Source organism: Spirillospora sp. NPDC048824 (genome assembly GCF_043198455.1).
In the GTDB taxonomy this organism is placed as follows: domain Bacteria; phylum Actinomycetota; class Actinomycetes; order Streptosporangiales; family Streptosporangiaceae; genus Spirillospora.
In genome coordinates, this window is sequence record NZ_JBICUS010000003.1 from 167615 (window position 1) to 282957 (window position 115343).

Consider the following 115343-nt stretch of genomic DNA (forward strand, 5'->3'; position numbering starts at 1 on the left):
CTCTCCGAATACGTGACGGCGCAGACGGGACGGCTCTCCGCGGGCGGCCTGTACCCGCCGGCCCTGTACGTCCCGCAGCGCTACCGGGAACTCGACCGGCTCGGCACCGGCGCGCCGGCCGGGCCGCGGGACGGTGAGCGCGGCCGCCCGCCCGGCGCCGATCCGGGCCGGGACGTCCACGACGACGTGGTCGGCGAGATGCTGCGGCTGCTGGCCGCCGACCACGGCCGGTTCCTGCTGCTGCTCGGCGACTTCGGCCGCGGGAAGACGTTCGCGCTGCGCGAGCTGGCCCGCCGCATCCCCGAGGAACTGCCGCACGTCATCCCGATCCTCATCGAGCTGCGGGCCCTCGACAAGGCGCACTCGGTGGACGGCCTCGTCGCCGCGCATCTCGCCAACCACGGCGAGGAGCTGATCGACCTCAAGGCGTTCCACTACATGCTCCGCCAGGGGCGCATCGTCCTGCTCTTCGACGGGTTCGACGAGCTGGTGACGCGGATGACCTACGACCAGGCCGCCGACCACCTCGACACGCTGCTGCAGGCCGCCCAGGACAAGGCCAAGATCGTGGTGGCGAGCCGCACGCAGCACTTCAAGTCGCAGGCGCAGGTGCTGACCGCGCTCGGCGAGAAGGTCGGCGTGCTGCCGCACCGGCGCGTCCTCGGCCTGGAGGACTTCACACCCCCGCAGGTCCGCTCGTACCTGGTCAACCGGTACGGGGACGAGGGCGCGGCCGAAGCGCGCCTGGCCCTGCTCGCGGGCATCGGGGAACTGCTGGTGCTGACGTCCAACCCGCGGATGCTGTCGTTCATCGCCGACCTGCCCGAGGAACGGCTCCGCGCCGTGGCGCAGGCACGCCGGGCCGTCAGCCCCGCCGACCTCTACCACGAGATCCTGTCGTCGTGGCTGGCGTACGAGGCCGACCGGGTCGGCGGGTCGGGCGGGCCGTCCGGGCTGAAGGCCGAGGACATGTGGCGGGCCGTCGGGACGCTCGCGCTGCGGCTGTGGGAGGGCAACGAGCAGTTCCTCCGCCTCGCCGAGCTCGCCGACGTCGCCGACACCCTCACCGGCCTCGCGGGCGGCCGCATGTCGCCGCACCAGGTGACGCACGCCGTCGGCGCCGGGAGCCTCCTCGTCCGCACCGCGGAGGGCCTGTTCGGATTCATCCACACGTCGGTGATGGAGTGGCTCGTCGCGCGGCACATCGCGGACGAGTTCGAACGGGACGCGGCGCCGGCCGCGCTGGGCGGGCGCGCGCTCACCCAGCTCATCGTCGACTTCCTCTGCGACCTCGCCGACACCCGCGCCTGCCAGGAATGGGCGGCCGCGGTGCTCGCCGACCCCGGCGCCGACGACATCGCCCGCGCCAACGCCATCCGCATCACGACACGGCTGCGCACCCCGGCGCGCACCGACCTGCGCGGCGCGCGCCTGCAAGGCGAGGACCTGTCCTACCGCGACCTGCAGGAGGTCGACCTGACCGGCGCCGACCTCACCGACGCGCAGCTCGTCGGCGCCAACCTGTCCCGCGCCGTCCTGCGCGACGCGTCCCTGGCCGGGGCCCGCCTCGACGAGGCCACGCTGACCGGAGCCGACCTGCGCGGCGCCGACCTGTCACGCGCCCGGCTCGCCCGCGCCGACCTGCGCGACGTCGCCGTCGAAGGCGGACGCTGGACGCGCGCCGCCCTCGTGGACGCCACGCTCCCCGAACGCGTCGCGAACGCACCGGAACTGCGGGAGGCGGCCATCGCGCCCGGCCGCCCCATCGACATCCAGGTCGCCCCCGCCGGCGTCGGCGTCCCCTACGGCTTCCACTTCCAGACCAGCCGCCTCCCCCAGCCGCTCGCCTACAGCCCCGGCGGCTCGGTCCTGGCCGTGGGCTGCGAGGACGGCGGCGTCCTCGTCTGCGACGCCGTCACCGGCACCCCCCTGCGCACCCTCCAGGGCCACACCGACCGCGCCTACGCGGTGGCGTTCGACTCCGCCGGGAACCTGCTGGCCAGCGGGTCCGCGGACGGCACCGTCCGGCTGTGGGACCTCGCCACCGGGCACACCGCCCACACCTTCACCGTCCACCCGGAGGGCGTGTGGCCGGTCGTCGCCGGCGGGCGCTCCCCGTCGCACGGCGACCTCCTCGCGGCGGGCGCCGCCGACGGGACCGTCCGCGTGTGGGACACCGCGACCGGCGCCCTGCTGCACGAGCTGACCGGGCACACCGCGCCCGTCTACACGGCCGTGTTCGACCCGATGGGCTCGCTCATGGTCACCGGCGACGCCGGCGGCACCCTGCGCGTCTGGGACCTCGCCGGCGGGACCCTGCTGCGCGAGCTGACCGGCCACCGCGGCGCCGTGTTCCGGGCCGTGTTCCACCCGGACGGCTCCATCCTGGCGGCCGGGGACGAGGCGGGCGTCGTCCGGCTCTGGGACATCCGCACCGGCGAGATCCGGCAGGAACTCCTCGGCCACACCGGACGCGTCTACGCCATCGCGTTCCACCCGGGCGGGAACCTCCTCGTCACCGGCGACACCGACGCGTCCGTCCGGCTCTGGGAGGACGGCCGCCACCGCGCGACGCTGTCCGGCCACGAGGGCGGCATCTACCAGGCGGCGTTCAGCCCCGACGGCGGCCGCCTCGCCACCGCCGACAGCGCCGGATCCGTCCGGCTGTGGGACCCGAGGACGGGCCGGCAGCGCCTCGAACTGGCCGGGCACCGCGGCGCCGTGTGGCCGTTCGCGTTCCGCCCCGACGGCGCCCAGCTCGCCACCAGCAGCAACGACGGGACGGCCCGGCTGTGGGACGCCGAGACCGGGCAGTGCCGCGTCGTGCTGCGCGGCCACGGCCGCCGCGTCACCGGCGTCACCTTCAGCCCGGACGGCGGCATGCTCGCCGGCAGCGGCAACGACGGCCTCGTCCGGCTCTGGGACCCACGCACCGGCCGGATGATCCGCGAGCTGCGCGGCGTCGCCGACAACCTCACCTCCGCGACCTTCAACACCCGCGACTCCCAGCTCGCCACCGCCACCAACGACGGCGGCGTCCACCTGTGGCAGGCCGGGACCGGCACCTTCGAACGCGAGCTGAACGTGGAGACCGACCACGTCTGGGCGCACGCGTTCGCGCCCGCCGGCGACGTCCTCGCCACCGCCAACGACGACGACACCGTCCGCCTCTGGTACTGGACGACCGGCCGCGAGGTCGTGAACCTCGCCGACCACCGGGGCCGGGTCCGCAGCATCGACTTCCAGCCCGCCTCCGCCGGCACCGGCGCCCTGGTCGCCACCGGCTGCGACGACGGCCTCGTCCGCCTGTGGCACCCCCGCACCGGCGAACTCACCGCCGAACTCGAAGGCCACGACGACCGCGTCTACCGCGTGACGTTCTCGCCGTCCGGCGAAACCCTCGCCAGCGCGAGCAACGACGGAACCGTCCGCCTCTGGGACCCGTCCACCGGCGAAGCGCTGCACACCCTCACCGGCCACACCGGCCGCCTGTGGACGACGGCGTTCCACCCGTCCGGGACGCTGCTCGTGAGCGCGGGCGACGACATGGTCGTCCGCCTCTGGGACCCGTCCACCGGCGAAGCGCTGCACACCCTCACCGGCCACACCCGCCGCGTCTGGTCGGCCGCGTTCAGCCCGGACGGCTCACTGCTCGCCACCGCGGGCGACGACGGCGCCATCATCCTCTGGGACGTCGGCGCCGGCACCGGCGCCGGCACCGCCCCCACGCGCCGCGCGACCCTCCTCGGCCTGTCCGAAGGCTGGGCCGCGCTGGCCCCCGACGGCCGCTACAAGTGGGAGGGCAACGCCACCGCCGAATTCTGGTACGCCGTCGGCATGTGCCGCTTCGAACCCGGCGAACTGGACCCCTACCTCCCCGACGTCCACCGGCTTCCCCTCGACGCCCCGTTCTAGGCGGCCGCCCTGCGGGCCAGGGTCTCCCAGAGGGCGTCGACCTGGGCTTTCAGGGCGTCGAGGGTGCCGGAGTTGTCGATGACGCGGGTCGCGACGGCGCGGCGGTCCGCGCGGGACGCCTGATTCGCCATACGGGCGCGGGCGTCTTCCTCGGTCATGCCGCGGCGGGCGACGAGACGGTCGAGCTGGACATCCTCCGGGGCGTCCACGACGACGACCTCGTCGTACATGGGGGCCAGGCCGTTCTCCGCGAGGAGCGGGACGTCGTACACGACGACCGCCCCGTCGGGGGCGGCGTCCATCAGCTCCTGCATCCGCTCCCCCACCAGCGGGTGGACGATCGCGTTCAGCGCGGCGAGGCGGCCGGCGTCGGCGAACACGATCCGGCCGACCTTCTCGCGGTCGAGGCCGCCGGACGGCAGCAGCACGTCCTCGCCGAACTCCGCCACGACGGCGGCGAGGCCCGGCGTGCCCGGCTCCACCACCTCCCGGGCGATCTTGTCGGCGTCGATGACCACGGCGCCGCGTTCGGCGAGCCGCGCCGACACCTGGCTCTTGCCCGACCCGATCCCGCCGGTGAGTCCCACTTTCAGCACGCGCTCACCCTAGCGGCCGCCCGGTCACCCGGTCCCGGCGGGCACGAGGGGCTTGCGCATGTGCACGAGGGTGAGGTGCGCGGCGACGCGCTCCCGGTGCGTCTCGGAGTAGCCGAGGCGCCGGTACAGGCGCAGGTTCGTCTCGCTGAGGTGCCCGGTGAACAGCACGCAGGCGTCGGCGCGCCCGGCCACCTCGTCCTCCAGCGCGGCGAGGAGCCGCCGCCCGATGCCGCGGCCCTGCAGGTCGGGGACGACCACGAGCCGCCCCACCAGGCACGTGTGGTCGCTGAACCGGGCGCGGACCGCCCCGGCGAGACGGCCGCCCAGCACCGCCTTCAAAACCACCGCGTCACCCGACAGCACCTTCCGGAGCTGCTCGGCCGACTCGACCAGCGGGGGGATGAACGGGTCGCCGTACAGCTGCGCCTCCGCGACGTAGGCGGCGCGCTGGACGGTCAGGATCTCCCCGGCGTCCTGCGGGCCGGCCCGCTCGACCGCGACCGTCGGTTCGCTCATGGGACGACCCTAGCGGCGCGGGGCCCCCGGGTCTGCTCAGCGCCCGATCCGGATGGTCACCGCGACCGGGTAGTGGTCGGAGGCCTCCGAGGCCGGCACGTTGTACTCGGTGACGAGGATGCCGTCCGACCCGAAGATCCAGTCGGTGCGGGCGCCGTCGGACCTGGTGGGGGACGAGTCGTTGCCGATCGCGGTGCTGCGCAGGTCCGTGCCGTCGGTCATCGCCGCCAGTTCCGGGCTGCCCGGCCCGGCGTTGAAGTCGCCGCCGATCAGGGTGCGGGGCGCGCCGCCCCAGGCCCGCAGCAGCGCCGCGATCGAGCGGACCCGCTCGTCGGACTGGTCCTCGCCGCCCTCCAGGTGCGTCGACCACACGTCCATCGTGGTGCCGCCGACGCCGAGCCGCGCCCACACGTAGCCGCGGATCTGCGACCAGTCGCCGCGCGGCCACCGGCCCGTCCCCGAACTGCGCACCGGCAGCGACGTCAGGATCGCGTTGCCGAACTGGCCGTCGGCGGCGGGGCCCCAGATCAGCTTCATGCCGAGGCGCCGCGACAGCCACACGCCGACGTCGGCGGTGCCCGACAGCAGCGACCCGCGGCTGGCCTCCTGCAGCAGGACGACCTGCGCGCGCTGCTCCTCGATGACGCGGGCGATGCCCTCCGGGTCGAGGCGGCCGGCCTGGTTGACCGCGTCGTGGATGTTGTAGCTGAGCACCCGGACATGCCCCGGCACTGGCCCCGCCTGCGCCTTCCCGTCCGGCGCGGCCACCGAGAACACCAGGGTGCCGGCCAGCAGGGCGAGCGCGGCGGCGCCGGCGGTGAGGGCGCGCAGCGGCGCGCGGGCGGGCAGCGGGCCGCCGCGGGCCGAGGCGATGGCGGCGAGCGCGCCGAGCGCGATCCCGGCGAGGCCGGGCAGCAGATTGTTCGGGAACGGCAGCGGTGAGACGGCGCTGACCTGGTACGGGACGAGGATCGCGGCGATCAGCAGGCCGCCGAGCGCGGCGCCGGCGTCCACCCGCCACACCGGCCCGCCGGTGCCGGCGCGCCGCAGCGGCGCACGGCACGCCACCGCCAGCAGCCACGCCGACAGCACCTGCCCGAGGATCACGATGGGCACGACCTCGATGCCGGAGATCGCGTAGGTCCCGGCGACGGCGCCGGCGCCGACCCCGAGGACGGTGCCGCCGAGCACGCACACACCGCCCGGCACCGCCCGGACGGCGAGGCCGGACGCGAGGAACGCCAGCGCGAGGCCCTGCCCGACGACGATCGTGACGTGCGCGGCCGTCAGCGACTGCCAGCCGGACGACGCCACGAACGCGGGGCTGGACAGCACGAGGATCTGCAGCGCCAGGAACGGCCCGAACGCGGCCGCGCCGAGCGCGTCCCGCCAGGACACCCCGGGCGCGGTGACCGGCCCGGACGCCGTCTCCCGGTAGAGCGCGGCGGCTCCGACGCCGACGAACGCCAGGCACGCCAGCCACGGCCCGACGCCGTCACGCCACACGGGGTCCCAGGTGGCGAAGCACATCCGCACCGCGGCGTCGATCGACAGGCCCGCGACGGTGGCGGTGGCGAACCCGACGCCGGACAGGCCGCGGGCGCCCTCGTACAGCGCCGCGACGGCGATCATGCCGATGGCGGTGCCGGCGAACGCCAGCCAGGTGCGCGGGTCGATGGCCTGCGCGAGCAGCCGGACGGCGAACAGGCCGCCGACCGCGGCGAGCAGCAGGCCGCGGGGGCCGACGGCTCGGCGGATCAGCGGCGAGGTGAACCCGGCGAGGTACACGACCAGCACTCCGCCGGCGGCGGCCGCGATGCCGGTCTGGTCGGCGAAATGGTCGAGCTGGGGCAGCGAGAACCGCAGTGTCTGCGCGAGGACCGCGACGGTGACCGCGATCAGCGCGAGCCTGGCGGGGCCCTGCGGGACGATGGAGGGCCCGGACGCGGCGGGGCCGCCGGTCCTGGCGCCGGCGTCTGTGCTGGCGTCTGTGCTGGCCAATTGAACGAGTGCTCCCGGGGACGAGCGGACCTGCGGGACGGGTGAGCGCTTCGGGGGCGACGGGTCACACGGGCACCGCCGGAGTCACGTGGCCGTCCGACATCATGGTGACGTAACCGAAGCACGGCCGGAGGCCGATCCCGAAAGATCGTTCTCCGGCCGTGTCGAGGATATCGGGCGACCTCCGCACCCGGGCGGTCTGGCCTTCCGGGGCATGCGCCGCCGGTGCGGCGGACCGTCACCGGGTTTCCTTCCTCCGGCGTTCCGGGCGCGGATCGCGTCCGCACGCGGCCCGCCGGAGGAAGGGACGGGCCTACTGGCCGCCGGAGAGCTTCTCCCGCAGCGCCGCGAGAGCCTCGTCGGTGGCCAGTGCGCCACCGGTCGTCTCGCTCTCGCCGCCGCCGGAGTAGGAGGTCTCGCCACCGCCACCGCCGCCACCGCCGGCGGCACCGCTGCTCGCGGGCTCGGCACCGGCCTCGGCCTCGGCCTTGCGGGCCTCCTCGATCTGCTTGCGGTGGGCGTCGAAGCGGGACCGGGCCTCGGCGTACTGCCGCTCCCAGGTCTCACGCTGCTCGTCGAAGCCCTCCAGCCATTCGCCGGTGTCGGCGTCGAAGCCCTCGGGGTACTTGTAGTTGCCCTGGTCGTCGTACTCGGCGGGCATGCCGTACAGCGTCGGGTCGAAGTCCTCTTCCTCGACGCCGGCGGCGCCCTCGTTGGCCTGCTTGAGCGACAGGCTGATGCGGCGCCGGTCGAGGTCGATGTCGATGATCTTCACGAAGATCTCGTCGCCGACCTGCACGACCTGCTCGGGGATCTCCACGTGACGCTCGGCCAGCTCGGAGATGTGCACCAGGCCCTCGATGCCCTCCTCGACGCGGACGAACGCACCGAACGGCACCAGCTTGGTGACGCGTCCCGGGACGACCTGCCCGATCTGGTGGGTGCGGGCGAACTGCTGCCACGGGTCTTCCTGCGTCGCCTTGAGCGACAGCGAGACCCGCTCGCGCTCCATGTCGACGTCCAGGACCTCGACCGTGACCTCCTGGCCCACCTCGACGACCTCGGACGGGTGGTCGATGTGCTTCCAGGACAGTTCGGAGACGTGCACCAGCCCGTCGACGCCGCCGAGGTCGACGAACGCGCCGAAGTTGACGATCGAGGACACGACGCCCTTGCGGACCTGGCCCTTCTGCAGCGTGTTGAGGAAGGTCTGGCGGACCTCGCTCTGCGTCTGCTCCAGCCAGGCGCGGCGGGACAGCACCACGTTGTTGCGGTTCTTGTCCAGCTCGATGATCTTGGCCTCGAGCTCGCGGCCGACATACGGCTGCAGGTCGCGGACCCGGCGCATCTCGACCAGCGACGCTGGCAGGAAGCCCCGCAGGCCGATGTCGAGGATCAGGCCGCCCTTGACGACCTCGATGACCGTGCCGGTGACGATGCCGTCCTCGTCCTTGATCTTCTCGATCGTGCCCCAGGCGCGCTCGTACTGGGCGCGCTTCTTGGACAGGATCAGCCGGCCCTCCTTGTCCTCCTTCTGGAGGACGAGGGCCTCGACGTGGTCTCCGGTGGAGACGACCTCGTTCGGGTCGACGTCATGCTTGATGGACAGCTCACGCGAGGGAATGACGCCCTCGGTCTTGTAGCCGATGTCGAGGAGGACCTCGTCACGATCGACCTTGACGACAGTGCCTTCGACAATGTCGCCGTCGTTGAAGTACTTGATGGTCTCATCGATCGCGGCGAGGAAGGCTTCCTCGGACCCGATGTCGTTGACCGCTACCTGCGGGGTGGTCGAGGTGGCCTCGGTGCTGCTCGTCATGTGTCGGCTGGCTCCGGTACGGACAGTGAAGTCGTATGGGTTCTGCGCGGAGGGCCGTTTTCCGCCCTGCCGAGGACCGGAAGGGAACGCGGACCATGCCGCGTCAGTACACCGAACCGTTGTCGCCGACCTGACCGAGCGCGAGCCTGCTCCGTCCGAAGCGCGCGCAGGCCCACAGCGCAGCGATCAGGATATGGGACCAATCTCCCGTGGTCAATCCAGCCTCGGGCGAGTCGCGCGGCCCGGCCGTCAGTACGTCCGCGCACGGCCCCGGTACTCCTTGGCCAGACGGTACTCGGCCGCCTTGGGAAACGTCACGGTGTTCGGGTCTCCGTCAGATGTGTACCGCTCATGCGGGTTCTTGTCCAGCTGTTCGAGCCACGCGGTGGAGCAGTACTTCTTGCAGTCGTTCTCCGCGATCTTGCCTTCGGATCGGATCCGGTTGATCTCCCACCGGTCGAATTCCTCGTCGAACGGCGACGCCGACGGCCGCCAGCCGGCGACGAAGTTGCCCTGGAAGCCGTATCTGCCGTCCGCCTTCTCGGCCCACGCGAGCTTCTCCGGCAGGGCCCCGTACGGGTACGCCAGCGTGGTCGTGTGCCGCCCGGTCAGCTGGACGACCCGGTCCTCGATCTCCCCGATCTCCTCTCGCACCTCCTTCTGGGACATGCCGGAGAGGTTGGGGTGGTTCATCGTGTGGTTGCCGAGCTCGTACCCGTGCTGCTGGAGCCATTTCAGCGCGGTCGCCGCCTGCGCGTCCTCCATCCCGAACAGCTCCCTGGTCATGAAGAACGTCGCGACCGGCCGGAAGCCGGGGTTCTCCGCCGCGACACGCTGGATGATCGCCACGGCGGTGCCGCCCTTCGGCCGCCCCTGCGGGTCCAGCGCGAAATGATCGGGGGTGCCGTCGTCGAACGTCAGCACGACGGGGTGCTTGCCGGCCGGGACGTTGAACCGCCCGCCGACGAACTCCGCGGCCGTGATCGGGCAGTAGCCGTCCTTGGCGAGCCGTGTCAGCTCGTCGTACAGCTCTTTGGCCGACCGGTCCAGCGGCCGCTCGGGCTTCTCAACGATCCGGTGGTACATCAGCACCGGCACCTGGCCGAGCTCGTTCGCCTTGGCCGCCGCCGCCCCGGGCGCCGCCGCCCGGATCGGCGCGCTCGCCGACACCGACGGCGACCCGCTCCCGGGAGCGGGCGTGGCCCCCGCTTTGGCCGGGCGCGCGGTGGGCGTCGTCTTGGACGCGGCCCCGGCCCGCTCGGCCGCGTCCTCCTTGTCGCGCCCCCGCCGGTCCCCTGGGAGCGTCAGTCCCAGGACCACGGCGCAGACGATCACGACTCCAGCGATCTTGTGAAGCAGAGGCACGCTACCCCCCGCCGGTCGACCCCAACAGGAACCGGGGACAGCGTACGGGTCCCCGGACATCTACGGACACCCACTCCCGTACCCGCATGATCCCCACACCCCACCCCCGCCCCGCCCCACATCCCACCAAGTCGTATTTACTCAGGGGCAGCATTCACCCAGAGACCGCATTCACTCAGCGGCCGGTGTCCTCAGGAGCCGGTGTCCTCAGAAGCCCATGTCCTCACGAGTCGGCGTCCTCAGAAGTCCGGGTCCTCAGAGGCCGGTGTCCTCGGAGGTCCGTGTCCTCAAGGGCCGGTGTCGGCCGTCGGGTTCCCAGCCGCGCCCGACCACCCCAGCCGCCACCGCAACCACGCAACGACCAAAACCGTCGCGATCGCGTCCGAAGGCAGGTTTCGAGCCTGCGAGAAACCTGATCGCGCAGCGAGCCGCCAGGCGAGCCGAAGCGATGCAGCGATCGCACCGCAGTTCCCGCCGAAGGAGGGCCCCCAGGGCCCGACCGCCAAGGGAAATGCAAGAAACTAATGCGCTGCTTCCTGCCAGGTGCGGCCCGTGCCCATGGAGACGCCGAGTGGGGCTCGGAGGTCGTAGGCTCCGGCCATCTCGGTGCTCACCAGGGACTTGAGGTCGTCGAGTTCGCCGGCGGCGACTTCGAAGACGAGCTCGTCGTGGACCTGGAGGAGCATCCGGGACGCCAGGCCGGCGGCGCGGAGGGCGCGGTCGACGTTGAGGCCGGCGACCTTGATGATGTCGGCCGCCGATCCCTGGATGGGGGCGTTGAGCGCCATCCGCTCGGCCATCTCGCGGCGCTGCCGGTTGTCGGAGTTGAGGTCGGGCAGGTAGCGGCGGCGGCCGAGGATCGTCTCGGTGTAGCCGTCCTGCCTGGCCTTGGCGACGATGTCGCGCAGGTAGTCGCGGACACCGCCGAACTGCTCGAAGTACTCCTCCATGAGGCCGCGGGCCTCGTCGGGGGAGATCCGCAGCTGCTGCGAGAGCCCGTACGCCGACAGGCCGTAGGCGAGGCCGTAGTTCATCGCCTTGATGCGGGCGCGCAGTTCGGAGTCGATCTGCTCGGGCGGCAGCCCGAACACGCGGGACGCGGTGATGGTGTGGAAGTCGGCGCCGGTGCCGAACGCGTCCAGGAGCGCCTCGTCCTCCGACAGGTGCGCCATGATGCGCAGCTCGATCTGCGAGTAGTCGGCCGTCAGGAGCGACTCGTAGGGCGCGCCCACGACGAACGCCTCGCGGATCTGGCGGCCTTCGGCGGTGCGGATCGGGATGTTCTGCAGGTTCGGGTCGGTGGACGACAGCCGGCCCGTCGCGGCGATCATCTGGTTGAACGTGGTGTGGATGCGGCCGGCGTCGTCGGCCATCGGGATGAGGGAGTCGACGATGCTCTTGAGCTTGGCGACCTCCCGCCAGCGCAGGATGTGGTCGAGGACGGGGTGCGGGTCCTTCTCCGCGAGGTTCGTCAGGGCCTCGGAGTCGGTGGTGTAGCCGGTCTTGGTGCGCTTGGTCTTCGGCAGGTTCAGCTCGTCGAACAGGACCTGCTGCACCTGCTTGGGCGATCCGAGGTTGAATTCGCGGCCGACGGCCGAGTGGGCCAGTTGCTCCTGCTCCTTGACCTGGCCGCCGAGGGACGCGGACATCTCCGCGAGATGGCCGGTGTCGACCGCGATTCCGGCGCGCTCCATGTCGGCCAGGACGCGGACGAGCGGCAACTCCACCTCGTGCAGCAGCCGGGTCGCGCCGCGCTTGTCGAGATCCTTGTCGAGGACGTCGGCCAGCTCGGTGACGGCGCGCGCGCGGACCGCGAGGGCCTGCGCCGCCTCCACCTCGCCGGAGCCGTCGAGGGTGAGCTGCCCCGTTTCCTCGGTCTCGCTGCGCAGCTCGCGGTGCAGGTAGCGCAGGGCGAGGTCGGCCAGGTCGAACGTCCGCTGCCCCGGCAGTGCCAGGTAGGCGGCGAGCGCGGTGTCGCTGGTGACGCCCTCCAGCGTCATGCCGCGGGCCGCGAACGCCAGCATCGGCCCCTTGGCCTCGTGGATCGCCTTGGGACGCGCGGCCTCGGCGAGGTAGGCGGCCAGGGCGCGCTCGTCGTCCTCGATCAGCTCGGCCGGGTCGAGATGAACGGCCGGCCCCTTCTTGGACGCCAGGGCCAGCGCGGTGATCTCACCGGTTCCGCGGCCCCAGGAGCCGGTGACGGCGATGCCGAGCCGGTCGCCGGCGTTGGTCTCCAGCCAGGCGCCGAGGGCGCCGGGTTCCAGTGCGTCCACCTCGACGTCGAAGCCTTCGTCGGCCTCCGGCTCGGCCGCCGACAGCGTCGCGTACAGCCGCTCGCGCAGCACCCGGAACTGCAGCGAGTCGAACAGGGTGTGGATCTCCTCGCGGTCCCACTGGCCCATCGTCAGCTGCGGCGGCGTCAGCTCCAGCCCGACCTCGGTGTCGAGCTTGTTGATCTGGTGGTTGCGCAGCACCCCGGCGAGGTGCTCGCGCAGGTTGTCGCCCGCCTTGCCCTTGATCTCCTCCACCCGGTCGACGAGGGTGCCGAGGTCGCCGTACTTGGCCAGCCACTTGGCGGCGGTCTTCGGGCCGACGCCGGGCACGCCGGGCAGGTTGTCGCTGCTCTCCCCCACCAGCGCGGCCAGTTCCCGGTACCGCTCGGGCGGGACGCCGTACTTCGCCTCGACGGCGCCCGGGTCCATCCGCGACAGCTCCGACACGCCGCGGATGGGGTAAAGGATCGTGACGTCGTCGTTGACGAGCTGGAACGCGTCCCGGTCGCCGGTGACGATCAGCGTCTCCAGGCCGGCCTGCGTGGCCTGGACCGACAGCGTGGCGATGATGTCGTCCGCCTCGAACCCGGCGACCGACAGCCGCGGGATGCGCAGCGCGTCCAGCACCTCGAAGATCAGGCTGACCTGGCTGCGGAACTCGTCCGGCGTCTTCTGCCGGCCCGCCTTGTACTCCACGTACTGCTCGTGCCGGAACGTCGGCTCGGAGCGGTCGAACGCCACCGCGATATGGGTGGGCCGCTCGTCCCGCATGACGTTGATGAGCATCGAGGTGAAGCCGTACACGGCGTTGGTCGGCTGCCCGTCGGTCGTGGAGAAGTTCTCCACGGGCAACGCGAAGAACGCCCGGTAGGCCAGAGAATGCCCGTCGAGCAGGAGAAGCCGGTCACGCTTGTCAGGGGTCGCTGCTGTCGTCGCCACACCAGGACTCTAGTCTGCGCGTACGACAGTTTTGTGGAGGCGTAAGTGACTGACAACCCCGGGACGCAGCCCGCCGTGAATCCCGCCGGCTCCGGACCGGACGCGTACGGCGACCTGGGCAAGGCCATGGGCATCGAGTGCCTGGAGGCCTCGCCCGAACGCGTCGTGGGCCGCATGCCCGTCAAGGGCAACACCCAGCCGTTCGGGCTCCTGCACGGCGGCGCGTCGTGCGTTCTGGCCGAGTCGATCGGGTCGACCGGCGCGGCGCTGCACGCCGGCGCCGGCCGCATCGCCGTCGGCATCGAGATCAACGCCACCCACCACCGGTCCGCGACCGAGGGGTACGTCACCGGTGTGGCGACCCGCACCCACGGCGGCCGCACCCTCGCCACCTACGACATCGTGATCACCGACGACGAGGGCCGGCGGGTCTGCACCGCGCGGCTCACCTGCATGCTGCGGGACGCGCCCGGCGGCTGATCCGCGCTTTCTTTGCGATGCGCGCCCCCCGGTCTGTACCGTGGATCGGAACGGCCCGGGATCACCGAGTAGACAACGTACGCGCCCGGGGAAGGTTCGTACGGCCCCAAAGGTGATCCCGGGCCCCTTTCGGACGCGGAGCCGCCGATGCCGGGCGGCATTCCACGCGGCGCGCGGCATTTCACGAAACGGTCACATCAGATCACGACTCGGCCGCAACCCCGACACCCGCCTCCCCCTGAACTGCCTGGTCAAGTAGCCTCCGTGGCACTGTACAAAACGGACACAAAGTGACAGTCCACGGACAGCTGGAGATGCCCATGCAAGGCGGCAGAAGGTTCCGCACCTTGGCACTTACCGCCGTGACCGCGCTCGCCCTAGCGGCTTGCGGCGGCGGCGACGGCGACGGCGACAAGAAGACCAACGCCGGCGCGAACAGCAAGGACGGGGTGCTCAAGCTCGGCTACATCTTCCCGGAGAGCGGCGAGCTGGCCCACCTCGGCCCGCCCCAGGTCTCGGCGGCCAAGTACGCCATCTCCGAGATCAACAAGGCCGGCGGCGTCCTCGGCAAGCCGATGCCCGAAGTGGTCGGGTCCGACGAGGGCGGCAAGGCCGAGATCGCCAACGCGTCGGTCGACCGGCTGCTGGGCCAGAACGTCGACGGGATCGTCGGCGCGGCCGCCTCCGGCATGTCCCTCGCCATCCTCGACAAGGTGAAGAGCGCCCGCAAGGTGCAGTGCTCGGGTTCCAACACCGCGCCGACGTTCACCGCCTACAAGGACGACGGCTACTACTTCCGCACCGCACCGAGCGACGTGCTCCAGGGGCCGATCCTCGCCGACACCATCACCGGTGACGGCCACTCCACCGTCGCCATCACCTACCGCGGCGACGACTACGGCAAGGGCCTGGCCGACGCGACCAAGAAGGCGCTGGAGGCGGTCGGCGCCACCGTGCCGGTGATGGAGGCCTACGAGCCGAACACCACCAACTTCAACGCCACGGTCACCAAGGTCCGGGACGCCAAGCCGGACGCGGTCGTCATGGTCTCGTTCCAGGAGGGCGCCCAGCTGGGCACCAAGCTCATCGAGGCCGGCTTCAAGGCGAACCAGTTCTACAGCGCCGACGGCATGAAGGACGAGGAGATGGCCCAGCGCTTCTCCAAGAGCGACCCCTCGGTCATCGAAGGCTTCAAGGGCACCGGTCCCGCCTCCGTCGAGAACAAGGCGTTCACCGACGGCCTGAAGGCGTTCGACCCCAAGCTGGAGGTCTTCCAGTACGCACCGCAGGTCTACGACTGCGTCACCGTCATGGCCCTGGCGGCCGAGACCGCCAAGACCGACGACCCGGCGGTCTTCAAGACCAAGATGAACGAGGTCACCAAGGGCGGCGAGAAGTGCACCACCTTCACGCAGTGCCGTGACCTGATCAAGCAGGGCAAGGACATCGACTACGACGGTGCCAGCGGCCCGCTCGACTTCACCGAGCCCGGCGAGCCCGGCTCCACGGAGATCGAGATCTACGAGTACAACGACAAGGGCAAGTTCGAGATCATCGACACGGTCCAGAGCAAGCCGGTGAGCTGACCTCACAGCAGCGCGAATCGGAAAGGAGGGGCGGGGTTTCCCGCCCCTCCTTTCCGTGTCACCCGGGCGCGGCGGGCCCGCCCCGGCGGTCCGGCGAACCGCTGAACGCCCCTATACCGGTGATCTCCCATACCGGGCACACGAACGAGGAGGGCCCGGCCTGCAGGCCGGGCCCTCCTCGTTCGTCCTGCCACGTCGCCCCCGTCCCGGTCCGCTCCGGCGCACCGGCGCGGACCGGGCGGCGGGTCAGTCGACCTTGGCGAGAGTGCCGAGATACAGCTCGATGACCTTCGGGTCGTGCAGCAGCTCGGCGCCGGTGCCCGTGTAGGCGTTGCGCCCCTGGTCGAGCACATATCCGCGGTCGGAGATCTGCAGGCAGCGACTCGCGTTCTGCTCCACCATCACGATCGACACACCGCTGGTGTTGATCTGCTTGACCTGCTCGAAGACCTGGTCCTGGAACTTGGGCGACAGCCCGGCCGTCGGCTCGTCGAGCATCAGCACCGACGGGTCCATCATCAGTGCGCGGCCCATCGCCACCATCTGACGCTCACCGCCCGACAGCGCGCCGGCCTTCTGCTTGCGCCGCTCGCCCAGCAGCGGGAACATTTCGCAGACGAACGTGAAGCGCTCGTTCCACATCTTCGGCCGCAGGTACAGCCCCATCTCCAGGTTCTCCTCGACGCTGAGCGTGGGGAACACGTTCTGCGTCTGCGGCACGTACCCGATCCCCCGCGACACCAGTTCGTGCGCGGTGAGGTTCGTGCAGGAGGAGCCCTTCAGCCGGATCGACCCCGAACGAACCGGGATCAGCCCGAACATCGTCTTGACCAGCGTCGACTTACCCGCGCCGTTCGGCCCGATCACCGCCACGACCTCCCCCTCCGCGAGGGTGAGGTCGCAGCCGTTGAGGATGTTGACCTCGGGGATGTACCCGGAGACCACCTTCTCCGCCACCAGCAGCGGCTCCGGAGCCTTCTGCTCCGCCGCCTGCGCGTCCGTCTCGGTCATCCTCTACTCCTCCGCCTCCAGCTCGTGCCTGGTTCCAAGGTAGGCGTCGATGACCGTCCGATTGGAACGGATCTGGTCCGGCGTGCCCTCGGCGATCACCTGTCCCTGCGCCATGCACACGATCCAGTCGCTGATCCCCATGACCACGTCCATGTCGTGCTCCACGAACAGGACGGTCATGCCCTCGTCGCGCAACGCCCGGACGTGCCCGAGCAGCGACTGGGTCAGCGCCGGGTTCACGCCGGCCATGGGCTCGTCCAGCATCACCATCGACGGGCCCACCATCAGCGCGCGCGCCATCTCCAGCAGCTTGCGCTGGCCGCCCGACAGCTCACCGGCGAACGAATCGCGCATGTGCGCCAGCTTGAACCGGTCCAGGAGCTCCAGGGCCCGCTTCTCCAGCCCCTTTTCCTGCGGACGCCAGAGAGCCGGGACCAGCGCGTTGAAGAAGTTCTCACCGCGCTGGCCGACCGCCGCCAGCTTCATGTTGTCCAGCACGGTCAGCCGGGTCAGCGCCTTGGTCAGCTGGAACGTCCGCACCATCCCGCGCCTGGCCATCTTGTGGGCGGGGAGCCCCGCCACCGGGCGGCCGTCGAACGACCACGTGCCTCCATTGGCCCGGTCGAACCCGGTCAGCACGTTGAACAGCGTCGTCTTCCCCGCACCGTTCGGGCCGATCAGGGAGGTGATCGTCCCGCGCTGGACCTCCAGGTGGCCGACGTCGACCGCCTTCAGCCCGCCGAACGCCCGGCTCACCCCGTCGGCGACGAGAATCGGGTCCGGCTTGGCCATCCCCGGCTCGCCGGTGAGCCCGGCCAGCGGTGACTCGTCCGGCAGGACCGTCTCCTCCACCGCCTCCTCGGCCAGCTGCCTGGCCTCGACGATCTCGCTGTCGCCCAGCTCGGCGCCGTCTGCGCCGTCGCCCTGCGCGCCCATCGGCTCATCGGTCATGGAGCAACATCTCCCTCCTGCTGCCGAGCACGCCCTGCGGCCGGTAGATCATGATCAACATGAGCAGCAGTCCCACCACCGCGAAACGCAGCGGGCCGATGTCCGAAGACTCCAGAATGCTGTCGGAGATGTATCCCGCGCTGAGCGCCTGACGCAGCGTGGTGTCCATCAACACCAGGATGAACCAGAAGATCGACGCACCGACGATCGGCCCGAGCACCCGCCCGGCCCCGCCCATCAGCAGCACCGTCCACAGGAAGAACGTGATCTCGGGGTTGAAGGTGTCCGGCTGCACCGACTGGAAGCCGATCGCGAACATCACGCCCGCCAGCCCACCGATCACACCACCGAGCACCAGGCTCTGGATCTTGTAGCCGAAGACGTTCTTGCCCAGGGCGCGCACGGCGTCCTCGTCCTCGCGGATTCCCTTGAGGATCCGGCCCCACGGGCTGTGCACCAGCAGGTACACCATGAGCGCCACCACCGCGACCAGCGCCCAGCCCAAGGTCATCACCCACAGGTCGCGGTCGGAGTAGGAGAACCGCCCCACCCCGTACGAGCCCGCCGGAAACGGATTGAGTTCGAAGAACGGGTTCGCGAACTGCTGCAGCCCGTACACGCTGCCGGTCACCTCGTTGGCGAACTCCGCCCGGTAGACCAAACGCATGATCTCCGCTGCCGCGATCGTCACGATCGCCAGATAGTCGCCCCGCAATCGCAGGGTCGGAATGCCCAGCAGCAACGCCAGTACCGCCGCGCACGCCATGCCGACCAGCACGCCGACCCACATCGACCAGCCGAACGTGCTCACGCTGATCGCCAGGCCGTACGCCCCGACCAGCATGAAGCCCACCTGCCCGAAGTTGAGCAGGCCCGTGTAGCCGAAGTGCACGTTGAGGCCGATGGCCGCCAGCGCGTACACCGCCGCCTCCGGTGCGAACGCCCCGCGCAGCGAGGCCGCGAGAATCTCGATGAAGTCCATGTCCCGCGCCCCCTATCCGACTCGTTCCGCGCGGCCCAGGATCCCCTGAGGCCGGAACATGAGCACGAGAATGAGCACCACCAGCGCCCAGGCGTTCTGCAGCTCCACCGGGAGCCACAGCGTGGACACCTGCGCCACGATCCCCACGACCAGGCTGCCCGCGATCGCACCGTACGCGGTGCCCAGCCCGCCGAGGATCACGGCCGCGAACATCAACAGCAGCAATCGGAACCCCATGTTGAAGGAGACGTTCTCACTGACGCCGTAGAACACGCCGCCGAGCGCCGCCAGGCCGCCGGCCAGCATCCACACGTAAAGGATCACCCGGGAGACGTCGATCCCCGAGGACTCCGCGAGATCACGGTTGTCGGACACCGCGCGCATCGCCTTCCCGATGCGTGTGCGCTGCAGCCCGAGCCCCACCGCGAACAGCACCGCGAAGGAGATGCCGATGATCGTCAGATCCCTGGGCGTGATCGACAGCGGACCCCAGGTCAGCCGCTCCTGGATCTGGTAGTCGGCGTAGGGCTGGGCGGTCGCGCCGAACCAGACCTGAATCCCGTGCCGGAGCAGCAGCGCCAGGCCGATCGAGACGATGAACATCTGGATCAGCGCCACCCCGCGCCGCCGCAGGGGCCGCCAGATGCCCCGCTCGACCGCGCCTCCGATGCCGACCCCGGCCGCCACCGCCACCAGGGTCGCCGGGATCAGCTGCCAGGTCGGCCCCTGCACGTTCACGAACCAGGCGATCACCGCGCCGAGCGTCACCAGCTCGCCGTGGGCGAAGTTCACCAGCCGCGTGGTGCCGAAGATCAATGACAGGCCGACCGACGTGATCGCGATGATGGCGCCGAACCGCAGGCCCTCCAGCAGCAGCTGGAGGAACCGCTCACCCGTGCCCGGTCCCGTGTCGGCCGGCTGGGCGTCCGGACCGCCGTCCGTTCCCCCGCCGGCCTGGCCTTCGGCGACGAGCGGGAACAGCACGCTCCGCTCCTGGCCCTCGGTCACGGAGATGTCGGTGAGCGACTCGCCTCCCTGGCGGCGCATGACCATCCCCTGCGGAAGGGATCCGACGTCGAGGCTGACGTCGTAGCGCCCGGGTCCGGGGACCTCGACACGCCACGTCCCGTCGGCCCCGGTCGTGGCCTCGCCGACCTCCTTCTCGCCCTGCTTGACCATGATCACGATATCCGCGACCGGTTTACGGTCGGGACCTCGCACCGTGCCTGCCAATGCCTCGCCCTCAGCCGCGAACGCCGCTGGGGTGACCAGCAGGATCGCGGCGAGCGCGAGCAGGGCGGCCGCCAGTGTTCGGCGCACACAGGCTCCTTTACTCGCACATCAGGAATGTGTGGCGAGCGTAGCGAAGCGCCGATCGGCGGTACCCTGCGACAGCGGAGTCGTGAACGAATCGTTCGCAGAACGTGACAGAACGGACTGCATTAGCCCACGTCAGGACGTTCCCGTTGGCGAGAGAGCTCCTCCACGACGGTATCGGCCACGGCACGCATCGTCAGCCGACGGTCCATCGAGGCCTTCTGGATCCACCGGAACGCCTCCGGCTCGGACCATCCGTTGGCCTCCTGCAGCAGCCCCTTGGCGCGATCCACCACCTTGCGGGTCTCCAGCCGCTCCTGCAGCCCCGCGACCTCCGCCTCCAGCGCCCGCAGCTCGGTGTACCGGCTCACCGCCATCTCGATCGCGGGCGCGAGGTCGGTCTTGGAGAACGGCTTGACCAGATAGGCCATCGCCCCCGCGTCCGTGGCCCGCTGGACGAGTTCGCGCTGGGAGAACGCGGTGAGGATCACCACCGGCGCGATCCGGTCCGCCGAGATGCGCTCGGCGGCGGAGATCCCGTCCAGTACCGGCATCTTGACGTCGAGTATCACGAGGTCGGGTTTCAGCTCACCCGCCAGCCGCACGGCCGTCTCGCCGTCCCCGGCCTCCCCGACGACCTCGTAGCCGTCCTCCTGAAGCATCTCCTTCAGGTCCAGCCTGATCAGGGCCTCGTCTTCCGCGATCACAACCCGCCGCGCGCTCTCCACACCCCGACCCTACCGAAACCCGCTACCCTGGACCGAGGCCACCCCCACAGCAGCACAAAACGGACAATTGAAACAGATGCCCCGATACCCCAACAGGCAGAGGGAATGTGCTCAAACCACATCAAGTGTGGGTTCGAATCCCACTCGGGGCACATGTATCGAATGCCGTCCAGTCGGGCGGTGTTTGATCTCAGCGGGGGCGTAATCGCTCACCCCAGGTCCTGCCGAGGGTGATGCCCAGCTCGCTGCAGTGACTGGCAAGCGATGGCGGCGACCAGCGGCCGCGTTCTGTCGGATCGGACCGACATCATCACCGTATGGATACGGAGAAGAGCCGAGAGTCGGCACGCCTTCGGATGGGCGCCGCACGATCAACCGGATACGGCGGCAGTTCAAGAGCGGGGAGCGGTGGCGCGGCTGGACGAGTTCGTGGGGCCGAAGTGCTGAGCGGCCGGAGGGACGCCGGGCCTGAGGGCTGATCAGGCCCGGCGTCGTCTCGGCTACTTCGCTGTGGTTTCGGCGGTCGTGTCCTCCTTGGGGCGCTGCCGGAAGTAGTCGCGTGTCTCCCGGTAGACGAGCGGGGACAGGATGAGCAGGCCGATCAGGTTGGGCAGTGCCATTAGGCCGTTCATCACGTCGGAGAAGGTCCAGACCGTGGTGAGCGTGGTGGTGGCGCCCACGTACACGATCACGATGAAGAGGATGCGGTAGGGGAACACCGCCTTGCGGCCGAACAGGAACTCCACGCAGCGATCTCCGTAGTAGGACCAGCCCAGCAGGGTGGAGAACGCGAAGAAGATCACGCTCAGCGTGACGATGAGGCTGCCCCACTCGCCGGGCAGGCCCGCGTCGAACGCGCGTGCGGTGAAGCTGGCGGCCTCCTCCTCGCCGGCGTCGTCCCACACTCCGGTGATGACGATGGTCAGTGCGGTGAAGCTCACCACGACGAGGGTGTCGATGAAGGTCTGGGTCATCGACACGAGGGCCTGCCGGACCGGATGGCTGGTCTTGGCCGCGGCGGCGGCGATACCGCCGGTGCCGAGACCGGACTCGTTGGAGAAGATGCCGCGTGCGACGCCGTACTGGATGGCGGCGGCGACGCCCGCGCCGACGAAGCCGCCGGTGGCGGCGGTGCCGGAGAACGCGTCGGTGAAGATGGTGCCGAGCGCGCCGGGGATCTCGTCGAGGTTGAAGGCCAGGACGCCCGCCGCGCCCAGGACGTAGAGGACGATCATCAGCGGCACGAAGGCGCTGGTGAAGCGGCCGATGCTCTTGATGCCGCCGAGGATGACCGCGCCGGCGAACACGGTGATGATCATGCCGGTGAAAATGGGGTCGACGCCCCACTCCTCTTTCACGTTCGCGGCGACGGTGTTGGCCTGGGTCATGTTGCCGATGCCGAACGCGGCGATGGCCCCGGCGACGGCGAAGAAGCCGCCGAGGATCAGGCCGGCCGGGCCTTTGATGCCGTTCCTCAGGTAGTGCATGGGGCCGCCGCCCTGCTCGCCTGCGGCGTCGGTGCGGCGGAAGCGCACACCGAGGAAGGCTTCGCTGTACTTGGTGGCCATGCCCACCATGCCGGTGACCCACATCCAGAAGACGGCGCCCGGGCCGCCGAGGGCGATCGCGGTGGCGACACCGGCGATGTTGCCGACGCCGACGGTCGCGGCCAGGGCCGTGGACAGCGCCTGGTAGTGCGTGATGTCGCCTTCTGCTTCGGCGTCGCTGCGCCCGAAGGCGAGGCGGAAGGCCAGGCGGAAGTGGCGGACCTGGAGGCCGCGCAGGATGATGGTCAGGTAGAGGCCGGTGAGCAGGAGCAGCGGGATGAGGAGCCAGGGGCCCCAGATGAAGCTGCTGGCGTCGCCGAGGGATTCGTTGAGGTCCATCACACCACCGATCAGGGGAACGGCTTGATTTCCCGGAACGTAGGGGAGTGGCTGCCCGTTGTGAAGGGGCGCCGATCACCCGTTACGAGATCGTCTTTCCACATATCTCGGGTCTTGACCCTGGTGGGCGGTGTTTTCGGAGTGAGGTGGTTCTGAGACCGGACGGTGACACGGCGGGACGGGGCCGGGCACCGCGCGGGGGTGCGGTTCGCGCGGTGCCCGGCGGGGTGGTTGGCCGCTGGTGTGGTGCGTCAGGGCTGGACGGTGATGGCCTCGCCGATGCTGTGGACGCGCAGGGCGTTGGTGGAGCCGGGGGTGCCGGGGGGCGAGCCGGCGACGACGACGACCTTGTCGCCCTTCTGGACGCGGCCGAGTTCGAGGAGGGCCTGCTCGACCTGCCCGAACATGGCGTCGGTGTGGTCGACCTGGGGGACGATGAAGGTTTCGACGCCCCACACGTGGGCGAGGCGGCCGCGGACGGCGGGGACGGAGGTGAAGGCGAGCAGGGGGATCGGGGAGCGGTAGCGGGACAGGCGGCGGGCGGTCTCGCCGGACATGGTGAAGGCGGCGAGGGCCTCGGCGCCGACGATGGCGCCGACCTCGGCGGCGGCGCGGGCGATGGCGCCGCCGACGGTCTCGGGTATGCGATCGAGGGTGTGGGTGGCCTGGAGGGCGGCCTGTTCGGCGGTCTGCACGATGCGGCTCATCGTGAGGACGGATTCGATGGGGTACTGGCCGACGCTGGTCTCGCCGGAGAGCATGACGGCGTCGGCGCCTTCGAAGACGGCGTTGGCGACGTCGGAGGTCTCGGCGCGGGTGGGCCGGGGCGCGGAGATCATGGATTCGAGCATCTGGGTGGCGACGATGACCGGGCGGGCCTTCTCGCGGCAGAGCTCGATGGCGCGTTTCTGGACGATGGGGACCTGTTCGAGGGGGAGTTCGACGCCGAGGTCGCCGCGGGCGACCATGATGCCGTCGAAGGCGGCGACGATCTCGGGGAGGCGTTCGACGGCCTGGGGCTTTTCGATCTTGCCGATGAGGGGGACGCGGACGCCCTCCTCTTCCATGATCTGGTAGCAGATGTCGGCGTCGGCGGGGGTGCGGACGAAGGAGAGGGCGACGAGGTCGACGCCGAGGCGCAGGGCCCAGCGGAGGTCGCGTTCGTCCTTGTCGGTGAGGGCGGGGACGCTGACGGGGACGCCGGGGAGGTTGAGTCCCTTGTTGTCGGAGACCATGCCGCCGACGGTGACGGTGGTGCGGACGCGGGCGCCGTCGACGGCGGTGACCTTGAGGGCGACGCGGCCGTCGTCGATGAGGACGCTGTCGCCGGGGCCGACGTCGCCGGGGAGGCCATGGTAGGTGGTGGAGACCTCGCGGCGGGTGCCGGGGACGTCGTCGGTGGTGATGGTGAACTCGTCGCCGAGGGTGAGGCGTACGGGGCCGTCGGGGAAGCGTCCGATGCGGATCTTGGGGCCCTGGAGGTCCGCGAGGATGCCGACGCCCCGTCCGGTGGCGTCGGCGGCCGCCCTGATCCGGTGGTAGACCTCTTCGTGGACGGCGTGGTCGCCGTGGCTCATGTTGAGGCGGGCCACGTCGATCCCGGCTTCGACGAGGGCGTTGATCTGCTCGGTGCTGGAGCAGGCGGGGCCGATGGTGCTGACGATCTTCGCTCGACGGTTCACGTGCACAACCGTACTTAGTTACCCGCTGGTACGGATATTCGTGCAGGATATGGTCGCCGCGGGTTCATCGATTGGTCTAGCTCAGAGGTCTAGACCATAACTGGACCAGAAGTGGCCGTCACCGCGTGAACGCCTCGACGGCGGCCCGGCAGAACGCCTTGAGGTCGCCGGGGCCGCGGCTGCTGACGAGCACGTTCGGCCCGTCCTCGCAGACCCTGACCTCCTCGTCCACCCAGGTGGCGCCCGCATTGCGCAGATCGGTCCGGATGCTCGGGAACGAGGTCATGGTGCGGCCGCGGACGACGTCGGCCTCGACGAGCGTCCACGCAGCGTGGCAGATCGACGCGACGGGCTTGCCCGCGTCGAAGAACGACTTGGCGAACGCGACGGCCTTGGGCCGGGTGCGCAGGAAGTCGGGGTTGGCGACGCCGCCGGGCAGGAGGAGGCCGTCGAACTCGGTGTGGTCGGAGACGTCGACGGTGGTGTCGACGGGGAAGGTGTCGCCCTTGTCCAGGTGGTTGAACGCCTGGAGGCGGCCGGACTCGGTGGAGACGAGGCGGGGGGTGCCGCCGGCCTGCTCGACGGCCTTCCAGGGCTCGGTGAGCTCGACCTGCTCGGTGCCCTCGGTGGCGCAGAGGAAGGCGATGGTCCTGTCCTGAAGGTCGTTGTCCGGCATGGCCGTCCTCCCGGTTCGGTGGGTTTTCTGTGGCTCTGCCCGTGAGCGCGGGTGGTATGCAGGAGGTGTGAGTCCCACCGGTTATCGCGAGTTCCCCGCGGCGGGGCTGGCGTGCGCCTGGACGGCGGCGCTGCCGCGCGACGCCGAGCCGTTCACGCAGCGCGTCGTGCCCGACGGGTGCGTGGACCTGATCTGGTCGGCGTCCGGGATCCTGGTGGCGGGGCCGGACACCGGCCCGGTTCCGGCGGTCATGCGGCCGGGTGACGCGGTGGCGGCGGTGCGGTTCGGGCCGGGGGCGGCGCCGCCGGTGCTGGGCGTCCCGGCGGACGCGGTCCGGGACGGGCGGCTGCCGCTGCGGGAGCTGTGGGGCGGGGAGGCCGACCGGCTGGCGGAGGCGGTGGCGGTGGCGCCGGCCGATGACCGGTGCGGAACGCTGGTCGCGGCGGTGCGGGAGCGGATGCGGCCGCCGGATCCGGTCGTCGCGGCGGTGGTCGCGGGCCTGGCCGGCGGTTCGGTGCGGGACGTGGCGGACGGGCTGGGCTTCAGCGAGCGGCAGCTCCGGCGGCGTTCGCTGGCGGCGTTCGGGTACGGGCCGAAGACGCTCCAGCGGGTACTGCGGTTCCAGCGGGCGCTGCGGCTGGCGCGGGCGGGCGAGCCGCTGGCGGGGGCGGCGTTCGCGGCGGGCTACGCCGACCAGTCGCACTTCGCGCACGAGGTGCGCGACCTGGCGGGCGAGCCCGTCCGGAACCTGCTGTGACCTAGAGCTTGAGCCTGCCGTAGGCGCGCAGCGTCCTGAGCCGTTCGACGGTGACGAAGCCGCGCCATTCGGGCCGGGTGATCGGCGTCCAGCTCGGGAAGCCGAAGTCCCAGCCGCCGTCGTCGCCCTGCGCGTCGATGAGGGCGTCGAGGTGGGCGTCGATGACGTCGCCGGTGAACAGGCGGCGTCCGTGGCCGTGCGGGGTGGGGGCGAAGTCGAGCGGGGAGTGGCCGTCCCCTCCGGCGTGCGGGTCGAGGGCCACCGGGGCGGCGAGGGCGTCGCGGACACGGGTGAAGGCCGCCTCCGCGCGGTCCCGGTCGGGGACGTGGTCGAGGAAGGTGAGGATGGACAGGGCGTCGTACGGGCCGGGTTCGGTGTCCTCGCCCTCCAGGTGGCGCCAGCAGAAGTCCGTGGCGGGGCCGAGCCAGGGATGGTCCGACCCGGCGCGGTGAAGCATCCCCGCGAGGGTCCCGGTGGGGTTGATGCCGCCCGGCGGGTCGTCGGGCGTCTGCCACCACGGGGCGTGGGGAGTGTCGCGGACCGTCGGCAGGACGAACGGCACTCCCCCGTCGGCGGTGGTGATGGAGGCCAGGTAGTCGCCGGTGCGCGTGACGGCGGGGTCGTCGTCGGCGCCGGCCTCGTGGAGGATCTCCAGGGCGTGCTGGGCGGGGACGGGCTGGCTGCCTTCGCCGCGCAGGTCGGGTTCGAGGGCGTGGCCGTATCCGCCGTCCGGGTTCTCGTAGGCGCGCAGGGCCGCCAGGACGGGTGCCGCGGGCCCGCCGCGGAAGTGCATGGCGAACCGGTGGCGGTCGATGAGACGGGCGCTGAGGCGCATGAACCCGGCGGCGCGGGCGAGGCCGGTGTCGTGCAGAACTCTCATGGGGCCAACGTAGGGCGGCCGCCGCCGGCCGGTCTTGTAGGAATCGGACGCGTCGGCGCGGGGCGCGGTGGGCCCGGCCACCCCAGCGGTGGGTGGCCGGGCCCCTGATGTCCCGCGTGCGGGGTGCGGGGGCCCCGGTGCACGGCGGCGTGAGGGGCCGGCGGCTGTGCGCCCGCCGCACGGTGAACCCTGGCCGGACGCTAGCCGACCCGTCCCAAGACCACAAGAGGGACGGACGGGCCGGGATGGGCCACGTGGAACGCCTGGTCAGCCGGAGCAGTCGTTCCAGGGCAGGGTCTCGTCGAGCTGCTCGAAGGGCTGGGTGAGGCTGTACCAGCAGCCGGAGTCGTCGCGGAAGACGGCCTCGACGCAGCACGAAGCAGCCGGGGATGACGGAGGAGTCGGTGGCGCGGGCCCGCCTGCGGAACTCGGTGGGCGTCACCCCCACCTGCTGCTTGAAGCGGGTGCAGAACGTGCCGAGGCTGGTGAAGCCGACGAGCATGCAGATCTCGGTGACGGTCAGATTCGCGGTGCGCAGAAGGTCCCGGGCGCGTTCGATGCGGCGGCGGGCGAGGTAGGCGCCGGGCGTCTCGCCGTAGACCTCACTGAACAGCCGGACGAAGTGGTAGCGCGAGTAGCCGGCGCGGGCGGCGATGGCGGCAACGTCGAGCGGCTCGGCCCACTCGCGGTCCATCGTGTCCCGGGCCAGCCTCATGCGGCGCAGCAAGGCCGTGTCCAGGGTGGACGGCGCGGATCCCATGCTCCGGTGCTGACACATCGAAGGCCCCGAAGGCAGGGCGCGGGCGTGCCTTCGGGGCCTTCGTTTCGCGGCGACCTCGGCCGCGCACGCGAGCGCGGTGGGCCGTCACTGCGATGGATGCGCTCAGGCCATCGGACGCGCCGTGGGCGGAATCGGGTACGGCAGGCCGGTGCGGCCGGTGAGGAACGCGTCGACGCCGTGCGCGGCGGCGCGGCCCTCGGCGATGGCCCAGACGATCAGGGACTGGCCGCGGCCCATGTCGCCGGCGGCGTACACGCCGTCCACCGACGTCTTGTAGTCGCCGTCGCGGACGACGTTGCCGCGCTGGTCGAGGTCGACGCCGAGCTGGTCGAGGAGGCCCTCGCGCTGCGGGCCGAGGAAGCCCATCGCGAGCGTGACCAGCTCGGCCGGGATCTCCCGCTCGCTGCCCTCGACCGGCTGGAACCCGGACTGCGGCCCGCCGACCTCCACGATCTTCAGCGCGCGGACGTTGCCGTCCCCGTCGCCGGCGAACTCGGTGGTGGACACGGCGTAGACGCGGTCGCCGCCGAGGTCCGCGAGCTCCTCGTGGGCGCTCTCCACCTTGAACAGCATCGGGTACGTCGGCCACGGCTGGGTGTCCGGGCGGGACTCCGGCGGGCGCGGCATGATCTCCAGCTGGGTGACCGAGGCGGCCCCCTGCCGGATCGCGGTGCCGATGCAGTCGGCGCCGGTGTCGCCGCCGCCGATGACCACGACGTGCTTGCCCTTGGCGGAGATCGGCGACTCGTCGTAGTCGCCCTCCTGCACCTTGTTCGACGGGGGCAGGTACTCCATCGCCTGGTAGACGCCCTTGAGCTCCCGGCCCGGGACGGGCAGGTCGCGCCAGGCGGTGGCGCCGCCGGCGAGGACGACGGCGTCGTGGCGGGCGCGCAGGTCGTCGGCGGTGACGTCGACGCCGACGTTCACCGAGGTCTTGAAGTCGGTGCCCTCGGCGCGCATCTGGGCGAGGCGCCGGTCGAGGTGCCGCTTCTCCATCTTGAACTCGGGGATGCCGTAGCGCAGCAGCCCGCCGATCCGGTCCGCGCGCTCGTAGACGGTGACGTCGTGGCCGGCGCGGGTGAGCTGCTGGGCGGCGGCGAGGCCCGCGGGCCCCGAGCCGACCACCGCGACCGTCTTGCCGGTCTTGACGGCGGGCGGCTGCGGCCGCACCCAGCCCTCCGCGAACGCCCGGTCGATGATCTCGACCTCGACCCGCTTGATGGTGACCGGGTCCTGGTTGATGCCGAGGACGCAGGCGCTCTCGCACGGCGCCGGGCACAGCCTCCCGGTGAACTCCGGGAAGTTGTTGGTGGCGTGCAGCCGCTCGATGGCCTCCCGCCAGTCCTGCCGGTAGACGAGGTCGTTCCACTCGGGGATGAGGTTGCCGAGCGGGCAGCCCTGGTGGCAGAACGGGATGCCGCAGTCCATGCAGCGGCTCGCCTGCTTCTCCAGCCGGTCCTTGCCGAAGTCCTCGTAGACCTCCGACCAGCTCTTGATCCGCACGTCGACCGGGCGGCGCTTCGGGAGCTCCCGCCCGACGGTCAGAAAACCCTTCGGGTCAGCCATGAAGGACGTCCCCCTCTCTCAGCTCTGCGCCGCGGCCATGACGGCCTCGTCGACGTCGCGTCCCTCGGCCTCGGCCTTGGCCATCGCGTCCAGGACGCGGCGGTAGTCACGCGGCATGATCTTGGTGAAGCGGTCGGCCGCGGCGTCCCAGTCGTCCAGCAGCCGGCCCGCTACCCGTGAGCCGGTCTCGGCCAGGTGCCGCTCGACCAGGGTCCGGACGAAGTCCAGGTCGTCGGGGTCGAGGGGGTCCAGGTCGACCATCTCGCCGTTGACCCGCTCGGGCACCAGGTCCAGGACGTAGGCGATGCCGCCGGACATGCCGGCCGCGAGGTTGCGTCCCGTCCGGCCGAGGATCAGGGCGCGGCCGCCGGTCATGTACTCGCAGGCGTGGTCGCCGACGCCCTCGACGACGGCGGTGGCGCCGGAGTTGCGGACGCAGAACCGCTCGCCGGCGATGCCGCGGGCGAAGAGCTCACCGGACGTCGCGCCGTACAGGATGACGTTGCCGCCGATGATCTGCTCCTCGGCCGCGAACCCGGCATCGGCCGGCGGGCGCAGCGTCAGCCGCCCGCCGGACAGGCCCTTGCCGACGTAGTCGTTGGCGTCGCCGACCAGCCGCAGCGTGATCCCGCGCGGCAGGAACGCGCCGAACGAGTTGCCCGCCGAGCCGGTGAACGTGACGTCGATCGTGTCGTCGGCCAGGCCCTGGCCGCCCCACTTCCTGGTCAGCTCATGGCCGAGCATGGTGCCGACCGTCCGGTTGACGTTGCGGATCGGGAGGTCGAGCGTGACCTTGTCGCCGAACGCGAGCGCGCCCTCGGCGAGCTGGATCAGCGTGTTGTCCAGGGCCTTCTCCAGCCCGTGGTCCTGCTCGGTGACGCGGTGCAGGGCCGCGCCCTCGGCCCGCTCTGGCGTGTGCAGGACCGGGGTGAGGTCGAGCCCGGACGCCTTCCAGTGCTCGACGGCCTCGCGGGTGTCGATCATCTCGACGTGCCCGATCGCCTCCTCCAGCGAGCGGAACCCGAGGGCCGCCAGATGCTCGCGGACCTCCTCGGCGATGAACTCGAAGAAGTTCACGACGAACTCGGGCTTGCCGGAGAACCGCTGCCGCAGCACGGGGTTCTGGGTGGCGACGCCGACCGGGCACGTGTCGAGGTGGCAGACCCGCATCATGATGCAGCCCGACACCACCAGCGGCGCGGTCGCGAAGCCGTACTCCTCGGCGCCGAGCAGCGCCGCGACGACGACGTCCCGCCCGGTCTTCATCTGCCCGTCGGTCTGCACGACGATGCGGTCGCGCAGGCCGTTCAGCAGCAGCGTCTGCTGCGTCTCGGCGAGGCCCAGCTCCCACGGGGTGCCGGCGTGCTTGAGCGACGTCAGCGGGGACGCGCCGGTGCCGCCGTCGTGGCCGGAGATCAGCACCACGTCGGCGTGCGCCTTGGACACCCCGGCCGCGACCGTGCCGACGCCGACCTCGGCGACGAGCTTGACGTGCACGCGCGCCGCCGGGTTGGCGTTCTTCAGGTCGTGGATGAGCTGCGCCAGGTCCTCGATCGAGTAGATGTCGTGGTGCGGCGGCGGCGAGATGAGGCCGACGCCGGGGGTGGAGTGCCGCGTCTTGGCGATCCACGGGTAGACCTTGTGGCCGGGCAGCTGGCCGCCCTCGCCGGGCTTGGCGCCCTGCGCCATCTTGATCTGGATGTCGTCGGCGTTGGTGAGGTACTCGGAGGTGACGCCGAACCGTCCGGACGCGACCTGCTTGATGGCGCTGCGGCGCAGGTCGCCGTTCTCGTCGGGGGTGAACCGCTCCGGGTCCTCGCCGCCCTCACCGGTGTTGGACTTGCCGCCGAGGCGGTTCATCGCGATCGCGAGGGTCTCGTGGGCCTCGGCGGAGATGGAGCCGTACGACATGGCCCCGGTGGAGAACCGCTTGACGATCTCCGATACGGGTTCGACCTCGTCGATCGGGACCGGTTCGCGCTCGCCGTCCTTCAGCCTGAACAGCCCGCGCAGCGTCATCAGCCGCTCGGCCTGCGAGTCGACCTGCGCGGTGTACTCCTTGAAGATCTCGTAGCGGCGGGTGCGGGTGGCGTGCTGCAGCTTGAACACCGTGTCCGGGTTGAACAGGTGCGGCTCGCCCTCGCGGCGCCACTGGTACTCGCCGCCGACCTCCAGGGTGCGGTGCGCCAGGTCGTTGCCGCCCGGCGGGTAGGCGCGGGCGTGCCGCTCGGCGACCTCGCGGGCCAGCACGTCGAAGCCGACGCCGCCGAGCCGGGACGTGGTGCCGGTGAAGCAGCGGGACACGACGTCGCCGCCGAGCCCGATCGCCTCGAAGATCTGCGCGCCGGTGTAGGACGCGACCGTGGACACGCCCATCTTCGACATGACCTTCAGGACGCCCTTGCCGTACGCCTTCACGAGGTTCCGGGCGGCCTGCTCCGGCTCGACGCCCTCGATGGCGCCGCCGCGGACGAGGTCCTCGACGGTCTCGATCGCCAGGTACGGGTTGATCGCGGACGCGCCGTACCCGATGAGCAGCGCCATGTGGTGGCACTCGCGGGCCTCGCCGGTCTCGATCACCAGGCCGACCCGGGTGCGGGTCTTCTCCCGGATCAGGTGGTGGTGGACGGAGCCGGTCAGCAGCAGCGACGGGATCGCGGCGCGGGCGGAGTCGGCGCCGCGGTCCGACAGCACGATGACGCGGGCGCCGGCGTCGATGGCGCGGCCGACCTCGGAGTTGATCTCCTCCAGCCGGGCCTCCAGGGCCTCTCCCCCGCCGGCGACGTCGTACAGGCCGTGCACGACGTGGGCCTGCAGATGCGGCAGGGACCCCTCGTCGTCAATGTGGATGATCTTGGAGAGTTCGCCGTTGTCCAGGATCGGGGTGGGCAGCACCAGGCGGCGGCACGAGTCCGGGCCGGGCTCCAGGAGGTTGCCCTCCGGGCCGAGCGTGGACTGGAGCGAGGTCACCAGCTCCTCGCGGATCGCGTCCAGCGGCGGGTTCGTGACCTGCGCGAACTGCTGCTTGAAGTAGTCGAACAGCAGCCGCGGCCGCTCCGACAGCACCGCGATCGGGGTGTCGGTGCCCATCGACCCGATCGGCTCGGCGCCCGTCTTCGCCATCGGCGACAGGATGATCCTCTGCTCTTCGAGGGTGTAGCCGAACGTCTGCTGCCGCTTGACGAGGGTCTCGTGCGACGGGATCTCCCGCTCGCGCCTCGGCAGCTCCTCGAACCGGACCAGGCCCTCGTGCAGCCACTCGCCGTACGGGTGCTCGGCGGCCAGCTCCGCCTTGACCTCGTCGTCCTCGACGATCCGCCCGGCGGCGGTGTCCACCAGGAAGATCTTGCCGGGCTGCAGCCGGCCCTTCCGGACGACGTTCGCGGCCGGGATGTCCAGGACCCCCGCCTCGCTGGCCAGCACGACCAGGCCGTCGTCGGTCACCCAGTACCGGCCGGGACGCAGCCCGTTGCGGTCCAGGACGGCGCCGACGACGGTGCCGTCGGTGAAGCTGACGCTGGCGGGACCGTCCCACGCCTCCATCAGGGTGGAGTGGAACTCGTAGAACGCGCGGCGGGCGGCGTCCATCTCGGTGTGGTTCTCCCACGCCTCCGGGATCATCATCAGCACCGCGTGCGGCAGCGACCGGCCGCCGAGGTGCAGCAGCTCCAGACACTCGTCGAACGAGGCGGTGTCGCTGGCCTCGATGTCGATCACGGGGTAGATCCGCGACAGGTCCCCGGGGATCAGGTCGGACTTCAGCAGCGCCTCGCGGGCCCGCATCCAGTTCCGGTTGCCCTTCACCGTGTTGATCTCGCCATTGTGGGCGATGAACCGGTACGGGTGGGCCAGCTCCCAGGCGGGGAAGGTGTTGGTCGAGAACCGCGAGTGCACCAGGGCGATCGCGCTGGTGAAGCGGCGGTCCGACAGGTCGGGGAAGAACGGCTCCAGCTGCGGGGTCGTCAGCATCCCCTTGTAGACGATCGTCCGGCTGGACAGGCTCGGGAAGTAGACCCGCACGTCCTGTTCGGCGCGCTCGCGCATGCAGAACACGACGCGGTCCAGCTCAAGGCCGGTCTTGCCGCCGTGGGGGCCGCCCGCGGCGGGGGCCACGAACAGCTGCGAGAAGTGCGGCATGACGCGCCGCGAGGCCGGGCCGGTGAAGTCGGGGTCGTGCGGCAGCTCCCGCCAGCCGAGGACCGTCAGGCCCTCCTCGACGCAGAGCCTCTCGACATGGGCGACCACGGTGGCGCGCTCGTCGCCGTCCGCGGGCAGGAACGCGATGCCGGCGGCGTAGGCGCCGGCGTCGGGGAGCGCGAAGTCGCAGGTGTCGCGGAAGAACGCGTCCGGGATCTGGACGAGGATGCCGACGCCGTCGCCGTCGTCCGGCTCGGCGCCCACCGCTCCGCGGTGGTCGAGGTTCTTCAGGACCGTCAGGGCGTTCTGCACGATGTCATGGCTTTTGCGGCCGTGCAGGTCCGCCACCATTCCGACACCGCATGCGTCGTGTTCGTGAACCGGGTCGTAGAGCCCCTGCGCGAGGGGGCGGCCGCCGGTGCCGGGCCCCGGAGGGCCGGCAACAGAAGTGCGGGCATCAGGTGTGAGGGCAGCAGAAGCCATCAACCCTCCCGTCGTCGTCGTGTCACTGCTGATGTCAGTGCAGTCCGGGACGACGTTGGCCCTGCTGCGGTGAGATGACATTACATCACTGCCGGGATCATGCCCGGCTGCCCCGGATCGCGAAACTTCCGGCGCGGACGGCCCATGGGCGCCATCTCACAGTGGTTTAGACCAGATTACCGGTTCCTCCCCCAACGGAAAGTGCCCCGGCAACGGTGACGATCATCACCGGGAGAGCGATGTTTACCGTGGTGTTCCAGTGACTTGCCCGAAATGTGGCGACCTGGACGCGGTCAGGCGGCCGGGATCAGGCGGGGCGCAGTCAGGCGGGCGCGGTCAGGCGGGCGCGGTCATTCGGACGCGCGGGCGGCGCGGCCGAGCACCGCCGGGTTCTTGCCGCCCTCGATCAGCAGCGACAGGAGCGCCTCGTCCTCCGGGCCGCCCTTGCCGTCCAGCCGCTGCGCCCACGTGACCACGGCGAAATGGCCCATGGCCAGGCCGCGCGCCATGTCGAAGCCGCGTCCGAAGCCGTCCAGCGGGGCGGGGGCCTCCAGCGGCCGGACGAAACCGGCACCGATCGTCTGCTCCAGCGTCGCGACGAACCGGTCGGCCTCCGCGGACCCTGCCAGGTTGAACACCGCGACGGCCAGCGCATGGCCGTTCTCCGTGTCGGAGTAGATCCCGCGGGCCGCCTGCGTGCAGCCGCCCTCGCCCAGCACCTCACCCACGGTCGCGCCCCACACGGCGGCGGCGCAGTCACCGTCCAGCCGCTTGACGCGCAGCTTGACCCGCACCTCGCCGCCCGGGACCGACAGTTTCGCCGCCGACGACGGGAACGCCTCCTCCACCGTCAGCGGCTTCGGGTCCGCGCGGCGGGACGCGATGCCCGAGTACGCCGACGACGAGGACGAACTGGAGTAGGAGTCCGGCGAGACGCCCGTCTCCGCAGGAGTCCCGATCGTCACGGTGGCCGCGCCGCCCGCGGCCGGACCGTTCCCGCCGCCGCGCGGAACGACCACCGCGCCCACACCGAGGAGCACGAGCAGGCCCAGGACCGCGGCGGCGCCGAAGTACAGCCTCGCTCCGCGCCCGCCCTCACGCGACGCCGGACGGGACTGCCGCGCCTGCCCGGCGGAACGCCCCCCCTTGCCCGGCTTCCCCCGCTGTCTCGGCTTCCCGCCGCGCCGTCCCGGCTTCCCGCCGGGACCGTGCGCATCACCCGGAAGCGGCCGCGGGCCTGTGCCGGGCGCGTCGTGATACGCGGGGGCGGCCGGGTAGGCGGACGTGTCGTGAAACGGGGACGCGTCGGGGTAGGCGGACTCGTCGTCCTCGAACGGCATGCGCGGCGGCGGAACGGGCCGCCCCGGGCGGGGCGCGCCCTTCCGCCGCGCCTGCGACGGGTTCGGCCGGCGGGGGCCTCCCTCGCGGCCCGGCGCCGTCCTGCGCGGGGCGGGCTGCCTGCGGCCCTGGCGGCTCACCGGTGCGCGCCGGGGGCCGCCGCCGCGGCGGAATTCATCGGAGTCCACGAGCGCGCAGACTACTGCCCGCCGGCCCGCGACACGCCCGCATGCGGCCGGATCACTGGCCGGGCCTTCCGCCCGAGGCCAGGTCAAGCCGCCCGTAGAGGAAGTCGGCGGCGCCCTCGATGACCAGGCTCACATCGATCACCTCGTTGAGCGAGGCGGGCTGCTCCCCGCCGGCCCGCTCCACCCACGTGATCACGGCATAGTGGCCGTAGGTCTTGGCGTAGGCGGCGCTGAACCCGGACCCGAACGCGGGGACGCCCGGCGCGTCCAGCGGCGTCACCCACCCGGCGCCCGTCTCGCGCTGAAGGTCGCGCAGGATCTGCTTGACGCCCTCCACGGTCTCCATGTTGATCACGATGAACTGGCCGACGTGCTTCTTGCCGGCGCTCACGTAGGCGGAGCGGACGACCTGGCTGCAGCCGAACTTGGCGAGGTCGGCGTGCAGGCGGGCGCCCCACGTCGCGGACTTGCAGTCGGAGGTCAGCGCGGACTCGGCCAGCGTGAACGCGTAGGCGCCCGACTTCAGGTTCTTGGCGGAGGCCGCCTCCCCCTCGGTGATCTCGCGGCGGTCGGCCGACCTGTTCGCGATCTCGCTGAAGCCCTCGCCGTTGTAGTCGGGCGCGTAGGCGGTCGGCAGCGCCGTGTTCTCGGCGGGCGCCTCGTCCCCGCCGGTGAACACGAGCACGGCGACGACCGCGACGATCACCGCGACCAGCGCGGCGACCGCGCCGAACAGCAGCTTCGGACGGGGCAGGCTGCGACCGGACTTCTCCTCCGGCCAGAAGTCCTGCCCGCCGCCCTCGCGCGCGGCCTCGGGGGAACCTGTGTCACGAGCCTCGATCACGCCCCGGAGCTTAGCGGTCCGGGCGGCCCCCGCGTGGCCAAAAGGGCGTTTTATCCAGTTCCCTGGAGCGACCGCCCGCACCGGAGCCGGCAACCGCGCCGTACTAGAGCCCATTGGTCCCGATCAGCGCGCCGACCCCGTAGGTGATCGCCGCGGCGGCCGCGCCGAACAGCAGCTGCCGCGTCCCGCCGAACCACCAGGGCCGGGCCGTGATCCGCGACACCAGCGCGCCGGCGCCGAACAGCCCGAGCGCCGCGATGATCGCCGCCGGCCACAGCGAGGAGGCGCCCAGCAGGTACGGAAGCACCGGCAGTATCGCGCCGATCCCGAACGACAGGAACGACGAGCCCGCCGCCAGCGTCGGCGAGGGCAGGTCACCGGGCGTCACCCCCAACTCCTCGCGGGTGTGCACCTCCAGCGCATCGTCGGGGTCCCTGGACAGCTGCCGCGCCACCTCCGCGGCCGTCTCCGGGTCCACCCCGCGCGACCGGAACACCTCGGCCAGCTCCCGCTCCTCCGCCACCGGGTGCCGGGCCAGCTCCAGCCGCTCCACCTCGATCTCCGCCTCCGCCAGTTCCGACTGGGAGGCGACCGAGATGTACTCCCCCGCGGCCATCGAGAACGCGCCCGCGGCCAGCCCCGCCAGACCCGCCAGCAGGACGACCTTCTGGCTCGCCTGGCCGCCCGCGACGCCCGCGATCAGCGCGAAGTTGGAGACCAGTCCGTCCATCGCGCCGAACACCGCCGGCCGCAGCCAGCCGCCGGTGACGTCACGGTGCTGATGATGGTGTTCCGGGGGCACGCCCGGCTTGCCGCTGGTCATCTCGCCTGCACCGGAGCCCTCCGCCGACCGCTACTTTCCGTCCTTGACGGGTTCACCCTCATCCACCCGCCCGGCCTCGCCGACACCGTCTCCGGCCTCGTCGTCGCCTTCAGCCTCGAGCTCGGCCTCGTTCTCGGGGTCCTTCTCCTCGGACGCGGCCTCCGCCTCGGCGTCCCCGCCTCCGGCCTTCTCCGCGTCCTCGACGTCCTCGGCCTTGTCCGCGCCCTCGGCGTCCTCAACCCGGTCCGCGTCCTCGGCCTTGTCGGCGTCCTCGGACTTCTCGGCTTCCGACTTCTCGGTCTCCGAGTCCTCGGTTTCGGAGTCCTCGGCTTCGGTCTTCTCGGTCTCGGGTTCCGGTTCGGGCTCGTCCTTCGGCACGGGCTTCGCCTCGGCGGATCCCGGCTCGCCGGACGGCCCGTCCGCGGCGGGACCGCCGACGTTCTCCGGGCCGGTACGGTGGCGCATCCGGTACAGGTAGGCGACCGCGCCGAGGAAGAGCAGGATCGACGTCCAGTCGTTCAGCCGCAGGCCGAGGATGTGGTGGGCGTCGTCGATGCGCAGCGCCTCGATCCAGGCGCGTCCCAGCGTGTAGGCGGCGACGTAGAGCGCGAACGCGCGGCCGTGCGTGAGCTTGAAGCGCCGGTCGGCCCAGATGACCAGGATCGCGACGCCGACGCACCACAGCGACTCGTACAGGAACGTCGGGTGGTAGGTGGCGATGTCGGCGTACTGGGGGTCGAGGCTGGGCCCGCCCTCGAGCGTCGGCCGGTGGTCCTCGTCGATCTCCAGGGCCCAGAACGCGTCGAGGGGACGGCCGTACAGCTCCTGGTTCCAGTAGTTGCCCCAGCGGCCGATGGCCTGCGCCAGTGCGATCCCCGGGGCGACCGCGTCGGCGAGCGCGAGGACGGAGATCCCGCGCCGCCGGCATGCGATGAGCGCGCCGACCGCGCCGAACGCGACGGAGCCCCAGATCCCGAGGCCGCCCTTCCAGATCTCCAGCGCCCGGACCGGATCGCCGTCCTCACCGAAATAGCGCTGGTAGTCGGTGATGACGTGGTAGATCCGCCCGCCGACGAGACCGAACGGCACCGCCCACACGGCCACATCGATGATCACGCCGGGGGTGCCGCCCTTGGCGGCCCAGCGTCGCTCGCCCAGCCACACCGCGGCGACGATGCCCAGAATGATCATGATGGCGTAGGCGCGGATGGGAACGGGCCCGATGTGCCAGATGCCCTGTGAGGGACTCGGGATGTAGGCGAGCGGCTGCATGGACGCTGACGTTACCGCCTCCGGGGCGGCGCGTGCGCCGACTCTACGACCGTGCCGGGCCGCGGACGCCCGCGGTACCGTCCACGGTGCCGTTCGCCCTGCCGTCCGATCGTGTGCCGCCGGGGGACGGGACCGGGCCCCCACCCGCCTGGGCGACGGCCTTCTTCAGCTCGTCCGGCGAGCCGAGGGCGTCGCCGTCGACCCTCTCGCCGTTCAGCGCGAGATACGGGGTGGAGTCGACTCCCGCACGCCCGGCCGCGGTGCTCGCCTTCTCGACCAGGTCGATCTTCTGGTTCCCGTTGACGCAGGCGGCGAACGCGGGATCGGTGACGCCCAGCTCGGCCGCCCACGTGATCAGGTTCTCCGGCGTGAAGCCGCTGGCGCCCTCGGGAGGCTGCTCGGCGAAGAGCCTGTCGTGGTAGGGGACCCATTTGCTCACGGGGATGCAGGCGGCGGCGTTCGCGGCCCTCCGCGAGTTCGACATCAGCGGTTCCTGCTGGAAGAGCTGGAACGGCCGGTACACGACCCTGGCCTCGCCCTCGGCGGCGAGTTGCTTGAGCGTCCCGCCGAGGCGCCCCTCCAGCGCCTCGCACGCCGGGCACTGGAAGTCCTCGTACAGTTCCAGGACCGGCCCGGTGACGCCCGGCTGCGCCATCGCGACCGCCCCGTGCTCCACGCGGGTCGCCGGCGCCAGCGGGCCCGTGTAGGTGTCGCCGAGAGGCCCGTCCCCGCCGATCCGCGACACCGCCACGACGGTCCCCGCGACCACGACGGCCGCCACGGCGACGGCGCCGAGGACGACCGCCAGCAGCCGCCGGCGGCGCTGCCGGACCGCGGCCCGGCCCCGTTCGTCCGCGAGCCGCCGGCGCGCCGACGGTCCCCTGCCCTGCTCGCTCATCGATCCCCCGATCGGCCACTGTGCGTGTTCGTGCGCACACACGAGCGTAGCGGTCGGGGGCGTCCCGAGGCCGGTGAAGCGCCGCGCCGCGCCGTCCCGGGCGGGACGGCGCGGCGCGTGCGCTCACCTGCCGGAGGCCGGGGTCACTTGCCGGAGGCGGCGGCCGCGTCGATGGTCGCCCGGAGCGCGGCCGGGTTCATGAACTGCGTCGAGTCGAGCTGCTTGCCGTCCAGGAAGACCGACGGGGTCCCCTGGACCTGGCGGTCCTGCAGGGCGTACTTGGTCATCGCGTCGACCTGGGACTTCTTCTGCTCGTCCCGCACGCACTTCTCGAAGTTCGGGTCGGTGACGCCGACGTCCTTGCCCCACTTCACGAGGTCGTCGGGCGAGAAGCCCTCCGAGCCCTCGGCCGGCTGGAACCGGAAGAGCGCGTCATGGTAGGAGATCCACTTGTCGGCCGGAACGCACAGCGCCGCCTCGGCCGCGCGCAGCGAGTTGATCCTGATGGGATCCTTCTGCTGGCCGAACAGGTGGAACGGCCGGTAGACGACCTTGACCTTGCCCCGCTCCGCCAGTTCCAGGACGGTCTCGCCGGTGGCCTCCTCGAACTGCTTGCAGACCGGGCACTGGAAGTCCTCGAAGACCTCCAGAACCGGCTTGGTCACCCCGGGCTGCGCCATCACGATCGAGCCGTCGTCCTGGCGGCTGAGCGGGGCGAGCGCGCCCTGGTGGACCTCGGCGCGGCCCTGCTTGCTCTGGTAGTCGATGATCAGGACGGTGCCGACCACGATCACCGCGACCGCGACCACCGATCCGAGGACGATGGCGAGCAGCCGCCGCTGCTTCTGCCGCGCCGCCTGCCGCTTGCGCTCGGCGGCCAGGCGCTCTCTCGCGGACCGCTCCCGTGCGGCCTTGCTCATGTGTTCTCCTAGGCGTGAGGGCCGCGCCGCCACCGTGGGGCGCGGTCACGGTGAGGTTAGTCGACCTGACCGATTCGTCGGAATTCGTCGATCAAGACGAGGACGAACAGCAGGACGGTGATGGCGTGCACCCCGGTGCACCACAGGCAGATCTTGTGCAGCAGCGCCAGTTCCACGGTCACGAGGTAGACGACGAACAGCACGCCGACCGCGGTGCTCGCCACCCGGCCCCACCGCAGCGGCGGCCGCGCCGACCGCAGCGCCCACGGCGTGATCAGCGCGCCGAACGCGACGAAGAACGCCAGGCCCAGCAGCGGCATGGGGATCCCGGCGAGCGTGGAGTACTCGCTCGTCGTGACCGCATGGCAGTCGACGGTCTTGGACGCCGAGCACACCAGCGCGCCCTCGTCGTAATGCGTGACCGTCAGATAAACGGAGATCCCGAGCCCGGCGATCGTCAGCACCCACGCCGGGATCAGGAACCAGGCGGGAGGCGGCGGCGCCGTCTTGGCCCGGCCTTCCGCCGTCATCTCTTGCGTCATCGTGATCCTTCCGAGGACCGCCTCAAACCGGCGAACACACCCTACGGGAGAGCGGGGCACCCGCGAGCATCGAATCGGCGGCGCCCGCGGGCGTCACGGGGACGCCGCGGAACGCCCGCGGGAACGGTGATTCCCCGCCCCCGCGGACGCGGTCAGCGGCCGGAACGGACGCCGGCCGCCAGCTCCTCGGTGAGCGCCCGCACGCCGGCGAGCCCGGACGCGAGATCGGGGGCGTCCAGCAGGCGGCGGATGAACGCCGAACCGACGATCACGCCGTCGGCGAACCCGGCGACCTCCGCGGCCTGGGCGCCGCTGCCGACTCCGAGCCCGAGGCCCACGGGCAGGGACGACCCGCCCTTGTCGATGATCGCCCGCGTCCGTTCCACCAGGCGGGGCGCACCTGTGTCGACGGCGGAACGGGCACCGGTGACGCCCATCAGCGACGCCGCGTACACGAACCCCCGGCACACCCCGGTGATCTTCTCGATGCGCTCGTCGGTGGAGCTGAGCGCGACGAGGAAGACCCGGTCGAGATCGTGGGCGTCGGACGCCTCCAGCCAGGCGCCGCCCTCCTCGGGCGTCAGGTCCGGGGTGATCAGCCCGGCGCCGCCGGCCGAGGCCAGGTCGCGGGCGAACGCGTCGACACCGTGATGGTCGACGGGATTCCAGTACGTCATGACGAGCGTCGGGACGCCGGTCGCCGCCACGGCCTCGACCGTCCGGAACACGTCGGCGACACGGATGCCGCCGACGAGCGCCTGGTGCACCGCGTCCTGGATGGTGGGGCCGTCCATCATCGGGTCGGAGTAGGGCAACCCGATCTCGATGGCGTCGCAGCCCGCGTCGACCATCGTCTTCGCGGTCGCGATCGCCCCCTCGTAGGTGGGGAAACCGGCGGGCAGGTAGCCGACGAGCGCGGCCCGTCCCTCGGCCCTGGCCTTGTCGTAGGCGGTCTGGACGGTCACTTTCCCTCTCCTTCGGGCATCAGGCCGAAGAAGGTGGCGGCCGTGTGCATGTCCTTGTCGCCGCGCCCGGACAGGCACACGACGATCACGGCGTCCGGGCCGGCGGCCTTCGCCAGTTCGGGGCCGACCTTGAGCGCGCCGGCCAGCGCGTGCGCGGACTCGATCGCCGGGATGATGCCCTCGGTGCGGCACAGCAGCGAGAACGCCTCCATCGCCTCCGCGTCGGTGATCTCGCGGTACTCGGCGCGGCCGGAGTCGTGCAGCCATGAATGCTCGGGGCCGACGCCGGGATAGTCCAGGCCCGCGGAGATCGAGTGGGTCTCCATGGTCTGGCCGTCGTCGTCCTGCAGCAGGTAGGTCCGCATGCCGTGGATGACGCCGAGGGTGCCGCCGGCGAGCGTCGCGGCGTGCCGGCCGGTCGACACGCCGTCGCCGCCCGCCTCGAACCCGTACAGCCGGACGGCCTCGTCCGGGACGAAGGCGTGGAAGGTGCCGATCGCGTTGGAGCCGCCGCCGACGCAGGCGACGACGGCGTCCGGGAGGGCGCCGGTCAGTTCGAGGCACTGCCGCCTCGCCTCCACTCCGATGATCCGCTGGAAGTCGCGGACCATCATCGGGAACGGATGCGGGCCCATCACGGAGCCGATGCAGTAGTGGGTGTCGTCGACGGTGGCGACCCAGTCGCGGAACGCCTCGTTGCAGGCGTCCTTGAGGGTGCGGCTGCCGGTCCGCACCGGGACGACCTCGGCGCCGAGCATCCGCATCCGGGCGACGTTCAGGGCCTGCCGCTCGGTGTCGACCTCGCCCATGTAGACGGTGCAGGTCAGGCCGAGCAGCGCCGCGGCCGTGGCGGTCGCGACGCCGTGCTGGCCCGCGCCCGTCTCGGCGATGATCCGGGTCTTGCCCATCCGCCGGGTGAGCAGCGCCTGCCCCAGCACATTGTTGATCTTGTGGGATCCGGTGTGGTTGAGGTCCTCGCGCTTGAGCAGCACACGGGCGCCCGCGTGCTCGGAGAAGCGCTTCGCCTCCGTCAGCAGGCTCGGGCGGCCCGCGTAGTTCGCGAGCAGGTCGTCCAGCTCGGCGGTGAAGGCGGGATCCTGCTGGGCGGTCTCGAACTCGCGGGTCAGCTCGTCCAGCGCCGCCATCAGCGCCTCGGGCGCGAACCGCCCGCCGAAGGATCCGAAATGGCCCGTCGCGTCGGGCACGGCACCGCGCGCGGTGTCGATGGTCATGAGAAAACGCGTCCTGTCATACGAGAAGGGGCTTGTGCGTCACTGGCTCAAAAGCCCCGCCATCGCTCCCGGAGCGGCTCCACCTGCATGCCCGTACCCTATCGGCTCATTGCGAGAACGGCCGCACCACGTCAGCCGCTCTGCCGCAGCGCCGGATGAGCGCCGGCGGCGACCAGATCGGCGACCGCCGCACGCGGATCCCTCCCGATCACCAGGCTCTCCCCCACCAGCACGGCGTCGGCGCCATTGGACGCGTAGGCCAGCAGGTCGTGCGGCCCCCGCACCCCGGACTCGGCGACCTTCACGACGTCCTTGGGGATGAGCGGCGCGACCCGCGCGAACACCCCGCGGTCGACCTGCAGCGTCCGCAGATCACGCGCGTTCACACCGATGACCTTGGCGCCCGCCTCCACCGCCCGGACGGCCTCCTCCTCGGTGTGCACCTCCACGAGCGGAACCAGCCCCATCGACTCGGCCCGCTCGACCAGCGACACCAGCGCGTCCTGCTCCAGCGCCGCGACGATCAGCAGCGCCATGTCGGCACCGTTCGCCCGCGCCTCCCACAACTGGTAGGAGGTGACGATGAAGTCCTTGCGCAGCACGCAGACGCCCACGTTCGCGCGGACCTCCGCGAGGTCCTCCAGGCTCCCGCCGAACCGGCGCCGCTCCGTCAGCACGCTGATCACCTTGGCGCCGCCCGCCTCGTAGTCGCGGGCGAGCGCCGCCGGGTCGGCGATCGCGGCGAGCGCTCCCTTGGACGGGCTGCTGCGCTTGACCTCGGCGATCACCGAGACCCCCGGCCCGCGCAGCGCGCCGAGCGCGTCCCGTGCGGCGGGGGCGGCGGCCGCCTTGTCCTTCAGGACGTCGAGCGGAACCTCACGCTGCCTTCCGGCGAGATCGGCTCGGACGCCCTCGATGATCTCGTCCAAAACGCTCAAGGTCGCAGGCCCCCTATTTCAGGTCGTTCCGTGCACCGATCGTAGCCGCTGGCTCTGTTCATCCGAGGGGCGACCCCCAAGACCCCGGCTATACGGCACGGGTCTCCCCGCTCCGCTCCGGTGGGCTGCGGAGGGGCGGGTCAGGGGGCCAGGGCCTGGGCGAAGGGCAGGTTGCGGACGACCCAGTAGACGGCGAGCAGGGCGATGAACGAGTACGCCACCGCGGGTCTGAACAACCTGGTCCGCATCGGGTCGCCGCGCGCGGCCAGCAGCGTCCACCGCACGTACAGGTAGCCGAAGACCGGCAGCAGGACGAACAGCAGGGGGTTGAGCCCGAACGCGGCGCCGACGTCCCCGTGCGTGAGCGCGTGGACGAGCCGCGTCATCCCGCAGCCCGGGCAGTAGTACCCGGTCATGAGCAAGAACGGGCAACTCGGATAGTGCCCTGCCTCATTGGGGTCCCGGAACGCCACGAGAAGGGTCGCCGCGGCGGCGCCGCCGAGCACCATCGCCTGCGGAAGCAGGGCCCGGCCGCGTCCCCTGGTCGGCGGCGGGTGAGGGTGGGCGGGCGAGCGGGTCACGCTGCCAGCCTAGGTCAGGCGGGCACGCCGCGCAGGCCGGTGCGGGTCCGGCAGGGCACCGCGGCATGAGCGGCGCAGTTCAGGCGCAGCTCAGGCGTCCAGGACGTAGCCGACGCCGCGGACGGTTCTGATGGGGTTGCGTTCGCCCAGTTTGGCGCGGAGCTGGGCCACGTGGACGTCGACGGTGCGGCTTCCGGCGCCGGCGCCCGGGCCCCAGGCGGCGTCGAGGAGCTGTTCGCGGGTGTGGACGCGGCCGGGGCTGCCCATCAGGAATTCGAGGAGGTCGAATTCGGTGACGGTGAGGGTGACCCGGCGGTCGCCGATGACGGCGACGCGGCTGCGGGGGTCGAGGGCGAGGGGGCCGGCGCGCAGGGGGCCCGGCGCTTCCGCGGGGGCGCCGCGGCGGAGTGCCTCGGCGACGGCGGCGACCAGGACGCGGGGGCCGAAGGGGCGGTCGACGCGGTGCTCGCCGAGGGCGCGGGCGATGGCGGGGTCCAGGGGGCCGGTGACGGCGATGACGGGGGCGGGGCGGGCGGCCTCGGTCACGCGGTGGTACAGGTCCGCGGGGAGGGCCGAGGCGGACAGGTCGAGGACGACCGCGTCCGGGCGGCTGCGCCGGGCCGCCGCGGGTGCGCGCGCGGGGTCGGCTTCGATCTCGACGTCGAAGCCTTCGCGGGCGAGGTAGCGGCGTTGCAGTTCGGCGACGGCCGGGTCGTGCTCGGCCACGAGGACGAGCCCGCCGCCGTCGGTGTTCACGGCCGGCCGTTCTTCTGGGCGGTGGGGTCCTCACCGCGGTCGAGGGTCTTCCACATGGCGGACGGGTCGTCGTCCCCGGCCGCCGGCCGGCGCGGGGCCGCGCGTTCGTAGCGGGCGGACATCCCCGGCCAGCGCGCGCCGCGGACCGCGGTGACGAGGCCTCCCACGGCGAGGACGACGCCGCCGGCGACGGAGACGAGCCACCACAGGCTCACGTCGACGGCGGGGTCGCCGCCGAAGGTCAGCAGGGTGCTCTCGTCGCCGGCGGCTGACAGGACGTTCGAGCGCCGGACGGCGGCGGCCGACGCGTAGGCGATGCCGGCGCCGAACAGGGCGATGAGGACGCCGACGCCCGCGCGGACACGGCCGCGGGTGGCGAACAGGGCGGCGAGCCCGGCGAGCCCGGCCAGGCCGAGGGCGCCGGCGGCGCCGCCGAGGTCGCCGCCCGAGAGGTTCCGGGTGAGCGGGGTGATGGCGCCCTCGGCCGCGACGGTGGCCCAGGTGCGCCCGGCGGCGAGCAGGGCCAGACCCGAACCGGCGGCGCACAGCAGGGCCGTCAGGCCGCGTTCACGCCCGGGGGTCATCGTGCGCGCCCGGTCATACGGCGGCGTCGGGTCGTTCTCCGACCACGGCGGGGAGGACGTCGGCGTCCCAGCAGGTGCGGTCGCCGGTGTGGCAGGCGGCGCCGACCTGGTCGACCTTCACCAGGATCGCGTCGGCGTCGCAGTCCAGCGCGACGGACTTGACCCACTGCTGGTGGCCGGAGCTCTCGCCTTTCACCCAGTACTCCTGGCGGCTGCGCGACCAGTAGGTGCAGCGGCCGGTGGTGAGGGTGCGGTGCAGGGCCTCGTCGTCCATCCAGCCGAGCATGAGCACCTCGCCGGTGTCGTGCTGCTGGGCGATGGCGGGCACGAGACCGTTCGGGTCGCGCTTCAGCCGGTCGGCGATCTCGGGGTCCAGGCCGGAGGGTCGAACTGACATGGGTCCGATCCTATGGCAGCGCCGCCGCGCGGCGGATGCGGGTGACGCCCGCGGCGACGCCGTGGAACGAAGACGCCGTGGAACGAAGACGCCGTGAAACGAAAGGGCCCGCCTCCCCTGGCCGGGGGGACGGACCCAGACGTACGACTACGGGTGTTACAGGGGGACGACCTGGTCAGCCTGCGGACCCCGGTTACCCTGCGTCACCTCGAACTGGACGCGCTGGTTCTCGTCCAGCGTGCGGTATCCGGAGGACTGGATGGCCGAGTAGTGCACGAAGACGTCCGGCCCGCCGCCGTCGACGGCGATGAATCCGAAGCCCTTCTCGGCGTTGAACCACTTCACGGTGCCCTGCTGGGGCATGTCTTTCTCCTTGCGGCAAAACCTGGGCCCACACCTCGCGGGCCCGTGCGGTCGCTGCGGCACGCTCTCGCCCCCCGTACGGTCCCGGAAAAGCCAAAACGCCCGCTGCCATCAGTCCGCGGGCGTCTGGACAAACGATCGAGAACCACGACTGCAACCGACCGCCCCACCGTATCACCGGTTCCACGCAAAGCGGAGGAGCAACAAGGGACGTAGTTCTTCTCCTGGCGAACCCCGCCGTTACCTGCCCGTTAAAGACTCCAACCGGTCTCGGTCAGGGCCTTGACAGCGTCCGTCGCCCCGGTGAGCCGCACCCTCGCGACGTCCCGGCGGCCCAGTGTCCACAGGACCAGTTCGCCGGCGGGACCGTGCACGCGCACGGCTCCGCGGGCGCGGCGGCCGCGCCCGGACACGCGCACGCTCCTTCCGTCGGGCTGGACGAGCGTTACCTCGACCTGAACCTTTCTTAGGACAAAGCGGGCAATTCTTATCCGCCGCCAGAGCACTTCCTCAAGTTCCGGCGAGATGTCCCGCGGCTCCCAGTCCGGAGCCGCGCGCAGGATGTCCTCATGGTGCACAAAGAACTCAACGCCGTTGGCGATTTTGTCCACGCCGGGAAGAGCGTACGGCGAGAACTTCGGCGGCCCCTGGCGGAACCGTTCCACCAGCTGGTCGAACGGGACGGCGCGGGCCGTCCGGCGCCGTACGCGCTCGGTGTAGAAGGACAGCGGTGACAACAGGATTCCCGGGGCCGCGTCGAGGCGGCGCTCGCGGACGACCAGATGGGCGGCCAGGTCGCGGGCGTCCCAGCCGGCGCATTTCGTGGCCGCGTCCGGCCCCGCCTCCGCAAGGGCTGCGGCCAGCAGCAGGCGTTCGCGGCGGACGGGATCGGGAGCGGACGGGGCCGGGCCGTCCTCGGGCGTGCTCATCGGCTGATCGTAAGCCGCGGCGGGCCGGCCGGGAATAAGCGCGGGTGCCGGATCGTAGGTGATATTCAGGCCCGCACTCCCCCACGGCCCCGTGCGCGGGGGGCGTTCCCGGGCGCCGCCGTGTTCGAGGAGTCGCCGTGCCACCTGCGTCCAGACGCGTCAACCCGCGGGTCCTTCGCGACGGGATGGCCGTCCTGTGGGTCGCGGTGAAGGCCGAACCGCGGGTGTTCACGGTGTCGGTGCTCGCCAGCGTGCTGTACGCGGCGATGACCGTCGCGAGCGCCCAGGTGCTCGGCTGGGCGGCCGAGGAGGTCGTGCTGCCGGCGTTCGAGTCCGGGGACACGACGGCGGGGGCGCTGGCCGCGGCCGCCACCGCGATCATGGGCGTGGCGCTGCTGAAGGCGATCGGCGTCGCGGGACGGCGGTTCTACGCCGGCCTCATGCAGTACCGGCTCCAGGCCGAGTACCGGCGCTCGGTGACCCGGCAGTACCTGCGGCTGCCGCTGGCGTGGCACCACCGGCATCCGGCCGGGCAGCTGCTGTCCAACGCCAACGCCGACGTGGAGGCCGTGTGGGCGCCGATCGCGCCGCTGCCGATGGCGGTCGGCGTGGTGTTCATGCTGCTGATCGCGGCGGTGTCGATCCTGTTCACCGACCTCGTCGTGGCCGGGGTCGGGTTCCTGGTGTTCCCCGCCATCGCGCTGATCAACGTCGTCTACCAGCGCCGGCTGTCACCGGTCGCGACCCGCGCGCAGCAGCTGCGCGCGGAGGTCAGCGAGGTGGCGCACGAGAGCTTCGAGGGCGGCCTGGTCGTCAAGACCCTCGGCCGGGAGGAGTCGGAGACTAAGCGGTTCACCGAGCGGGCGGAGGCGCTGCGCGACGCGAACGTGGCGGTCGGCCGGATCCGCGGGCTGTTCGACCCGGTGCTGGAGGCGCTGCCCAACCTGGGCGTCCTCGCCGTCCTGCTGATCGGGTCGATGCGGGTGGGGTCCGGGGCGATGTCGCCGGGCGACCTGGTGAACGTCGCGTACCTGTTCACGCTGCTGTCGTGGCCGGTCCGGGCGCTCGGCTGGGTGCTGGGCGAGGTGCCGCGCAGCGTCGTCGGCTGGGAGCGGGTCCGGGGCGTCCTGGACGCGAGCGGGTCCCTCCCGTACGGGGACGGTTCCCTGGACGGTTCCGGCGGGGCGACCGCGCTGGAGGTCCGGGAGGTCCGGTTCGCGTATCAGCCGGGCGGCGGCGAGGCGGCCGGGGACGGCGCCGGCGCGGCGGAGCGGCGCGTGCTCCACGACGTGTCGTTCGCCGCGTCGCCCGGACGGACGATCGCGGTGGTCGGCCCGACCGGCTCGGGCAAGTCGACGCTCACCTCGCTGCTCGTCCGGCTGGTCGACCCGGCGGACGGATCGGTGCTCTTGGACGGCACGGACCTGCGGGACGTCGAGCGCGGCGGGATCGCCGCGACGGCCGCGCTCGTCCCCCAGCAGACGTTCCTGTTCGACGACACCGTGCGGGGCAACGTCACCCTCGGCCTGGACGTCCCGGACGAACGCGTCTGGGAGGCGCTCCGCCTCGCCCAGGCCGAAGGGTTCGTCGCGGCGCTCCCCGGCGGGCTCGACACGCTGGTGGGCGAGCGGGGGGCGACGCTTTCGGGCGGGCAGCGGCAGCGGCTCGCGCTGGCGCGGGCCCTGGTGCGGCGCCCCCGGCTGCTCGTCCTGGACGACGCCACGTCCAGCGTCGACCCGCAGGTGGAGGCCCGCATCCTGCAGAACCTCCGGGACGCGCAGTCCGGCGGCGGGGACGGCGGCGCGACCGTCCTCGTCGTCGCCTACCGCAAGGCGACGATCGCGCTGGCCGACGAAGTCGTCTACCTGGAGCACGGCCGCGTCACCGCACGCGGCGCGCACGCGGAACTGCTGGAGAGCTCCGAGGGCTACCGCAACCTCGTCAACGCCTACGAGCGGGCCGAGGCGGAACAGGAAGCGGTCGAAGGCGGCGAGGGGGCCCTGGCATGACGATCACGAAGAGCACCAAGGCGGGCGGTCCGGGCCCGGACGGCACGCGCCCGGACACCACGCGCCCGGACACCACGGGGCTCAGCGAGACCTCGACGACCGAGGGCGCGATCAGCACGCTCAAGCGGGGAATCCTGCTGAGCCCCGAGTTCATGATCGGCCTGACCGGGACGCTGCTGCTCGCGCTGGTGTCGACGGCCGGGCGCGTGGTGGTCCCCATCGCCGTCCAGCAGACGATCGACAAGGGCCTGGGCGGGGCGGGCGGCCCCGACATCGGCTTCATCCGGTCGGCGGTGCTGCTGTGCGCGGTGGCCGTGCTGGTGACGGCCGTGTGCGCGTACCTGATGAACGTCCGGCTGTACAAGACGTCGGAGGGCGGCCTGGCGGAGCTGCGGACCAAGGCGTTCCGGCACGTGCACGACCTGTCGATGCTCACCCAGAGCGGCGAGAAGCGGGGCTCGCTGGTGTCGCGGGTGACGGGCGACGTCGACCAGATCAGCCAGTTCATGCAGTCGGGCGGGCTGATGTTCATCGTGTCGATCGGGCAGCTGTTCGTGGCGAGCGTGCTGATGGTCGTCTACTCGTGGCAGCTGGCCCTGCTGGTGTGGCTGGCGTTCCTGCCGCTGGGGTGGGCGCTGCGCCACTTCCAGCGGATCCTCTCCGCCGCCTACATGGGGGTGCGGGAGCGGATGGGCGACATGCTGGGCGCGGTCAGCGAGTCGGTGGTCGGCGCCGCGGTGATCCGCGCGTACGCGTCCGAGGAGCGCACCGGGCGGCGCGTGGACGCGACCGTGGAGGCCCACCGCCACGCCCAGACCCGCGCCCAGGCCATGGTGGCGCTCACGTTCCCGGTCAGCGAGCTGGTCGCCGCCGCGGCCACCGCCGGCGTCGTGATCGCCGGGACGCTGCTCGGCATCGCCGGGCAGGTGTCGGCCGGTGAGCTGGTCGCGTTCCTGTTCCTGGTCACGCTGTTCGTCAGCCCGATGCAGACCGCCACCGAGGTTTTCAACCAGGCGCAGAACGCGATCGCCGGGTGGCGGCGGGTGCTCGGCGTGCTGGACACCGTCCCGGACGTCGCCGACCCGGGCGACGGCGGCGAGACGCTGCCGCGCGGCCCCATCGAGGTGGAGTTCGAGTCCGTGGGGTTCGCCTATCCGGGCGGGCCGCCCGTCCTGCACGACGTGAGCGCCGGCATCGCGCCGCGCAGCCGCGTCGCGATCGTCGGGCAGACGGGGTCGGGCAAGACGACGTTCGCCAAGATCCTCACGCGGCTCATGGACCCCGTGTCCGGGCGGGTCCTGGTGGACGGCGTGCCCCTCGACCGCATCCGGTTCTCGTCCCTGCGCGAGCGGATCGTCATGGTGCCGCAGGACGGTTTCCTCTTCGACGCCTCGCTGGCGGACAACATCCGCTACGGGCGCCCGGACGCGTCCGACGAGGACCTCGTCCTGGCCCTGACCGAACTCGGCCTCGCCGACTGGCTCGACGGCCTCCCCGGCGGCCTGGCCACGCCCGTCGGGCAGCGCGGCGAGTCGCTGTCGGCGGGTGAGCGGCAGCTCGTCGCACTGGCCCGCGCCTACATCGCCGACCCGGACCTCCTCGTCCTGGACGAGGCGACCTCCGCCGTGGATCCCGCGACAGAGGTGCGGATCCAGCGGGCACTCGACGGGGTGACCCGGGGCCGCACCGCGATCTCCATCGCGCACCGGCTGTCCACGGCGGAGGCGGCCGACGAGATCATCGTCTTCGACGCGGGACGGATCGTGCAGCGCGGCTCCCACGCCGACCTCGTCGCCGAACCGGGCGTCTACGCCGACCTCCACGGCTCCTGGATCGCCCAGCGAACCCTGTGACCGCGACCACCGGGGAACGGGGCCGGCGGGTCGCTCCCCTGCGCAAACACCGCTAAAGGACTTGCCCGATATCTGTTCTGGTGCGCATTCTGCTGGGGTGAGCAACGGAGTCGTGTTGGAATCGGCGGGCACGCTGCACGGTCAGCTGCAGCGGGGGCTCGGGAGGGCCGCGCGGCGCGCGGCGGACAAGCGGGGCGCGGGCGAGTACGTCTACGACTGCGTCCGGCGGGACCCGCGGTGGGACCGCCAGTGCGAGTCACGGCGGCTGTACTACGCCCGGTTGATGGTCGATCTGGAGATGTCCGCGGAGCCGGTCGCGGCGCACCTGTTCGACCCGTCCGACCAGGTCGACGGCGACGACTGGCGCGTGGACCTGGCGCTGGGCGTGCTGGCGGACCTGGTGCGGCTGAGCCGGCGGGAGGCGGCGAGACCGCTGCGGCGGTACGCCGAGGAGGGCGCGCAATGGTTCGACGCGGTCGAAGAGCTGGTCGACCTTGCGGATCCGTCACTGACCATCGGTTTGGACGAGCTGGTCGCCGCCCGGTGCGACGACTCCGATCTGGCGCTGCTGATCCCGGCCCACCACAACGCCGTGATCGAGACGTGGGCGGCGCGGCAGCCGCGGATCGCCGAGGCCCGGGCGCGCCAGCGGGAGGCCGGCAGGGCGGCGCGCAGGGCCATGGTCGCGGCGCCCGGCCGGGACCGGCAGAGCGAGGACGAGCTGCTGGACCTGGCCAGGCGCCGGGGCGAGGGCGCCATCGCGGCGATCTTCGAGCTGGGCCGGCGGCGGACGCTCGCGCTGCTCGACCTCGCGGAGGAGCTGCTGCCCCGGGGCGACCACGACGCGGGGCCGAGCAGGTACGGCGGCGCGGTGCGCCGGGCGCTGCGGGAGTACGGGCCGGAGACGGTGCCGCGGGCGCGGGCGTGGGCGGCGCAACGCGGCGGCTGCGCGGACATGGGGCTGAGCATCCTCGCCCGCTACGGCACCCGCCAGGACGTCCCGCTGCTCATGGACGAGCTGCGCACGGCCCTCGACCGGCGCGAGTGGCGGGCCGCCGCGAACCCCATCGAGGGGGTCGGGCGGCTACGCGCCGGTGAGGCCGTCCCGCTGCTGAAATCCGCTTGGACCGAATCCACCTACGCTTTCCTGAGACCGCGAATATTGACCGCGCTGACCCGGACGGCCCCGCACACGGCCGAGTCCTACACCGTCGAGGGGCTGTGGGACTGCGAGGAAGGGGTGCGGCGCGAGGCCGCGCGGTTCGCCCCGCTGACCCGCGAGACGCGGATCCGGCTGCAGCGGCTGCATCACGACACCGCCGAGGAACCCGACGTCCGCACCGCGGCCGCCGCCCGCCTGATGACCTGAACCGTCCGCCTGACGACCTGAGCCGTCCGGTGAACCTCTCCGGGGCGGGGCGCGTATTCACCTCCCGAATCGCGCATCTCACCCCGGAGGATCAGCGATGGGTTCCCGACACCACCTCGTCCCGAAGAAGCAGGCGCTGCTGTGCGCCGCCGCCGCCCTGACACTGCCCCTCGCGGCAGGCTGCGGCGGCGCGGACGCCTCGGACGGCAAGAGCGCGAAGCCGGCCAGCCTGAAGGAGCTCGCCGAGCAGACGGACTGCTCCGTGACCGGCAAGCGGAAAGTGGCGGACATGGAGCAGGGGAACTGCAAGAACGACCTCGGCCAGTACGTCCTGCTCAGCTTCACCACCGACAAGAACATGAACGCCTGGCTGGAGGAGGCCAAGCCGTGGGGCGGCGTGTACCTGGTCGGCGCGCGCTGGGTGGTGGTCAGCAAGGAGAAGACCCTGCAGACGATCCGCAAGGACCTCGGCGGCAAGATCGTGCACGGGGACTCCCACAGCTGGGGCAACGAGTCCGGCGAGAAGGGCTCCGGCGGGCACGGGTCCGGCGGCCACGGCTCGGGCGGATAGCGTCCGGCGGGCAGCGGTCTCGCGGGGCCGGGGACGGGTCAGAGGGCGCGCGTGTCGTCCTCACCGCACACCAGCAGGGCGCCCCAGCGTTCGAGGGCGGGCCCGGTGCGCGCCAGGACGCGCCGCGCGGCCAGGCCGCGGCCGATCATGCCCGGGTGCCACAGCGGATGCCCGGGGCCGTCGACGACGACCCTGACGGCGGCGACCGGCCGGGAGCCGGCCCGCGCGGCGACCACGGCCGACTCCATGTCCGCCACCCGTGCGCCCTGGGCCGCCAAGACCGCCCGTTCCTTGCCGCGGACGACATGGCCGGTGGTCACCAGCGGCCCGACCTGCACGCTGAGACCGTCCCGGATGAGCTCCCCGGCGAGCAGGTGCGGCGCGCTGCACGGCACCGGGGCCGTGTCCGGGCCGGTGCCGCGGATCTCGTCGGCGACCAGGACGTCCCCCGGCCGCAGCCGCTCGTCGAGCGCGCCCCCGAAGCCCATCGTGACGAGGGCGGCGCAGGAGTCCGGCAGCCGGCCGGCGTACCTGGCGCGGTAGCCGACGACCACGACCGGCGTGCGGGCGAGGCCGCGGCGGACCGCGCGGGCCTCCAGGCGCAGCGCCGCGCACACCACCGGCCCCACCATCGGCCGTGACTCCACGGCATCGTCACTGGTCACGTCCCCAGCGAAACACGATGTCACCTGGAGGTCCAGCTCCGTCACCGTGGGGTGCCACATCCGTCCCGCGCGAATACGGCTTCCGGGGGGCGGCGCCGGACGGCGGTCCCCTTAGACTCCCCGCATGATCTCCTTTTCCCTCCGGCGGAAGCTGGCCGTCGTCCCGTTCGTCCTGCTGCCGCTCGGCGCCGCCGCCGGGTGCGGCGGCGAGAACGCCACCACCGAATGCGGCCTGAACGCGTGCACGGTGACCTTCGACCGCGGCGTCGAGGCGAGCGCCTCCATCCTCGGGGTCAAGGCCGAGCTGGTGAAGGTCGAGGGCCAGCTGGTCACGCTCAAGATCGCGGGACAGACCGTGACCGTGCCGGCGGGCGAGGGCGAGCAGGCCGAGGGCTTCGACGTCTCGGTCCAGTCGGTCACCCAGGACCAGGTCGTCGTCAAGATCTCCAGCGGCGGTGGCGGCGAAGGTGGTGGCGAGGGCGGCGGCTGACCCGGCTAGTATTCGCTCATGCGTTCGATCAACGTGGCGGAGCGCCGCGCCCGGCTCGGTCTCCGCCACCGCCTGTCCCCCCTGTTCAGGACGGACGACGTCGCCGACGTCGCACGGTCCATGGTGGTGCTGCACGCCACCGACCCGGCCACCGTGTTCCTGTCGGTCGCGGCGCGCAGCGTCGACGCCGCCCCGGAGGCGCTGGAGCGGGCCCTGTACGACGACCGGACGCTGCTGCGGATGCTCGCGATGCGCCGGACGATGTTCGTCGCGCCCGTCGAGCTCGTCCCCGTCCTGCAGGCGTCCACGGCGAACGCCCTGGCCGCCAGGCAGCGCGCCGCCTACGCCCGGATCATCGAGCGCGGCAGCGACATCCCCGACGTCCCCACCTGGTTCGCGGAGGCCGAGGAGGCCGCGCACCGGGCGCTGCTGGCACGCGGGGAGGCGACGGGCGCGCAGCTCGGCGCGGCCGTGCCCCGGCTGCGGACGCAGGTCGACCCGGCCCCCGGCAAGTCGTACTCCAGGCCCACGAACGTCACCACGTGGATCCTCGTCACGCTCGGCTGTGAGGGCCTCATCGTCCGGGGGCGCCCGAACGGCACGTGGGTCAGCAGCCAGTACACGTGGTCCCCGGTGGAGGCCTGGCTGCCCGGCGGCATCGAGGACGTCCCCGCCGCGTCCGCCCGCGCCGACCTCGTCCGGCGGTGGCTGCGGGCGTTCGGCCCCGCCCCGGTCTCCGACCTGAAGTGGTGGACGGGCTGGAACGCCGGTGACGTCGGCAGGGCCCTCGCGCTCCTGGACGTCACCGAGGTCGACCTCGGCGGCGCCACCGGCGTGGTCCTGTCGGACGACCTGGACCCGGTGCCCGCCCCGGACCCGTGGGCGGCGCTGCTGCCCGCCCTCGACCCGACGCCGATGGGCTGGCGGGAACGCGGCTGGTTCCTCGGCGACCACGGCCCGCGGCTGTTCGACAGGAACGGCAACATCGGGCCGTCGATCTGGTGGGACGGCCGCATCGTCGGCGGCTGGGCCCAGCGCAAGGACGGCGAGATCGCCGTGCGCCTGCTGGAGGACGTCGGCGCCGACGCGGAGGGCGCGATCGACCGTGAGGCGGGGCGCATGTCCGCCTGGTACGGCGACATCCGCGCGACCCCCCGGTTCCGCACCCCCCTGGAACGCGAACTCACGTCCTGACCCGGAGCGCGGGCCCGCGGCCTGACCCGGAGCGCGGGGCCACCGCGCGGGTCAGGCGCCGTAGGGGCCGTGCAGGACGGCGGCCCTGCGCCTGGCGCCGCCGCGGCGGACGAGGGTGACGACGAAGGCGACGGCCGCGAGGGTCCCGAGGCCCATCGCGCCGAGGATGGCGAACCCCAGGTAGCCGTGGACGGTGTCGTCCGGCGTCACCAGGATCGGGCCTGTGGTGCCGCGGCACCGGAACATGGCCGTCCCCGACACGGGCGCCTCGAACGTGGCGGTGTAGCGGTAGGACGGGTGCTCGGCGGCGCTCCAGGAGTTCTTCCTGGTCAGCTGGATGGGGCCGGTCCGCTCCCCCACCTCGACGGAGCACGCGAAGGGGGAGGACTCGCCGATCCGCACGTAGATGAAGTAGCCGTACCCGTCCGAGAGCCGGACTCGGACCCCGGCGACGGGGTCTCCGCTCGCCGACGGGCCGTCCGCGACCTTGGAGTCGTCCCACAGGACCGCGAACACGGTGAAGAACCCGGTGATCGCCACGAGGATGAGGACGACGGGCAGGGCGTACCAGCCGGCACCGGGGCTGATCTGCGGCGCCGGGGTCCAAGACGGGCCCGCCTGACCCCGCCCTGTGGGCGGCGGTCCGATCGGTGGGTTGGACCCGGGCCACATCAGTGTTCCCCCCTGCAGAGCCGGTTGTGCGGAAACGCAACGATCCCAGACAAGTTTGCACGCCGCCAGGGACGCCTTTGTCAGGGACTGCCGATCGCCGGGTTCGGCCGGGTCTCCATTGGGCCGCCGGCATGCCCGGCCTTGGCCGTTCGCCGGGGGGGTGGCGATTGCAGGCGGCCGGAACGGATACCTTACTAGGTAGTAGCAACCGACGGCGTGCACGGAGACGGCAGCCTGGGAGACAGCATGGCCCCGTGGGACCGACTGCCCGCACCACCGATCCGGCTCCGCCGCCCCCGCGGATTCGCCCCCTACACCGTCGAGCGCGACCTGCCCGTCACCATGCCGGACGGCGTGACGCTCCTCGCCGACCGGTACGTCCCCAGCGGCGTGCACCGTCCGCCCACGATCCTGGTGCGGACCCCTTACGGGCGGCGCGGCCCGGCGGCGCTGGCCAACGGGCTGCTGTTCGTCCCCTTCGGGTTCCAGCTGGTCGTGCAGAGCGCGCGCGGCACATTCGGTTCGGGCGGCGAGTTCGACCCGCTCGGCAGTGAACGCGACGACGGGCTCGCCACCGTGGAGTGGTTGAAGACGCAGCCGTGGTTCAACGGCACGTTCGCCACCTACGGCGCCAGCTACCTCGGCTACTCCGCGTGGGCGGTCGCGGCCGAGGCGGGACCGGAGCTGAAGGCGATGTCCCTGCAGATCACCGCGTCGTCGTTCCGGGACGCCGCCTACGTCGGCGGGTCGTTCGCACTGGAGTCCACCCTCACCTGGACCGACCTCACGCACCGGCAGAAGCAGCCGTTCGGCCTGCTGACCGCGCCGCTGCTGTCGCGCCGCCGCGCCGTCCGCGCCGCCCGCTCCGGCCGCCCCCTCTCCGAGCTGGACGTGCTGACCGGCGGGGAGCAGATGCGGTTCTACCAGGACGTCCTCGCCAACCACACGGCCGCCGGCGGCTACTGGGACAGCCGCGACTTCAGCGGGACGGTCGGCGGCGTCGAGGCGCCCGTCAGCCTCCTCGGCGGCTGGTACGACGTGTTCCTGCCGTGGCAGCTCAAGGACTACCTCGCGCTGCGCTCCGCCGGGCACGCCCCGTACCTGACCATCGGCCCCTGGTGGCACACCGACGCCCGGCACGGCCTGCCGGCGCTGCGCGAGTCGCTCGCATGGTTCCGCGCCCACCTGCTCGGCGACACTTCCGGGCTGCGCACCGACCCCGTCCGCGTCTACGTGACGGGCGCCGGGGAGTGGCGGCACTACCGCGACTGGCCGCCCCCGGGGATGCGCCAGGCGCGCTGGCACCTGCACGCCGGCCACGGCCTCGGCGAGGACGGCCCGCGGGACGCCCCCGCCAGCACCTACCGGTTCGACCCGGCCCGCCCGACGCCCGCGCTCGGCGGCCCCACCCTGCTCGGCAGCTCCCGCCCGGTCGACCACCGGCCGCTGGAGCGGCGCCCCGACGTCCTGGTGTTCACCTCCCCCGCCCTGGACGACGACCTCGACGTCATCGGCCCGGTCGGCGCCGACCTGTTCGTCCGCTCCGACCGCGAGCACACCGACTTCATCGTCCGGCTCTGCGACGTCGCCCCGGACGGGACGTCCCGCAACGTCTGCGAGGGCGGCCTGCGGCTGCCCGCCGCCGCGGACAAGCCCGTCGGGACCGGCGGCGTCCGCCGCATCGCCGTCGACCTGTGGCCGGCCGGGCACCGGTTCGCACGCGGCCACAAGGTCCGCGTCCACGTCACCAGCGGCGCTCACCCCAAGGTCGCCGCGAACCCCGGCACCGGCGAGCCCCTCGCCACCGCGAGCCGGATGGTCCCGGCCCACCAGGAACTCTTCCACGACCCCGACCACCCGTCGGCGATCATCCTCCCCGTCGTCGAACGCTCCCCCGAAGCGACCGTCCCGGCCCCCGCCGAGGAGGACGCGATCTAGAGGACGCGATCCGGAGGCGCGCCGCGCCCATCAGGGTTTCCGCTCAGCGGACGGGGTGGCCGGCGGTGCGCAGTGCGGTCTTGACCTCGGAGATCTTCAGCTCACCGAAGTGGAAGACGCTGGCGGCCAGGACGGCGTCCGCGCCCGCGTCCACGGCGGGGACGAAATGCTCGACGGCCCCGGCGCCGCCGCTGGCGATCACCGGCACGGTCACCGTCTCCCGGACGCGGCGCAGCATCTCCAGGTCGAAGCCGGCCTTGGTGCCGTCGGCGTCCATGGAGTTCAGCAGGATCTCGCCGACGCCGAGGTCCTGGCCGCGGCGGGCCCACTCGATCGCGTCGATGCCCGTCCCCTTCCGGCCGCCGTGCGTGGTCACCTCGTAGCCCGAGTCCGTCCCGGGCGCGCGGCGGGCGTCCACCGACAGCACGACGCACTGCGACCCGAACCGGAGCGCGGCCTCGCGCAGGAACTCCGGGCGCGCGATCGCGGCCGTGTTGATCGACACCTTGTCGGCGCCCGCGCGCAGCAGCCGGTCGACGTCCTCGACGGTGCGGACGCCGCCGCCGACCGTGAGCGGGATGAACACCTGCTCGGCGGTGCGGCGGACGACGTCGTAGGTCGTGGAGCGGTCGGCGCTGGACGCGGTGATGTCGAGGAACGTCAGCTCGTCGGCGCCTTCGGCGTCGTAGCGGCGGGCCAGCTCGACGGGGTCGCCGGCGTCCCGCAGGTTCTGGAAGTTGACGCCCTTGACCACGCGCCCGGCATCGACGTCCAGGCACGGGATGACCCGCACGGCCACGGTCACTTGACGGCCTCCAGGGCCTCTTCCAGTGTGAACGCCCGCGCGTAGAGCGCCTTGCCGACGATCGCGCCCTCGACGCCGTCTCCGGTCAGTCCAGCGAGGGCGCGCAGGTCGTCGAGCGAGGAGACGCCGCCGGACGCGATGACGGGCTTGTCGGTCCGGGAGCAGACCTCGCGGAGCAGTCCGGTGTTGGGGCCGCGCAGCGTGCCGTCCTTGGTGACGTCGGTGACCACGTAGCGGGGGCAGCCGTCGTCCTCCAGGCGGGCGAGGACGTCCCACAGGTCGCCGCCCTCCCGCGTCCAGCCGCGCGCGGCGAGCGTCGTGCCGCGCACGTCCAGCCCCACCGCGATCTTGTCGCCGTGCGAGGCGATGATCTTCCGGCACCAGGCGGGGTCCTCCAGCGCGGCGGTGCCGATGTTGACCCGGGCGCAGCCGGTGGCGAGGGCGGCCTCCAGCGACGCGTCGTCGCGGATGCCGCCGGACAGCTCCACCCTGACGTCCAGCTTCCCGGTCACCTCGGCGAGCAGCTCCCGGTTGGAGCCGCGGCCGAACGCGGCGTCGAGGTCGACCAGATGGATCCACTCCGCCCCCGCGCGCTGCCACGCCAGCGCCGCCTCCAGCGGGGCGCCGTAGGAGGTCTCGGTGCCGGCCTCGCCCTGGACCAGGCGGACCGCCTGGCCGTCGGCGACGTCGACGGCGGGAAGGAGCGTCAAAGTCATGCGGAAACCTTATCGACGGTGGTGAAAGACGGTGATGAGAGAGGAGCTCAGGACAGGGTGGTGAGCCAGTTGCGGAGGAGGCCGGCTCCCGCGTCGCCGGACTTCTCCGGGTGGAACTGGGTGGCGCACAGCGGGCCGTTCTCGACGGCGGCGACGAAACGGTCGCCGTGCTCGGCCCAGGTGACCAGTGGCGCCTCGATGAGGCCGGTCGGGTCGGGCTCCAGGTCCCAGCGGCGGGCCGCGTAGGAGTGGACGAAGTAGAACCGGGCGTCCTCCAGGCCGCGGAAGAGGGCGGAGCCCCCGGGGACGTCCACGGTGTTCCAGCCCATGTGCGGGACGACCGGGGCTTCGAGCCGGTCGACCGTGCCGGGCCACTCGTCGCAGCCCTCGGTGGTGACGCCGTGCTCGATGCCCTTGGTGAACAGGATCTGCATGCCGACGCAGATGCCGAGGACGGGACGCCCGCCGGCGAGGCGGCGTCCGATGATCTGGTCGCCGCGGACCGAGCGCAGGCCCGCCATGCACGCCGCGAACGCGCCGACGCCGGGCACGACCAGGCCGTCGGCGGCGAGCGCCGCGTCCCAGTCGGCGGTGACGGTCACGTCGGCGCCGGCGCGGGCGACGGCGCGTTCGGCCGAGCGCAGGTTCCCCGACCCGTAGTCGAGGATGACGATGTCCTTCACAGCCATGACACACCCCCGGCGATGGCCAGCCCTGCGAGGACCAGCAGGATCACCGCGCCGATCTTGATGCCCTGTTTGACGAAGCTGTAGACGCCCGCCAGCAGGAACACCGCGACCGCGAAGAGCGCCATGGTGGCGTAGGTGAAGTGCAGGTCACCGATGTCCACGGTTACAGGGCCCCCTTGGTGGACGGGACGCCGTGCACCTTCGGGTCGAACGCCACGGCGTCGCGCAGCGCGCGGGCGAGGGCCTTGAACTGCGCCTCGACGATGTGGTGGGCGTTGCGCCCGTACGGGACGTGGACGTGCAGCGCCACCCGCGCGTTCGACACGAACGACTCGAAGATGTGCCGGGTCATCGTGGTGTCGTACTCGGGGCCGATCATCGGGGCCATGCCGTCCGGCTCGACGTGCACGAGGTAGGGGCGGCCGGACACGTCCACGGTGACCTGCGCGAGCGACTCGTCCAGCGGGATGGACGCGTCGGCGAAGCGGCGGATGCCGGCCTTGTCGCCGAGCGCCTCCCGGAACGCCTGGCCGAGCGCGATGGAGGTGTCCTCGATCGTGTGGTGGCTGTCGATGTGCAGGTCGCCGGTGGTCTTGACGGTCAGGTCGAACGACCCGTGCTTGCCGAGCTGGGCCAGCATGTGGTCGAAGAACCCCACGCCGGTCGCGACGTCGACCTGCCCGGTCCCGTCGAGGTCGATCTCCACGAGGACCTGTGTCTCCTTGGTCCCGCGCTCGACTCGTCCCTTGCGCGTCACAGACTCTCCTCACTTTTTCCGACGAAGTCGGCTCGGGGGGCCGTCCCCCCTCGCGCCTGCGTGAGCGCGGTGCGGAAGGCGGCCATCTCGTCCGGGGTGCCGACGCTGACCCGCAGCCACTCGGGCGGTCCCACCTCCCGGATCAGCACGCCGCGTTCGAGCAGGTTCTCCCAGACCTTCCGGCGGTCGGGGAACGTCCCGAACAGGACGAAGTTGGCGTCGGAGTCGGCCACCCGGAAGCCCTCGGCGCGCAGCCACGCGACCAGGTCGTCGCGTTCGCGGCGCAGCGCCTCGACGCTCCCGAGCAGTTCCTCGCCGTGGGCGAGGGCGGTGCGGGCCACGGCCTGGGTGACGGCCGACAGGTGGTAGGGCAGCCGGACGAGCAGCAGCGCCTCCAGGACGGCGGGGTCGGCGGCCAGGTAGCCGAGCCGGGTCCCGGCCATCGCGAACGCCTTGGACATCGTCCGGGTGACGATCAGCCGCGGGTTGCCGTCCAGCAGCGTCAGCGCGGACGGCGTCTCCCGGCGGCGGAACTCGCCGTAGGCCTCGTCGACGACGACCATGCCGGGCGCGGCCCGCAGGACGGCCTCGATCGCCTCCAGCGGCAGCGCCGTCCCGGTCGGGTTGTTCGGCGAGGTGAGGAACACGACGTCGGGCCGGTGCTCCTCGACGGCCTCGATCGCGCGGGCCGGTTCGATCCCGAAGTCCTCATCGCGGAAGGCGTCGATCCAGCGCGTCCCCGACACCCCGGTGATGATCGGGTGCATCGAGTAGGACGGCTCGAAGCCGAGCGCGGTGCGGCCCGTCCCGCCGAACGCCAGCAGGATCTGCTGGAGGATCTCGTTGGAGCCGTTCGCCGCCCACACCCGCCCGGCGGTGAGGCCGAGGCCGGGCGTGTCGGCGTTCAGGAACGCGGCGAGGTCCTCGCGGAGCGCGACGGCGTCGCGGTCCGGGTAGCGGTTCAGCGTCCCGGCGACGTCCATGACGGCGTCCCCGAGGGCCTTCACCAGCCGGTCGGACGGCGGGTACGGGTTCTCGTTGGTGTTCAGCGCGTACGGGACGTCGATCTGGGGTGCCCCGTAGGGTTCGCGGCCCCGCAGGTCGTCCCGCAGCGGCAGGTCGTCGAGCGAGGTCACGAGGGGATCTCCCAGTCGAAGCGGGCCCTGAGCGCGGCGCCGTGGGCGGGCAGGTCCTCGGCGTCGGCGAGCGCGACCACGCGGGCGGTGGCGCCGGCGAGGGCGCCGCGGTCGTATTCGACGACGTGGACGCCGCGCAGGAACGACTGGACCGACAGCCCGGACGAGTGGCAGGCGCATCCGCCGGTCGGCAGCACGTGGTTGGACCCGGCGAGGTAGTCGCCGAGCGACACGGGCGCGTGCCGCCCCACGAAGATCGCACCGGCGTTGCGGACGCGGGCGGCGACGGCGGAGGCGCCGGCGGTCTGGATCTCCAGGTGCTCGGCGGCGTAGGCGTCCACGACCTTGAGGCCGTCCTCGACGTCGTCGACCAGCACGATGCCGGACTGCCGCCCGGCGAGGGCCTCGGTGATCCGCTCGACGTGCCTGGTGCGGGCGACCTGCGCCTTCAGCTCGGTCTCGACGTCGTCGGCGAGCCGCACCGAGTCCGTGACCAGCACGGCGGCGGCGAGCGTGTCGTGCTCGGCCTGGCTGATCAGGTCGGCGGCGACGTCCACCGGGTCCGCGGTGCCGTCGGCGAGGATCGCGATCTCGGTCGGGCCGGCCTCCGCGTCGATGCCGATCACGCCCTTGAGCAGCCGCTTGGCGGCGGCGACGTACACGTTGCCGGGGCCGGTGACCAGGTCGGCGCGGGGGCACTCCTCGGTGCCGTAGGCGAACATGGCGATCGCCTGCGCGCCGCCGGCGGCGTACACCTCGTCCACGCCGAGGAGCGCGCACGCGGCCAGGATCGCCGGGTGGGGCAGCCCGCCGAAGTCGCGCTGCGCGGGCGAGGTGACGGCGAGGGAGGAGACCCCGGCCTCCTGGGCGGGCACGACGTTCATGACGACGCTGGACGGGTACACGGCCCGGCCGCCCGGCACGTACAGCCCGACGCGCTCGACCGGGATCCAGCGTTCGGTGACGGTGCCGCCCGGCACCACCTGCGTGGTGACGTCGGCGCGGCGCTGAGCGCGGTGGACGAGCCGGGCGCGGCGGATGCTCTCCTCCAGCGCGTCCCGGACGGCGGGGTCGAGTTCGGCGAGGGCCCGGTGGACGGCCTCGACCGGGACCCGGGCGCTCTCCAGATCGACCCCGTCGAAGTTCTTCGTGTGCTCCCGGACCGCCTCCGAGCCACGATGGCGGACGTCCTCACAGATGGGCCGCACCTTGTCCAGGGCGGCCTCGACGTCGAAGTCGGCGCGGGGCAGCACGGAGCGCAGATCGCCGGGCAGCGAACCGCGCAGGTCGATACGGGAAATCACGCGTCCAGTCTACGGAGTGCCCTCCACCCCTCGCGCACCGTCTCAGGTGCCGAGACGGGCGCGTCGCGCACGGCGGTCACGCCCGCAGTTCGCCGCCCAGGACGGTGACGGCCGAGCCGGACAGCACGACGCGGTCACCGCGCACGGCGACACCGACGTACCCGCCCCGGGCCGACGCCTGGAAGCCGGTCATGGTGTCGCGGCCGAGGCGTCGCGCCCAGTAGGGGGCGAGGGCGCAGTGCGCCGAGCCGGTGACGGGGTCCTCGCCGTCGCCGGGCAGGACGCGCGGGGCGAAGAACCGGGACACGAAGTCGTGATCGTCCCCCTGGGCGGCCGGCGCCGTGACAATCACGCCGCGGGCGTCGATCCGGGCGACCGCCGGGATGTCGGGGGTGAGCCCGCGGACGGCCGCCTCGTCGGCGACTTCGGCGAGCAGGTCGTTCTGCGTGTTGCGTCCGGCGGCCCTCACCTCGGCGCCGAGCGCCTCGGTGAGCCCCTCGGGGACGTCGACCGGCTCGGGCGAGCAGGCGGGGAAGTCCATCGACAGGGTTCCGCCGCCGTCCCCGCCCCCGTCCCCGTCCCCGGTGACGGTCAGGACACCGCTCTTGAGCGTCCGGAAGCGGATCGGCTCGCCCGGCGCGACGGTCCCGGTGGAGTAGAGGGCGTGCGCGGAGGCCAGGGTGGCGTGCCCGCACAGCGCGACCTCCGCCATCGGCGTGAACCAGCGCAGTCCGAACTCCGCCTCGGCATCGTCGAGGGGCCGGACGAAAGCGGTCTCGGAGTGCTTCATCTCGGCGGCGACCCGCTGCATCCACGCGGGATCGGCGGCGTCCTGGAGCAGGCACACCGCGGCCGGGTTGCCGGCGAACGGGCGGGCGGTGAAGGCGTCGACGACGAGCATCCTCATGACGTCCGACGCTACCGGCAGGCCCGGGCGGGACGGCAGGGCCGATCGGAGGAAATGGCCTGCCGCCCGGCCACGCCGCCCCGGGCGGTGTCCGCCGCGGTGACCGCCGTGATGACCGCCGTGATGACCGCCGTGATGACATCCGCTTCACACTGTGAAGAACCGGACCTTACCAAGATCATCAAGGAGCACGTACGCTGGCGTACGAGGGCGTTCCCCCGGCGGCGCCCAGGAGCGTGGGAGAAAGAGTGTGACCGAGAGGCTCGCCCTGTTCCCCCTGGGCACCGTGCTGTTCCCCGGCCTGGTGCTCCCCCTGCACCTGTTCGAGGACCGCTACCGGCGGCTGATCGGCGACCTCCTGGAACTGCCCGAACCCCGCGGCTTCGGCGTGGTCGGCATCGAACTCGGCCACGAGGTCGGCGAAAGCGCGGCGCACCGGCTCGCCGAGGTCGGCTGCGTCGCCGAACTGCGCGAGGCGACCCGGCACCCGGACGGGCGGTACGACATCGTGACGGTCGGCGCCCGGCGGTTCCGGCTGAAGGAACTGGACCGGTCCCGGCCGTACCTGCAGGGCGAGGTGGAGTACCTCCCCGAGGAGCCGGGGGCCGACCCGGGGCCCGTCGCGCTGCGCGTCCGCCGGCTGTACCGGCTGTACCGGCACCGGCTGGGCGCCGCCGGAGCCGGGCCGTTCGACGAGGCCGAACCGCCCGACGACCCGGTGGCGATGTCGTACGCGATCGCGGCGTCGCTCGTCCTGGACGGCCACGACAAGCAGCGGCTGCTGGAGTGCGAGGACGCCGCGCTGCGCCTGGGGGCCGAACGCGAACTGCTGGCCAGGGAGAACCGCATCCTGGACGTGCTCCCGATGATCCCCGCCGGGCAGTTCCTCGACGGGTCGTTCCACCCCAACTGAGACGATCACGGCAGACTGCGTCCATGAGCACAGCGAAGGCGAAGGGCGGCACGGGCAAGGGCGGCAAGGGCGGCGCGGGCACGCCGGCGACCGTCGCCGCCACCCAGGCGAAGATCGAGTTCACGCTGCACGCCTACGAGGCCGACCCGGACGCCGGGTCCTACGGGGAGGCCGCGGCCGACGCCCTCGGCATCCCGCACGGGCGGATCTTCAAGACGCTGCTCGCCGACGTCGACGGGCGGCTGACCGTCGGCGTCGTCCCGGTGTCGGCGACCCTCGACCTGAAGGCCCTCGCCGCCGCGGCGGGCGGCAAGAAGGCGCGGATGGCCGACCCGCGCGACGCCGAACGCGCCACCGGCTACGTCGTCGGCGGGATCAGCCCGCTCGGGCAGCGCCGGACGCTGCCGACCGTGATCGACGCGTCGGTGTCAGCGCTCCCGTCCGTCTACGTCTCGGCCGGCCGGCGCGGACTGCAGATCGAGCTCGCGCCCGCCGACCTCGTCCGCCTCACCGGCGCCTCGCTCGCCGCGATAGCCCGCGGGTAGCCGCCGGACGATCACCTCCAGCATCCCGTACAGGACGACCGCGGGCAGCGCCCAGAACACCAGGACGCCCTTCGCCCGCAGGTCGGCGACCCCGGTCACGGTGGTGCCGTCGCGCGCGGTGCGGACCGCGTCCTGGAACTCCGCCAGGCCGATCAGATGACCGGTCTGCCAGGCGAGGACGGCCGCGGCGGAGCCGCCCACGGCCAGCCCGAGCAGCAGCGGGACGTCGTTGCGGCGGCCGCCCGCCAGATACGCGGCGGCGCCGCACAGCAGGCCGGCGGCGAGGGCGATGACGGCGAACCCGGCGTCGAGGCCGATCGGCCCCTGCCCTTCCGGATCGGCGAGCAGCGGCTCACCCTGGACGATCACATAGGTCACCTCGGGGGCCGTGCCGGCCCACAACAGCCCCGCGAGCGGCCCGAGGAACGTCACGACGGCGGCGGTCACCGCCCCCGACGTCCACGGCCTCGTCGCCAAGAACCTCCCGGCGGGTCCCCGCACCTCGTACGCTCCTAGTGTGAGTCCTCTGACAGCGAAAGCCTAGCCTGCCCGATTCCGGCCCCCGATCGCCTCGACTACTGGGATAATGTGCCCGACATGTCCGGATTCAGTCCCGCGTTCGAACGCCTCGGCGCCGCGCTGGCGGCCGTCGTCCTGCAGCAGCAGGAGACGCTCGCCGAGTTCCTGCCGCGCGAGGACTGGAGCGCCGACCTGACCGCCCGCACCTATGCCAGCGGCGGGGTCGCCGTCCGGGTCTCGCTCCTCGGCAGCTACGCCGCCCGCGAGCGCACCTGGCTGTGGGGATGGGCGAACCCGCAGTTCGGCGACGCGCACCCCGCCGTCGTCCCGACGCTGGTCATCCGGACGCTCGGCGAGCGGCTCGGCATCCCCGAGTTCACCACCCCCGAGGTCGACCTGTCCTGGTACGAGGGGCCGGCCGGGCACGGCGGCGAGCTGATCGCGATGGCCGCCGGCGGCGTCCTCGGCGGCGGCGGGTACATCGGCGCCGGCTACGACGGCGGCTCGGCCTACCTGCACGTCGACGACCCGCAGGCGCCGCCCGCCCGGTGGGACCCGGTCCCGCTCCCCCGGCTGCTGGCCAACGCGGCGGGCCTGTTCCCGCACGAGCCGCGGCTGACGCTCGCCGGGTTCCTGTCCCACCACCGCGTCCCGTTCCGGCAGAGCGACGTCCTGACCGAGGTGCTCCTCCCCGGCGGCGGCACGGCCCGCGCCCGGTTCGACGGCCTCGGCCGCTTCGTCAAGTGGGAGGCCGAACTGAGCCCCGTCCCACTCGGCACCTGACCCGGTAGCGTTACTGATTCGGCCCCGGCGCCGGCCTCGGTAGCGTCGGCCCATGACCTACCGATTCGGCATCCAGCTCAACCCGTCCGCCTCCGGACTCGGCGATGTCCGCGCCCTCGCCCGGCTCGCCGACGCCGACGGCCTCGACCTGCTCGGCGTGCAGGACCACCCCTACGCCGCCGGCCTCGCCGACACGGTCACGCTGATGGCGGCCGTCCTCGCCGAGACCGAGCGGCTGCGGGTGTTCCCGGACGTGGCGAGCCTGCCGCTGCGGGGACCCGCCGTCCTCGCCAAGCAGGCCGCCACGCTCGACCTGCTCAGCGGCGGGCGGTTCGAGCTCGCGCTCGGCGCCGGCGCGTTCTGGCCCGCGATCACCGCGATGGGCGGCCCGCACCGCACGGCCGGGCAGGCGCTGCGGGCGCTGGAGGAGGCCATCGAGATCATCCGCGCCATGTGGCGGCCCGGCGAGACCGTCAAGATCACCGGAGAGCACTACACGGTGAAGGGCCTCCACGCGGGCCCCGCCCCGGCGCACCCGATCGGCATCTGGATCGGCAGCGTCGGCCCCAAGGCGCTCGCGCTCACCGGACGCCTCGGCGACGGGTGGGCCGCGCCGATCCCGCACTACCTCCCGTACGAGAAGTGGCGCGAATCCCAGGACGTCATCACCCGCGCCGCCGAGGACGCCGGCCGCGACCCGTCCGCCATCACCCGCATCGCCCAGCTCGTCGGCGACGTCACGGACTCGCCCGGCACCGTCCGGCTCAAGGGCGAGGAACCGATCCGCACCGACGCCGCCGGGTGGGCCCGCGTCCTCGCCGGTCTCGCCACCGACACCGGGTTCGACACGTTCGTCTACTGGCCCGAGACCGCCGACGAGACCCAGCTCCTCCGCTGGACCCGCGAGGTGATCCCCGCGACCCGCGCCCTCCTGGGCGCCTGACGCGGATCAGCCCAGGCAGGACGGGCCGAGGAGCTGCTTCAGGTCGCCCATCAGCGCCGGGGACGGCGCCACGCGCAGCCTGTCGTCCAGCCGGACGACCGTGGTACGCGGCCCGTTCTGCAGGTGCAGGTGCACCTCCGCGGTTCCCGGATGGGTGATCAGCACCTCTTTCAGCCGCGACACCGTCGGCGGCGTGCAGCGGCCGAGCGGCAGCGTGACCGAGAGCGGGCCGGTCGCGTCGGTGACCGACAGGTCCGGCTGGGCCACCTCCATCGCGATGATCTTGGCGACGTCCTCGCGGCGGTCCAGCTTCCCCTTGACGATCAGGATCGCGTCCTCGGCCAGCAGGGTGGAGCACAGCTGGTAGGACGACGGGAAGCACAGCACCTCGATAGACCCGCCGAGGTCCTCCAGCTGGAACATCGCCCACGAGTTGCCCTGCTTGGTGACCTTGCGCTGGAGACCGGACAGCAGGCCGGCCACGACCACGATCTGGCCGTCCGGGCGCTCGCCCCCGTTCAGGACCGCGATCGTGCAGTCGGCCTCGCGCTCCAGGATGTGCTCGACGCCGAGGAGCGGATGGTCGGACACGTACAGGCCGAGCATCTCCCGCTCGAACGCCAGGAGGGTCGTCTTGTCCCACTCCTCGCCCTCGGGGATCGTGACGGCGAACGCGTCGTCGCCGCCGTCGTCCTCCAGCGCCCCGAAGAGGGAGTCCTGGCCGACGGCCTCCTTGCGCTTGATGTCGATGACGGAGTCGATGGCCTGCTCGTGCACCATCAGCAGCGCCTTGCGCTCGTGGCCCAGCTCGTCGAACGCGCCCGCCTTGATCAGCGACTCCACGACCCGCTTGTTGCAGACGATCGGCGGGACCTTGTTGAGGAAGTCGTTGAAGTCGGCGTAGGCGCCCTTCTCCTTGCGGGCCGCGACGATCCCGTCCACCACGTTGTGGCCGACGTTGCGGACGGCCGACAGCCCGAAGCGGATCTCGGTGTCGCCGAGCGGGGTGAAGTCGGCCTCGGAGGTGTTGACGTCCGGCGGCAGGACCTTCAGGCCCATCCGGCGGCACTCGCTCAGGTAGAGGGCGCTCTTGTCCTTGTCGTCGCCGACGGACGTGAGCAGGCCCGCCATGTACTCGGCCGGATAGTTCGCCTTGAGGTAGGCCGTCCAGTAGGAGACGAGCCCGTACGCGGCGGAGTGCGCCTTGTTGAACGCGTAGTCGGAGAAGGGGACGAGGATGTCCCACAGGGTCTTGACGGCCTGCTTGGAGAAGCCGTTGTCGACCATGCCCTGCTCGAAGCCGACGAACTGGGCGTCCAGCTCCGCCTTCTTCTTCTTGCCCATGACGCGGCGGAGCAGGTCCGCTTTGCCGAGCGTGTAGCCCGCCACCTTCTGCGCGATCGCCATGACCTGCTCCTGATAGACGATCAGGCCGTAGGTCGTGTCGAGGATCTCCCTGAGCGGCTCCTCCAGCTCCGGATGGATCGGCGTGATCTCCTGCTGGCCGTTCTTGCGCAGCGCGTAGTTGGTGTGGGAGTTCGCCCCCATCGGGCCCGGCCGGTACAGGGCGCCGACGGCGGAGATGTCCTCGAAGTTGTCCGGCTTCATCAGCCGCAGCAGCGAGCGCATCGGGCCGCCGTCGAACTGGAACACGCCCAGGGTGTCGCCGCGCGCGAGCAGGTCATAGGTCGGCTGGTCGTCCAGCGGGAGGTCGAGCAGGTCGACGTCGACGCCCTTGTTCTTCTTGATCCCCTTGAGCGCGTCGTCGATGATCGTCAGGTTCCGCAGGCCCAGGAAGTCCATCTTCAGCAGGCCGAGCGTCTCGCAGGTCGGGTAGTCGAACTGCGTGATGATGGCGCCGTCGGCGTCCCTGCGCATGATCGGGATGTGGTCGGTGATCGACTCACCGGACATGATGACCCCGGCCGCGTGCACGCCGGTCTGCCGGATCAGCCCCTCCAGGCCCTGCGCCAGATCCATGATCTGCTTGACGTCGGTCTCTTCCTCGTACAGCTTGCGCAGCTCGCCGGCCTCGCCGTAGCGGGGGTGCTTGTCGTCGAAGATGCCCGACAGCGGGATGTCCTTGCCCATCACGGCGGGCGGGAACGCCTTGGAGATCCGGTCGCCGAGCGCGTACGGGAAGCCGAGGACGCGGCCCGCGTCCTTGATGGCGGCCTTCGCCTTGATGGTGCCGAACGTGGCGATGAACGAGACCTTGTCCGCACCCCACTTCTCCGTCGTGTACCTGATGACCTCGGCGCGCCGGTCTTCAGGGAAGTCGATGTCGATGTCGGGCATGGACGCGCGCTCGGGATTCAGGAACCGCTCGAAGATCAGCCCGTGCGGGATCGGGTCGAGGTCGGTGATGCCCATCGCGTACGCGATCAGCGAACCGGCGGCGCTGCCCCGCCCCGGGCCGACCAGGATGCCGTTCTCCTTGGCCCAGTTGATGAAGTCGGCGACGACGAGGAAGTAGGACGGGTAGCCCTTGCCGAGAATGACGCCCATCTCGTACTCGGCCTGCTCCCGGTACCCGTCCGGCAGGCCGTCGGGGAAGCGTCGCTCCAGGCCCTTCCAGACCTCCTTGCGGAACCAGCTCTCCTCCGTCTCGCCCTCGGGGACCGGAAAGCGGGGGCTGAGGTCCTGGTACTCGAACATGCCCGCCGGGTCGACCCGCTCGGCGACCATGAGCGTGTTCCGGCAGCCCTCGGCCCAGATGTCGGACGAGTCGATGGCGCGCATCTCGTCGGCCGTCTTGATGTAGTAGCCGCTGCCGTTGAAGCGGAACCGGTCCGGATCGGCGAGCTGCTTGCCGACCTGGACGCACAGCAGCGCGTCGTGCGCGGTGGCCTCCGACTCGTGCGTGTAGTGCGAGTCGTTGGTGACCACCGGCGGGATGCCCAGTTTCTTGCCGATGTCGATCAGGCCCTGCCGGACCTGCCTCTCGATGTCGAGGCCGTGGTCCATGAGTTCCAGGAAGTAGTTGTCCTTGCCGAGGATGTCCTGGAACGTCGCCGCGGCCTTGAGCGCCTCGTCGAACTGGCCGAGCCTCAGCCGGGTCTGGACCTTGCCGGACGGGCAGCCCGTGGTCGCCATCAGGCCGTCCGCGTGCTCGGCGAGCAGCTCCTCGTCCATGCGGGCGTACTTGAAGACGAAACCCTCGGTGTAGGCGCGGCTGGACAGCTTGAACAGGTTGTGCAGGCCCGTCCTGTTCCGCGCCCACAGCGTCTTGTGGTTGATCAGCCCGCCGCCGGAGACGTCGTCCCGCTTCTGGCTCGGTTCCCCCCACTGGACCTTCTTCTTGTGGAACCGCGACTCCGGGGCCATGTAGGCCTCGCAGTTGTGCAGGATGAAGTCCGAGACGTAGGAATTGTCCTCCTCCACCTCGAAGTTGAAGACCTCGCACTCGAGCTCGATCGATTCCACATGCCGGATCGGCCGGTACAGGTACTCGTCATCCTCAAGAGTGCGCGCGTACACACGCTCGGGGTGATAGGAGACCTGGTACCAGCGGTAGTCCCGGTCACTCCTGCCCTGGGGGAAGTCGCCCTTCTCCGTGCCGCTGGACACGGTGCTCCAATGCCCTCTGTCGGCCAGGAGTGCGCGCATGCCCCAGGCCAGCGACCGTGAGGCGACCTTGAGGTCCCTGCGGCCGACGGTGTTGGAAGCCGGTCGCGGGGAGCGACCGTCACCGTCGAGAAATCCTTCGAGGAAGCCCTCCCGGACCTCGGCCGGCCCACTGAGCACGCACTGAGGCACCCGTTTGCCGCGAGCTCCCCGACCGACCAGCTCGTTCAAGACCAAGGCCAGCGGGACGCAGCAGGCATTGATCTCCTGAGAGCCCTTCTCCGGACGGTGGTACGTCTGGGTCGGAATCTCAAAGCGCCGGAGCAGACGGCGCCAGCGATCGGCGAGTTCCCGCTCAGCCTGATTGAGCGTGATGCCGATCCCGCCGGTCAGTTCGCCATCCCGGCTCTGCAGGTGCCCCTCCGCCGCGTAGAGGCCGAGCAGGTAGCCGAAGTCCCGGTCCAGCGGGATCCGGCCGGGCAGCGCCGGCCAGGACTTTTTCGCCCGGTGGCCCGCCGGGTACGAGCGCTCGACACCACCGGCCGGGCCTTCGGTGAAGTCGGCGGGCAGCACCGACAGGATGTCGAAGATCTGCTGTTCACCGGCGAGCTTGGGAAGGCAGGCCCATGAGTTCCACGCATGTACGCCGCCTCCGGCGGTACGGCGGCCGGATGTGATGTCCCCGGGTTTCTTCCAGTCCACCAGGCCGTCCGGTGTACGGACCAGGACCGGATGCTCTTCGGTGAGGGTCAGAGTACGGCCGTACCTGCACGCCAGCTCGATCGTGTACGCCCTGCCGGAGTAAGGCCGCCGCATGGTCCGCAGCACACGCCGGAAACGACCACGGTGGGTGAGAACCAGATCGCCTTCCCGGACGTCCTCCACGTGCTTGATGCCCTCGGCGGTGAGGATCTCCTGGCCGGCCAGAAGGCAACCGATGATGGGAGTGACCCCCGCGGCCATGGCGTGCTTGTGGAACTCATACGCGCCGTGCATGTTGCCGTGGTCGGTCATGGCGATCGCGGGCATCTCCTGCCGGCCGACCTCTTCGAACATCTGGTTCAGGCGAGCGGCTCCGTCGAGCATGGAGTACTCCGTATGAACATGCAGGTGAACGAAAGAATCCGGCATGCCTGCTGCGCCTCCTGCTCGTCGCATGCGACCGCGCACGTGCCTCGCCGGCACGTGTGCGTGATCGGTCCCGGGGGAAGATCGCCGACCCGGCCGGGGCACCGGGACGACGCGGTGCTGAGAGCCTAACCCGCTTCGCGGGGCCCCCGCGCGCCGACGCGCCCAATCCCGCGGGCACTACGGTAGGCGCCCGGGGGAACACCGAAAGTGCGCTTGAAGTGGCGGGTCAGATGGGCCTGGTCGGCGAATCCCGTGCCCGCCGCGACGTCGGCCGGAGGCAGCCCCTCGTCCAGCAGGGCCCGCGCCCTTCGCACCCGCACCTGGTTGAGGTAGGCGTGCGGCGGCAGGCCGACGGTGTCGCGGAAGGCCCGCAGCAGCGCGAACGGGCGGACCCCGACCGCCTCGGCCAGCCGCTCCAGCGACGGCGGGCCGACGAGGTTCGCGTGCAGGATGTCGCGGGCCTCGCGGACGGCGGCCGGCATTCCGGTGGACGTGCCGTCCGGCCGGACGCGCGCGTGCCGGGTCAGCAGGCCGGCCAGGGCCGTCCTCAGCAGGGTGGACGCCGCCAGCGCGTCCCCCTTCTCCCCCGCCCGGTGCACGGCGCGCAGCAGGCCGGCGGCGGCCGGGTCGTCCAGGACGGGTCCGGCGAACGCGGGCGTACCGGGCCGCGCGCCCAGATCGGCGGCCATCTCGGCCACGACGCCGACCGGCGGGTACATCACGCGGTACGCCCAGCCGTCCGGTGTGCCCGCGTGGCCGCCGTGGACGACGCCGGGATTGACGACCACGAGCGAGCCGGCCCCGGCGCGCTCGACGCCGCTGCCGTGCTCGAACTCCTCCACGCCCGCGTCGATCACGCCGAACACGTAGCCGTCGTGGGTGTGCCGGTTGAACCGGTGCGTCACGAAGCGGGCCCGCAGCAGGTCGACCTCGGGCAGTGCCGGATGCCGGTAGTGGTGTGCGACCTCTGCCCCCATATCGGACATGGTATTCGTCTCAGCGGGCGAGACGATCTGTCCAGGGTTTGACGCGCGGGCGCCGCCGCCGCATACCATCGGAATCGTGGAACGTCGTCGCCATCCCAGGTTTACGCAGCCGGCTCCGGGTGAGCCGGTCGCCGTGACCTGAGCGACGACCCCGGAGCCGGCCAAGGCGGAGCCCGTCCAGGGCTCTGCCTTTTCTGTTGATCGGAAGCGGCCCCGGGCACGGACTCCCCCTTGCGCGGACGGCCGCCGCACGAGAGGGAGCCCCGAATGCACGACCAGGTCATCGATCCCGCCGAGCACGACGCGGCCTGCCCGGCGTGCGGCCCGTCCGGAGTGCCCCGCACCCCGGAGCCGGGCGTCCCGGAGCTGCGCGTTCCGCTGCCGTCCGCGGCGGCCGTCACCACGCTCGGCGAGGCCAGGGTCGCGATCGACGGCCTCGACGCCGCCCTCGCCACGCTGCTGGAACACCGCGCCGCGGTCGCCGCCGCCGTCCAGCGGCTCAAGCCGGTCGGCGGCTTCGCCGGACGCGATGCCGGCCGTGAGCGGCGGATCGTCGAGGCGATGGCGGCGCGTGCCCCGTCCCTCGGCCCGGACCGGCTCACCCGCATCATGAACGCGGTCATCGAGGCCGGGCTCGACGCCGCCGAAGCCCGGCGGCCGTCTTGACGCGGCCGCAAGAACGTTCAAGAACGCGCGGCGGGCGGGGTCCTACCGTCGGCGGCATGAGCGTTACCGAGACCAGGGCCGGCGCCGGGGAGGCCGCACCGGACGACGAGGCCCGGAAGGCCGCCGTGCGGGACGGGCTGGGCGTGGGCATCGCCGTCGGCGTGTCCGGGCTCGCGTTCGGGGCGGCGGCGGTCACGGCGGGACTCACCGTCGCGCAGGCGTGCGTGCTGAGCCTGCTCGCGTTCACCGGGGCGTCCCAGTTCGCGCTGGCAGGAGTGATCGGCGGGGGCGGCGGGCTGGTCGCCGGGTCGCTCGGCGCGGTGCTGCTCGGCGGCCGCAACGCCCTGTACGGGATGCGGCTCGCGGACATGCTCGGCGTCCGGGGCGGGCGCCGCCTGCTCACCGCGCACGTCATCATCGACGAGACCACCGCCGTCGCGACCGCGCAGCGCGGACGGGCGGCCGCCCGCGCCGGGTTCTACACCACGGCGATCAGCCTCTACCTGGCCTGGAACACCACCACGCTCCTGGGCGCGGCGGGTGCGGCACGGCTGGGCGACCCCGAGGTCGTCGGCCTGGACGTCCTCGGGCCCGCGGCGTTCCTGGCGCTGCTGTGGCCCAGGCTCTCCGCGGGACGGCGGGAGGTGCGGGTCGCGGTGGCCGCCGCGGCGATCGCGCTCGCCACGACTCCGCTGCTGCCGCCCGGCGTGCCGGTCATGCTGGCCGCCGCCGCCGCGCTGCCCGCCCTGATCAGGCGGACGGAGACGACGTGAACGTGTGGATCGCGGTGGTCGCCACCGGGCTCGGCTGCTACGCGCTCAAGCTCGCCGGGCTCCTCACGCCGCAGCGGGTCCTGGACGGCCCCCGGGTGCGCCGGTTCACCGAACTCGTCCCCGTGGCGCTGCTGACCGCGCTGATCGCCGTGCAGGCGCTCGCCGACGGCAAGGCCCTGGAGTTCGACGCCGCCCGCATGGCGGGCCTGGGCGCGGCCGTCGCCGCGCTCCTGCTGCGGCTCCCGTTCCTGGTGGTCCTGATCGTGGCCGCCGGCGTCGCCGCCGGGCTGCGCCTGCTCGGCCTCTGACCGCTCAGGACTCCGCTTCGACGATCTCCAGGGCGCGGGCCAGGTCGTCCGGGTACGGGCTCTCGAACTCCACCCGCTCACCGGTCGTGGGGTGCTCGAAGCCCAGCCGGGCGGCGTGCAGCCACTGCCGTTTCAGGCCGAGACGCGCCGCCAGGGTCGGGTCCGCGCCGTACGCCATGTCGCCCACGCAGGGATGGCGGATCGCGGCCATGTGCACCCGGATCTGGTGTGTCCGGCCCGTCTCCAGGTCGATGTCGAGCAGCGTGGCCGCCCGGAACGCCTCGACGGTGTCGTAGTGCGTCACCGACGGCTTGCCGCCCCCCACGACCGCGAACCGGCCGTCGCCCGACGGATGCCGGTCGATGGGCGCGTCGACCGTCCCGCGGAACGGGTCCGGGTGGCCTTGCACGAGCGCCTGGTAACGCTTGTCGACACGGCGTTCCTTGAACGCGCGTTTCAGCCGCGAGTACGCGACCTCGCTCTTGGCCACGGCCATCGCGCCCGTGGTGTTGGCGTCCAGGCGGTGCACGATGCCCTGCCGCTCGGACGCGCCGCTGGTCGCGATCGTGTGCCCGGCCCCCAGCAGCCCGCCGAGGACGGTCGGGCCCGTCCAGCCGGTGGTCGGGTGCGCGGCGACGCCGACCGGCTTGTTCACCACGACGATGTCGTCGTCCTCGTACAGGACGGCCATGCCGGGGACGGGCTCGGCGACCGGCGCGGGCGGTGCGGGCGGCGGCGGGAGCGTGACCTCCAGCCAGGCGCCCGCGTGCAGCCGCTCGGACTTGGTGGCCACCTCGGCGCCGTCCAGCAGGACGTCCCCGGCGGCGATCATGTCGGCGGCGCTGCCCCGCGACAGCCCGAACAGCCGCGCCAGCGCCGCGTCGACCCGCTCCCCCTCCAGCCCGTCCGGGACATGGAGGCTGCGCACCTCGCCCATCAGGCCTTCTCCTCCGGCGCCGCGGCGGTGGCGCCGTCTGACGCGGGCCTCTCGGGCTCGTGCACGGGCTCGGGCTCGTGCACGGGCTCGTGTACGGACTCGGCCTCGCCGCCGGGCTCGGGCTCGGGCTCGGGCTCGCGGGGATCCGGGGGCCCGGGCTCCCCGGCGTCGCCCTCGTGTTTGCCGGGCAGGCGCGTCCCGTCGATCTGGAGCCCGCGCGCCGCCAGCAGGACGGCCAGGACGCCGCCGCAGACGATCGACGAGTCGGCCAGGTTGAACACCGGGAAGTTCGGTACCTGGATCCAGTCGACGACATGGCCCTTCAGCGGCGCCGGGGCCCGCAGCAGCCGGTCGATGAGGTTGCCGACCGCGCCGCCGAGCAGCAGGCCCAGGCAGATCGCCCAGGGCAGGCTCCGAAGGTTGCGGGCGGTGCGCAGGATCGCGACCACCACACCGATGGCGATCAGGGTGAAGACGATCGTGTAGCCGGTGCCGATGGAGAAGGCGGCGCCGCTGTTGCGGGTCTCGCGCAGGGTCAGCAGCCCGCCGAGCAGCCGGATCGGCTCGCGGTCCTGCAGCGCCGCCACCACGATGATCTTGGACACGATGTCGGCGGTGAGCGCGGTCAGCGCCACGGCGATCAGCACGCCGACGCGGCGCGGCCGAGGAGATCCCGTGGATTCCCCGGCCCCGCCCTCTGGGTTCGTTGAGTCGCTCAGCGACGTTCCTCGCGTTGTTTGCATGTCACACACAGGGTCGCACGCGGGAAGACCTGGAGCCGCGCCTTGCCGATCGGCCTGGTGCAGGACTCGCAGATTCCGTACGTGCCGCCGTCCATCCGCTGGACGGCCCGCTCGATCTGGGCGAGCAGGTCCTGAGAATTGTAGGACAGCGCGAGCTCGTGTTCGCGCTCGTAGGTCTTGGCGCCCGCGTCGGCCTGGTCGTCGCCGGCGCCGTCGCTGCTGTCGCCCTCGGCGATCTGGCTCGCCGACGCGGCGATCTCGCCGCGCAGCGCCTCGATCTGCTCCTGCAGGCCGGCCCGCACCTCGGCGAGCTCACCGGGCGTCCACTGGTGCTCCCCCTCGCGGACCGGCAGCTCCGCCGCCTTCGCCGGGGACAGGCCGTCCACCGCCGCGGCGCCGTTCCCGCCCGCCTTCCCGGGCTTGGCGGAGACGCGTCCGGACGCCGCCCCGCCCGGTTTCGCGGCCGGGGACCGCCTCGTGCCCCGGCGCTTCTTGCCGGCGGGCGACTTCTCCGGGGCCGGCCTCTCCGGAGACGGCTTCTCATCGGGCAGCGTCTCGTCGGGCTTGGTGCCCCTCTTCGCGCCGGCCATATCGGCCCCCCTCGCGCTGATCGCCTCGACGGGCAGTGCGGGCAGCATAAGTCCCCTTTCTCGGACGCGGCAAACGACCTCGGCTGCGTTACCGACGCCTTATGCCCCGTCGTCGATCGCCTGGAAACCCCAGGTCGCCGCACGAGATCGCAAAGGAACGGAACCCGCCCCCCCGGCGGCCGCCCGGCGGGAAAACGGGAAGAGGGCGCGTCCCGCGTGCGTTAGAGTCTGGACGAGCAGTCGTATCGGCAGGCGCTGATGGGGACACCTGCCGCCGCACGCAGCCATGAGCGACCCGGGGACGGTGCGAGCCCGGGGGCGAGCCCGGCGGTCTGATCACCCCGGAGCCGCCGGAGGAACCGTCCCGGACGTCCGTCCGCGGGCCCAGTAGACCCGGCAGCCGAGACTCGAACGAAGCGGATCGTGCCGCCGGGGCGCCCGGTGGCAGGGTCAAGGAGGGTGGTACCGCGGGGCCCCGCTCGGTCGGACCGGGCACGCCTCGTCCCTCCGGTCAACGTGGTCACGTCGATCCGGAGGTCCGCCATCGTGAGCCGAGGTTTTCGGCCGCTGCCAGCGCAGGTCGATCTGCCCGCCCTGGAGCGGGACATGCTGCGCCGCTGGCGGGAGAGCAAGATTTTCGAGCGGTCGCTGGAACGCACCGCGTCCGGCCCCCGATGGGTGTTCTACGAGGGCCCGCCGACCGCCAACGGCATGCCGGGCGTCCACCACGTCGAGGCGCGCGTGTTCAAGGACGTCTTCCCGCGCTTCAAGACGATGAAGGGCTACCACGTCCCCCGCAAGGCGGGCTGGGACTGCCACGGGCTGCCCGTCGAGGTCGCCGTGGAGAAGGAACTCGGCCTCACCGGCAAGAAGGACATCGAGGAGTACGGCGTCGCGGAGTTCAACGACCGCTGCCGCGAATCGGTCCTGCGCCATGTGGACGCGTTCGAAGAGATGACCGAGCGCATGGGCTACTGGGTCAACACCGACCAGGCGTACCGCACGATGGACCCCGAGTACGTCGAAGCGGTCTGGTGGTCCCTGAAGCAGGTGTTCGACAAGGGCCTGCTGTTCCGCGACTTCCGCATCACGCCGTACTGCCCGCGCTGCGGGACGGGACTGTCCGACCATGAGCTGGGCCAGCCCGGCGCGTACGAGGAGGTGTCCAGCCCGTCGGTGTACGTGCGGATGCCCGCCACGTCCGGTCCGCTCGCCGAGATGGGCGCCGCGCTGCTCATCTGGACGACGACGCCGTGGACGCTGGTGTCCAACACCGCCGTGGCCGTCCACCCCGACGTCACCTACGTCGCCGCCCGGCCCGCGGGCTCCGACGAGGTCCTCGTCGTGGCCGAGCCCCTTCTCGACCAGGTCCTCGGCGAAGGCGCCGAACGACTCGCCGCGTACCAGGGCGCCGAACTGGAGCGCACCGCCTACCGGCGGCCGTTCGACCTGGTCGACATCCCGGACGCGCACTACGTCGTCCTGGGCGACTACGTCACCGTCGAGGACGGCACCGGCCTCGTCCACCAGGCCCCCGCGTTCGGCGGCGACGACATGATCGTCTGCAAGCGCTACGGGATGCCGATCGTCAACCCCATCGGGCCGGACGGGCGCTTCCTGCGCGAGGTGCCGCTGGTCGGAGACAAGTTCTTCAAAGACGCCGACGAGCCCCTCACCGATGACCTGCGCGCGCGCGGGCTGCTGTTCCGCGGCGGGCACTTCGAACACAGCTACCCGCACTGCTGGCGCTGCCACACGCCGCTGCTCTACTACGCGCTCCCCGCCTGGTACATCCGCACCACCCAGATCAAGGACCGGCTGCTGGAGGAGAACGAGAAGACCAACTGGTACCCCGAAACGGTCAAGCACGGCCGGTACGGGGAGTGGCTGCGCAACAACGTCGACTGGTCGCTGTCCCGCAGCCGCTACTGGGGCACGCCGCTCCCCCTGTGGGTCTGCGGCGAGGACGAGAACCACGTCACCTGCGTCGGGTCGCTCAAGGAACTGGGCGAACTCGCCGGAAGCGACATGTCCGCACTGGACCCGCACCGCCCCTACGTCGACGACGTGACGTTCCCCTGCCCCGCCCGCGCCGGAGACGCGGACTCGGACCGGTGCGGGGCGGAGGCGCGCCGCGTCCCCGACGTCATCGACGCCTGGTACGACTCCGGCTCCATGCCGTTCGCGCAGTGGGGCGCCCCCCACCGCAACGACGAGGTCTTCGAGAACTCCTACCCCGCGCAGTACATCTGCGAGGCCCAGGACCAGACCCGCGGCTGGTTCTACTCCCTCATGGCCGTCGGGACGCTGGTCTTCGACCGCTCGTCCTACGAGAACGTCGTGTGCCTGGGGCTGATCCTCGCCGAGGACGGCCGCAAGATGAGCAAGCACCTCGGCAACGTGCTGCGGCCCATCCCGCTGATGGACGAGCACGGCGCCGACGCGGTGCGCTGGTTCATGGCCGCCAGCGGCCTGCCCTGGGCGTCCCGCCGCGTCGGCCACGGCGCCCTGGAGGAGATAGTCCGCAAGGTCCTCCTCACCTACTGGAACACCGCGTCCTTCTTCGTCCTGTACGCCAACGCGGCACAGGCGCAGGGCCGCGCGTGGACGCCCGACCGCCTGGGCGAGGCGCCCGCCCCGGCCGACCGCCCCCTCCTGGACCGCTGGGCGCTCGCCGGGCTGCACCGCACCGTCCGCGAGGTCGACGCCGCCCTGGAGGACTTCGACACCGCCCGCGCCGGACGCCACCTGGCCCAGTTCGTCGACGACCTGTCCAACTGGTACGTGCGCCGCTCCCGCCGGCGCTTCTGGGAGGGGCCCGAGACCCCCGACGGCTCGTCGGCCTTCGCGACCCTCTACGAGTGCCTGGAGACCCTCACCCGCCTGATGGCGCCGATGGTCCCCTTCATCACCGACCACGTCTGGGACGTCATCCGCCCCGCCGGCGGCCCCGAGTCGGTGCATCTCGCCGACTGGCCGGCCGTCGACGAGGACCTCGTGGACGAGGAACTGACCGCGCAGATGGCGCTCGTCCGCCGGCTGGTCGAGCTCGGCCGCTCCGCCCGCGCCGCCAGCGGCGTCCGGACCCGCCAGCCCCTCGGCCGTGCCCTGGTCGGCGCCGCGGGCTGGTCCGCGCTGCCCGCCCAGCTCCGCGCGCAGATCTCCGAGGAGCTGAACGTCCTCGGCTTCGAGGAGCTCTCCTCGATCGGCGGCGACCTGGTCGAGTACGAGGTGAAGCCCAACTTCCGCGAACTCGGCAAGCGCTACGCCAAGGACACCCCGAAGGTCGCCAAGGCGATCACGTCCGCCGATCCGGCGGCCCTCGTGGGCACCGTCCGCGACGGCACCGCCGGAGTCGAGGTCGAGGGACTCGGCACGGTGCCGCTCTCCGCGGACGACGTGATCGTCACCGAGCGGCCGCGCACCGGCTGGGCGGTGGAGAGCGCCGCCGGCGAGACCGTCGCGCTCGACCTCACGGTCACGCCCGAACTGCGCCGCGCCGGCCTGGTCCGCGAGGCCGTCCGCCTCGTCCAGGAGGCCCGCAAGGCCGCCGGCCTGGACGTCACCGACCGCATCGACCTGTGGTGGGAGGCCACCGGCACCGACCTGGCCGAGGCGCTGCGCGCCCACACCGGCGAGATCGCCGCCGAGGTCCTCGCGACCACGGTCACCGAAGGCCGCCCCGACGGCCTCCCGGCGACCCGGGACGAGGAACTGGGCCTCACCCACTACCTCCGCAAGGCCGCCGAGTAGGAATCCCGACCACGCGCTCCGCGGGCCGGGTGGCCGGAAGGCGCTCCGCGCCCGAAGGCCGCCCGGCCCGCGGGGGGTCGTCCCCCTTGGGCAACGCTGCAATGATTGGAGGGTGAATCTTCCCGAGCAGCCTTCCGAACCTCCGGCGCGGCCCCCCGCCGCCGGCATGCGCGCGTCGGACGCCGATCGTGATCAGGTCGCCGACCGTCTGCGCGAAGCGCTGGCCGAAGGGCGCATCACGCCGGAGGAGCACGCGGAGCGGATCGACGCGGTCTACAAGGCCAAGACGTACGCCGAACTCGAGCCGGTCCTCAGCGACCTGCCGCCGGCGCAGGGACCGAGGGTCGATCTGCGCAAGGACGAGCAGGTGCCCGCCCCGCCGGCGCCTCAGTCGCCGAACCTGGTGGCGATCTTCGGTGGGGCGGAGCGGAAGGGCCGCTGGCTGGTCGAGCCGACCACCAACGTGTCGTGCGTGTTCGGCGGCGTGGACATGGACTTCCGGCAGGCAGTCCTCAGCCGCAGCGAGGTGACCGTCAACGTCACCTGCGTGTTCGGCGGCGTGAACCTGATCGTGCCGCCCGGGGTCCGGGTCGTCGGGTCCAATGTCGCGATCTTCGGCGGCAACGACCTGCCGGACGACGACACGACGGACCCGGACGCGCCCGTCATCCGGCTGACCGGCCTGGTGCTGTTCGGCGGCGTGTCCGTCACCCGCCGGGAGGTGGGCGGCAAGGGCCGTCGCCGGGACCGGCACGGGGAGGCCCACCGGCTGCACCAGGAGCGGCGCGCGGAGATCCGCGAGCGCCGCCGCGACCGCTGAGCCGCCCCGGGCGGTATCAGTCCCGGGCGTGCTCGCGGTCGGGCTGGCAGACGAGGCAGGGCGTGCAGCCGCGGGACTTGGCCTCGGCGCGGGACAGCGCCTCCAGGTCGTCGGCCTCGTCGCCGATGTCCTCGATGAGGGCGCAGTCGGTGCGGTGGTAGCGCTTGGTGCCGCTCAGGATGCGGACCTGCGGACCGCCGTCGCCGGGCTCGTCCTGCGGGGCCTCGGCGGCCGGCTCGGGTTCGGGCTCCCCGGCCGGCTGCGGCGGGGCGTCGTCGTCGTCGGCGCCGCGGGGCTTCGGAGCCGCGGCCTCCGGGACGGCGGTGTCGGCGTCCGGCTCGGCGGCGGATGCGGCGCCCACGCCGACGGTGGTGTCAGCTGGCGCGGATTCGGCCTCAGCGGGCCGTTCGCCGGCGGAGTGACCCTCCGGCTCCGGCTCGGCGGCCTCGGCCTTCTCCGCGGCCTTGGCGGGCTCTTCGCGGGCGAAGAGGCTCGCCACCGGCATGTCGGTGAGGGTCGGGCCCGCGGGCCCGGGCGCCGGGCGCTCCGGCTCGGCCGACCGGTCCGCCCGCGGGATCTCCGCCGTCTTGTCGAACGAGGTGGGCGCGGAAGCCGGCGAGGGCGCCGGCTTGGCGAGACCGGCCAGGCCGCCCTCAGAGCGCTCCATGCCGGGCTTCGGAGGTACGGGCACGTCCCCTGCCGCCTTGCCCGTGCCGGGTGACACGGGTCCCGACGCCGCGGCGCGCGCCGCCAGTGCGGTGTCGGGCATGCATGCGGTACAGGGGCTGAACCCCTCCTCCTTGGCCTCGGCGTAGGTGAGCTCTTCGGTCTCACGCCCGGCGAGTTGCCGGCAGGTGTCGAGGTGGTAGCGCTTGCGGCCGCGGACGACGAACACCAGCGCGTCCTGGGGGACGTCGGCCGGCGGGGCGGGGATCTCCACCTCGTCGTCGGCCGGGTCCGCCACCGGGGCCTTGGCCGCCGGTACGCCCATGGCGCCGGCTGCGGGGGCGGGGGCGGGGGCGGCCTTCTTGCGCTTGTCCTTCTTGGGCTTCTTGCTCCTGCGGGCGGCCGTCGGTGAGACCCCCGCGCCGAAGAGCTCCTTGCGGCGCAGGAACACCCCGATGGCCAGGCACAGTGCCGAGACGATGCTGACCGCGATCGAAATATAGATCACGAACAGGGCGTCCAGGTTGAACACCTCGGCGCTGTCTCCGTTGCCGGCGACGATTCCCGCTACCAGCAGGGCGATCGCCACCACCACGAGAACGCCGCTCAGGATGATCACAGGGTCTCTCTCCCTCGTTCAGGCCGCTCGGCTCCCCGGCGGCCGGCACCGGCCGGACTCCCCGCGCCGCCGGGAGGGCTGCGGTGCCATCCTCGGCGCGGCGATCGGGAAGACACTATCGCCCGCGATGCCCGCCTCAGCGCCGTTCGTGCGGCGGGTTGTCACCGCCGGCGTGGAACGCCCCGGTCGCGGAGTGCTGCACCTGCTGGGTGTGCTCGGCGGGCGGCGGGAACTGGCCCGGCGCCGGTCCGGAGCCGCCAGGGGCGCCGTTGCGGTTGTCATTGTGCTGCAGGGTGTTCTGCGGGCCCGTCTGCGGACCGCCCTGGGGAACGTTCTGCTGCGGCTGCGCGGGGGCCGCGCCCGGGACGGCGGCGAACGCGCCGGTCTCGGTGCTGCCCGCCTCCAGGTCGCGCAGCTGGCCCTCCAGGTACACCTTCAGCCTGCTGCGGTACTCGCGCTCGAACGCGCGCAGGTTGTCGACCTCGCGCTCGAGCTCCTCGCGCTGCTGCACGAGCGAGCCCATGACCTGGCGGTGCCGCTCCTGGGCGTCGCGGTCGAGGGCCTCGGCGCGGGAGCGGGCCTCGCTGACGATCTGGTCGGCCTGCCGGCGGGCCTTGCCGAGGATCTCCTCGGCCTCGCGGCGGGCGCGGCCGAGCGTCTCGTCGGCCTCGCGGCGGGCGTCGGCGATCGCCTGGTCGGCGGTCTGCTGCGCCAGCGCGAGCACGCGGGCGGCGGTGTCCATGTTGTCCTCGCCGGTGGGCGCGGCGGACATGCCGAGACCGCCGAGGACCGGCTCCGGCTCGGGCTGCGGCTGCGGCTCGGGCCGGGGCGGCTCCGGGATCTTCTGGACGTCCGGCTTGGGCTCCACGATGGGGGCCGCCATGGCGGGAACCTTGCCGCGCAGGCACTCGGCGAGCTTGGCCCGCAACTCCTCGTTCTCCTGGATGAGGCGGTCGAGCTCGGCCTCGACCTCGTCGAGGAAGGCGTCCACCTCCTCCTCGTCGTACCCCGGCCTCAGCCTGGTGGTACTGAACTGCTTGTTCCGCACATCCGCGGGTGTCAGCGGCATGTCTCGTCTCCTTGGCGCGCTTGGAGTCTGTCCCGAAGGACGGTATCCGATCGACCTAACCTCCGCCGAACGCGGAGCCGACGATGATGATCAGGATCCAGACCACAAGGATGAGGACGGTGAAGCTGAGATCCAGCGCAACGTTACCCAGTCGAATGGGCGGGATGAAGCGTCTGAGGAATTTCAGGGGCGGATCGGTGACGGTGTAGGTCGCCTCGGCGATCACCAGTACGACCCCGGTCGGCTTCCACTGCCGGGCGAACGACTGCAGGATCTCCAGGATCAACCTCCCGATCAGGAACAGGAGGAAGAAGTAGAGCACCGCCTGCAGGACGGTTCCAACGATGTTCACGGGTTCTCTCGCATGTGGATCTCAGCTCTGGTTGAAGAAACCTCGTTCAGCCATCCGGGCCTTGTCCTCGGCCGTCACCTCCACGTTGGCGGGCGACAGGAGGAACACCTTGTTCGTAACACGCTCGATGCTCCCGTGCAGGCCGAACACGAGACCCGCCGCGAAGTCGACCAGACGCTTGGCGTCGCTGTCGACCATCTCGGTCAGATTCATGATGACCGGTGTGCCCTCCCGGAAGTGCTCGCCGATGGTCCTCGCCTCGTTGTAGGTCCTTGGATGCAGCGTAGTGATACGAGCGAGGTCGGTGGTACCGGACTCGTACAGCGCCACGGAGCGCCGCTCTATGGTCGACGTGGAGTGATGGTCGCGTTCGCGGTCCGCGGCCTCGTCGGCTCGGGTAAGCTGACCGCCGGATTCGTCCTCGCGACGGCGGCCCTGCCCGGAGTCGGTCTCCTCGTCGTAGATCTCGTACTCGTCGTAGTCGCCGTACTTGTCGTCGTAGCGATCGTCCTCCACAAGGCCGAGGTAGACCGCCATCTTGCGCATCGCGCTGGCCATACGCCCCTCCGTGTCCTGTGGCCGCGGCTCCGGGCGCGTCCGGGGCCGCCGTGGACTGATCCGTTGTGGCGGCCCGCGTTCCGGCAGGTACCACTGGGGGGACATTACCTGACGATTGCCCGTCGGCCGCCGAGCAACGCCGTACCGACCCGCAGGTGTGTCGCGCCGCACGCGATCGCCTGTTCCAGATCGCCGCTCATACCCGCAGAGACGATCCGGGCGCCCGGATGGTTCCGGCGGACACTTTCGGCGATCCCGGCCAGCCGCGTGAAGGCGGGAGCCGGGTCGGCGCCGAGCGGCGCGACGGCCATCACGCCGCCGAACTCCAGGCCGCCGGCCTCGGCGATCACGTCGGCGAGCGCGGGAACGTCCGCGGGTGATGCGCCGCCGCGCCCCTCCGCCTCGTCCAAGGAGACCTGGACGAGGCAGCGCAGGGTGCGGCCGGCGCGGACTGCGGCGTCCGACAGCGCCGAGACGAGGCGGGGCCTGTCCACCGAGTGGACGACATCGGCGTACCCGGCGACGGCGCGGGCCTTGTTGGTCTGCAGACGGCCGACGAAGTGCCAGGTGAGAGGGAGGTCGGCGCAGTCGGCGGCCTTCGGGCGGGCCTCCTGGTCGCGGTTCTCGCCGACGTCGGTGAGGCCGAGTCCGGCCAGCAGCCGCACATCGGACGCGGGGAACGTCTTGGTCACCGCGATCAACGTGATCTCGTCCTCGTCCCGGCCGGCGGCGGCGCAGGCGGCGGCGATGCGCGCGCGCACCCCGGCGATGCTTTCGGCCAGTTCGGCCCGGCGCTCCCCGGTCACGCGTCGCCCTTGAGCCAGACGTATCCGGCGAAGCGGCCGGTGCGGCCGTCGCGGCGGTAGGAGAAGAGCCCGGAATCCTCGATGGTGCAGCGGTGGTCGACGCGGACGCCGGTGACGCCGCCGGCGGCGAGCTGCTCGACGATGCCGGCGCGGATGTCGAGGCCCGGGGTGCCCTTCGACGTGGTGGAGTACGCGGCGGGCACGACGGCGGCGACCTCGTCGCGCATCGTCTCGGGGACCTCGTAGCAGCGGCCGCACGCGGCGGGGCCGATCGCGGCCGTCATCCTCGCGGGGTCGGCGCCCCGCTCGCACATCGACTTCACCAGCGCGGGGACGACTCCGGCGGCGGTCCCGGGGCGGCCGGAGTGGGCGGCGCCGACGATCCCGGCGACGGGGTCGGCCAGCAGGACGGGCGCGCAGTCGGCGACCAGGACGGCGAGGGCGAGGCCGGGGACGGTCGTGACGACCGCGTCGACCGGGCCGGGAACATCGGGGGACGTGACGAACGCGACGCCGGCGCCGTGCACCTGCCGCATGAAGACGGTGCGTCCGGGGTCGACGCCGAGGCGGGCGGCGGCGCGCCGCCGGTTGTCCAGGACGGCGGCGGAGTCGTCGCCGGCCGCGCCACCGAGGTTGAGGGAGTCGTAGGGGGCGGTGCTCACGCCGCCGGCACGGCCGGTGAAGGCGGCGCCGACGCCGTCGCCCAGGGCGACGGTGGTGATCACTTCAGGAAGTCGGGGACGTCGAGGTCGTCGTCCTCGTCGAACACCACGGGACGGCGGCGCTGCCCGGAGGAGGCGGGGCCGCCGTCGCTCTCCCCCGCGTGCACGCGGGAAGGGGTCTGCTCGGACGCCGGGCGGGGCGCGGGGGCACGCGAGCCGCCGGGCTCTCCGCCGGACGCGCCCGCGTCCCGGTCGGCGGGCGGGCCGGGCTGCGGGGAGGCGGTGCCGTCGGGCCGGGCGTGCTCGCCCGATCCGCCGCGTCCGGCGGCGCGGTCGTCCTGTCCCTGTGCGGGCGTCTGGGCCCGGTCGGTGTCGGAGCGCTGCGGTGCGGCGGACGCGTGACCCGCGGTCTGCGGCGCCGCGGCCGCCTGCGCCACCGACTGCTGCGGCGCGGACTGCTGGGCGCTCGCCGGCTGCTCCGATCGCCCGACCCTGCTCGGGATCGGGTTGGCGGGCGCGGCGGGCGCCGCGGACGCGGGCAGCGGCGCGGGACGGGGCGGCGGGGGCAGTCTCTTGGTCTCGGGTTCCGGGGCCGGCTTAGCAGGGCGGCCCTCGTCAAAACCCGCCGCGATCACCGTGACCCGGACCTCGTCGCCGAGCGCGTCGTCGATGACCGCGCCGAAGATGATGTTGGCGTCGGGTGCGGCGGCGTTGGACACCAGCTGCGCCGCCTCGTTGATCTCGAACAGGCCGAGGTCGGAGCCGCCGGAGATGGACAGCAGCACGCCGTGCGCGCCGTCGATGCTGGCCTCCAGCAGCGGGCTGGAGATCGCCATCTCGGCCGCGGCGACGCTGCGGTCGTCGCCGCGCGCGGAACCGATGCCCATCAGCGCCGAGCCGGCGCCGGACATGACGGACTTGACGTCGGCGAAGTCGAGGTTGATCAGGCCGGGCGTGGTGATCAGGTCGGTGATGCCCTGCACACCGGACAAGAGCACCTGGTCTGCGGCCTTGAACGCGTCCAGCACGCTGACCTGCCGGTCGGAGATCGACAGCAGCCGGTCGTTGGGGATGACGATGAGGGTGTCGACCTCGTCGCGCAGCGTCTCGATGCCGGCCTCGGCCTGCATGGCGCGGCGCTTTCCCTCGAAGCTGAAGGGGCGCGTGACGACTCCTATCGTCAACGCGCCGAGGGAGCGGGCGATGTTGGCCACCACGGGCGCGCCGCCGGTGCCCGTGCCGCCGCCCTCTCCGGCGGTGACGAACACCATGTCGGCGCCCTTGAGGACCTCTTCGATCTCCTCACGGTGGTCTTCGGCGGCCTTGCGGCCGACGTCGGGGTTGGCTCCGGCGCCGAGGCCCCGGGTGAGCTCGCGGCCCACGTCAAGTTTCACGTCGGCGTCACTCATCAGCAGCGCCTGGGCGTCCGTGTTGATCGCGATGAACTCGACGCCCTTGAGTCCCTCTTCGATCATCCGGTTGACGGCGTTGACGCCGCCGCCGCCGATGCCGACGACCTTGATGACCGCGAGGTAGTTCTGCGGTGCTGCCACGACGAGGGGCCTTTCCGCTCTATCCGACCGCCCTGCCCGGTCTGAGACCGTGCCGCCGCGGTGTTCCTGACCTGTGTGCACTTGCGGGCCGAGCCCGGCGGGATCCGGCCTTGGAAGCCGGTCCACCAGAACCCTCACCCTCAACTTGAGGCTTACAGTTATGTCAACCTGAGGACTGATACGGACAGTAGGGCGGCCTTACCGCCAGGGTCAACTAACCTCCCCCCAACTCCACCGGCGTGTCGCGAAGGCCGCGGGTTCGCCCTGGTCGGCAAAGGAGATCTGGCCGTTCCCGGGCTGTGCACACCGTCGTCCGCCTTCACTGCGATGTCGGTACCGCCGAAATCAATTCGTCCGCGCCCGCCGGTACTTCCGGCCGACCGTTCAAGCGTGCCCCATCGAACCGCCGGAATCGCCGCGACACACGCACCGGACCCGAACGGCACCGCAAACGCCTTTCCCGTGAAGCGCCCGGACGGCCGGTGCGCCCGGATGCTCACTTCGTCTTGAGCACCTCGGGGGAGCTGACGTCGGCGGTGCGGACGGCCCGCCCCGCCGCCGTGCGCCACAACGCGTCCAGCAGACGGATCTTCTGCTCTGCCCGTTCTGCGGCGCCCCACACCACCGTCTGGCCGCCCGCCATGTGCAGGGTGACCGCCTCGGGCCCGGTCGCGGCCACCTCGCGCAGCCTCTCCCTCAGACGTTCCGGCAGGTCGGAGAGCACGGTGAGGGCCGCGAGGGTCGTCCTGTCGGATGGGCCCGGCGAGGCGACGGTCAGCGTCGGAAACCCGGACGGCCTGCCCTCCCCGTCGGCCACGACGACGCCGTGCCGGTCGATCCGGTGGTAGCGGCCGTCGCGTTCGAAGACGGCCACCGGCACCCGTTCGCGGACCGCGATGCGGACGGTCCCCGGCCAGTGCCGCTCGATCTCGGCGGACTCGACCTCCCGGAGCCGCTCGACCCGTTCCCGGATCTCGCCGGTCGCCAGCCGCGCCATCGGCCTGCCGATGTGGATTCCGGCGGCGGCGACGATCCGGTCGCGGGAGGCCAGTTCGGCGCCGGTCACCTCGACGTACCGCACCACCAGCAGACGGGAGCCGAGCAGCACCCACGTCACCGCACCCAGCGCTCCCAGCACCAGCAGGGTGACGAAGACGACCTTCCACCGTCCCGGACGGCCGTGCTCCTCCCCCGGCCCGCCGTCCAAAGCGGCCCGCCGGCCCGTCCGCGCCTCGGTCATGACCCAAGCTTGGCAGTGTTCTGCCCGCCCGCCGCCGACCGCGCGGCGGCGTGTCCTTCACGAACCGGTCCTTCACGAACCGGCGAGGCGCTCCATGATGAGCGGGCCGAGCCGGGTCACGTCCCCCGCGCCCAGGGTGATGACGACGTCGCCGGGCCGGGCGAGCGCGGCCGCGATGCCGGGTACCTCGTCCCGGACGGGCGCGTACACGGCGTCGGTGCCGGCCGGGACGGCGTCGGCGACCAGCGCGCCCGTCACACCGGGCTCGGGGTCCTCGCGGGCGCCGTACACGTCCAGGACGACGGCGACGTCGGCGAGGCCGAGCGCCGCGCCGAACTCGGCGGCGAAGAACCGGGTGCGGCTGTACAGGTGCGGCTGGAAGACGGCGATGATCCGGCCGCCCTGCTTCTCCCCCAGGTAGTCACGGGTGGCGTCCAGGTCGGCGGTCAGCTCGGTCGGGTGGTGGGCGTAGCTGTCGAACACCTCGACACCGCCCGCCTCGCCCTTGCGCTCCAGCCGCCGCATCGCGCCGCCGAACGCGGCGAGGCCCGCGCGGACGGGCACGTCGTCCAGGCCGAGGGCCTGCGCGACCGCGACCACGGCGGCGGCGTTGAGCGCGTTGTGCCGGCCGGGGACGCCCAGCGCGACCTCGCCGATCCCGCCGATCTCGAACCGGGAGCCGAGGCCCCGCGGGGTGAATCCGGCCACCCGCAGGTCGGCGCCTTCGGCCTCGCCGTACGTCCGGACGGTCAGCCCCCGCGCCCGGGCCCGTTCCGTCAGTTCCATCGCGACCGGGTCGTCGGCGCCGACGATGAGCGTCCCGCCCGGCTCGACGCGGTCGACGAACCTGGCGAAGTTCTCCTTCACCATCGCGAAGCCGCCGTAGTTGTCGAGGTGGTCGGCCTCGACGTTGGTGACGACCGCGATGTGCGGCGTGTACATGAGGAAGGAGCCGTCGCTCTCGTCGGCCTCGGCCACGAACACGTCGCCGGTGCCCTCGTCGGCGCCGAGGCCGGTGGTGACCAGCTGCCCGCCGATGCAGTAGGACGGGTCGGCGCCGGCGTGCTGGAGCGCGACCGTCAGCATCGAGGTCGTGGTCGTCTTGCCGTGCGTGCCGGCGACCGCGACCGCCCGGCGGCCGGCCATCAGCGAGGCGAGCGCGGCCGAGCGGTGCAGGACCCGCAGGCCGCGCTCGCGGGCGGCGACCAGCTCCGGGTTGGTGTCGCGGATCGCCGTGGAGACGACCACGGTGTCGGCGTCGCCGACGTGCCCGGCGTCGTGCCCGACGAAGACCTTGGCGCCGAGGTCGCCGAGCTGGGTGAGCAGCTCGGAGTCGCGGGCGTCGCTGCCGGACACGGCGAGGCCGCGCCGCAGCATGATGCGGGCGATGCCGGACATCCCGGCGCCCCCGATCGCGATGAAGTGGACCCGGCCGAGCTCGCCGGCGGGCACGACGTCGCATGGATCGATCAGGCTCATCGGCCGGCGCCCGCCGAACGGACCACGTCGTACACCATCTGGGCGAGCGCGACGTCGGCGTCGCGCCGGCCCATCCGCCCGGCGGCCTCCGACATGGTCGCGACGCGGGCCGGGTCGGCCAGCACCGGCAGCATGTTCTGCGCGATCCAGTCGGGGGTCAGGTCGGCGTTGTCGACGAGCAGGCCGCCGCCGGCCTCGACGATCGGCTCGGCGTTCAGCCGCTGCTCGCCGTTGCCGATCGGCAGCGGCACGTACGCGGCGGGCAGCGCGACCGCGGCCAGTTCGGCGCACGTCATGGCGCCGGCGCGGCACATGGCCATGTCGGCGGCGGCGTAGGCGAGGTCCATCCGGTCGCAGTACGGGATCGTGACGTACTGCGGTCCGCCGGACACCGGCTCGGGCTCTTCGGTGTTCTTCGGCCCGACGATGTGCAGGACCTGGATGCCCGCCTGCCGGAAGTAGGGCGCCGAGGCGACGGCGGCCTGGTTGAGGGACCGGGCGCCCTGCGACCCGCCGAAGATCAGCAGGGTGGGCAGGTCGGGCAGCAGCCCGAAGTAGGAGCGGGCCTTGTCGCCCATGGCGAGGCGGTCGAGGGTGGCGATCTCGCGGCGGAGCGGGATGCCGACGAACGTGGGGTTCGGCAGCGGCGAGTCGGCGTGCGACACCGCGACGTGCTCGGTGAAGCGGGCGCCGAGCTTGTTGGCGAGGCCGGGCTTGGGGTTGGCCTCGTGGACGATGATCGGTACCTTCCGCTTGCGCGCGGCCAGGTAGCCGGGGGTGGCGACGTAGCCGCCGAAACCGACCAGGATGTCGGCCTGGGCCTGGTCGAGGACGGCCGCCGCCGCGTTGATCGCCCCGCGCAGCCGGCCGGGGACCGACAGCAGCCGCGGGGTCAGCGTGCGCGGCAGCGGCACCGGCGGGATCAGGGCGAGTTCGTAGCCACGCTGCGGGACGAGGCGGGTCTCCAGGCCCCGTTCGGTGCCGAGGCAGACGATCCCGGTGTTCGGGTCGTTGCGGCGCAGCGCGTCGGCGAGAGCCAGAGCGGGCTCGATGTGTCCGGCGGTGCCGCCGCCGGCCAGGACAACCCTCATGCTGGTTGACAACTCCTCAGCGTGTTCGACTGTGTCGGGTGCCGCGCGTCCGGCTAGTGGGCACGCACGCGGACGCGACGTTCCGGCATCCCGGTGGGGGCGGGTCGATCCGGGGGACGTCCCCCGGACCCCCGGAGGGGGTTTTCAACGCCGTGCCAGACCCAGCCAGCTTAGAGCCCTCACGACCGGTCCGGGGCCCCGTGCGGAGAGTGCTTGCCTCGCACCGGGCTCGCGTTTGGCGAACGCGAGCAGCATCCCGAGCACGAACAGGCTCGGGATCAGCGCCGATCCGCCGTAGGACACGAGCGGAAGCGGGATGCCGGTGATGGGGAGGACGCCGATGACGGCCCCGATGTTCACGATGGCCTGCACGACCAGCCAGGACGTGGCGCCCGCGGCGGCCAGCCGGGTGAACGGGTCGGCCACCCGCCGGGCGATCCGCAGGCCCGCGTAGGCGAGCAGCCCGAACATGGACAGGACGACGAGGGTGCCGACGAGCCCGAACTCCTCCCCCACGATCGCGAAGATGAAGTCGGTCTCGGCCTCCGGCAGATAGTCCCATTTGGCACGCCCCTCCCCGAGGCCCGTGCCGAACAGGCCGCCCGAGGCGACCGCGTACAGGCCCTGCGTGCCCTGGTAGTTGGTGGTGAGCTGGTTGCCGGACGGGTCGAGGAACCCGGTGAGCCGCTGCATCCGGTACGGCTCGACGACGATGAGGATCGACACCAGCAGGCACACGAGCCCGGCGATGCCGACGAACAGCCGCCCGGGGGCGCCGACGACCCACAGCAGCGCCAGGAAGATCGTGAGGAGCACCAGCGTGGTGCCGAGGTCGCTGCCCATCATCACCAGCAGGACCACGATGCCCGCGCCGGGCATCAGCGGGACCAGCAGCGGCCGCCACTCGGTCAGCTGCCCGAGCCGCTCCTTGCGGGCCAGCAGGTCGGCGCCCCACAGCACCAGGGCGAGCTTGGCCAGTTCGGACGGCTGGATCTGCACCGGCCCGAGGTCGACCCAGCGGGTCGCCCCTCCCGCGCTGCGGCCCAGCCCGGGGACCAGCACCATCGACAGCACGACGATCGACAGCAGCAGCAGCGGGTAGGCGAGCGCGCGGAACGTCTTCACCGGCAGGCGGGACGCCACCCACATGCCGGGCAGCCCGATCGCCATCCAGAGGGCCTGCTTCTGGAACAGGGGGTAGGCCGAGCCCGTCGCCTGGAGCTGGCTGACGCTGGACGCCGACAGCACCATCGTCAGGCCGAGCGCGAGCAGCATCACCGTGCAGCCCAGGATCAGGTAGTAGGACGTCAGGGGGCGGTCGAGCAGCCCGATGGCGGCGACCACCTGCTCGCGCGGCCCCGGGCGCCCGCCGTCCTCCTCGTCGGCCGGTACGGCGGTCACGTCTCTACCGGGGGTTCCGGGGGCCGTCCCCCGGGTCGGCACGGGGGTTCCGGGGGTCGTCCCCCGGATCGGCACTGGGGTTCCGGGGGGCGTCCCCCAGGTCGGCGCCGCGGGCCGTGCCGGCGAGGCGTTCGACGGCGGCGATGAAGGCGTCACCGCGGGCCGGGTAGTTGGCGAACATGTCGAAGGACGCCCCGACGGGGGCGAGCAGCACGGTGTCGCCCGGCCGGGCGAGCCCGGAGGCTTCGTTGACGACGCGGTCCATGGCCCCAGTGTCGGTGTCGGGGACGTCCACGACGGGGACATCCGGGGCGTGTCGCGCGAGCGCCTCGGCGATCCGGTGCCGGTCGCGTCCCATCAGCACGACGCCGCGCAGCCGCCCGGTGCACGAACGCACCAGGTCGTCGACGTCCAGGCCCTTGAGGAGCCCGCCGGCGATCCACACGACCGGTTCGTAGGCGGCCAGGGACGCGGCGGCCGCGTGCGGCTGGGTCGCTTTGGAGTCGTTGACGTAGGTGACGCCCGCGACGTCCGCGACGTGCTGGATGCGGTGAGGGTCGGGCACGAACGCCCGCAGGCCGTCGCGGACGGCCTCGGGCGGCACCCCGAACGCGCGGGCGAGGGCGGCGGCGGCGAGCGCGTTGGCGACGTTGTGCGGCGCGAACGGGTGGACGTCGGCGAGCGCGGCCAGCTCGGCGGCCTGCCGTGCGGGGTCGCCGGTGAACGCCCGGTCGACCAGCAGGTTCTCGACGACGCCGAGTTCGCCGGGACGCGGCACCTGGAGCGTGAAGCCGACCCGCCGGTCCACGTCGGGGGCGCGTTCGGCCAGCGCGGCGGACGTCTCGTCGTCGGCGTTGTAGACGGCGACGCAGCCCGGCCCGAAGATCTTGGCCTTGGCGTCGACGTAGGCGTCCATGGAGCCGTGCCAGTCGAGGTGGTCGGGCGCGACGTTCAGCACCGCGGCCGCCTCCGGGGCGAGTGATGCGGACCAGTGCAGCTGGTAGCTCGACAGCTCCACCGCCAGCACGTCATACGGCCGTTGCGTCCCTTGGGGGGACGGCTCCCCATGCCCCCGGGAGACGGCCTCCACGATGGGCGTCCCGACGTTGCCGACGGCGAGTGCGTGGTGGCCGGCGGCGGTGAGCATGCACGCCAGCATCCGGACGACGGTGGTCTTGCCGTCGGTCCCGGTGATGGCCAGCCACGGCGCGGCGCCCTCGGGGCGGAGCCGCCAGGCCAGCTCGACCTCGCCGATGATCTCGACGCCGGACGCGGCGGCCGCGGCGAGCAGCGGCACGTCCGGACGCCAGCCCGGCGATGTCACCACCAGGCCGGTGCCGTCCGGCAGGCTTTCGCCGTCGCCGAGCCGGACCGTGACCCCGCGGGCCTCCAGTTCGGCGGCGTGGCCGCGCTGCTCCTCGCCGTCGCGGGCGTCCACGACGGTGACGCGGGCGCCGTGCCCGGCGAGAACGCGGGCGGCGGCGCGCCCGGAGACGCCGAGCCCGGCGACGCACACGGACCGGTCTGCGAAACGGCTGCTGCTCACTACTTGGGCATCCATTCCAGGTAGAACAGGCCGATGCCGATCGCGGTGAACAGCGCGGACATCAGCCAGAAGCGCACGACGATCGTGGTCTCGGCCCAGCCGGACAGCTCGAAGTGGTGCTGCAGCGGGGCCATCTTGAACACGCGTTTCCCGGTCATCTTGAACCCGCCGACCTGGATCATCACCGACAGGGTGATCATCACGATCAGCCCGCACAGGATGGCGAGCAGGAACTGGGTGCGGGTGAGGATCGCGAGTCCGACCAGCACGCCGCCGAGGGCCAGAGAACCGGTGTCGCCCATGAAGATCTTCGCGGGCGGCGCGTTCCACCACAGGAACCCGAACACGCCGCCGAGCACGGCCGCGGCGACCACCGCGAGGTCGAGGGGGTCGCGGACGGTGTAGCACTTGGGGTCGAGCGCGAACTCGCAGCTGTTGCGCAGCTGCCAGTTCCCGATGATCACGTAGGCGGCCAGCACCATGCCGGCCGGGCCCGCCGCGAGCCCGTCGAGGCCGTCGGTGAGGTTCACGCCGTTGGACATGGCCGCGATGAGCAGCAGCGCCCACACCACGAAGAAGTACGGGCCGATCGAGGGGCCGAAGTCGCGCAGGAAGGACAGGTGGGGGTCGGCGGGGGTGACTTGGTAGCCGTTGGGGAAGTTGAGGGACGCCACGGCGAACACGACGCCGACGAGGACGATGCCGATCATCTTGGCGCCGCTGCGCAGGCCGAGGCTGCGCTGCTTGAACACCTTGATGTAGTCGTCCACGAAGCCGACGAGGCCGAGCCCGGTCATCAGGAACAGCACCAGCATGCCGGAGATGGTCGGCTCGGTGCCGGTGACGAGGTGCGCCACCGCGTAGCCGACGAGCGAGCCGACGATGAAGACCGTCCCGCCCATCGTGGGGGTACCGCGCTTGTTGAGGTGCGCCTGAGGCCCCTCGTCGCGGATCATCTGGCCGTAGCCGAGCCGGTTGACGATCCGGATCCACACCGGCGTGCCGAGCATCACGAGGATCAGCGCGACCCCCGCGGCGATGATGATGTTGGTCATCGGCCGCCCTCCGCGAGGATCGCCTCGGCCACCCGTTCCAGTCCGGCCACGCGAGAGCCCTTCACCAGCACGACGTCCCGCGGCGCGAGCCGCTCGCTGAGCGCGGCGACCGCCGCGCCGACGTCATCCACCTGCACGCACTCTCCTGTCCATGACCCCACCTGCCCGGCCCCGCCGGCCATCGCCGCCGCGTTCGCGCCGACGACCACGAGGCCCGCGATCCCGCTGCGCGCCGCATGCTCCCCGATCTTGGCATGTTCCGCGGCGGACGAGTCGCCCAGTTCGGCCATCTCCCCCAGCACCGCGTACGCGCGGCGGCCCCGCGCCATGTGCGCGAGCACGTCGATCGCGGCTCGCGTCGAGTCGGGGTTGGCGTTGTAGGCGTCGTTCACCACGGTCACCCCGTCGGCCCGCTCGGTGACCTCCATCCGCCACCGGCTGACCGGCTCCGCCTCCGAGAGGCCCGCGGCGATCTCGGCGGGCGCGAGCCCCGCCGCCCGCGCCGCCGCGGCCGCGGCCAGCGCGTTGGGGACGGCGTGCGAGCCGTGCAGGCGCAGCGCGACCGGCGCCGAGCCCTCCGGCGTGACGAGGGTGAACCTGGCCCGGCCCTGCTCGTCGAGCGTCTCGTCCGCGGCGCGGACCGCCGCGTCCGGGGACCGGCCGAAGGTGACGACCTCGCCGCGCGTGCGCGACGCCATGGCGGCGACGAGCGGGTCGTCGGCGTTCAGCACGGCGGTGCCGCCCGGCCGGACCGCCTCGACGAGCTCGCCCTTGGCGCGGGCGATGTTCTCGCGGCTGCCGAACTCCCCGACGTGCGCGGTGCCGACGTTCAGCACGACGCCGACGTCGGGCGGCGCGATCCCGGTGAGGTAGGCGATGTGGCCGATGCCGCGGGCGCCCATCTCCAGGACCAGGTGGCGGGTCGCGGCGTCGGCGCGCAGCACGGTCAGCGGAAGCCCGATCTCGTTGTTGAACGAGCCGGGCGGGAAGACGACGGGGCCCGCGCGGCCCGCGAGCCGCCCGATGAGGTCCTTGGTGGACGTCTTGCCGGCGGAGCCGGTGACCGCGGTGACGGTCACGTCCGGCAGCCGCTCCAGCACGCCCCTGGCCAGCCGTCCGAGCGCCTCCTGGACGTCGGCGACGACCACGCACGGCCCGCCGTCCACCGGGCGCTGCGCGAGGACCGCGGCGGCGCCGGCGGCCAGGGCCGCGGACGCGAAGTCGTGCCCGTCCGCGCGCTCGCCCTTCAGCGCCGCGAACAGCGCCCCGGGCCCGGCCGCGCGGGAGTCGATGACGACGGGACCGCTCACCACGGGATCGCTCACCACGGGATCGCTCACCACGGGATCGCTCACCACGGCGTCCGGAGGCCCGTGAAGGGTGCCCCCCGTGATCTCCGCGATCGTCGACAGCGGAAGTGGGATCACGCCTGCGTTCCGTCCCCTCTTCTTTCTTTCGCATGGCGCCGCAGCGCCCCGCGGACGACCTCCCGGTCGTCGAACGGCTGGACCTCGCCCGCCGCGTTCTGGCCCTGCTCGTGCCCCTTGCCCGCGATGACGAGGACGTCGCCGCGGCGGGCCCGGCCGACGGCCAGGGCGATCGCGGCGGCACGGTCGGGTTCCACCACGATGTGCGCCCGCCCGCGCTGCGGCACCTTGAGTCCGCCCTCGACCATAGCGGCGAGGATGGCCAGCGGATCCTCCGACCTCGGGTTGTCGTTGGTGAAGTAGGCGGTGTCGGCCAGCCGGGCGGCGGCCTCCCCCATCAGCGGGCGTTTGCCGCGGTCACGGTCGCCGCCGCAGCCGAGCACCACCGTGAGGTCGCCCTCGGTGACGGGCCGCAGCGCGTTCAGGACGGCCTCGACCGCGCCGGGCTTGTGGGAGTAGTCGACGAGCGCGACGAAGTCCTGGCCCTCGTCCACGCGCTCCAGCCGGCCGGGGACGCCGGGCAGCGACGCCACCCCGTGCACGGCCGCCTGGAGCGGGATGCCGGCCTCGACGAGCGCGACGATCGCGGCGAGCGCGTTGGCGACGTTGAACGGCCCTGCGAGCCGGACCTCGGCGTCGGCCTCGATGCCGAGGGGCCCGACGACGCGGAACACGCTGCCGTCGGCGCCGACGCGCACGTCCTCGGCCCGCCAGTCGGCCGCCGGGTCGCCGGACGCCGAGAACGTCGTCGTCGGCACCGTGGCGATGTCCAGCAGCTCGCGGCCGTGGTGGTCGTCGAGGTTGACGACGCCGACGCGGGAGTACTCGGGCGTGAACAGCCGGGCCTTGGCCAGGAAGTAGTCCTTCATGGTCGGGTGGTAGTCCAGGTGGTCCTGGGACAGGTTCGTGAAGACCGCGACCTCGAACACCGCGCCGCCGACGCGGCCCTGGGTGAGTGCGTGGCTGGAGACCTCCATCGCGGCGGCGCCGACGTCCCGCTCGCGCATCATCGCCAGCAGCGCGTGCAGGTCGGTGGACTCCGGCGTGGTCAGCGCGCTCGGGACCCTTTCGCCCGCCACCCGGATCTCGACGCCGCCGACCAGGCCCGTCTCGATTCCGGCGGCGCGCAGGCCGGCGTCCAGCAGGAAGACGGTGGTGGTCTTGCCGCTGGTCCCGGTGACGCCGATGAGGGTGATGTCGCGTCCGGGCTCCCCGTACACCCAGGACGCGGCGTCGCCCAGCCGCGCGCGGACGTCGGGCACCACCAGGACGGGAAGGCCCGTCGCCGCCGCCCGGTCGTACCCGTCGGGGTCGGTGAGGATCGCCGCCGCGCCCGCCTCGGCGGCCTGGGCGGAGAACTGCGCGCCGTGTGCGCGCGCGCCGGGCAGCGCAACGTAGATGTCGCCGCGCCGCACCGCTCGCGAGTCGTGGGTGATGCCGGTCGCCGACACTCCGTCCCAGCCGGTCTGCTCGATTCCGAGGAGCGCCGCGAGTCCATTCAGCGGACGGGCCGGATTGGTGGTGGGACGCATGGCGTTTCTTTCGGTACGAGCGGAACGGGACTGCTGGGACACGGGTGATGGTGGACTCACAGGCGAGGAGGGTACTCGCTGCCGTCAGTCGCGGGCGTGGATCTGGATGATCGGCGGTCGGCTCCCCGTCGGCGGGATCTTCTCGGACTGCAGCGCGAAGCCCATCACGTCCTTGAAGACCGGTGCGGCCGCATCGCCACCATAGTGGCTGCCCCGCTTGGGGTCCTGCAGGACGACCTGGACGACCAGCTGCGGATCGTCTGCCGGGGCGAACCCCGCGAACGAGGCGGTGTAGCCGCCGCCGTCGTAGCAGCCGCAGCGCGGGTTGACGATCTCGGCGGTACCCGTCTTGCCCGCGACGCGGTATCCGTTGACCTGGGCCTTCGGTGCCGTGCCCTCGTCGGTCGTCACGCCCTCCAGCATGTCGCTGATCTGCCGGGCCGTCTTCTCGCTGATGACCCGCTCGCGCTCGGGCGCGGGCGACGGCGTGAACCTGTCGTCCTCGCCGACGGTGCCCGCGACGAGGGTGGGCCGGACGCGCACCCCGCCGTTGGCGACGGTCGCGTAGACGCTGGCCATCTGCACCGCGTTCACCGACACCGTCTGCCCGAACGCGATCGGGTACCGGTCGGTGCCCGACCACTGGCCGGGCGGCTTCAGCAGCCCGGGCGTCTCCCCGGGAAGCGGCAGGCCGGTCTTCTCTCCGAAGCCGAAGTCGCGGAGCGTCGTGTAGAGCTGCTGCCGGGTGATGCTCTCGCTCGCCATGATGGTGCCGACGTTGCTGGACTTGGCGAGGACGCCGGCGAACGTGAGCCGCTCGGGCGGGTGGGGGTGCGAGTCGCGGAAGACGGCGTCGTACTTCTTGATCTTGTCGGGGACGGTGTAGGGCGTCTGCGGCGTGACGCCGCCCTTCTCCATGACGGCCGCGGCGGTGACGACCTTGCCGGTGCTGCCCGGCTCGAACGCCTCCTGCACCAGGGGGCTGCCCCACAGCCGCTTGTCGGACTCGGCGTAGTCGTTCGGGTCGAACCCGGGCGCGGAGGCCATCGCGAGGAGTTCACCGGTGCGCGGATCCATGACGATGACGCTGCCGCTCTTGGCGTTGGACGCCCTGACCTGCTTCTCGATCGCCTCCTGCGCCTTGAACTGCAGGTCGCGCTCCAGCGTGAGCCGGACGCCGCGGCCGGGCACGGAGGGACGCTTCTGGTCCTTGCCCATGGGGATGTGCTGGCCTTCGGGACTGATCTCCACCCGCTGCCAGCCCGCGCGCCCGGCGAGCACGTCGTTCATCGAGCTCTCCAGGCCGGCGGCGCCCTTCCCCGTGTCGTTCACGAAACCTATGACGCTCGCGGCCAGCGAATCGTTGGGATATTCGCGGCGGTACTCCGGCAGCGTCCCGATGCCCAGCAGGTCCCACGAGGTGATCAGCCGCGCCTGGTCGGGCCGGACGCCGTGCGCCAGGTACACGAACCGGGTGTCGGGCTTGCTGATCTTCTTCATCAGCGTCGCGGGGTTCAGCCCGAGCGTCGGGGCCAGGGCGTTGACGACCGGCTGCCGCTTGGCGGGCTCGATCAGCGACGGGTCGGCGTAGACGGCCCGCGCCTCCACCGTCATGGCGAGCGGGTGACCCTGGGCATCGGTGATGTCGCCGCGGATCGCGGGCAGTGTGATCTCCTGGAGGCGCTGCCGCATCGCCTGCTCGGTGTACTTGCCGGACTCGATCGTCTGGAGCTGGACGAGCCGCCCGGCGAACAGCGACAGCACGAACGCGACGACGAGCAGCGCGACGTTCAGCCGCTTGAGCGGGTCGCGCCGGTGAAACGGAGCACGGGTGCGCGGCCCCCGTTCGGGGGGACGGCCGGAGCCGCCCGTGCCGCGCCTGGGTCCGGGCCCGCGTCCGGCGCCCTGGCCGCTCCGCGCCGTCCGGGCCGCGCCGCTCCTGCCGGCCGTGCCCGTGGCGGGCGCCTTCTTCTGCGCGGGTTTCCGCGGCGTGGCCTTCTTCTGTGCCGGCCTCTTCGCTGCGGGCTTCTTGGCGGTGGGCTTCTTGGCGGTGGGCTTCTTGGCGGTGGGCTTCTTGGCGGACGCGCCGCCGGTCCCGGCGTCCTTGCGGGGGGGCTCCTTAGGCGCCGCGGGTGCCGCGCCGCCGCGGGCGGGACGCCGGGCGGCGCCGCCCTTCGTGCCCCGCCGTCCCGCGCCGTCCGATCTCCCGCCCGGAGGGCGCGGGGAGTTGCCGGAATGACGCCCGGACGCGCGCGCCGCGCCCGGGCCGCTCTTGTCGTCCCGCCCCGCCGAGCCACGGGCGCCGCGCCCGTCCGAACCGCGTTTCCGGCCGGGCGGAGGCCCGGCGGTCCCGCGTCCCGGCGGCTTCGTCACCGTGCCCCCCGCTCCCCGATGCGGCCGTGCACGCTCACGGCGCTCCGCTTCCGCGCCCGCCGCCGATCAGGGAGGGCGGGACGCCGTCGCCGGGCACCACGGTGCCGGGGACGCCGACCACGCCCGCGGCGCCGGCCGCCGCGGCCGCCGCGTGCGGGACCGGGCGGATCTTGCCGTCGCTGGCCTGTCCGGTGCCGGTGTGGAAGAACGCGGGGTCCTCGGCCTCCTTCATGCCGAGCGCCTTGGCCTTGTTCGACAGCCCCTGCGGGGAGCCTTCGCGGGCGATCTCCTCCTCGTACGACTGGCGCTGCTGCTCGAGCTGCTTGTTGCTCTGCTGCAGCCGGGTCAGCGTGAACGCGTCCTCCGCCAGGACGGTGTTGAGGAGCAGCAGGCTCACCAGGGCGCCGCCGAGCAGCCCGACGATGAGCAGCACGAACGGCGTCCGCGGCGGCGCCTGGGCCGCCGTCCGCCGCGACGCGGCCGGACGAGTCCCACCGGCGACCGGCTTCGCCCCGCCCTTGGCGGTCTTGGCGGGCGTGGTCTTCGCGGGCGCGGTCTTCGTCGCGGCGCTCTTGCCCGCCGCGGGCGCGACGGGCCTCGTCTTGGCCGCCGTGCCCTTGGCCGCCGTGCCCTTGGCCGGCGCGGGCCTGCTCTTGGCGGGCGCCGGGACGGCGGCGTCGGCCGGGCGCTCCCGGGTCCTGGTCCTCTTCTTCGGCGCCTTGGCCGGCGGGCGTCTGCTCGTCGTGGTCATGTCGCCTCCCGGACCCGCTCGGCGGCGCGCAGCCGCACCGATCCGGCCCGTGGGTTGGTCGTGGTCTCCTCGTCGGACGGCAGCTCCGCCCCGCGCGTCAGGAGCCGGAACCGCGGCTCGTGCTCGGGCAGCGGGACGGGCAGGTCCGGCGGGGTGGTGTCGGCCGCCTGGGCGGCGAGGACCTGCTTGGTGATGCGGTCCTCAAGGGAGTGGTAGGACAGGACGGCGATGCGGCCGCCGACCGGGATCGCGCCCAGCGCGGCGGGCAGCGCCCGGCGCCAGATGTCCAGTTCGCCGTTCACCTCGATGCGCAGCGCCTGGAAGGTCCGCTTGGCCGGGTTGCCGCCGGTGCGGCGCGTCGCGGCCGGGATGGAGGTGCGCACCAGGTCGGCGAGGCGCCGGGTGGAGTCGAGCGGGGCGCGCTCGCGCTCGCGGACGATCGCCGAGGCGATGCGCTGGGCGAAGCGCTCCTCGCCGTACTCGCGCAGGATCCTGGCGAGTTCGGCTGGAGCGTAGCCGTTGACGACCTCCGCCGCGGTGAGCCGCTGGGTGGTGTCCATCCGCATGTCGAGGGGGGCGTCGTGGGAGTAGGCGAAACCGCGGCCGGTCTCGTCGAGCTGCGGGGAGGAGACACCGAGGTCGAACAGGACGGCGTCCACCGCGGGGACGCCGAGCCGGCGCAGGACCACGGGGATCTCGTCGTAGACGGCGTGCTCCAGCGTCACCCGGTCACCGAAGGGGGCGAGCCTGCGCGCGGAGCGCTCCAGCGCGGTGGTGTCGCGGTCCAGGCCGATGAGGCGGAGGCCCGGGACGGCCCGCAGCATCGCCTCGGCGTGGCCGCCCATGCCGAGCGTGGCGTCGAGGTAGATGGGCGCGCGGCCGGTGACGGCCTGCGCCGCGGGGGTGAGCAACGTCAGGACGCGACCGAGCATGACCGGTACGTGACCGGGCTCGGGCGCGTGGTTCCCCACGTCCATGCTTCACCCCCTGTACTCGCCACTTCGCTCGCGGACTTGTGGCTTCGCCGGGCCGGACGACCGCTTCGCACCCCCGGCGGCGGCCTCGCCCGGCCAGGTCCCCATCCGCTGCCCTAGAGGAAGATCACCGCGTGATACGCGGGGGGTCGCCGTCTGGCGCCGGGGAAGCTGCGCCAGCTGGCTCGGAGAGCGGCTGGAGACCTGGCCGAACGTGGGCCTTTGCCGGTCATCGGACCGACGAGTCGTTTCTCAGAGGATCCCTGGCAACACCTCCTCCGAGACGTCGGAGAACGTCTGCTCCTCCTGCTCCAGGTAGGTCTCCCATGCCTGCGCGTCCCAGATCTCCAGACGCGTGTTGGCACCGATGACCGCGCAGTCGCGGGTGAGCCCCGCGTACTTTCGCAGTGGAGGCGGGATGGTGACGCGGCCCTGTTTGTCGGGGACCTCGTCGGAGGCGCTGGCGAAGAAGACCCGGCTGTAGCCCCGTACGGCCTTCTCGGTGACCGGCGCGGCACGCAGAGCCTCGGTAATCCGCTGGAACTCCGCCATGGGGAAGACGTACAGGCAGCGCTCCTGGCCCTTCGTGATCACCAATCCCCCCGACAGCTCCTCGCGGTATTTCGCCGGCAGGAACAGCCGTCCCTTGTCGTCGAGGCGCGGTGAATGGGTGCCGAGGAACACCGGCCCCACCTCCCGCGCCGCATGAGGCGCTACTGCTCCCCACGGCGCCCCACTCTACTCCACTCTTCCCCACCGTCAACAATGAAAACACCGGTGCCGAACCGAGTTCATGGACGAATTCGCAGGTCAGAGCGGGTGGTGCCGAGTGGGGCCCACGGCGGCCCCATCCGCGCGCCGCGGCGGACGGGGACGGCGCGGCACGTGCGACGGCCATCACCCGGGGGTCCGGGGGGACGTGTGCAGTGAACGCGTGAAGTGAACGTGTGGAGTGAAGTGGTGTGCTTCGCGGGCTCAGACCCCGATCACCGTGGAGCACAATGGGCTCGCGTTCATCATGAACATCGCAGAGGGCGTTCCGACGACGTACTGTCGTTTGGGCGGGCGCACTGAGGAGGGTTTGGTGGCAGTAGGCACGCACGGCGAGTCGTTCATGGAGACCGACCCCCCGGCATCCCACCCGGCCCGGCACGGCGCCACGGGACGTGGAGGGACGGGTCCGGGGCTCGACGGCCTCGCCAAGGTCGCGAACAGGATCCGGGACGCGGTGGAGTCGGTGATCGAGGGCAAGCCCTCGGCGGTGCGGCTCGCGCTGACGGTGCTGCTGGCGGAGGGGCACCTGCTGATCGAGGACGTGCCCGGGGTCGGCAAGACGATGCTCGCCAAGGCGCTGGCGCGCTCGGTCGACTGCTCGGTGCGCCGCGTGCAGTTCACGCCCGATCTGCTGCCGAGCGACATCACCGGGGTCAGCGCCTACAACCAGGAGCTGCGCGAGTTCGAGTTCAAGCCGGGCCCGGTGTTCGCCAACATCGTGGTCGGCGACGAGATCAACCGCGCCTCCCCGAAGACGCAGTCCGCGCTGCTGGAGTGCATGGAGGAGCGTCAGGTCACGGTCGACGGCACCACCTACGGGCTGGAGCCCCCGTTCATGGTGATCTCCACGCAGAATCCGGTGGAGATGGAGGGCACCTACCCGCTGCCCGAGGCACAGCGCGACCGGTTCACCGCCCGCATCTCGATGGGCTACCCCGACCCCGCGGCGGAGCTGGAGATGCTGGAGACCCACGGTGAGACGTCCCCCCTCGACCGGCTGAGCCCGGTCGCGCACGCCGCCGACGTCCGCGACCTCATCGAGGTGGTGCGCAAGCAGCACGTGTCGCCCGCGGTGCGCCAGTACGCGATCGACCTCGTCACCGCGACCCGCAACCACCCCGAGCTGCGGCTCGGCGCCTCACCGCGGGCGACCCTGCAGCTGGTGCGGGCCGCGCGGGCGTACGCGGCGCTCGACGACCGCGACTACGTCGTCCCCGACGACGTCCAGGACCTCGCCGTTCCCGTCCTCGCGCACCGGCTGCTGCCCACCGCCGAGGCGCAGGTGGAACGGCGCCGCCCCGAGCAGGTCGTCGCCGACCTGGTGAAGCGGCTGCCGGTCCCGTCCCCCCGGAAGTGACCCTTGACCGGAAGCGACCTTGACCGGAAGTGACTTGACCGGAAGTGACCAGTGAGACGAGCGCTGGCCGGCCTCACCACGCGCGGGCGGTCCTTCGTGGCCGCCGGCGCGACCGCGATCCTCTGCGCGTTCATCCTCGGCGAGCGCGACCTGCTGCGCGCGGGCGTGCTCGTGCTGGTGCTGCCGCTGCTGTGCACGCTGGCCGTGTCGCGGACCCGCTACCGGCTGGCCTGCGCGCGGCGGCTGGACCCGCCGCGGCTGCCGGTCGGCCACGAGGCCCGCGTCGACCTGCGGCTGGAGAACGTGTCGCGGCTGCCGAGCGGGCTGCTGATGGTGGAGGACCGGGTGCCGTACGCGCTCGGCGGGCGGGCGCGGTTCGTCCTGGACCGGATCGAGCCGCACGGAAAGCGTGAGCTCGGCTACCGAATCCGCTCCGACGTGCGCGGACGCTACCGGGTGGGGCCGCTGACCGTGCGGCTGGCCGACCCGTTCGGGATGGTGGAGCTGGTCCGCTCGTTCAGCCTGTCCGACAGTCTCACGGTGACGCCCTCGATCGTGCCGCTGCCGTACGAGCGGCTGACCGGTGCGTGGACGGGCGGCGGCGACAGCATCGCCCGCGCGGTCTCCGCGGCGGGCGAGGACGACGTGACCCCGCGCGAGTACCGGCACGGCGACGACCTGCGCCGCGTGCACTGGCGGTCCACGGCCCGGCACGGGGAGCTGATGGTGCGGCGCGAGGAGCAGCATTTCCAGAGCAGCGGGACGCTGTTCCTCGACACCCGCCGCACCGCGCACTGGGGCGACGGCATGGCCGGGTCGTTCGAGCAGGCCGTGTCGGCGACCGCGTCGATCGGGGTGCATCTCGTCCGGACGGGAATGAACCTGCGCTATGTCACCGACGCCGGTGAGGCACTGCCGGCCGCGTCGGCGGACGGGGGCTTCGAGGGGCTGCTGCTGGACGCCCTGGCCGTCGCCCGCAGGTCCAAGGGCGATTCGCTGTCCCCCGGGCTGGCGGCTCTGCGGGGCCGGGTCGGCAAGGCGCGGGACGGCGACGGGCTGATCATCGCGGTGTTCGGCGTCCTGTCCGGCGAGGAGGCGCGCTCGGTCGCGGCGGCGCGGCGCGGCGCCGGGACGTGCGTCGCGGTGCTGGTCGAGGGGCGCGGAACCGCCGAAAGCACGGCGCCGCAGGACGGCGGCGCGAACACGAACACGAACACGGGCACGAACACGGGCACGGTGTCCGCTCAGGCGGCGGGGCTGCTGCGCGCGGGCGGCTGGCGGGTGGTGATCGTCCGGTCGGCGGCGGAGCTGGCCGGCGCATGGGCACGGGCCGGCCAGGCCGGCGAGGACTTCGTCAGGGACGGCTCATGAGAATCCGGATGACGGTCATGGCGGGGCTGGCGACGCTCGCCGGCTCGATCGGCCTCTATCCGCTGTTCGAGGAGGCCGGCTGGTTCGGGGCGGGGTTCGGGGCGGTGCTCGCCGTCGCCGCGGGCGGGCTGCTGGCCCGGCGGCTGCGGCTGCCCGCCGTGTTCAACCTCCTGGCCGGGCTGCTGGCGCTGCTGCTCTACCTCAACCTCGTCTACGCCGACGGCCGGGCGTGGCTGGCGGTCATCCCGTCGCCGGAGTCGCTGCGCCACCTCGCCGACCTCAACGAGGCCGGCTGGCAGGCCGCCAACCGGTACGCGGCACCCGTCCCGCTGCTGCCCGGGATCTCGATGATGGCCGCCGCCGGGGTCGGGCTCGTCGCCGTCCTGGTCGACCTGCTGGCCGTGCGGCTGCGCCGGTCCGCCCCCGCCGGGCTGCCGCTGCTGGCCATGTACAGCGTGCCCGCCGCGGTCCGCGAGGACGGCGTCAGCTGGCTGGCGTTCGGCGTCGGGGCGGCGGGGTTCCTCGCGCTGCTGATGGCCGACTCCCGCGAGCGGGTCGGCGGCTGGGGCCGGACGGTGACGACGCGGCGCCGCCAGCGGGACGTCCCGCTGGCGGGGACCGAGCTCCGCCCGGAGGAGTCGGCCGTCCGGCTCGACGCGGCGGCGCTGGCGGCGAGCGGCCGCCGGATCGCCGTCGGGGCCGTCGCCGTCGCCGTGCTCGTCCCCGCGGCGGTGCCCGGGCTACAGCCCCGCGGCTTCCTCGGCCTGGGCGGCGGTGAAGGCGGCGGCACCCAGACGGTGACCACGCCCGACCCGCTGGTCAGCCTGAAGCGGGAGCTGACCCGGCTGGACGACTCGGTCGTGCTCACCTACCGGACGGACGACCCGCAGGGACCCGACTACCTGCGCCTGTACGCCCTCGACCGGTTCGACGGCGACAGGTGGACCTACAGCCCCCTGCGCAGCAGCTCCAAGGACCGGCTGACCGGGGACGACCTCCCGCCGCCGCCCGGACTGTCCGCCGCCTCCGTCCGGAAGGTGAGGACCAAGGTGGAGGTCCGGCCCGAGGTCAGGAACATGACGTTCCTGCCGGTGCCGTACGCCCCGTCGAAGGTGTCGATCAAAGGCGACTGGCGGGTGCACGGCCCGTCGCTGATGGTCTACTCGCTGCGCGACTCCGCGGGCGGGCGCTCCTACACCGTCGAGAGCCTGCGCGCGGAGCCGACGCCGGCGCAGCTCGCCGCCGCCGGCAACTACCCGGCCGAGATCGTCTCGCACTACACGGCGGTGCCGAAGAACATCCCGCAGCAGGTCAGGCAGCTCGCGCAGGACGTCACCGCCGGGTCGGCGACCGCATTCAGGCAGGCCGTGCGGTTGCAGCGCTGGTTCACCCAGACCGGCGGGTTCACCTATGACCTTTCCGCGCCGGCGCCGCAGCACGGCAGCGACCTCGTCGACTTCCTCCTGCACAGCAAGCGCGGCTACTGCGAGCAGTTCGCGGCGTCGATGGCGCTGATGGCCCGGATCCTCGGCATTCCGTCGCGCGTCGCGATGGGCTACACGCCGGGCAGCGAGACCAAGCCCGGCGAGTGGGTCGTCCGGTCCCGCGACGCGCACGCCTGGCCGGAGCTGTACTTCCAGGGCACCGGCTGGGTGCGTTTCGAGCCGACGCCGTCGGGCACCGCCGGGCAGGGCACCGCCGACGCCCCCGGCTACACCCTTCCGGCGGTCAGCACCGGCGGCGACTCGGAGGGCCGGAACGCGCCGGCGCCGGAGTCGTCGTCGCCCGCCGACGACGGCGCGGCCGTGCCCAGCGCCGGGCCGGGGAACCGCAGCGACACGGGCCCGGAGGGCGCCGCCGCCGCTCAGGAGGACGAGGAGGGCGGGTTCTCCGCGACGCCCTGGCTGGCGGGCGGGCTCCTCGTCCTGCTGCTGTTGGCGGTCCCGATGACGCTGCGGGTGGTCACCCGGCGCCGCCGCTGGGCGGCTCTGACGGCGCCGCCCCCACCGGCGGCCGGGCCGGCTCCGGAGCGCTCCTCCGGGAGGGCGCCGTCCGGCGCGGCCTCCCCGGAGTGGGAGCCCGATCCCGCGGGCGCCGCCCACGCCGCATGGCGGGAGATGCGCGCCGACGCACTCGACCACGGGTTCGAATGGCGTTCCAGTGACTCGCCGCGCGCCACCGCGCGCCGCCTCGGGGAGCTACTGGAACTGGACGCGGCGGGCGCGCGGGCTCTCACCCGCATCGCCCGCGCCGAGGAGCTCGCCCGCTACTCCCTGTCCCGCTCCCCCGAACGCCCGGAGGTGCTGCGCGCGGACGTCCGCACCGTCCGGGAGGCGTTCGCCGCGTCCGTGGGGCGCCGGACCCGCTGGCGCGCCCGGCTGCTGCCGCCGTCCACGATGGCGCAGACGCGGGAGACGCTCCGGTCGGCGGGTGACCGCGTGCTGGACGTGACCGCCCGCCTGAACGACCTGCCCGGCCGCCTGCGCCGCCGGTAGCCCCCGCGCCGGGGGCCCGGGCATGCGTTTCCGGGCACACGTTCCCCGGGCACATGTTTCCCGGGCATACGTTTCCCGGGCATACGTCCGTCCCGGCCGATGCGGGCAGTGCCCGTGTCGGACCGGGACGGCCGGGAAGAGCTAGTCGCCCTCGTTGCGGCGGCGCCAGCGCTCTTCCATGCGTTCCATGAAGCCCGCCTTCGCGGGTCTGTCGGACTTGGCGGGCTTGGCCTGCCGGCCGCCGCCGCCTGACGCGGGCTCGTTTCCGATTCCGGTCATCCGCTTCCAACTCGTCAACGCCCAGACGCAGCACACCACCATGAGGAGGAAGCCGGTCACGCTGACCGCGATGGTCACGGTGCCCGCGTTGATCACAAGACCGGCCATCAGGGTGCACACGCCCACGACAAAGCCGAAGGCGGCCTTGGCGATCCGGCGCTTGTAGTGGACCTGGGGGTTGGTCGAGCGAACCGCGTGAGCGAACTTCGGATCCTCGGCGTACAACGCCGATTCGATCTGTTCGAGCATGCGCTGCTCGTGCTCAGAGAGCGGCACGGCACCTCCCAACGACAGCCCCGCGGCGGGGTATCCGATGCAGGACGCGAACGTCAACGGTGATATGCCCAGAATACGAGCACTGTCGAGCGTACGAAAGCGAACGGCCCGTCGAGGGCCCGGCGCCGGTCACCTCACAGCCTTCTTTCATTGTCTTCCGTCCCTGCCGTCCCTGCCGTCACGTCCGTCACCGTCGGCCGCGCGCCGGACCAGCGCCGCGGGGCGGACCGCGCCGCGGCCGAACCGGTGCGCGACCTGGTCCATGGCTCGCTCGGCCTCACGCCAGCCGCGTTCCGGCTCGTCGAAGGCGAGCTGACGGGGGGCCTCGCCGGCGGGACCAAGGTTCTCCATCCTGACCCCGACCAGTCGGAGACGTACCCGATCCAGCCCCGCCCCCTCATAGAGCTCGCATGCTGTGATATAGATCACACGCGCGAGATCGGTCGGCTCGTCCAGCGTCCGCGCCCGCGTGATCGTCTTGAAGCTCGCCATCCGTAGTTTGACGCTCACCGTCCGACCGGCGTTCCCGCTCTCCCGCAGCCTGGCGCCGACCTTCTCCGCCAGCCGCAGCAGCTCGCGGCGGATGACCTCCGGGTCGTCGATGTCGGTGTCGAACGTCTCCTCGGCGCCGATGCTCTTGTCGGGCGTGTGCGGGACGACCTCGCGGGGGTCGCGGCCCCAGGCCAGCGCGTGCAGATGGGTGCCCGTCGCGTTGCCCAGCTCACGCCTCAGCGTCTCCGGCGGCACCTGGGCGAGCTGCCCCACGGTCCGCAGCCCGAGGCGGGCCAGCGCCGCCTCCGTCCGCTCCCCGACGCCCCACAGGGACGCGACGGGCAGCGGGTGCAGGAAGTCCACGACGCCGTCCGGGGGCACGACGAGCAACCCGTCGGGCTTGCACCGGGTGGAGGCCAGCTTGGCGATGAACTTGGTGCTGGCGACGCCGACCGAGCAGGTGATGCCCTGCTGGTCGCGGACCTGCTCGCGGATCATCGCCGCGATCTCGGCGGGCCGGCCGAGCCGCCGCCGGGCGCCCGCCACGTCGAGGAACGCCTCGTCCAGCGACAGGCCCTCCACCAGCGGCGTGATGGAGCGGAAGAGCTCGAACACCGCGGCGGACACGCGGGAGTACTTGCCGTGGCTCACCGGCAGGATCACCGCCTGCGGGCACAGCCGCCGCGCCCGGGTCATCGGCATCGCCGAGTGCACGCCGAACCGGCGGGCCTCGTAGGACGCCGCCGACACCACCCCGCGCGGCCCCGCGGCGCCCACGATCACGGGACGTCCCCGCAGTTCGGAGCGTTCGAGGAGCTCGACGCTGACGAAGAACGCGTCCATGTCAACATGCAGGATCGCGCATCCGGTGTCGTCGGCGGGCGGGCCGGGCTGCGGCCCCGGCCGATGCAGCTGCTGCTTGCGGCTCACGGCTGCTACCCGGCCGGTTTGTCGGCCACCAGGTGCAGCTGGGTGGCGAGTTCCCGCAGGACGGGATGGACGGCCGCGGCCGACTCCAGCGCGATCAGCGCGTCGGCCGAGTCGGCGTCGCCGTCCACCATGCCGCTCGGCACGAGGTCGGCGAAGATCCGGACGCCGTGCAGCTCGGCGACCCGCAGGTCCGCGCCGCGCGCCAGCGACGACAGCGTCTCCCGGGTGAACCGGCGGGGCATGCGGTCGCCCTCGCCCCACCGGCCGGACGGGTCGGTCAGCACCCGGCGGGCGTCGTCGAAGTGCCCGGACACCGCGCGGTGCAGCGCGGCGGCGATCTGCCCGGCGACCAGCAGGCTGACCGAGCCGCCGGGTCGGACGGTGCCGGTCAGCGCCGCCATCGCCTCGCCGGGGTCGTCCACGTACTCCAGGACGCTGTGGCACAGCACCAGGTCGGCGGCGTCCGGGCCCAGCAGGTCGGGGAGGTCGACGGCGTCGCCCTGCACCGCGCGGACGGTCACCCCGGACTCGGCGGCGCGGCGTTCCAGTGCGGCGAGCGCGTCGGGGTTGGCGTCGACCACGGTGACCCGGTGCCCGAGTTCGGCGAGCGGCACCGCGAAGCCGCCGGTGCCGCCGCCGACGTCCACGACCTCGCTCTGGCCGGCCTCCGGCGCGATGCGGTCGAGGACGGTGCGCAGGGCCTCCCACAGGACCGCGCTGCGCACGCGGCTGTATTTCATTGCAGTGCCCTCCTCCTTCGGGCCCTAGAGGGCCCTCCATCGTCGAGCCCTGCGTGCGATCGCTGCATCGCTCCGACTCGCTGCGCGATCAGGTTCCTCGCAAGCTCGAAACCTGCCTTCGGACGCGATCTCGACTGTCGAGGTTAGTGCGTGGTCGAGGCGACCGCTGGGGTCTGTGCTACAAGGTTAGGGAGGGTTTCAGCTGCTGGAGGCGGGACAGGAGGCCGTTGACGAAGCGCGGGGACTCGTCGGTGGACAGCTCGGTGACCAGGCCGACCGCCTCGGCGACCGCGACGCCGTCGGGGACGTCGTCGACCCACAGCAGCTCGAAGGCTCCCATCCGCAGGACGCTGCGGTCGACGACCGGCATCCGCTCCAGCGTCCATCCGGTCGCGTAGGTCGCGATCAGCTCGTCGATGCGCTCCCGGTGCTCCTGGACGCCCTCGATCAGCCGGACGGCGTGCGGGTATTCGGCCAGCTCGTCCTGGTTGGGCCGGCCGCGGGCGGCGAGCACCGCGGTCGGTCGCTCCTCCCGCAGCTCCGCCGCGAACAGGATGTCCAGCGCGAGTTTGCGTGCCTTCGTGCGTGCGCTCATCGCCTCAGCCGCGGCCGAGGTAATCGCCGGAGCGGGTGTCGACCTTGACCTTCTCGCCGGTGGTGATGAACAGCGGCACCTGGATCTGCGCGCCGGTCTCCAGGGTGGCGGGCTTGCTGCCGCCGGTGGAGCGGTCGCCCTGCAGCCCGGGCTCGGTCTCGGTGATCTCCAGCACGACCGCGGCGGGCAGCTCGATGTACAGCGGGTTCTCGTTGTTGAAGGCGATCGTGGCGTTCTGCTCGGGGAGCAGGTAGTTCGCCGCGTCGCCGACGACGGCCTGGGGGATGTGGGGCTGGTCGTAGGTCTCGGTGTCCATGAAGACGAAGTCGTCGCCCTCGCGGTAGAGGTACTGCATCTCCCGCTTGTCGACGCTGGCCACCTCGACCTTGGTGCCGGCGTTGAAGGTCTTGTCGACGACCTTGCCCGACAGCACGTTCTTGATCTTGGTACGGACGAACGCGCCGCCCTTGCCGGGCTTGACGTGCTGGAATTCCAGGACGGTCCACAGCTGGCCGTCGAGGTTCAGCGTCATGCCGTTCTTCAGGTCGTTCGTCGTCGCCACTGCGTTGTTCTCCCGGTCGCGGGCCCGCGTCAGAGCACGAGCAGGTCCTTGGTCGTTGTGGTGAGGAGCTCCGGGCCGTCCGCGCGGACCACGAGGGTGTCCTCGATGCGGACCCCGCCCCGGCCCGCGAGGTAGATCCCCGGCTCCGCGGTGATCGGAACCCGGTCCATCAGCCTACCGGTCTTGTCGTACCCCATGAGCGGAGCCTCGTGGATCTCCAGGCCGACGCCGTGCCCGAGCCCGTGGGTGAACGCGTCGCCGTGCCCCGCGGCCTTGATGACGTCGCGGGCGGCGGCGTCGACGGCCTGGGTGTCGGCGCCGGGGGCGGCGGCGCCGATCGCGGCGAGTTGCGCGCGGTGGACGAGGTCGTAGAGGTCGCGCTGCCATCCGGCGGGCTCGCCGATCGCGACGGTGCGGGTCATGTCGGCGTGGTAGCCGCCGTACCGGGCACCGAAGTCCATGGTCACGAGGTCGCCGCCCTGGAGTTCGCGGCCGCCCGGATGGTGGTGCGGGACGGCGCCGTTCGGCCCGGACGCGACGATCGACTCGAAGGCGGGGGCGTCGGCGCCGAGGTCCGCCATCGCCCGTTCGAGCGCGATGGCGACGGCCCGCTCGGTGACCCCGGCGCGGATCGCGGGGAGGACGGCCTCGAACGCGCGCCCGGTGATGGCGCACGCCTCGCGCAGCAGGGCGATCTCCTCCTCGTCCTTGACCATGCGCAGGTCCTCGACCAGGTGGCCGGGGGCGGTCAGTTCGATGTCGGCCTGGTCGCGGAGCCCGGTGTGCTGCTCGACGGTGAGGTGGTGGGCCTCGAAGCCGAGCCGGCCGTGGCCGTCGGCGGCGGCCCGCGTGACGAGCGCGGCCGCCACCTGCCGGTCGACGATGACGGGGAGCTCGGGGCAGACCTGCGCGGCCATGCCGGCGTAGCGGCCGTCGGTGGCGAGCACGGCCGGGCCGGCGGCCGGGACGAGCAGCGCGGCCCTGGAGCTGTCGAGGCCCGTCAGGTAGCGGACGTTGACGAGGCCGGTCACCAGCAGGGCGCCGGCGTCGCGCCCGGCGACGAGCGCGGCCAGCCGGCGGCGCCGCGCGATGTGCGTCTCCCCCATGGCCAGGACTCTAGGGCACGTCCGGGCGGCGGGTCCGGCCGCGGGCACGGTGGAGCGGTCACCGAACATCGCGATCACAAAACATGAAGAACCCTCGACTTTTCCGCCGGGGCTGGCATAGCGTGACCGACCGTGTGATCTTCCGTCCCCCGCTCTTGGACTTCCCCCCAGGAGGCATTCCCGTGACCCGAGTCAGCCGCCGCAGACTGCTCGGCACAGGCGCGCTCACCGCCGTCGGAGCCGTCGTCTCCGCGGCCGCGGCACCGCCCGCCGCCGCCCGAACCGCACCCCTCACCGCCGACGTGGTGATCGTCGGCGCCGGCCTGTCCGGACTGAGCGCCGCCCGCGACCTCGCCGCGGCCGGCAGGTCGGTGATCGTCCTGGAGGCCCGCGACCGGCCCGGCGGCCGCGTCTACGGCCTGCCGCTCGGCGACGGCACCACCAGCGAGGGCGGCGCCGAGTTCATCGGCCCCACCCAGGACCGCATCGCCGCGCTCACCCGGGACATGGGCGTGGAGACCTTCAAGACCTACAACACCGGCAAGAACGTCTACTACCGCAACGGAACGCGGTCCCTGTACGAGACCGACGGCATCCTCGGCGCGGTCCCGCCGGACTGGGGCGTCATCGACCTGGAGATCGCGCTGCTGAAGCTCGGCGGCATGATCAAGGACGTCCCGGTCGGCGAACCGTGGAAGGCGGCGAAGGCCGACGAGTGGGACGCCCAGACGTTCCACACCTGGTCGCGGGCCAACTCGATCAGCAGCGGCGCCCGGTTCCTGATGGACGCGTTCGTCTCCTCGACGCTGTCGATGCGCTCGCAGGAGGTGTCGCTGCTCTACCTGCTGCACTACGCGGCCGCCGCGGGCAACGAGAGCAACCCGGGGACGATCGACCGGCTGATCAACACCAAGGACGGCGCGCAGGAGTCCCGGTTCGTCGGCGGCTCGGAGCAGGTGCCCATCCGCCTGGCGGCGAGCCTCGGCGGCGCCGTCCGCTACAACGCGCCGGTGCGGTCCATCGTCACCGGTTCGGGCGGCGTCACCGTCAACGCGGACGGGATCACGGTGTCGGCGAAGCGGGTCGTGGTGGCGATGTCCCCGGCGATCGCCGACAAGATCGACTATTCGCCGGCGCTGCCCGCCAGCAGGGCGCAGCTGATGCAGCGCTACCCGATGGGCTCGATCGCCAAGTTCGTCGGCGTCTACGACACCCCGTTCTGGCGGGCGGACGGCCTCACCGGGCAGGCCGTCGCCGACAGCG

The 115343-nt window shown here is 72.4% G+C and carries 98 protein-coding genes, 1 tRNA gene and 1 pseudogene (2 of these 100 running past the window's edge); 25 read left to right on the top strand and 75 right to left on the bottom strand.

Features of this window, described 5'->3' with window-relative positions:
• Positions 1-3915, top strand: the 3' portion of a protein-coding gene (locus ACGFIS_RS07215; protein WP_392909033.1) for a TIR domain-containing protein. 1989 nt of this gene lie to the left of the window's left edge; the window shows 3915 of its 5904 coding nt (coding positions 1990-5904); its start codon lies beyond the left edge, outside the window; it ends in the stop codon at positions 3913-3915.
• On the opposite strand, the gene coaE is transcribed toward ACGFIS_RS07215, so the two are convergent.
• The 6 genes from coaE to polA all read right to left on the bottom strand — a co-directional run bounded on the left by coaE (position 3912) and on the right by polA (position 13424).
• A complete protein-coding gene (gene coaE / locus ACGFIS_RS07220) occupies positions 3912-4511 on the bottom strand; it encodes a dephospho-CoA kinase (protein WP_392909035.1) in 600 nt (199 codons plus the stop codon). The genes ACGFIS_RS07215 and coaE overlap by 4 nt on opposite strands.
• A gap of 24 nt (positions 4512-4535) precedes the next feature.
• Entirely contained in the window at positions 4536-5027 is a 492-nt protein-coding gene (locus ACGFIS_RS07225) for a GNAT family N-acetyltransferase (RefSeq protein ID WP_392909037.1), read from the bottom strand.
• Between the two features lie 36 nt (positions 5028-5063).
• Entirely contained in the window at positions 5064-7028 is a 1965-nt protein-coding gene (locus ACGFIS_RS07230) for an endonuclease/exonuclease/phosphatase family protein (protein WP_392909039.1), read from the bottom strand.
• 313 nt (positions 7029-7341) lie between these two features.
• Complete coding sequence (rpsA, locus tag ACGFIS_RS07235) at positions 7342-8847, bottom strand: 30S ribosomal protein S1 (RefSeq protein ID WP_392909041.1); 1506 nt, start codon at positions 8845-8847, stop codon at positions 7342-7344.
• Positions 8848-9096: 249 nt separating this feature from the next.
• The gene (locus ACGFIS_RS07240; RefSeq protein ID WP_392909043.1) at positions 9097-10212 is read right to left on the bottom strand and encodes a polysaccharide deacetylase family protein; all 1116 of its coding nucleotides are present in this window, start codon (positions 10210-10212) and stop codon (positions 9097-9099) included.
• A 521-nt stretch (positions 10213-10733) separates the two neighbouring features.
• On the bottom strand, positions 10734-13424 hold the full coding sequence (polA, locus tag ACGFIS_RS07245) for a DNA polymerase I (RefSeq protein ID WP_392909045.1): 2691 nt from the start codon (positions 13422-13424) through the stop codon (positions 10734-10736).
• 75 nt (positions 13425-13499) lie between these two features.
• On the opposite strand from polA, the gene ACGFIS_RS07250 reads away from it, so the two are divergent.
• Together ACGFIS_RS07250 and ACGFIS_RS07255 are read left to right on the top strand one after the other, a co-directional pair.
• Positions 13500-13904 (top strand): PaaI family thioesterase, encoded by a 405-nt coding sequence (locus tag ACGFIS_RS07250; protein ID WP_392909265.1) that lies wholly within the window; start codon positions 13500-13502, stop codon positions 13902-13904.
• Between the two features lie 347 nt (positions 13905-14251).
• Positions 14252-15490 carry an ABC transporter substrate-binding protein gene (locus ACGFIS_RS07255; RefSeq protein WP_392969941.1) on the top strand — a complete coding sequence of 413 codons (1239 nt, stop codon included), beginning with the start codon at positions 14252-14254 and terminating at the stop codon, positions 15488-15490.
• Between the two features lie 246 nt (positions 15491-15736).
• On the opposite strand, the gene ACGFIS_RS07260 is transcribed toward ACGFIS_RS07255, so the two are convergent.
• From ACGFIS_RS07260 to ACGFIS_RS07280, 5 genes are all read right to left on the bottom strand, one after another.
• A complete protein-coding gene (locus ACGFIS_RS07260) occupies positions 15737-16501 on the bottom strand; it encodes an ABC transporter ATP-binding protein (protein ID WP_392909049.1) in 765 nt (254 codons plus the stop codon).
• Between the two features lie 3 nt (positions 16502-16504).
• Positions 16505-17293 (bottom strand): ABC transporter ATP-binding protein, encoded by a 789-nt coding sequence (locus tag ACGFIS_RS07265; protein WP_392970100.1) that lies wholly within the window; start codon positions 17291-17293, stop codon positions 16505-16507.
• Positions 17294-17441: 148 nt separating this feature from the next.
• Positions 17442-18434 (bottom strand): branched-chain amino acid ABC transporter permease, encoded by a 993-nt coding sequence (locus ACGFIS_RS07270; RefSeq protein WP_392909051.1) that lies wholly within the window; start codon positions 18432-18434, stop codon positions 17442-17444.
• A gap of 12 nt (positions 18435-18446) precedes the next feature.
• Positions 18447-19754, bottom strand: a complete 1308-nt coding sequence (locus ACGFIS_RS07275; RefSeq protein ID WP_392909053.1) for a branched-chain amino acid ABC transporter permease — start codon at positions 19752-19754, stop codon at positions 18447-18449.
• A 122-nt stretch (positions 19755-19876) separates the two neighbouring features.
• Entirely contained in the window at positions 19877-20479 is a 603-nt protein-coding gene (locus ACGFIS_RS07280) for an ANTAR domain-containing response regulator (protein WP_392909055.1), read from the bottom strand.
• A 78-nt stretch (positions 20480-20557) separates the two neighbouring features.
• Between ACGFIS_RS07280 and ACGFIS_RS07285 the strand changes: the two genes are divergently transcribed.
• Positions 20558-20631, top strand: a tRNA-Leu gene (locus tag ACGFIS_RS07285).
• Positions 20632-20979: 348 nt separating this feature from the next.
• On the opposite strand, the gene ACGFIS_RS07290 is transcribed toward ACGFIS_RS07285, so the two are convergent.
• From ACGFIS_RS07290 to ACGFIS_RS07300, 3 genes are all read right to left on the bottom strand, one after another.
• Entirely contained in the window at positions 20980-22365 is a 1386-nt protein-coding gene (locus tag ACGFIS_RS07290) for an alanine/glycine:cation symporter family protein (protein WP_392909057.1), read from the bottom strand.
• 251 nt (positions 22366-22616) lie between these two features.
• Complete coding sequence (gene pyk / locus ACGFIS_RS07295; protein WP_392909060.1) at positions 22617-24047, bottom strand: pyruvate kinase; 1431 nt, start codon at positions 24045-24047, stop codon at positions 22617-22619.
• Between the two features lie 118 nt (positions 24048-24165).
• Positions 24166-24723: a type 1 glutamine amidotransferase domain-containing protein gene (locus tag ACGFIS_RS07300; protein WP_392909062.1), complete on the bottom strand. Its 558-nt coding sequence runs from the start codon at positions 24721-24723 to the stop codon at positions 24166-24168.
• Between the two features lie 67 nt (positions 24724-24790).
• Here ACGFIS_RS07300 and ACGFIS_RS07305 point away from each other — a divergent pair, with 67 nt between their 5' ends.
• Entirely contained in the window at positions 24791-25480 is a 690-nt protein-coding gene (locus ACGFIS_RS07305; RefSeq protein WP_392909064.1) for a helix-turn-helix domain-containing protein, read from the top strand.
• Between the two features lies 1 nt (position 25481).
• Here the strand turns inward: ACGFIS_RS07305 and ACGFIS_RS07310 are convergent, their stop codons facing one another.
• The 20 genes and pseudogenes from ACGFIS_RS07310 to ACGFIS_RS07405 form a co-directional block, all read right to left on the bottom strand.
• On the bottom strand, positions 25482-26360 hold the full coding sequence (locus tag ACGFIS_RS07310) for a hypothetical protein (protein ID WP_392909066.1): 879 nt from the start codon (positions 26358-26360) through the stop codon (positions 25482-25484).
• 475 nt (positions 26361-26835) lie between these two features.
• Positions 26836-27138: pseudogene (locus ACGFIS_RS07315) on the bottom strand (helix-turn-helix transcriptional regulator); the annotation flags it as partial.
• Positions 27139-27243: 105 nt separating this feature from the next.
• Positions 27244-28707, bottom strand: a complete 1464-nt coding sequence (locus ACGFIS_RS07320) for a glutamate synthase subunit beta (protein WP_392909068.1) — start codon at positions 28705-28707, stop codon at positions 27244-27246.
• Positions 28708-28725: 18 nt separating this feature from the next.
• Positions 28726-33327 (bottom strand): glutamate synthase large subunit, encoded by a 4602-nt coding sequence (gltB, locus tag ACGFIS_RS07325; protein WP_392909070.1) that lies wholly within the window; start codon positions 33325-33327, stop codon positions 28726-28728.
• A 350-nt stretch (positions 33328-33677) separates the two neighbouring features.
• A complete protein-coding gene (locus ACGFIS_RS07330) occupies positions 33678-34853 on the bottom strand; it encodes a hypothetical protein (protein ID WP_392969944.1) in 1176 nt (391 codons plus the stop codon).
• Between the two features lie 52 nt (positions 34854-34905).
• Positions 34906-35697, bottom strand: coding sequence for a hypothetical protein (locus ACGFIS_RS07335; protein ID WP_392909074.1), 792 nt, complete (start codon positions 35695-35697; stop codon positions 34906-34908).
• A 103-nt stretch (positions 35698-35800) separates the two neighbouring features.
• On the bottom strand, positions 35801-36520 hold the full coding sequence (locus ACGFIS_RS07340; RefSeq protein WP_392909076.1) for a VIT1/CCC1 transporter family protein: 720 nt from the start codon (positions 36518-36520) through the stop codon (positions 35801-35803).
• A gap of 30 nt (positions 36521-36550) precedes the next feature.
• Positions 36551-37792 carry a prolipoprotein diacylglyceryl transferase gene (gene lgt, locus ACGFIS_RS07345; RefSeq protein ID WP_392909079.1) on the bottom strand — a complete coding sequence of 414 codons (1242 nt, stop codon included), beginning with the start codon at positions 37790-37792 and terminating at the stop codon, positions 36551-36553.
• A gap of 43 nt (positions 37793-37835) precedes the next feature.
• The gene (locus ACGFIS_RS07350; protein WP_392909081.1) at positions 37836-38690 is read right to left on the bottom strand and encodes a DsbA family protein; all 855 of its coding nucleotides are present in this window, start codon (positions 38688-38690) and stop codon (positions 37836-37838) included.
• 143 nt (positions 38691-38833) lie between these two features.
• Entirely contained in the window at positions 38834-39610 is a 777-nt protein-coding gene (locus ACGFIS_RS07355; protein ID WP_392909083.1) for a DsbA family protein, read from the bottom strand.
• Between the two features lie 56 nt (positions 39611-39666).
• Entirely contained in the window at positions 39667-40152 is a 486-nt protein-coding gene (locus tag ACGFIS_RS07360; protein WP_392909085.1) for a vitamin K epoxide reductase family protein, read from the bottom strand.
• Between the two features lie 152 nt (positions 40153-40304).
• A complete protein-coding gene (gene trpA / locus ACGFIS_RS07365) occupies positions 40305-41117 on the bottom strand; it encodes a tryptophan synthase subunit alpha (RefSeq protein ID WP_392909087.1) in 813 nt (270 codons plus the stop codon).
• A complete protein-coding gene (gene trpB / locus ACGFIS_RS07370) occupies positions 41114-42349 on the bottom strand; it encodes a tryptophan synthase subunit beta (RefSeq protein ID WP_392909089.1) in 1236 nt (411 codons plus the stop codon). Before trpB ends, trpA begins: the two co-directional genes overlap by 4 nt.
• 131 nt (positions 42350-42480) lie before the next feature.
• Entirely contained in the window at positions 42481-43287 is an 807-nt protein-coding gene (gene trpC / locus ACGFIS_RS07375; protein ID WP_392909091.1) for an indole-3-glycerol phosphate synthase TrpC, read from the bottom strand.
• Between the two features lie 140 nt (positions 43288-43427).
• Positions 43428-43868, bottom strand: a complete 441-nt coding sequence (locus ACGFIS_RS07380) for a DUF2752 domain-containing protein (RefSeq protein WP_392909093.1) — start codon at positions 43866-43868, stop codon at positions 43428-43430.
• A gap of 90 nt (positions 43869-43958) precedes the next feature.
• A complete protein-coding gene (locus ACGFIS_RS07385; RefSeq protein WP_392909095.1) occupies positions 43959-44624 on the bottom strand; it encodes a response regulator transcription factor in 666 nt (221 codons plus the stop codon).
• Positions 44621-45208: a Trp biosynthesis-associated membrane protein gene (locus tag ACGFIS_RS07390; RefSeq protein WP_392969947.1), complete on the bottom strand. Its 588-nt coding sequence runs from the start codon at positions 45206-45208 to the stop codon at positions 44621-44623. The genes ACGFIS_RS07385 and ACGFIS_RS07390 overlap by 4 nt, the downstream gene beginning before the upstream one ends.
• Before the next feature lie 13 nt (positions 45209-45221).
• On the bottom strand, positions 45222-45605 hold the full coding sequence (gene hisI, locus ACGFIS_RS07395; protein WP_392909099.1) for a phosphoribosyl-AMP cyclohydrolase: 384 nt from the start codon (positions 45603-45605) through the stop codon (positions 45222-45224).
• Between the two features lie 156 nt (positions 45606-45761).
• Positions 45762-45968: a cold-shock protein gene (locus ACGFIS_RS07400; protein WP_018657218.1), complete on the bottom strand. Its 207-nt coding sequence runs from the start codon at positions 45966-45968 to the stop codon at positions 45762-45764.
• A gap of 251 nt (positions 45969-46219) precedes the next feature.
• Positions 46220-46897 (bottom strand): TIGR03085 family metal-binding protein, encoded by a 678-nt coding sequence (locus tag ACGFIS_RS07405; RefSeq protein ID WP_392909101.1) that lies wholly within the window; start codon positions 46895-46897, stop codon positions 46220-46222.
• A gap of 185 nt (positions 46898-47082) precedes the next feature.
• On the opposite strand from ACGFIS_RS07405, the gene ACGFIS_RS07410 reads away from it, so the two are divergent.
• From ACGFIS_RS07410 to ACGFIS_RS07425, 4 genes are all read left to right on the top strand, one after another.
• The gene (locus ACGFIS_RS07410) at positions 47083-48906 is read left to right on the top strand and encodes an ABC transporter ATP-binding protein (protein ID WP_392909269.1); all 1824 of its coding nucleotides are present in this window, start codon (positions 47083-47085) and stop codon (positions 48904-48906) included.
• Positions 48903-50759 carry an ABC transporter ATP-binding protein gene (locus tag ACGFIS_RS07415; RefSeq protein ID WP_392909103.1) on the top strand — a complete coding sequence of 619 codons (1857 nt, stop codon included), beginning with the start codon at positions 48903-48905 and terminating at the stop codon, positions 50757-50759. The genes ACGFIS_RS07410 and ACGFIS_RS07415 overlap by 4 nt, the downstream gene beginning before the upstream one ends.
• 97 nt (positions 50760-50856) lie before the next feature.
• Positions 50857-52128, top strand: a complete 1272-nt coding sequence (locus ACGFIS_RS07420) for a hypothetical protein (RefSeq protein ID WP_392909105.1) — start codon at positions 50857-50859, stop codon at positions 52126-52128.
• Positions 52129-52225: 97 nt separating this feature from the next.
• On the top strand, positions 52226-52699 hold the full coding sequence (locus ACGFIS_RS07425) for a hypothetical protein (protein ID WP_392909107.1): 474 nt from the start codon (positions 52226-52228) through the stop codon (positions 52697-52699).
• A 38-nt stretch (positions 52700-52737) separates the two neighbouring features.
• Here ACGFIS_RS07425 and ACGFIS_RS07430 read toward each other — a convergent pair whose 3' ends face one another.
• Positions 52738-53364, bottom strand: coding sequence for a hypothetical protein (locus ACGFIS_RS07430; RefSeq protein ID WP_392909109.1), 627 nt, complete (start codon positions 53362-53364; stop codon positions 52738-52740).
• Between the two features lie 124 nt (positions 53365-53488).
• Between ACGFIS_RS07430 and ACGFIS_RS07435 the strand changes: the two genes are divergently transcribed.
• Both ACGFIS_RS07435 and ACGFIS_RS07440 read left to right on the top strand, forming a co-directional pair.
• Positions 53489-53854 carry a hypothetical protein gene (locus tag ACGFIS_RS07435; RefSeq protein WP_392909111.1) on the top strand — a complete coding sequence of 122 codons (366 nt, stop codon included), beginning with the start codon at positions 53489-53491 and terminating at the stop codon, positions 53852-53854.
• A gap of 18 nt (positions 53855-53872) precedes the next feature.
• Entirely contained in the window at positions 53873-55048 is a 1176-nt protein-coding gene (locus ACGFIS_RS07440; protein WP_392909113.1) for a winged helix DNA-binding domain-containing protein, read from the top strand.
• Positions 55049-55099: 51 nt separating this feature from the next.
• Here the strand turns inward: ACGFIS_RS07440 and ACGFIS_RS07445 are convergent, their stop codons facing one another.
• Positions 55100-55720, bottom strand: a complete 621-nt coding sequence (locus tag ACGFIS_RS07445) for a hypothetical protein (protein ID WP_392909115.1) — start codon at positions 55718-55720, stop codon at positions 55100-55102.
• 246 nt (positions 55721-55966) lie between these two features.
• On the opposite strand from ACGFIS_RS07445, the gene ACGFIS_RS07450 reads away from it, so the two are divergent.
• Positions 55967-57658 (top strand): CocE/NonD family hydrolase, encoded by a 1692-nt coding sequence (locus ACGFIS_RS07450; RefSeq protein WP_392909117.1) that lies wholly within the window; start codon positions 55967-55969, stop codon positions 57656-57658.
• Between the two features lie 43 nt (positions 57659-57701).
• Here ACGFIS_RS07450 and hisF read toward each other — a convergent pair whose 3' ends face one another.
• The 8 genes from hisF to ACGFIS_RS07490 all read right to left on the bottom strand — a co-directional run bounded on the left by hisF (position 57702) and on the right by ACGFIS_RS07490 (position 63972).
• Entirely contained in the window at positions 57702-58463 is a 762-nt protein-coding gene (gene hisF, locus ACGFIS_RS07455; RefSeq protein WP_392909119.1) for an imidazole glycerol phosphate synthase subunit HisF, read from the bottom strand.
• Positions 58460-59179, bottom strand: a complete 720-nt coding sequence (priA, locus tag ACGFIS_RS07460) for a bifunctional 1-(5-phosphoribosyl)-5-((5-phosphoribosylamino)methylideneamino)imidazole-4-carboxamide isomerase/phosphoribosylanthranilate isomerase PriA (RefSeq protein WP_392909122.1) — start codon at positions 59177-59179, stop codon at positions 58460-58462. The genes hisF and priA overlap by 4 nt, the downstream gene beginning before the upstream one ends.
• Positions 59180-59226: 47 nt before the next feature.
• Positions 59227-59868, bottom strand: a complete 642-nt coding sequence (gene hisH, locus ACGFIS_RS07465; RefSeq protein WP_392909124.1) for an imidazole glycerol phosphate synthase subunit HisH — start codon at positions 59866-59868, stop codon at positions 59227-59229.
• Positions 59859-60029, bottom strand: a complete 171-nt coding sequence (locus ACGFIS_RS07470; protein WP_392909126.1) for a hypothetical protein — start codon at positions 60027-60029, stop codon at positions 59859-59861. The genes hisH and ACGFIS_RS07470 overlap by 10 nt, the downstream gene beginning before the upstream one ends.
• Before the next feature lie 2 nt (positions 60030-60031).
• The gene (gene hisB, locus ACGFIS_RS07475; RefSeq protein WP_358467106.1) at positions 60032-60625 is read right to left on the bottom strand and encodes an imidazoleglycerol-phosphate dehydratase HisB; all 594 of its coding nucleotides are present in this window, start codon (positions 60623-60625) and stop codon (positions 60032-60034) included.
• A complete protein-coding gene (locus ACGFIS_RS07480; RefSeq protein ID WP_392909129.1) occupies positions 60622-61761 on the bottom strand; it encodes a histidinol-phosphate transaminase in 1140 nt (379 codons plus the stop codon). Before ACGFIS_RS07480 ends, hisB begins: the two co-directional genes overlap by 4 nt.
• Positions 61758-63065 carry a histidinol dehydrogenase gene (gene hisD, locus ACGFIS_RS07485; RefSeq protein ID WP_392909131.1) on the bottom strand — a complete coding sequence of 436 codons (1308 nt, stop codon included), beginning with the start codon at positions 63063-63065 and terminating at the stop codon, positions 61758-61760. The genes ACGFIS_RS07480 and hisD overlap by 4 nt, the downstream gene beginning before the upstream one ends.
• A 76-nt stretch (positions 63066-63141) precedes the next feature.
• Positions 63142-63972 carry a PhzF family phenazine biosynthesis protein gene (locus ACGFIS_RS07490; protein WP_392969950.1) on the bottom strand — a complete coding sequence of 277 codons (831 nt, stop codon included), beginning with the start codon at positions 63970-63972 and terminating at the stop codon, positions 63142-63144.
• 250 nt (positions 63973-64222) lie between these two features.
• Here ACGFIS_RS07490 and ACGFIS_RS07495 point away from each other — a divergent pair, with 250 nt between their 5' ends.
• Both ACGFIS_RS07495 and ybaK read left to right on the top strand, forming a co-directional pair.
• Positions 64223-64885, top strand: a complete 663-nt coding sequence (locus tag ACGFIS_RS07495; protein WP_392909135.1) for an LON peptidase substrate-binding domain-containing protein — start codon at positions 64223-64225, stop codon at positions 64883-64885.
• 23 nt (positions 64886-64908) lie between these two features.
• Positions 64909-65430, top strand: coding sequence for a Cys-tRNA(Pro) deacylase (gene ybaK / locus ACGFIS_RS07500; protein WP_392909137.1), 522 nt, complete (start codon positions 64909-64911; stop codon positions 65428-65430).
• Here ybaK and ACGFIS_RS07505 read toward each other — a convergent pair.
• Positions 65314-65907, bottom strand: a complete 594-nt coding sequence (locus ACGFIS_RS07505; RefSeq protein ID WP_392909139.1) for a hypothetical protein — start codon at positions 65905-65907, stop codon at positions 65314-65316. The genes ybaK and ACGFIS_RS07505 overlap by 117 nt on opposite strands.
• Before the next feature lie 120 nt (positions 65908-66027).
• Between ACGFIS_RS07505 and ACGFIS_RS07510 the strand changes: the two genes are divergently transcribed.
• Both ACGFIS_RS07510 and ACGFIS_RS07515 read left to right on the top strand, forming a co-directional pair.
• The gene (locus ACGFIS_RS07510) at positions 66028-66732 is read left to right on the top strand and encodes a DUF6882 domain-containing protein (protein ID WP_392909141.1); all 705 of its coding nucleotides are present in this window, start codon (positions 66028-66030) and stop codon (positions 66730-66732) included.
• A gap of 52 nt (positions 66733-66784) precedes the next feature.
• A complete protein-coding gene (locus tag ACGFIS_RS07515) occupies positions 66785-67675 on the top strand; it encodes an LLM class flavin-dependent oxidoreductase (protein WP_392909143.1) in 891 nt (296 codons plus the stop codon).
• Between the two features lie 6 nt (positions 67676-67681).
• Here the strand turns inward: ACGFIS_RS07515 and dnaE are convergent, their stop codons facing one another.
• Both dnaE and ACGFIS_RS07525 read right to left on the bottom strand, forming a co-directional pair.
• Positions 67682-72373 (bottom strand): DNA polymerase III subunit alpha, encoded by a 4692-nt coding sequence (dnaE, locus tag ACGFIS_RS07520; RefSeq protein ID WP_392909145.1) that lies wholly within the window; start codon positions 72371-72373, stop codon positions 67682-67684.
• Positions 72374-72498: 125 nt separating this feature from the next.
• Entirely contained in the window at positions 72499-73350 is an 852-nt protein-coding gene (locus ACGFIS_RS07525) for an AraC family transcriptional regulator (RefSeq protein WP_392909147.1), read from the bottom strand.
• Between the two features lie 276 nt (positions 73351-73626).
• Between ACGFIS_RS07525 and ACGFIS_RS07530 the strand changes: the two genes are divergently transcribed.
• Genes ACGFIS_RS07530 through ACGFIS_RS07540 form a run of 3 tightly spaced genes read left to right on the top strand, consistent with a single transcriptional unit; the run spans position 73627 to position 75106 of the window.
• Positions 73627-74025 carry a chorismate mutase gene (locus ACGFIS_RS07530; protein WP_392909149.1) on the top strand — a complete coding sequence of 133 codons (399 nt, stop codon included), beginning with the start codon at positions 73627-73629 and terminating at the stop codon, positions 74023-74025.
• Between the two features lie 56 nt (positions 74026-74081).
• Entirely contained in the window at positions 74082-74798 is a 717-nt protein-coding gene (locus tag ACGFIS_RS07535; protein ID WP_392909151.1) for an AzlC family ABC transporter permease, read from the top strand.
• The gene (locus ACGFIS_RS07540) at positions 74795-75106 is read left to right on the top strand and encodes an AzlD domain-containing protein (protein ID WP_392909153.1); all 312 of its coding nucleotides are present in this window, start codon (positions 74795-74797) and stop codon (positions 75104-75106) included. Before ACGFIS_RS07535 ends, ACGFIS_RS07540 begins: the two co-directional genes overlap by 4 nt.
• A gap of 4 nt (positions 75107-75110) precedes the next feature.
• Here the strand turns inward: ACGFIS_RS07540 and ACGFIS_RS07545 are convergent, their stop codons facing one another.
• The 3 genes from ACGFIS_RS07545 to ACGFIS_RS07555 all read right to left on the bottom strand — a co-directional run bounded on the left by ACGFIS_RS07545 (position 75111) and on the right by ACGFIS_RS07555 (position 77163).
• Positions 75111-76043 (bottom strand): RluA family pseudouridine synthase, encoded by a 933-nt coding sequence (locus ACGFIS_RS07545; protein ID WP_392909155.1) that lies wholly within the window; start codon positions 76041-76043, stop codon positions 75111-75113.
• Positions 76043-76690: a signal peptidase II gene (gene lspA, locus ACGFIS_RS07550; protein ID WP_392909157.1), complete on the bottom strand. Its 648-nt coding sequence runs from the start codon at positions 76688-76690 to the stop codon at positions 76043-76045. The genes ACGFIS_RS07545 and lspA overlap by 1 nt, the downstream gene beginning before the upstream one ends.
• Before the next feature lie 68 nt (positions 76691-76758).
• On the bottom strand, positions 76759-77163 hold the full coding sequence (locus ACGFIS_RS07555) for a TraR/DksA family transcriptional regulator (protein ID WP_392909271.1): 405 nt from the start codon (positions 77161-77163) through the stop codon (positions 76759-76761).
• Between the two features lie 759 nt (positions 77164-77922).
• Between ACGFIS_RS07555 and ileS the strand changes: the two genes are divergently transcribed.
• Both ileS and ACGFIS_RS07565 read left to right on the top strand, forming a co-directional pair.
• The gene (gene ileS, locus ACGFIS_RS07560; RefSeq protein WP_392909159.1) at positions 77923-81129 is read left to right on the top strand and encodes an isoleucine--tRNA ligase; all 3207 of its coding nucleotides are present in this window, start codon (positions 77923-77925) and stop codon (positions 81127-81129) included.
• A 166-nt stretch (positions 81130-81295) separates the two neighbouring features.
• Positions 81296-81949 (top strand): DUF1707 domain-containing protein, encoded by a 654-nt coding sequence (locus tag ACGFIS_RS07565; protein ID WP_392909273.1) that lies wholly within the window; start codon positions 81296-81298, stop codon positions 81947-81949.
• A 16-nt stretch (positions 81950-81965) separates the two neighbouring features.
• On the opposite strand, the gene ACGFIS_RS07570 is transcribed toward ACGFIS_RS07565, so the two are convergent.
• The 19 genes from ACGFIS_RS07570 to mraZ form a co-directional block, all read right to left on the bottom strand.
• The gene (locus ACGFIS_RS07570; protein ID WP_392909161.1) at positions 81966-83234 is read right to left on the bottom strand and encodes a hypothetical protein; all 1269 of its coding nucleotides are present in this window, start codon (positions 83232-83234) and stop codon (positions 81966-81968) included.
• A 136-nt stretch (positions 83235-83370) separates the two neighbouring features.
• Positions 83371-84303: a DivIVA domain-containing protein gene (locus ACGFIS_RS07575; protein WP_392909163.1), complete on the bottom strand. Its 933-nt coding sequence runs from the start codon at positions 84301-84303 to the stop codon at positions 83371-83373.
• A 55-nt stretch (positions 84304-84358) separates the two neighbouring features.
• A complete protein-coding gene (locus ACGFIS_RS07580; protein WP_392909165.1) occupies positions 84359-84655 on the bottom strand; it encodes a YggT family protein in 297 nt (98 codons plus the stop codon).
• Positions 84656-84676: 21 nt separating this feature from the next.
• Positions 84677-85213, bottom strand: coding sequence for a cell division protein SepF (locus tag ACGFIS_RS07585; RefSeq protein ID WP_392909167.1), 537 nt, complete (start codon positions 85211-85213; stop codon positions 84677-84679).
• A 104-nt stretch (positions 85214-85317) separates the two neighbouring features.
• Entirely contained in the window at positions 85318-86019 is a 702-nt protein-coding gene (locus ACGFIS_RS07590; RefSeq protein ID WP_392909169.1) for a YggS family pyridoxal phosphate-dependent enzyme, read from the bottom strand.
• On the bottom strand, positions 86016-86744 hold the full coding sequence (pgeF, locus tag ACGFIS_RS07595) for a peptidoglycan editing factor PgeF (protein WP_392909171.1): 729 nt from the start codon (positions 86742-86744) through the stop codon (positions 86016-86018). The genes ACGFIS_RS07590 and pgeF overlap by 4 nt, the downstream gene beginning before the upstream one ends.
• Entirely contained in the window at positions 86741-88234 is a 1494-nt protein-coding gene (ftsZ, locus tag ACGFIS_RS07600) for a cell division protein FtsZ (protein ID WP_392909173.1), read from the bottom strand. The genes pgeF and ftsZ overlap by 4 nt, the downstream gene beginning before the upstream one ends.
• A 496-nt stretch (positions 88235-88730) precedes the next feature.
• Complete coding sequence (locus tag ACGFIS_RS07605; protein WP_392909175.1) at positions 88731-89474, bottom strand: cell division protein FtsQ/DivIB; 744 nt, start codon at positions 89472-89474, stop codon at positions 88731-88733.
• Positions 89475-89546: 72 nt separating this feature from the next.
• Positions 89547-90953 (bottom strand): UDP-N-acetylmuramate--L-alanine ligase, encoded by a 1407-nt coding sequence (murC, locus tag ACGFIS_RS07610; protein ID WP_392909177.1) that lies wholly within the window; start codon positions 90951-90953, stop codon positions 89547-89549.
• Positions 90950-92044, bottom strand: coding sequence for an undecaprenyldiphospho-muramoylpentapeptide beta-N-acetylglucosaminyltransferase (gene murG, locus ACGFIS_RS07615; RefSeq protein WP_392909179.1), 1095 nt, complete (start codon positions 92042-92044; stop codon positions 90950-90952). Before murG ends, murC begins: the two co-directional genes overlap by 4 nt.
• Positions 92045-92188: 144 nt before the next feature.
• Positions 92189-93445, bottom strand: coding sequence for a putative lipid II flippase FtsW (ftsW, locus tag ACGFIS_RS07620; RefSeq protein WP_392909181.1), 1257 nt, complete (start codon positions 93443-93445; stop codon positions 92189-92191).
• 4 nt (positions 93446-93449) lie between these two features.
• Complete coding sequence (gene murD / locus ACGFIS_RS07625) at positions 93450-95006, bottom strand: UDP-N-acetylmuramoyl-L-alanine--D-glutamate ligase (RefSeq protein ID WP_392909183.1); 1557 nt, start codon at positions 95004-95006, stop codon at positions 93450-93452.
• Positions 94991-96046: a phospho-N-acetylmuramoyl-pentapeptide-transferase gene (gene mraY / locus ACGFIS_RS07630; protein WP_392909185.1), complete on the bottom strand. Its 1056-nt coding sequence runs from the start codon at positions 96044-96046 to the stop codon at positions 94991-94993. Before mraY ends, murD begins: the two co-directional genes overlap by 16 nt.
• A complete protein-coding gene (murF, locus tag ACGFIS_RS07635; RefSeq protein ID WP_392909187.1) occupies positions 96043-97473 on the bottom strand; it encodes a UDP-N-acetylmuramoyl-tripeptide--D-alanyl-D-alanine ligase in 1431 nt (476 codons plus the stop codon). Before murF ends, mraY begins: the two co-directional genes overlap by 4 nt.
• Positions 97470-99005, bottom strand: coding sequence for a UDP-N-acetylmuramoyl-L-alanyl-D-glutamate--2,6-diaminopimelate ligase (locus ACGFIS_RS07640; protein ID WP_392909189.1), 1536 nt, complete (start codon positions 99003-99005; stop codon positions 97470-97472). The genes murF and ACGFIS_RS07640 overlap by 4 nt, the downstream gene beginning before the upstream one ends.
• 84 nt (positions 99006-99089) lie before the next feature.
• Positions 99090-101378, bottom strand: coding sequence for a penicillin-binding transpeptidase domain-containing protein (locus tag ACGFIS_RS07645; protein WP_392909191.1), 2289 nt, complete (start codon positions 101376-101378; stop codon positions 99090-99092).
• Between the two features lie 34 nt (positions 101379-101412).
• Positions 101413-102129 (bottom strand): hypothetical protein, encoded by a 717-nt coding sequence (locus ACGFIS_RS07650; protein ID WP_392909193.1) that lies wholly within the window; start codon positions 102127-102129, stop codon positions 101413-101415.
• Positions 102126-103106 (bottom strand): 16S rRNA (cytosine(1402)-N(4))-methyltransferase RsmH, encoded by a 981-nt coding sequence (gene rsmH / locus ACGFIS_RS07655; protein ID WP_392909195.1) that lies wholly within the window; start codon positions 103104-103106, stop codon positions 102126-102128. The genes ACGFIS_RS07650 and rsmH overlap by 4 nt, the downstream gene beginning before the upstream one ends.
• 249 nt (positions 103107-103355) lie before the next feature.
• Positions 103356-103787, bottom strand: coding sequence for a division/cell wall cluster transcriptional repressor MraZ (gene mraZ / locus ACGFIS_RS07660; RefSeq protein ID WP_346046544.1), 432 nt, complete (start codon positions 103785-103787; stop codon positions 103356-103358).
• A 430-nt stretch (positions 103788-104217) separates the two neighbouring features.
• Between mraZ and ACGFIS_RS07665 the strand changes: the two genes are divergently transcribed.
• From ACGFIS_RS07665 to ACGFIS_RS07675, 3 genes are read left to right on the top strand one after another with little or no spacing between them, the layout of a single operon-like run.
• A complete protein-coding gene (locus ACGFIS_RS07665; protein WP_392909275.1) occupies positions 104218-105234 on the top strand; it encodes an AAA family ATPase in 1017 nt (338 codons plus the stop codon).
• A gap of 51 nt (positions 105235-105285) precedes the next feature.
• Positions 105286-106605, top strand: a complete 1320-nt coding sequence (locus ACGFIS_RS07670) for a DUF58 domain-containing protein (RefSeq protein WP_392909198.1) — start codon at positions 105286-105288, stop codon at positions 106603-106605.
• On the top strand, positions 106602-109100 hold the full coding sequence (locus ACGFIS_RS07675; protein ID WP_392969955.1) for a DUF3488 and DUF4129 domain-containing transglutaminase family protein: 2499 nt from the start codon (positions 106602-106604) through the stop codon (positions 109098-109100). Before ACGFIS_RS07670 ends, ACGFIS_RS07675 begins: the two co-directional genes overlap by 4 nt.
• Before the next feature lie 141 nt (positions 109101-109241).
• Here ACGFIS_RS07675 and ACGFIS_RS07680 read toward each other — a convergent pair whose 3' ends face one another.
• The 6 genes from ACGFIS_RS07680 to ACGFIS_RS07705 form a co-directional block, all read right to left on the bottom strand.
• On the bottom strand, positions 109242-109655 hold the full coding sequence (locus tag ACGFIS_RS07680; RefSeq protein WP_392909202.1) for a DUF3040 domain-containing protein: 414 nt from the start codon (positions 109653-109655) through the stop codon (positions 109242-109244).
• Between the two features lie 147 nt (positions 109656-109802).
• Positions 109803-111077: a DNA polymerase IV gene (locus ACGFIS_RS07685; RefSeq protein WP_392909204.1), complete on the bottom strand. Its 1275-nt coding sequence runs from the start codon at positions 111075-111077 to the stop codon at positions 109803-109805.
• A 5-nt stretch (positions 111078-111082) separates the two neighbouring features.
• Complete coding sequence (locus ACGFIS_RS07690) at positions 111083-111817, bottom strand: methyltransferase domain-containing protein (RefSeq protein WP_392909206.1); 735 nt, start codon at positions 111815-111817, stop codon at positions 111083-111085.
• A gap of 178 nt (positions 111818-111995) precedes the next feature.
• Positions 111996-112412 (bottom strand): transcription antitermination factor NusB, encoded by a 417-nt coding sequence (nusB, locus tag ACGFIS_RS07695; protein ID WP_392909208.1) that lies wholly within the window; start codon positions 112410-112412, stop codon positions 111996-111998.
• A 4-nt stretch (positions 112413-112416) separates the two neighbouring features.
• Positions 112417-112974 (bottom strand): elongation factor P, encoded by a 558-nt coding sequence (efp, locus tag ACGFIS_RS07700; RefSeq protein WP_392909210.1) that lies wholly within the window; start codon positions 112972-112974, stop codon positions 112417-112419.
• Positions 112975-113003: 29 nt separating this feature from the next.
• The gene (locus ACGFIS_RS07705; protein ID WP_392909212.1) at positions 113004-114080 is read right to left on the bottom strand and encodes a M24 family metallopeptidase; all 1077 of its coding nucleotides are present in this window, start codon (positions 114078-114080) and stop codon (positions 113004-113006) included.
• Positions 114081-114262: 182 nt separating this feature from the next.
• On the opposite strand from ACGFIS_RS07705, the gene ACGFIS_RS07710 reads away from it, so the two are divergent.
• Positions 114263-115343: the 5' portion of a flavin monoamine oxidase family protein gene (locus tag ACGFIS_RS07710; RefSeq protein WP_392909214.1), read on the top strand. The gene runs 398 nt beyond the window's last position; 1081 of the gene's 1479 nt are visible here — the first part of the coding sequence; it begins with the start codon at positions 114263-114265; its stop codon lies off the right edge, out of view.

Bases quoted from the DNA above. Each gene is read 5' to 3' on its own strand.
- hisI (WP_392909099.1), bottom strand. From the start codon at position 45,605: ATGTCAGTTCGACCCTCCGGCCTGGACCCCGAGATCGCCGACCGGCTG.
- murC (WP_392909177.1), bottom strand. From the start codon at position 90,953: ATGAGCCTGATCGATCCATGCGACGTCGTGCCCGCCGGCGAGCTCGGC.
- ACGFIS_RS07545 (WP_392909155.1), bottom strand. From the start codon at position 76,043: ATGGGCGAGGTGCGCAGCCTCCATGTCCCGGACGGGCTGGAGGGGGAG.
- ACGFIS_RS07225 (WP_392909037.1), bottom strand. From the start codon at position 5,027: ATGAGCGAACCGACGGTCGCGGTCGAGCGGGCCGGCCCGCAGGACGCC.
- ACGFIS_RS07310 (WP_392909066.1), bottom strand. From the start codon at position 26,360: ATGAGAGTTCTGCACGACACCGGCCTCGCCCGCGCCGCCGGGTTCATG.
- trpB (WP_392909089.1), bottom strand. From the start codon at position 42,349: ATGACCATCGACACCGCGCGCGGTGCCGTGCCCGACGCGACGGGCCAT.
- ACGFIS_RS07400 (WP_018657218.1), bottom strand. From the start codon at position 45,968: ATGCCCCAGCAGGGCACCGTGAAGTGGTTCAACGCCGAGAAGGGCTTC.
- hisH (WP_392909124.1), bottom strand. From the start codon at position 59,868: ATGGCTGTGAAGGACATCGTCATCCTCGACTACGGGTCGGGGAACCTG.
- ACGFIS_RS07535 (WP_392909151.1), top strand. From the start codon at position 74,082: ATGAGCGTTACCGAGACCAGGGCCGGCGCCGGGGAGGCCGCACCGGAC.
- ACGFIS_RS07410 (WP_392909269.1), top strand. From the start codon at position 47,083: ATGGCCGTCCTGTGGGTCGCGGTGAAGGCCGAACCGCGGGTGTTCACG.
- ACGFIS_RS07440 (WP_392909113.1), top strand. From the start codon at position 53,873: ATGCGTTCGATCAACGTGGCGGAGCGCCGCGCCCGGCTCGGTCTCCGC.
- rsmH (WP_392909195.1), bottom strand. From the start codon at position 103,106: ATGGACGTGGGGAACCACGCGCCCGAGCCCGGTCACGTACCGGTCATG.
- ACGFIS_RS07525 (WP_392909147.1), bottom strand. From the start codon at position 73,350: ATGGGGGCAGAGGTCGCACACCACTACCGGCATCCGGCACTGCCCGAG.
- ACGFIS_RS07320 (WP_392909068.1), bottom strand. From the start codon at position 28,707: ATGGCTGACCCGAAGGGTTTTCTGACCGTCGGGCGGGAGCTCCCGAAG.
- ACGFIS_RS07350 (WP_392909081.1), bottom strand. From the start codon at position 38,690: ATGAGCGAGCAGGGCAGGGGACCGTCGGCGCGCCGGCGGCTCGCGGAC.
- ACGFIS_RS07530 (WP_392909149.1), top strand. From the start codon at position 73,627: ATGCACGACCAGGTCATCGATCCCGCCGAGCACGACGCGGCCTGCCCG.
- ACGFIS_RS07290 (WP_392909057.1), bottom strand. From the start codon at position 22,365: ATGGACCTCAACGAATCCCTCGGCGACGCCAGCAGCTTCATCTGGGGC.
- mraY (WP_392909185.1), bottom strand. From the start codon at position 96,046: ATGACCAACATCATCATCGCCGCGGGGGTCGCGCTGATCCTCGTGATG.
- ACGFIS_RS07675 (WP_392969955.1), top strand. From the start codon at position 106,602: ATGAGAATCCGGATGACGGTCATGGCGGGGCTGGCGACGCTCGCCGGC.
- ybaK (WP_392909137.1), top strand. From the start codon at position 64,909: ATGAGCACAGCGAAGGCGAAGGGCGGCACGGGCAAGGGCGGCAAGGGC.
- ACGFIS_RS07640 (WP_392909189.1), bottom strand. From the start codon at position 99,005: ATGCGTCCCACCACCAATCCGGCCCGTCCGCTGAATGGACTCGCGGCG.
- ACGFIS_RS07435 (WP_392909111.1), top strand. From the start codon at position 53,489: ATGATCTCCTTTTCCCTCCGGCGGAAGCTGGCCGTCGTCCCGTTCGTC.
- ACGFIS_RS07260 (WP_392909049.1), bottom strand. From the start codon at position 16,501: ATGACCGAGACGGACGCGCAGGCGGCGGAGCAGAAGGCTCCGGAGCCG.
- ACGFIS_RS07705 (WP_392909212.1), bottom strand. From the start codon at position 114,080: ATGGGGGAGACGCACATCGCGCGGCGCCGCCGGCTGGCCGCGCTCGTC.
- ACGFIS_RS07265 (WP_392970100.1), bottom strand. From the start codon at position 17,293: ATGGCCAAGCCGGACCCGATTCTCGTCGCCGACGGGGTGAGCCGGGCG.
- ACGFIS_RS07300 (WP_392909062.1), bottom strand. From the start codon at position 24,723: ATGCCGGACAACGACCTTCAGGACAGGACCATCGCCTTCCTCTGCGCC.
- ACGFIS_RS07390 (WP_392969947.1), bottom strand. From the start codon at position 45,208: ATGACCCCCGGGCGTGAACGCGGCCTGACGGCCCTGCTGTGCGCCGCC.
- nusB (WP_392909208.1), bottom strand. From the start codon at position 112,412: ATGAGCGCACGCACGAAGGCACGCAAACTCGCGCTGGACATCCTGTTC.
- dnaE (WP_392909145.1), bottom strand. From the start codon at position 72,373: ATGCCGGATTCTTTCGTTCACCTGCATGTTCATACGGAGTACTCCATG.
- ACGFIS_RS07565 (WP_392909273.1), top strand. From the start codon at position 81,296: ATGCGCGCGTCGGACGCCGATCGTGATCAGGTCGCCGACCGTCTGCGC.
- ACGFIS_RS07650 (WP_392909193.1), bottom strand. From the start codon at position 102,129: ATGACCACGACGAGCAGACGCCCGCCGGCCAAGGCGCCGAAGAAGAGG.
- ACGFIS_RS07340 (WP_392909076.1), bottom strand. From the start codon at position 36,520: ATGACCAGCGGCAAGCCGGGCGTGCCCCCGGAACACCATCATCAGCAC.
- ACGFIS_RS07510 (WP_392909141.1), top strand. From the start codon at position 66,028: ATGTCCGGATTCAGTCCCGCGTTCGAACGCCTCGGCGCCGCGCTGGCG.
- ACGFIS_RS07360 (WP_392909085.1), bottom strand. From the start codon at position 40,152: ATGACGCAAGAGATGACGGCGGAAGGCCGGGCCAAGACGGCGCCGCCG.
- rpsA (WP_392909041.1), bottom strand. From the start codon at position 8,847: ATGACGAGCAGCACCGAGGCCACCTCGACCACCCCGCAGGTAGCGGTC.
- ACGFIS_RS07445 (WP_392909115.1), bottom strand. From the start codon at position 55,720: ATGTGGCCCGGGTCCAACCCACCGATCGGACCGCCGCCCACAGGGCGG.
- ACGFIS_RS07515 (WP_392909143.1), top strand. From the start codon at position 66,785: ATGACCTACCGATTCGGCATCCAGCTCAACCCGTCCGCCTCCGGACTC.
- ACGFIS_RS07270 (WP_392909051.1), bottom strand. From the start codon at position 18,434: ATGGACTTCATCGAGATTCTCGCGGCCTCGCTGCGCGGGGCGTTCGCA.
- gltB (WP_392909070.1), bottom strand. From the start codon at position 33,327: ATGGCTTCTGCTGCCCTCACACCTGATGCCCGCACTTCTGTTGCCGGC.
- ACGFIS_RS07425 (WP_392909107.1), top strand. From the start codon at position 52,226: ATGGGTTCCCGACACCACCTCGTCCCGAAGAAGCAGGCGCTGCTGTGC.
- ACGFIS_RS07665 (WP_392909275.1), top strand. From the start codon at position 104,218: ATGGAGACCGACCCCCCGGCATCCCACCCGGCCCGGCACGGCGCCACG.
- ACGFIS_RS07490 (WP_392969950.1), bottom strand. From the start codon at position 63,972: ATGAGGATGCTCGTCGTCGACGCCTTCACCGCCCGCCCGTTCGCCGGC.
- ACGFIS_RS07450 (WP_392909117.1), top strand. From the start codon at position 55,967: ATGGCCCCGTGGGACCGACTGCCCGCACCACCGATCCGGCTCCGCCGC.
- ACGFIS_RS07605 (WP_392909175.1), bottom strand. From the start codon at position 89,474: ATGACCGAGGCGCGGACGGGCCGGCGGGCCGCTTTGGACGGCGGGCCG.
- ACGFIS_RS07575 (WP_392909163.1), bottom strand. From the start codon at position 84,303: ATGCCGCTGACACCCGCGGATGTGCGGAACAAGCAGTTCAGTACCACC.
- murG (WP_392909179.1), bottom strand. From the start codon at position 92,044: ATGAGGGTTGTCCTGGCCGGCGGCGGCACCGCCGGACACATCGAGCCC.
- ACGFIS_RS07355 (WP_392909083.1), bottom strand. From the start codon at position 39,610: ATGAGCAAGGCCGCACGGGAGCGGTCCGCGAGAGAGCGCCTGGCCGCC.
- ACGFIS_RS07415 (WP_392909103.1), top strand. From the start codon at position 48,903: ATGACGATCACGAAGAGCACCAAGGCGGGCGGTCCGGGCCCGGACGGC.
- ACGFIS_RS07690 (WP_392909206.1), bottom strand. From the start codon at position 111,817: ATGAAATACAGCCGCGTGCGCAGCGCGGTCCTGTGGGAGGCCCTGCGC.
- ACGFIS_RS07585 (WP_392909167.1), bottom strand. From the start codon at position 85,213: ATGGCCAGCGCGATGCGCAAGATGGCGGTCTACCTCGGCCTTGTGGAG.
- lgt (WP_392909079.1), bottom strand. From the start codon at position 37,792: ATGCAGCCGCTCGCCTACATCCCGAGTCCCTCACAGGGCATCTGGCAC.
- murD (WP_392909183.1), bottom strand. From the start codon at position 95,006: ATGGATGCCCAAGTAGTGAGCAGCAGCCGTTTCGCAGACCGGTCCGTG.
- ACGFIS_RS07405 (WP_392909101.1), bottom strand. From the start codon at position 46,897: ATGAGCACGCCCGAGGACGGCCCGGCCCCGTCCGCTCCCGATCCCGTC.
- priA (WP_392909122.1), bottom strand. From the start codon at position 59,179: ATGACTTTGACGCTCCTTCCCGCCGTCGACGTCGCCGACGGCCAGGCG.